This window comes from Klebsiella sp. ME-303 (genome assembly GCF_007910085.1).
GTDB lineage: Bacteria > Pseudomonadota > Gammaproteobacteria > Enterobacterales > Enterobacteriaceae > Klebsiella > Klebsiella michiganensis.
On record NZ_VOJB01000079.1, the window covers coordinates 1 to 93,075 of the forward strand.

A 93,075-nucleotide genomic window follows, 5' to 3' on the forward strand; every position below is an offset into this window, starting at 1 on the left:
ATTGACCACCAAACGTATGCGATGTCAAGAAATAACTTGAGTGATTAATGAACAGAAATGACTTGTAACTGTTTGATTTTATTGAACTTAAAGGAGTGGTGCAATGTCATGAAGAGATGAAATGGTGCCGATAATAGGAGTCGAACCTACGACCTTCGCATTACGAATGCGCTGCTCTACCAACTGAGCTATATCGGCCCTGCAAGATGTGCTGACGAGCGTAAGCACGGGATAGAAGGTTAAAACTAAGTGGGTGATGCGTCAATGCCCTTGCGAATCAAACGGCTACTTTTGCATCACCCAATTAGCATTAAGCACGAATGGTATCGTCGCCGAAACCAATCCACTTATAGGTCGTCAGGGCTTCCAGGCCCATCGGGCCGCGCGCGTGCAGCTTCTGGGTGCTGACCGCCACTTCCGCACCGAGGCCAAACTGGCCGCCGTCGGTAAAGCGGGTAGAGGCGTTGACGTACACCGCCGAGGAATCCACCTCGTTGATAAAGCGGTTCGCGTTGCCCAGGGTGCGCGTCAGGATGGCGTCAGAATGCTGGGTGCCGTGCTCGCGAATATGCGCTACCGCTTCATCCTGATCGGCCACCACCTTCACGTTCAGATCCAGCGACAGATACTCATTGTCATACTGCTCCGCTTTCACCGGCTCTACGCTGGCCGGGCCGTTTTGCAGCGCGGGCAGGGAGGCCGCATCGGCGTGCAGGCTGACGCCGCTTTCCGCCATCTGCTTGCTCAGCGCGGGCAGGAAGCGTTCGGCGATATCCTGATGCACCAGCAGCGTTTCGACCGAGTTACAGGCGCTCGGGCGCTGCACTTTGGCGTTAACGATAACCTTCAGCGCTTCGGCAACGTCGGCGGAGTGGTCGATATAAATATGGCAGACGCCGATACCGCCGGTGATCACCGGGATCGTCGACTGCTCGCGGCACAGCTTATGCAAACCTGCGCCGCCGCGCGGGATCAGCATATCGATATACTTATCCATCTTCAGCATCTCGCCGACCAGCGCGCGATCCGGGCTCTCAATCGCCTGCACGGTGGCCGCCGGTAAGCCGCACTCCTGCAGCGCCTGCTGAATCACTTTCACCGTGGCGGCGTTGGTGCGCCAGGTCTCTTTACCGCCGCGCAGAATCGCCGCGTTGCCGGTTTTCAGGCACAAAGAGGCGACATCGACGGTCACGTTCGGACGGGCTTCATAAATTACGCCCACCACGCCCAGCGGCACGCGGCGACGCTCAATGCGCAGGCCGCTGTCCAGCAGGCCGCCGTCGATTACCTGACCGACCGGGTCCGCCAGGCTGCAGACCTGACGAACATCGTTAGCAATTCCGCTCAGGCGCGCCGGGTTGAGCGCCAGGCGGTCAAGCAGCGCCTCGCTCAAACCGTTGGCGCGCGCTTCCGCCAGATCCTCAGCGTTAGCCCGCAGGATCGCGTCGGTCTGTGCTTCAAGATAGTCGGCAATCTTTTCCAGCACCCGGTTCTTTTCGCGGCTGGAAAGCTGCGCGAGTTTGTACGAGGCCGCTTTGGCAGCAATGCCCATTTGTTCCAGCATTTTCAGCTCCTTAACGGATAATCATGTCGTCACGGTGGACGGCGACCGGGCCGTATTCATAGCCCAGAATGGCATCGATCTGCTGCGAGTGCTGCCCGGCGATGCGGCGCAGCGCATCGCTGTTATAGCGGCTGACGCCGTGGGCAATATCGCGGCCTTCAAGGCTGCGAATGCGGATCACTTCACCGCGCGAGAAGTTGCCGGTGATGGTTTTAATCCCTTTCGGCAGCAGGGAGCTGCCGCGTTCGAGAATTGCCTGGGTCGCGCCGGCGTCCACGGTAATTTCGCCCGCCGGCGGCGCGCCGAAAATCCAGCGCTTACGGTTTTCCAGCGGCGATTCCTGGGCGTGGAAGCGGGTCCCGACGGAGATGCCCTCCATCACGTCGCCAATCACCCCCGGACGGCTACCGGCGGCGATGATGGTATCAATGCCCGCGCGGCAGGCGACGTCGGCGGCCTGCAGCTTGGTGCCCATACCGCCGGTACCTAAACCGGACACGCTATCGCCCGCGACGGCGCGCAGAGCGTCATCGATGCCGTAAACGTCTTTAATCAGCTCGGCCTGCGGGTTGTTGCGCGGGTCGGCGGTGAACAGGCCCTGCTGATCGGTCAGCAGCAGCAGTTTATCGGCGCCGGCGAGGATTGCCGCCAGCGCCGAAAGATTATCGTTATCGCCGACTTTAATTTCAGCGGTCGCCACGGCGTCATTTTCATTAATGACCGGCACGATATTGTTATCCAGCAGCGCGCGCAGGGTATCGCGGGCGTTGAGAAAACGCTCGCGGTCTTCCATATCGGCGCGGGTCAGCAGCATCTGGCCGACGTGAATACCATAAATAGAAAACAGCTGTTCCCACAGCTGGATAAGACGGCTCTGGCCGACCGCCGCCAGCAGCTGTTTCGACGCAATGGTCGCGGGCAGTTCCGGGTAGCCGAGGTGCTCACGTCCGGCGGCGATCGCCCCGGAGGTGACTATCACAATTCGATGACCCATCGCGTGCAGCTGCGCGCACTGGCGCACTAATTCAACGATATGGGCGCGGTTCAGGCGGCGGGATCCGCCCGTTAAAACACTGGTGCCCAGTTTTACCACCAGCGTCTGGCTATCACTCATGATTCTCTGCCGTTCAAAAAGGAGTTTCGATATCGAGTTGATGTTGTAACAGGAGTCAGCCCGCTTGCCAACACCTGGCGTGGTGGACGAACCACTTCATTGCGCGGATCGGGCATTCTGGCGGGGAAGTGTGACACATTCATGACGGAAATAATTTAATACCCTTTTTTAGAAAAAGTTCCATATTGTCATAAATTTTTAATATTAGAGCGTTAAAAAACCTGCAGTTTTTGACGGGGCTTCCGCCCGGAATTGATTAGCGCGTATAAATAAATCACCAGGACTGAATAATGAAAAAGAGCTCACTGGCATTAATGATGATGGGTCTTATTGCTTCTTCGGCTACGCAGGCGGCAGAAGTTTATAATAAAAACGGCAATAAACTGGACGTCTACGGCAAAGTCAAAGCGATGCACTATATGAGCGACTATGACAGCAAAGATGGCGACCAGACCTACGTTCGTTTCGGCATCAAAGGCGAAACGCAGATTAACGACGATCTGACCGGCTACGGCCGCTGGGAATCGGAGTTCTCCGGCAACAAAACTGAAAGCGACTCTTCGCAGAAAACGCGTCTGGCGTTCGCCGGCGTGAAAGTCAAAAACTACGGTTCATTTGACTATGGTCGTAACCTCGGCGCGCTGTACGACGTTGAAGCCTGGACCGATATGTTCCCGGAATTCGGCGGCGACTCTTCCGCGCAGACCGATAACTTTATGACCAAACGCGCCAGCGGCCTGGCAACCTACCGCAATACCGACTTCTTCGGCGTGGTGGATGGCCTGGACCTGACCCTGCAATATCAGGGTAAAAACGAAGGCCGTGAAGCCAAGAAACAGAACGGCGACGGCTTCGGTACCGCCTTAAGCTACGACTTCGGCGGCAGCGACTTCGCCGTCAGCGCGGCCTACACCAGCTCCGATCGCACGAACGATCAGAACCTGCTGGCCCGCGGCACGGGTAAAAAAGCGGAAGCCTGGGCGACCGGCCTGAAATATGACGCCAACAATATCTACCTGGCGACCATGTACTCCGAAACCCGCAAAATGACGCCAATCAGCGGCGGTTTTGCCAATAAAGCGCAGAACTTTGAAGCCGTGGCGCAGTACCAGTTCGATTTCGGCCTGCGTCCGTCCCTGGGCTACGTGCTGTCAAAAGGCAAGGATATTGAGGGAGTGGGGAGCGAAGACCTGGTCAACTACATTGACGTTGGCGTGACCTATTACTTCAACAAAAACATGAACGCCTTTGTGGATTACAAAATCAACCAGCTGAAGAGCGATAATAAGCTCGGGATCAACGATGACGATATCGTCGCTGTCGGTATGACCTACCAGTTCTAAGCCGTCGCCGGTAAAAAACAATAAAGCCGCCGTGGTGACAGGGCGGCTTTATTCTTGCTGATTAACGGTTTTTCGCCAGATGCAGATTATCGTTATTCATCGTGATCTGCGCGTTATATTCCTTCGGCAGGCGGCGCGCCTGATAAAATACCGATTGCCAGTACGGATTATCCAGCGAAGAGCGCATCACGCCCTGGCTGGTGGAGGCATGGAGGAAATTACGGTCGGTATCATAGAAGCCGACGTGCATGCCGCCTTTAATACGGAAGAAAACCAAATCTCCCGGCCGCAGCTGCCGCGGGCTCACGCGTTCTCCCATATGCAGCAGTTCGCGGGTGGTGATGCGCTCCATCGGCAGGTTGAAGCGATCTTTGAGCGTACGCCAGACAAACCCGGAGCAGTCGACCCCGCTTTGCTCCGTCCCGCCCCACTCGTAGGGCGTTCCCTCCCAGGTATGCATCTGATCGTGCAGCGCGGCGATCACCGGGATCAGATCGTCAGAACCTCCGTCGATGGTCGCGTGGCTACTCTGGGCGGCGGTTTTATGCGGTTTCGATGAGGATGAACATCCTGCCAAAAGCAAAAAAGGAACAAATAATAGCGCGTGAGAGAGTCTGGGCTTCATATCATTGTTTTTCGTCACTGAAAACGGGCCGTGATATTTTATAGCCGATTCGCTACGGCCTCAGAATGACCAAAAGCAAAATTTACGAAACCTTACGTAAATAATATAGGTCGGATACGCGGTGAACATCGGCGGTCTTTATTTTCGCCGGGAGCGCCTCATTTTCCATTAATAAATTTTTTCTCCGCGAAACAATATTTCACAAATATCCATATGTCGCGCGTCTGTTCCGCTTCAGCGCAAGGTGAAAGATCCTCATCATCCCGCCATTGCGCCGCCAGGCTGCCCTCCAGTACTTTTGTAGACTAAAAGAGAGAGTGGGGCGGGCTAATGCATCTGGATTTTCGCCAACTGCGCAACTTTGTCGCGTTAGTTGAATACGGCAGTTTTAATCGCGCGGCGGAGGCGGTGTGCCTGTCGCAGTCGGCGTTCAGCCGCAGCATTCAGGCGCTGGAGCAGAGCGTCGGCCATCCGTTATTCGATCGCCAGAGCAAGCTACCGACGCTCACCCTGCACGGGCAAAAGCTGCTGCCCTACGCCCGCCGCTTTCAGGAGCTGAACGTGGAGCTCAGCAGCCAGCTGCGCGAAGCGGACGATGCGCAAAACGGCGAGGTCGCTTTTGGCTGCGGGCCGGCCCCTGCCGCAAGGCTGATTCCGGCCGCCGTCGGCGAGTTTCATCGCCTTTTGCCGCAGGCGAGGGTGCGCTTTCAGATTGATAACTGGCTGGCGCTGCATCAGGCGCTGACCTCTCAGCTCTACCCTTTTGTGGTTGCCGACAGCTGGCAGGCCGAGCTCGACCCGCAGCTGCGCGTGCAGCCGCTCAGCCCGCAGCGCTGCTTTTTCGTCTGCCATGCCGATCATCCGCTGGCCAAACAGGGGCCGGTCTCTATCCAGGCGATGCTGCGCTACCCCTTTGCCGCCCCCTATCTGCCGCCGGGCGTGCGCAAGGTGCTGGCGACCCTCAGCCAGCAGCAGGACTTTACCCCGGCGATTCAGTGCGATCATATCTACGCGCTGCTTGCCACCCTCGCGCAGACCAGCGCAATTAGCTTTGCCAGCGAGGACGGCTTCGCGCTATGTCAGCACAGCCATCGGCTGGTTAAGCTGGAGCTCAGCGATCTGCCTGAGGAGTGGCGGCTGATGCAGACCCGGTTTGCCATTATCTCTCCGGTTCACGCGGCCCAGCCGCCGCTGGTGGAGAAGCTGATTGAGATTATCCTTCATACCGATCGTCAGCATCAGCTTCAGCTGCTGGCGCAGGAGGAGAGGGGTTAACCGGCGTTTTTCGCCTGGCCTTTGGCATCGTACTGCGGCCAGCGGTTTTCCAGTCCCTGGGCTTTCAGCGCCTGCTCGACAAACTGGCCGTCTACCCACTGGCTGACGTCAAAAGCGCTGCGGATTAGCCGCCCGGATTTAGCCTGTTCGACGCTATTGCTAAAGCTGTCGGTCAGGAACGGATCGATACGCGGCGAGGTGGTAAAGTTCAGATCCTGCGGCTGCAGCTCTTCGAGAAACAGCGCCTGCGGGATCTGGCTCTGCTGCGCCATCTCGGCGGACCAGGCGTCGCGATTGGCCGGGTCACTGATTTCAGCGGCGTTCTTCACCAACACGTTAACGATCTGCTGGGTCGCCTGCGGCCAGGCGTCTATAAACGTCTGCGTGCCGAGGAACCCGGCCTGAGTGGTGTTCTGGCGGCCGGAGTCACCGCTTTTGACGACCACATCAATCTTATCGCCGCGTAGCGCCAGCAGCGAAACGCCGCCCCACACCGCATCGACGCGACCGGCCGCCAGCGCCGCTTTGCCGGCGTTCCAGTCAAGGTTGATCGTCTGCAGGCTGCGCTCGTTGAGGCCGACGGTTTGCAGCGCCCGGTCAAAGGCCAGCTGGTCCGCCGTGCCGCGATAAACCGCCACCCGTTTGCCTTTCAGATCGGCGAGGGTTTTAATCCCGGAAGCTTTGGTCACCGCGAGGTAAGATTCCGAACCCCGGCTGCCCAGCAGCAGGCGCGTCGGCAGCCCGTTGGCCCTACCGATAATCGCCGCCAGATCGCCGAGGTAGACAAAATCCAGCTGGCGGTTGGCTAATGCTTCATTTACCGCCGGACCGGCGCCTTTGAAAAACTGCCACTGCACTTCCACGCCCTGCGGCTTAAACACCTCTTCCAGCTGATGGCGGATAAACGCCATGCCGACCGGCCCCTCAATAAAGGGTTTACTGCCCGCGCTCTGGTCCGGCACGCCGATGCGGATAGTGCGTAGCGTTTCGGCCTGGACGCTGGACGCCAGGCTGATGACCGCGACCAGCGCCAGCAAGGTGCGGTTGAATATTGCTTTCATCATAACGTGTTGCTCCCTTGAGTTTTTTCTCACCCTAAAGAGCCAACGGGCTGCGTGTTAAATGCTTTTATTCGCCAAGCTTGGGTGAAAAAAAGCTAAATCAAACGCCGCGCGCCCGGCAGGCTGAAATGCATTCGATGCATCGGGATTATTCGCCTTACGCAATGGCGGCGAAGGAGAAGTCACGTTTTGATAGCGGCATAACTTGCCGAAAAGTGGGCCGATATGTCGCAGATGATCTTAAGAACCGATGCCCCAGGCAGGCCGGGCTTCAGGCTTAACGGCTGGCCGTGGCTGCTGCCTGCGTTACTGCTGCTGCTGTGGTACATCGCCGCCCGCGAACGATGGATGCCGGAGCAAATTTTGCCCGCGCCGTCGGTGGTTGCCGATACCGCGCTATCGCTGCTGAGCGGGGATCTGCTGGCGCAATGGGGATTCAGCCTTCAGCATCTGGCGCTTGGCCTGCTGCTGGGCGCTATCGCTGGTACGCTGCTCGGCGCGCTGTTCGGCCTGGTGCCGGCCGCCGCGCAGCGGGTGGAACCGCTATTCTACGCGCTGGCGCAAATCCCGACGCTCGGCTGGATCCCGCTGTTTATGGTGCTGTTCGGGATTGATAACGGCCTCAAGCTGGCGGTTATCATCAAAACCACCGTAGTGCCGATGACCATTAACACGCAGCAGGCGGTGGCCGGCGTGCCGCAGGCCCTGAGCGAAGCCGCAAAGGTGATGAACTTTTCCCGCTGGCAGCGGCTGCGCTGGCTGGTGATCCCCGCAAGCCTGCCGGGCTGGTTTACCGGCCTGCGTCTGGCGCTATCGCAGGCCTGGGTGTCGCTTATCGTCGTCGAACTGCTGGCCTCTTCAGAAGGCATTGGCTACCTGATGGTCTGGGGTCGCCAGCTGTTTCAGCTGGATATCGTCTTCGTCACCATTGCGGTCGTGGGGCTGAGCGGCATGCTGATGGAGTGGGCGGCGAACCGCGCCTGTACCCGTCTGGTGTTCTGGCCGCAGCCTGCCGCCGGACGCCTGGCGTGGAAACCGCAGGCCAGCTGGCGGGCGCTGCAGCTGCCGCTGGTCCTGCTGGCGCTGTGGCAGCTGGCAAGCTCGTGGGGCTGGATCGATGGCGCGCTGTTCTCTTCGCCGCTGGCGGTGGCGACGCGTTTTATTCAGGGCGCCCTGAGCGGGGAGCTGACCGCGGCGATGCTGGCAAGCCTCGGGCGAGCCTTTGTCGGCGGCGCGCTGGGGATTGCGGGGGGCCTGCTCTGCGGACTGCTGCTGGCGCTGCGCCCGCGCGCCGGGCAAATCTTCACGCCCACGCTCAACGTGCTGCGCCATATCGCCCTGTTTGCCTGGCTGCCGCTGCTGACCGCATGGGTGGGCAACGATAACGGCGGCAAAATCGTTTTTATCGCGCTGGCGTCGTTCTTTCCGATGTTCTTCAGCACCCTGCAGGCCGTGCTTCAGCGTAACCCGCAGCTCGACGAAGTCGCCAGGGTACTGCGCCTGGGCGAGTTAGCGCGCCTGCGCAGGGTTATTCTTCCCGGCGCGGCGCCGGGGATCTTCGCCGGTCTGCGGCTGGCGCTGATTTACGCCTGGCTTGGCAATATCGGCGCGGAATATTTCATGTCCTCCGGCGTCGGCATCGGCAGCCTGATGATCAATGCCCAGCAGCTGCTGGATATGCCCACCATTCTCTGCGGCATGGTGCTGGTCGGTATCACCGGCGCGGCGCTGGATAAAGCCGGACGTTTACTGGAAATGCGCGCCACCCGCTGGCGTCAACAGGAGCAGCTATGACCTCTTCTTCAACCCTGGTCTCTTTTCGCCACGTGCGTAAATCCTGGCAACAGGTGACGGCGCTACAGAATTTCAGCCTGGATATCGCCGCCGGTGAACTGGTGGCGCTGGTGGGCAGCAGCGGCTGCGGTAAATCGACGCTGCTGCGGATGCTGGTAGGCCTTGAATCAGCGACCCAGGGCGATATTTGCATTAACGGCGAGCCGGTCACCGGCGTGGGCAAAGAGCGCGGCATTGTGTTTCAGGAGCCGCGCCTGTTTCCCTGGCTTAACGTGCTCGACAACGTGATGCTCGGCCTGGCGGATGAAAAGCTCAGCCGGGCGGCGAAGCGCCAGCGGGCGCTGGAAATGCTGGAGCGCGTGCAGCTCAGCGAATTCGTCAACGCGCTGCCCGCGCAGCTCTCCGGCGGCATGGCCCAGCGGGTGGCCATTGCCCGCGGCCTGGTGGCCCGTCCGCAGATCCTGATGCTCGACGAGCCTTTCGGCGCGCTGGATGCCCTGACGCGCCACACCCTGCAGCAGGAACTTTTACAGATCCACCAGCGCGCGGGAACCACCACGCTGCTGGTGACGCACGATGTGGAAGAAGCCGTCGCCCTGGCCGATCGCGTCGTCGTGCTTTCGCCGCGTCCGGGGCGGATACGGGAAGTGGTAAACCTGGCGCTGCCCCATCCGCGCCAGCGCGATGATGCCGCGTTTACCGCCGCCTGCCGCCAGATTCGCAACCTGATTACTTCTGCCTGATTCTATTATTTAAGGAGCAACATATGGGACATCCTTCCGTCTACCCGACCGGCGCCACCCTCTACGATCCGCAGCGCGCCTGGAGCGGCTATACCCTTTTCCAGGCCACCGAACACGGCGCGGTGCTGGTGGACATGAACGGCCGCGTGGTGCGCGAATGGCCTGAACTGCACGGGTTTCCCAATAAAATCCTGCCCGGCGGCGCAATCCTTGGCCACAGCGGCGAGCGCGACCCGCGCTACGGCATGCAGGATATGCTCGATCTGATCCAGGTGGACTGGGAAGGCAACGTCACCTGGAAATTCGACCGCTACGAGCAGGTGAGCGATCCCGGCAACGCCACGCGCTGGATGGCGCGCGCGCATCATGACTATCAGCGGGCGGGCAACCCGGTGGGCTATTACGCGCCGGGGCTGGAGCCGCAGGTGGATGGCGGCAATACCCTGATCCTCGCCCACACCAATCTGGTGAATGAAGCGATCTCCGACAAGCTGCTGCTGGACGACACCATTATCGAAGTCGACTGGCAGGGTAACGTGGTGTGGGAGTGGCGCTGCAGCGACCATTTTCACGAGCTGGGCTTCGACGATGCGGCGCGCACCGCGCTCTACAACAACCCGAATATGCGCGCCAGCGGCGGCGGAATGGGCGACTGGATGCATATCAACTCGATGTCGGCGCTGGGGCCGAATAAGTGGTACGACGCCGGCGATACGCGTTTTCATCCCGACAACATTATCTGGGACGCCCGCGAATCCAACATTATTGCCATTATCGACAAACAGAGCGGCAAGATCGTCTGGCAGCTGGGCCCGGACTACAGCAAACCGGAGCTGAAGCACATCGGCTGGATCATCGGCCAGCACCATGCGCATATGATCCCGCAGGGGCTGCCGGGCGCGGGTAATATCCTGATTTTCGATAACGGCGGCTGGGCCGGATACGGCGCGCCGAATCCGGCGTCGGCGGACGGGGTGAAAAACGCCTGGCGCGATTATTCACGGATCCTGGAGATCAACCCGCTGACCCTCGATATCGAATGGCGCTACTCGCCCTATGAAGCGGATCTGCCGCAGCCAACCGATTCGTACCGCTTTTACAGCCCCTACATCAGCAATATGCAGCGCCTGGAAAACGGCAATACCCTGATTAACGAAGGATCGAACGGGCGCATTTTCGAAGTGACCCGCGACCACGAGATCGTCTGGGAGTATATTTCGCCGTTCTGGGGCAAGACCCTGAACAACAATATGGTCTATCGCGCCTACCGCATTCCCTACGGCTGGATCCCGCAGCTGGCGCAGCCGCAGGAGACGCCGATTGCGGCGGTCGATGTACGAACCCTGCGCCAGCCCGGCGCGGCGGCGGCCGGTCCGGCGCAGAGCGTGGTGCGGGTGGCGGGCGTACAGCCGTACAGTAAAAGCGCCGATGCGCTGTGCGTGGCAACCGATAACGATACCCTGCGCCGCAGTCCGAAGCTGTTCCGCGTCGCGGAAAGCGCGTTCACGCCGATAAGCGCGGCGAGCGAGCTGGAGAGCGAACGGCCGGTTCTGCTGTTCGTCGGCGCGGAACGCTGCGTGCACTGCCGCAAGCTCTGGCAGCTGCTGGCGCATGAAAAGCTCAGCCCGCGGCTTGCTCAGCTGGATACGCGCTATCTGGATGCCGACCGGCATCAGGATCTGGCGAGCGACCTCGGCGTGCGCGGCCTGCCGACGCTGCTGCTGATTAAACCGGGGCAGCCAGCATCGCGCGCACCTGCGCAGCTCTTGGTGGACACGCTGCTCGACTGGCTGCATCGCGCAGCCGGGTAATCCGCGACTACGGCGGGCTGGCGCGTGCCGGTTCGCCGTTTATCTGGCGGATAAACGCCATCGGCGAATAGCCCATCGCTTTGCGGAACATCGCGGTAAAGGCGGCCGGATACTCATAGCCCAGACTGAGCGCGACTTCGGTAACCGAACGCCCCTCGCGCAGCGCCGTCATGGCGTACATCAGGCATGCCTGCTGGCGCCAGTCGCAAAACGCCATCCCGGTCTCCCGGCGAAACAGACGATTAAACGTGCGTACGCTTTTACTCAGTTTTTGCGCCCACTGCTGCGGCGTACTGCGGATGCTCGGCTGGCGCTGAAAATCGCCGCATAGCGCCGCGAGGTGGCTGTTCTGCGGAAGCGGCGTAAACATCGGCAGCGGCGCGGCGGCGCGCAGTTCATGGAGCAGCAGCGCAATCAGGACGGCATCGCGCCCGCTCTCGTCGTACAGCAGCGGTAGCTGACAGGCGGCCAGCAGCAGCTGATGGGTCAGCGGAGAAACCTGTAAGACTTCGCAGCGTTCGCTTTCCCGCGGGGCGTCCCGCGCGTCAATATACAGGCTGTGGGTGCTGACGCCGGGCATCCAGACGCGATGCGGTTTCGTCGCCGGGATCCAGACCCCGCTGAACGGCGGCACCAGCCACTGGCCGTCGTCCGTTTCGACCTTCATTAATCCGTGCATGGCGTACAGAAACTGCGCCCGGCGGTGGCTATGTCGCTCCAGAAGCGTGTTGGGCGGATAGTCGCTGCCCAGCGCCAGCACCCGGCGAGGAAGATGGTCGACGTCATTAATCGCAACGTTGCGCATGAAGATAGCCCTGGCTGAAATTCGTAATAGATTGGCTTTAAAGCGTAAGCCGGCCACGGTGTTATTCTATATCGTTACCTCCTTTTGTGGAGGAGTGCGAATGAGCGACTGGCTTTTTCTGTGCGGCATACTTTCCGGCGTGACCACCTGGCTCTTTGGCTTCGGCGGCGGTTTCGTCACCGTCCCGCTGCTCTATTTCCTGGTGACCGGCGCGTGGGGCGCGCAAAGCGTCGTCGGGCAACAGGCGATGCACATCGCCGTCGCCACCTCGGCGCTGGTCATGCTTTGCTCCGCGCTGCTGGCGAGCTGGCGACACGCGCGTACCGGTACCCTCCTCTGGCGCCGCTTATGGGCCATGCTCACCGGCATTGCCGTTGGCGGAACGGCGGGCGCGCTGCTGGCGCTTGAGACGAGCGGGGCGTGGATCCGCTGGCTGTTCGTTATCTATCTGCTGGCAACCGTTGCCGATTGCTACCTTCGCGCCGGATTTATGACCCCGCCATCCCACCGGGTGATACCGACGGTGCCCCATGAGCTAACGGTAGGGGGGATCATTGGCCTGATCGCCTCTTTTCTCGGCGTGGGTGGAAGCGTGATGACCGTCCCTCTGATGCGCCGTCGCGGCGTGCTGATGGCTGAAGCTGCAGGGATGGCCAACGTATTGACGTTGCCGCTGGCGGCAACGGCGACGCTAACCTGGCTGTTGATGGCCTGGCTGTCGCCGGTGGCGTTACCGAATGGGTTTGTCGGCAATATCTGGCTGTCGGCGGCGGCGCAGCTGGTGGCGGGAAGCTGGCTGGGGTTAAAAATCGCCTCCCGCTGGCTGGCGCGTTTACCGGACCGCTGGCATGTGCGAATTTATCCGCTATTGCTGATTGCCGTACTGCTGGTGATGAGCGTGTGGGGATAATGAGGGACGCGGCGCTGCGCATCCATCCGAGCGTTTTGCCCGGGTCATTCTGCTGTCATTTTTCTTGCGCATGCTCTCGCGAGACGCCGTGGCCGATAAAGGAAAATAAACGATGGGTAAAACGCTGACCATTTTCGATCTGGATAATACGTTAATTAAGGGCGACAGCAGTACGCTGTGGAGCCGCTTTATGGTGCGCGAAGGCTGGGTAAACGATCCCGATTACCTGGCGCGGGAAGCGATGCTGATGGACGACTATGACCGCGGCGAAATGAATATCGCCGATTATGTGGCTCTGATTCAGGCGCCGCTGATTGGCGTCGCAAAGCGGGACGTGGACGCGCTGCTGGCGCGCTGCGTGCGCGATGAAATTATGCCGCGCGTGTATCCCCAGGCGTGGGATCTGATTCGGACTTTACAGGCTAAAGGCGAGCAGATGCTGGTGATCTCGGCCTCGGTCAGCCTGCTGGTGCAGGCGGTGGCGGCGCAGCTGGGTATCGAACAGGCGCTGGGGATTGACGTTGAGATGGCCGACGGCGGCTATAGCGGCGTGATTGCCGGTACGCCGAGCTATCAGCAGGGGAAGGTGGTGCGCCTGGCGCAGTGGCAACAGGCGCATCCTGAATACTCGGGGGAGGTGACCTTCTACACCGACTCGATCAACGACCTGCCGCTGTGCCTGCATGCCGATCGCGTACGGCTGGTCAATCCGTGCCCGCAGCTGGCGGCGGCGAACGCGCAGCACCAGTGGCCGGTGCTGGCGTGGCGGCTGTGATTTTTCCCCCGGGTCGCGGCGTAAACGCCTTACCCGGGCTACTTTTTCGTGCCGTTTGGGTAGCCCGGACAGGTGCGCAGCACCGCCTCCGGGAAAAAACTAATCAGCTTTAAACAGCGGCACCACGCTGCCGCCGATATAGCGGCGGCGCAGCCAGGCGGACAGCGTATCCATCGCCATCACCACCGCCACCAGCAGCAGGGTAATAAACATCACTACGTCCCAGTTCCACAGACGCATATTTTCCGCATAAATCAGGCCAATGCCTCCCGCGCCGACAAAGCCGAGCACCGCGGCGGAACGGGTATTCGATTCAATCTGATACAGGCTCAGCGCCAGGAACGTCGGGAAAGACTGGGTAAAAATGCTGAAACGGTGCTTCTGCAAACCGTTCGCCCCCACCGCCGTCAGGCCGCGTCCCGGCGAGCGGTCAACCGCCTCGTGTCCCTCTGCGTACAGTCGGCCCAGCAGCCCGGTATCCTGCATAATTATCGCCAGCACCCCGGCCAGCGGCCCGAGCCCCACGGCGCGGACAAAAATCAGCCCCCAGATAGCCATATCGATACCGCGCAGCACGTCGAACAACCGGCGCATCAGCAGGGCGATCGTTCCCGGAATCACGCCGCGCATAATATTCCGCGCCGCCAGAAACGAGAGCAGCAGGGCGATGACCGTCGCGGTAAGCGTCCCGGCGAAAACAATCGCCAGGGTAATGGCGATTTGCGTGAAGTAATAGCGAAACGGCCAGTTGAAAAAGTCGTGCCAGACGAACATCCGTAGCAGATAGCGGCTGATTTGCTGCAGCCCCGTGGCGAGCTGCTCGCCGCTGATGCCGAACTGCATAAAGAACCAGACATAGTAGAGGGCGCTGGCCAGCGTCAGCAGGCCGACGTAGCGCAGATAGCGCCCCTGGGCCTGGTATAAATGCCGATGCTGGCGACGGCTGGCGGCGATATCCGGTTGATTTTGCCACTGACTCATTTTTTCCCCTCCAGAACCCACTGCCGCAGGCGGCCGGATAGCATATCCAGCAGCGATACCACGATAATAATCAACAGCAGCGTGATGCTGACCTGATCGTACCGGTCCAGTTTGATATTGGTCATCAGCTCCTGGCCGATGCCGCCCGCGCCCACCAGCCCGAGGATCGTTGAGGAGCGGAAGTTAATTTCGAGGCGCATAAAGCCGTAGGAGAGAAAGATGGGTTTCACCTGCGGCCACAGGGCAAAGCGGATACGCTGCAGATGCGACGCGCCGCAGGCGGCCAGGCCGCGTACCGGTTTATCCTGGGCGCTCTCTACCGCTTCATAGTACAGCTTGGTCAGGCTACCGATGGTGTGGAGCATTAATGCCAGAAAGCCGGGGATCGCCCCGATACCAAAAGCCATCACGAAGATCACCGCCCACGCCAGCTCCGGCATGGTGCGCAGAAAAGCCACCAGCACGCGGACGGCAAAACGCAGTGGGGCAGGGGACCAGGCGTTGTTGGCCGCAACGAACGCCAGCAGGGTGGCAATCGCCACCGCCACCAGCGTGGACGCCAGCGCCAGCTGCAGCGTTTCCCAGATAAGCGGCAGCTGAATGGGCAGACGATAGCCCCAGTAAGCCAGAGAGCCTTTAGTGTGCGAATCGGCAAACAGGTCGGCGACGTGCAGCGTCGGCAGCGTCTCAAACATGTAATCGAGAAAATTGGGCAGCGAGTACCAGATAGTAAAGAGATTAAACTCGGCCATACTGCCGGCGGCAAAATAGAGCGCCAGCAGCAGCAGGGACCAGCTAAAGGTGTCGCGCTTTTGCCGCGAGCGGACCTGCTGGTAATAGCGTTCGAATTCGGTATGGGTATTATTCATGCGTCGCTGTGTCTTCAACGAGTCGCCGCCGCCCGCGAGACTGGCCGGGCGACGGCGTCAGGGCGGGATTAACGCGCGGTAACCAGTTCGCGTTTCATATCAATGATCTGCTGGAAATCGGCTACGCTGCCCGGGCCGATATGCTGCGTGCCGCCCATCGCTTTGATAAAGCAGGCGTGATCGTCGGTATCCAGCTTTTTAATCGCGGTGACGACTTTAGCCTTAAAGTCGGCAGGCAGGGAATTGCTGACCAGGATTGGGCCGTTCGGGATCAGCGGCGATTGCCAAATAATGCGGATTTGCTTCATCAAATCCGGGTGATCCATGCGAATCAGTCGGTTGAAGGCGCCGACGCTGTAGCCGCTATTATAATCACCCACCATCGAGGTCCAGGTCACCGCGCCGGCAAACTGACCGTTCAGCACGCCCAGAATATCCTGCTCGTGGCCGCCGGAGAAGGTCACGCTGGAGAAGAAGTTATTATATTTATTATCCGAGGTGCCGCCGAACTGCTGTTTAAAGGCGTGGTTGGGAATTAAAAAGCCGGAAGTGGAGTCCGGATCGGCGAAGCCAAACGCTTTGCCTTTCAGATCTTCTAACTTTTTATACGGACTGTCGGCTTTGACAATCACCACCGAGTGATAGCCGCGGGACTGATCTTTATCATCTACGGCAATCCCGACAATATCGACGGCTTTAGGGTTGTTAATATAAACGGAAGCGTATGATGACGGCGACATACTTAAGACCACGTCAACTTTTCCGCCCAGCAATCCCTGAATCACGCCGGAATAGTCGGAAGAGTTACGTAATTTTGTATCGACCTTCAGCTCCTTATCAAGGAACTGTTTAACGCACTGGTTATCACCAATTTGTTGGGTTGCGTTCTGACCGCCAAGGATGCCCAGATTTAATTCCTTCGGCTGTTCAGCAGCGCTTGCCTGCCACGCCATCATAATGCCTGCAACCGCTGCGGATAAACGAACTGCGCCAGTGATGTACTTTTTCATTATTTTGCCCGTGTGAGTGAAATTTAATGCAATTGGCTAATTTCATCGCCGTACAGCCGATGCAGAATATCCTGATTCAGCTGCGTGGGATGATCGTCAAAAATAATCTTGCCCTTGGCTACGCCGATGACCCGCGTGCAATATTCACGCACCAGCTCCACCGAATGCAGGTTTACCATCACGCTGATACCCTGTTCGCTAATTTCGCGCAGGACATTCATAATCCGCTGCGTATTTTTCGGGTCGAGGGAAGCGACCGGTTCATCGGCCAGCAAAATACCCGGGTTTTGCATCAGCGCCCGGCAAATCGCCACGCGCTGCATCTGGCCGCCGGAGAGGTTTTCCGCCCGCTGTAGCGCATGCGGCAGCATATTCATCCATTCCAGCAGGGAGATGGCGCGGGCGCGGTCCGCGTCGGGGAAAACTTTGAATAATGATTTCAGGGTGGAGGTCTGGCTCAGGCGACCCAGCAGCACGTTGGTCAAAACGTCGAGACGCGGGACCAGGCAGAAATCCTGAAAGATCATGCCGCACTGGCTGCGCCAGGCGTTTAGCGCGCGGCCCGACAGCTTTGATACGTCCTGCGGCGTACCCACTTCCGGATAGCTGAGGATCTCGCCGCCGCTGGCGCTGTGGGTACCGTTCAGTACGTGCAGAAGCGTTGACTTTCCGGCGCCGGAGCGGCCAATGACGCCAACCAGCTCGCCCGCATGAAGATCGAAACTGATGCCGTCCAGTACGGTTTGCTGCGCGCTGTAGGATTTGCTCAGGTTGCGTACGCTCAGGACCTTACGCTGCCGGTCGATAAAGGGCGGCGTAAACGGTTGATAATCGGTTTCTGCCACCGCAGCCAGGGAACTGTTCATAAATGCGTCCAGGTTCGTCAGTAAACTGGGCACTATTAATGGTGTTTTATATGACTGCCGGATGACAGTAAGGCGAACAAATAGTGAACGGATGCGAAAGCTGGCCTATTTGTTGGAAAAAAAATTCATCATGGATCACACTTTTGCATTAGCAATCGGGCATCTGAGAATACTCTGCCTACCTTTAATACGCGATAGCGCATGAGATTAATAATGATACGTATTTCATCTGATAAAGATGACGCGTTTTATGCGACATTAGCCGGGTAATGCTATCGCCGCGGGTACAACGGGACGACTCTGGACGTTCGTGCAATTCTTATATCTGAGTCGGTTTAACCGAGTAGATAATCTTCAGGTACTGGATTACGATTCGCGGCGGAAAATTTTTAGTCGGCGACTATCCCTTTTGTGCGGCGTGTAATTCCATTATTTACGCTAATTAATGAAATTAACCACTGATTTTGTGTTGTTTATTGGTTTTATATTCTTATTTTTTGAATTTGTTCGGTTTTTTCGCTTTTTTAAATAAAAGTGCGATTAAGAATAGTCTTAACAACTAATGGCTAAGATCCTGGAACATATAATATTCACTTAAGAATCTACGCATATCCCACCAATAACCGTATGAAAACCAATGGTTTTTGTGTTTAACTCAATATCCTTATTTTTATTCTTCTGACTTAAATTGACCTGGTCGGTAATTAGCCCTTTGCGCACTTATTGACACACATGGAGAAAAATCCTAAATTTGGTAACACAAGAAACAAGCAAGTCATTTAGTGCTCTTTATCTCTAGCAATACTATTTTGAATTTTGATTGAATATATTAAAGAGGGAATTTGCTGACTTAGACTTTGCAGGCCTGGGCTATCAGCAGTGTTGCGATACGTTCAAGATTTCCAGGACTATGGGGTTTAACTTTATATGGATTATAAATATTCTTTGGACCAGTGCATCTGGCCAGCGCATGACAGCTATTTTTTAAAAGGACTCGCTGAGCTAATTATTGATATTGATGACCTGATTTACCTGTCGCTTGAAAAGGTACGCCGGGAGTTTGTATTTATTAATCTTAGCGCCAGTTCGCTGAACTATTTTATCCGCCGCGATAGCGAGTGGCTGGCTGAAATGAAAGGCAAGCAAATTGTATTAATTGCCGCGAGGCGCTCGGAAGCGCTGGCCAACTACTGGTATTACAATGGTGCTATTCGTGGCGTGGTCTATGTGGACTTAGCCAAGGATATTCGTCAGGAGCTGGCATACGTTATCAACGGCCGTTTTCTACGTAAAGATATAAAGAAAGACAAAATTACCAACAGGGAAATGCAAATAATTCGGATGACGGCACAGGGAATGCACCCGAAATCTATTGCCAAGATTGAAAATTGTAGTGTGAAAACGGTTTATACCCATCGACGAAATGCCGAGGCCAAACTGTATTCAAAGATATATAAGTTAGCGCTGTAATTAGTAATAAACGTTGTTTTTAAAATTGTGCACCGGGTCGTAACACCCAAAATAATTTGCGTCGCAGATAATAATGATGCGGCCTGAACTATGGCGGGAATGCACACAGACGTGGGACATCAGGTCCCTTAATAAACTCAGGATGAAAAAGCTATGAAAAAAAAGGTTCTTGCAATTGCTCTGGTAACCGCGTTTGCCGGTATGGGTGTCGCTCAGGCAGCTGACGTTACTGCTCAGGCAGTCGCTACCTGGTCCGCAACCGCCAAAAAAGACACTACCAGCAAGCTGGTGGTGACTCCGCTGGGCAGCCTGGCTTTCCAGTATGCCGAAGGGATTAAAGGCTTTAACTCACAGAAAGGCCTGTTTGATGTGGCTATCGAAGGCGATGCCACCGCGACCGCATTCAAACTGACCTCTCGTCTGATCACCAACACCCTGACTCAGCTGGATACCTCTGGTTCCACCCTGAGCGTGGGCGTTGACTACAACGGCGCTGCGGTCGAAAAAACGGCTGACACCACCATGATCGACACCGCGGCGGGCATCCTGGGCGGCAACCTCAGCGCGCTGTCTAACGGCTATAACGTCGCCGGTCGCACCACCGCTCAGGACGGCTTCACGTTCTCCATCATCAGCGGCACCACCGATGGCACCACTGCCGTTACTGACTACAGCGCTCTGCCGGAAGGTATCTGGAGCGGCGACGTCAGCGTACAGTTCGACGCGACCTGGACCAGCTGATCCTCTCGTAGCACCAGGCAGGGGGGCTCCCCCTGCCTTATTTCACGGATTGAATTCATATGAAAAAACACATTCTGGCCATCGGCCTGTTGCTCAGCACAATGACGCCAGCCCTGGCGCTGGATGTGGGCGATATCTCTTCATTTATGAACAGCGGCAGCAGCACGCTGAGCAAAGAGATCAAGAACACGACCGACAGCGGTCGCTTAATTAACATCCATATGGAACGCCTCTCTTCGCCGCTGGACGGTGGCAAGGTGATCCCGATGGATAAGCAGGACGAGATTTTACTGACCCCCGCCAGTCTGCTGCTGCCCGCGAAGGCCAGCGACGTGATCCGCTTTTTCTACAAAGGCCCGGCGGACGATAAAGAACGCTATTACCGCATTGTCTGGTTCGATCAGGCGCTCAGCGATGCCCAGCGCAATGGCTCGACCCGCAGCGCGGTAGCGACGGCCTCGGCGCGGATCGGCACCATCCTGGTGGTCGCGCCAAGAAAAGCCAATTTCCGCTATCAGTACGCCAACGGCACGCTGGTCAATACCGGTAACGCGACGTTGCGCATTCTTGCCTACGGCCCGTGTCTGAAGCCGGCTGACGGTAAAGAGTGCAAGGAAAATTATTTCCTGATGCCGGGAAAAGAACGGCGCTTCACGCGCGTGAATGTGGCGGATAAAAAAGGACGGGTCGCGCTCTGGCAGGGCGAGCAGTTTGTTCCCGTGAAATAGACATTTCTTCTGACGGATCAACATTATGGCTCTACCAGGGAACGCTCCAGGATTAAAAACACTCCTTGCCTCCGGCATGGTCATTTTGCTGGTTCCGTTTAGCGTCACTGCCGCCACCGACAAAGTACAGCAAATCGGCGGCGTGATTATCCCTCAGGCCTTCAGCCAGGCGCTGCAGGACGGAATGAGCATCCCACTGTTTATTCATCTTGAAGGCAGCACCGGTACCCAGGACGATCAGCGGATCGGCAATGCCTTTATCTGGCTGGATAATGGCGTTCTGCGCGTTCGGCAAATTCAGCTGGAAGAAAACGATAATAACGCCACCGTCAGCGAGCAGACCCGCAAACAGCTGACCGCGCTGGCCAATGAAGCTTTCAGCAAAGATCTTAACATTAGCCTGACGGATGACGCCCGGCTACAGCTCAGCCTGCGCCAGCTGCTCCTGCAGCTGGTGGTAAAAAAAGAGGCGCTGGGTACGGTGCTGCGCTCGCGCAGCGAAGATATCGGTCAGTCCAGCGTCAACACCCTTAGCAGCACCCTGAACTATAACCTCGGGGTCTATAACAACCAGATGCGCAACGGCGGCAATAACACCTCCAGCTATCTGTCGCTGAACAACGTCACCGCGCTGCGCGAGCACCACGTGGTGCTGGACGGCTCGCTTTACGGTATTGGCTCCGGCAATCAGGACAGCGACGTCTATAAAGCGATGTATGAACGCGACTTTGCCGGTCACCGCTTTGCGGGCGGGATGCTGGATACCTGGAATTTACAGTCCCTTGGCCCGATGACCGCCGTTTCGGCAGGGAAGATCTACGGCGCTTCCTGGGGCAACCAGGCCAGTTCGACGGTGTTCGATAACACCCAGTCGGCCACCCCGGTGGTCGCCTTTTTACCCGCCGCCGGGGAAGTCCATCTGACCCGCGACGGACGCCTGATGAGCGTGCAGAACTTTGCCATGGGTAACCATGAAGTCGACACCCGCGGCCTGCCGTACGGGATTTATGATGTCGATGTTGAAGTGATTGTGAACGGCCGGGTGGTCAGCAAACGCACCCAGCGGGTCAATAAATTGTTCAGCCGCGGACGCGGCGCCGGCGCGCCGCTGGCCTGGCAATTCTGGGGCGGCAGCTTCCATATGGATCGCTGGTCCGAAAGCGGTAAAAAAACGCTTCCGGCAAAAGATAGCTGGCTGGCGGGGGCCTCGGCCTCCGGGTCGTTCAGTACCTTAAGCTGGGCGGCCACCGGCTACGGCTATGATAACAACGCCGTCGCCGAGACGCGCCTGACCCTGCCGATCACCGAGTCCATTAACGTGAACCTGCAGAATATGCTGGCCAGCGACAGCTCCTGGAGCAGCATCGGCAGCATCAGCGCCACTCTGCCCGGCGGCTTTAGTTCGGTGTGGGTCAACCAGGAAAAAACGCAGATTGGCGACCGGATACGGCGCAGTAATGCCGACAACCGGGCCATCGGCGGCACGCTGAACCTCAATTCACTCTGGTCAAAGCTGGGTACCTTCAGCGTCAGCTATAACGACGACCGCCGCTATAACAGCCATTACTACACGGCGGATTACTACCAGACGCTTTACACCGGCTCATGGGGATCGCTGGGCCTGCGCGCGGGCGTACAGCGCTTTAATAACGGCGACAGCAGCGCCAGCACCGGGAAATATATTGCGCTCGATTTCTCGCTGCCGCTCGGCAACTGGTTCAGCGCCGGGATGACGCACCAGAACGGTTACACCATGGCCAACCTGTCGGCGCGTAAACAGTTTGATGAAGGCAGTATTCGCACCATCGGCGCGAACGTTTCGCGCGCCATTTCCGGCGATACCGGCGATGACAAAACCCTCAGCGGCGGCGCGTATGCTCAGTTTGATACCCGCTACTCCACCGGTACGCTGAATGTGAACAGCGGCGTTGATGGCTATGTGAACACCAACCTGACCGCCAACGGCAGCGTGGGCTGGCAGGGGAAAAATATCGCCGCCAGCGGCCGCACCGACGGCAACGCCGGGGTGATTTTCAAAACCGGCCTTGAGGATGACGGCAAGCTCAGCGCCAAGGTTAACGGCCGCATTGTGCAGCTCTCCGGCAACCGTAATTACCTGCCGCTGTCGCCGTACAGCCGTTATGAAGTGGAGCTGCAGAACAGTAAAAACTCGCTCGATAGCTACGATATCGTGACCGGGCGTAAGAGCCAGTTGACCCTTTATCCGGGCAACGTGGCGGTGATTGAGCCGGAAGTGAAGCAGATGGTGACGGTCTCCGGGCGTATCCGCGCGGAAGACGGCACGCTGCTGGCTAACGCGCGGATTAATAACCATATCGGTCGTACCCGCACCGATGAGAACGGTGAGTTTGTGATGGACGTGGATAAAAAATATCCCACCATCGATTTCAGTTACGGTAAAAACCAGAGCTGCGAAGTGGCGCTGGAGCTGAGCCAGGCGCGCGGCGCGGTGTGGGTGGGCGATGTGGTCTGTAGCGGCCTCTCCACTTATGCCCGCACGCAGCAGACAGGAGAAGGTAATGAAAGCTAAATGGCTGGCATGTTTAGTGATGTTCACGGCGGCGCTGTGCGTGACGCGGGTCAACGCCGCGGTCACCAAAACCACCTGGCCGGATGCGGCGGCCATGCAGTTTGTTTTCGTGGAAAACAACTCGGACGATAACTTCTTTGTTACCCCGGGCGGCGCGCTGGACCCGCGAATGACCGGGGCTAACCGCTGGACCGGGCTGAAATATAACGGCTCGGGCACCATTTATCAGCAGAGCCTGGGCTATATCGACAATGGCTATAACACCGGCCTGATTGCCAACTGGAAGTTTGATATGTGGCTGGATAACTCCCCCACATCTCATCCGTTACAGGGGCTGCGCTGTATCAACTGGTATGCGGGTTGCGACATGGCCACCAGCCTGATTCTGCCGCAAACCAGCGATGCCAGCGGTTTCTACGGCGCGACGGTGACCTCCGGCGGACAAAAGTGGATGCACGGCATGATGTCCGACGCTTTCTACCAGTATCTGCAGCAGATGTCGGTGGGCAGCAGTTTCTCGATGACCATCAACTCCTGTCAGACTTCGGTGAACTATGACGCAACCAGCGGCGCGCGCTGTAAAGATCAGGCTTCAGGAAGCTGGTACGTGCGTAAAGTCACCCATACTAAAGCGGCAAACCTGAAGCTGATTAACACCCATGCGCTGGCGGAAGTCTTTATCAACAGCGACGGGGTCCCGACGCTGGGCGAGGGGAACGCCGACTGCCGCACCCAGACTATCGGCTCCCGTTCCGGTCTGAGCTGCAAAATGGTGAACTACAATTTGCAGCACAATGGCCTGAGTAATACCTCAATTCATATTTTTCCGGCAATCAGCAACTCGGCGCTGGCTTCCGCGGTCGGAAGTTATGATATGCAGTTCAGCCTGGATGGGAATTCATGGAAGCCGGTGAGCGGCATCTCCCAGTACTATACGTTTAATGAGATGAAATCATCTGACTCGGTTTACGTATTTTTCTCGAGCAACTTTTTTAAGCAGATGGTCACGCTGGGCATCAGCGACGTGAACACCAAAGACCTGTTTAATTTCCGTTTCTATAACACCACCTCGCCGGAGTCAGGCTGGTACGAGTTTTCGACCTCCAACACCCTGATTATTAAACCGCGCGACTTCAGCATCAGCATTATTTCCGATGAGTACATTTCGGCGCCGACGCGCGAAGGCTACGTGGGCAGCGGCGAGCCGTCGCTGGACTTTGGCTATATTGTCACCACCAGCGGCAAAACCGCCGCCGATGAAGTGCTCATTAAAGTGACCGGGCCAACGCAGGCGATCGGCGGACGTTCATACTGTATTTTTAGTTCACCAGACGGCACGTCGAGAGTACCGTTCCCGGCGACGCTGGCGTTTACGACGCAGACCGGGACCATCAAAACCTACGATGCCGGATGCGATGATACCTGGCGCGATATGACCGACGCCCTGTGGTTAACCACGCCGTGGACGGATATCTCCGGCGAGGTCGGTCAGATGGACAAAACGACGGTAACGTTTTCCATTCCGATGGATAACCCGATATCGCTGCGCACGGTGGAAGATAACGGCTGGTTTGGTGAAGTGAGTGCTTCAGGAGAAATTCATGTTCAGGCGACGTGGCGTAACATTAACTAATTTGCTGCGGATGCTTATCTGCCTGCTGTCGCTAGGATTGGCGACCGCGGCGCAGGCCATCTCGGTGGGTAATTTAACTTTCTCGCTGGCGGCGGAAGATAACTTCGCGTCTAAACGGGTGATTAATAACAATAAAAGCGCCCGGTTGTATCGGGTTTCTATTGTCGCTATCGACCGCCCCGGCGGCAAAGAGGTGCGTTCTCGCCCGGCGGACGGCGAGCTGCTGTTTGCCCCGCGTCAGCTTACCCTGCAGGCGGGGGAGAGCGAGTATTTTAAGTTTTACTACCACGGCCCGAAAGATGACCGTGAGCGCTATTACCGGGTCTCCTTTCGTGAAATACCCACCCGCAATTACGTGATGCGCAATAAAAGCGGTACCGAGGTGAGTATGGATCCGGTGGTGGTGATGGACACGATTCTGGTTGTGCGCCCGCGCGAGGTACGGTTCAAGTGGGCCTACGATCGGGCGGCGGGCACCGTCAGCAATACCGGGAATACCTGGTTTAAGCTGCTGATCAAGCCCGGGTGCGATACGACGGAAGAGGAAGGGGATGCATGGTATTTACGGCCCGGGGACGTTGTTCGCCAGGCCTCGCTGCGCCAACCGGGGAACCACTACATCATCTATAACGATAAATTTATAAAAATGACCAAAGACTGCCCGGTGAACTAACCGGGCAGCTTTTTTCGCGCTTCGTCGCTAAACCGTACGCCCGGCATAGCGGCGGTTCGCCAGCAGGCTCAGGCCGCAGCACAGCAGATAATAAACCGCGCCGGTAAAGACAAATATCGCCAGCGGGTAAATTTGCACCCGGTTATTGACCTGCCCGGCGACGGTGGTCAGTTCCGGCACGTTGACGATAAACGCCAGCGACGTGTCTTTGAGCAGCCCGATAAATATCCCTACCAGCGAGGGCTGAACGTTGCGCAGAGCCTGCGGCAGCAGAATAAGGCGCAGCGTCTGTCCGGGGGCAAAACCCTGGATCAGCGCCGCTTCGTACTGCCCGCGGGGCAGCGATTGCAGGCCCGCCAGCACCGAGTGCATCACCGACGCGGCGGTAAACCACGCCAGCGCCACCGTGACGGTGACCGCGCCCGGCAGGTCGCTGCCGGTGAGCATGGGGAGCAGATACCACAGCCAGAAAATGACGAAGATCAGCGGGATGCCGCGAATAATCTCCGCCCACAGGAAGAGCAGCCGCCGCACGATCCCGTCGTAGCGCCAGGCGATGGCCGCCAGCAGCACGCCCCCCGGCAGCGCCAGCGCGGCGGCACCGATAGCCATCAGCAGCGTCAGCACCACGCCGCCGGGAATACCGTCCGCCAGCCGTCCCCACAGCAGATAATCGAGGTTATCAACGATAACCGCCAGGTTAGCGTTCATAGCCGGCTCTCCTTTGCTGATCTCTTCCCGGACCGAGACGCGTCAGCGCCACGCCCATGAGCACCCCAAGCGCCAGATACAGCGCGGTGCCGACGGCAAACGCCTCCAGCGCATGCGCGTTGTAGCTCTCGATTTGCCGCACCTGATAGGTCAGTTCGGCGAAGCCGATACCGCTCGCCAGCGAGGAGAGCTTCATCAGGTTCAGATACTGGCCGATAATCGGCTGCCAGGCGTTAGCCAGCCCCTGCGGCAGCAGAATGTGGCGCAGCTCCTGCCACGGCGTAAACCCCTGCGACAGCGCCGCTTCCCGCTGGCCGTGGCTAACGGCGCGCAGCCCGGAGGCGATCTCTTCGATCAGAAACGCCGAAGTAAAGACCCCGAGTCCCCACATTGAGCAGAGAAACTCCGGCGTCAGCCACCAGACGTTGCCCGGCAGAATCGACCAGCTGTGGTCGTCGTTGATAAAATCTCGCGCTCCCAGCGGCAGCAGATTCCAGGCGGCAAAATACCAGAACAGCAGCTGGACCAGCAGCGGCGTATTGCGGAACAGTGAAACCCAGGCCGCCACCAGCCAGCGGCCGGGCCTGCCGCCCCCGAGACGCAGCGCCAGCAGCAGGACGGCCAGCACGGTCGCCAGAATCATCCCCGCGACGCTGACCCAGACGGTGGTGAGAAAACCGGAGATGATCCACTGCAGCGGCTGCCCGCTCAGCACGCCATGCCAGTCGAGATGTGGGATCACGCCTCACTCTCCTGGTGCAGCGGATCGAGCACCTTCTGCAGGAAACGGCGGGTGCGGGCGTGCTGCGGCCGGGCGAAAAACTCGGCCGGCGGCGCGACTTCGAGAATATCGCCGCCGTCGATAAACACCACCCGATCGGCAATCTCGCGGGCGAACTGCATCTCGTGGGTCACCACCACCATGGTGATCCCGCTGTGGGCGAGGGTTTTCATGACCTGCAGCACTTCGCCGATCATCTCCGGGTCCAGCGCCGACGTGGGTTCATCGAACAGAATGATCTGCGGCGAGGAGGCGAGGGCGCGGGCGATCGCCACCCGCTGCTGCTGACCGCCCGAGAGCTGGGCAGGCATCTGCCGGGCTTTATCCGCCAGGCCAACCTGGCTGAGCAGCGCCAGCGAGCGCTCGCGGGCGGCGCTTTTGCTCCAGCCGTGAACGCGTTCCAGCGCGAGGGTAATATTCTCCTGCGCCGTCAGGTGGGCGTAGAGATTAAACTGCTGAAAAACGAAGCCGACCCGGCTGCGCAGCTGGCGCAGGGCGCTGCCGGTAAGCTGGCGCGTCGGTTTGCCGTCGATCAGAATCTCGCCGCCGCTAAGGGATTCCAGCTGATTGATCAGGCGGATCAGGGTTGATTTGCCCGATCCCGAAGGGCCGAGGATCGCCACTACTTCGCCGGGTTCAACCTGTAAATTTACGCCGTTCAGCACCCGATGGTCGCCGTAGCTTTTGGCGACATCGCGAAACTCAATGCTGGCGCGCTGCAGATGCGAAAAATCCGCGGACGATGCCGCGGAGCGTGAAAATAGAGCCGATAACATCATCTTTCTCTGCTTATTTCGCTTCGATAGTAAAGGCGCGCGGCTGCGGGGTTTTGGTGCTCGGGCCAAACCAGACGTCGTAAATTTTGGCCGCTTCACCGGTTTTTTCCAGCTTGACCAGCTCGTCATTGACCGCTTTCAGCAGGGCCGGTTCGCCTTTCTTCACGCCGACGCCAATCTCTTCTTTGCTCAGCAGGTCGGGGATGATTTTGAAGTTTGCCTTGTCCGGCGCTTCCGCCAGCAGTCCGGCGAGGATGGTGCTGTCCTGAGTGATGGCCTGCACGTTGCCGTTGCGCAGGGCGGTCAGCGCCAGCGGAATATCGTCATAAGAGAGCACGCGCGACTGCGGGAAACGCTGATGCAGCGCCTGTTCGCCGGTGGTGCCTTTTACCGCGCCGATGCGCGCTTTGCTGTAATCATCGAGCTTATCCGGCGATTTTGCCGGGACGAGGAACTGCTGGCCGGTCACGAAGTAAGGCGTTGAGAAATCAATCACCTGGGCGCGTTCCGGGGTGATGGTGATATCGGCGACGATCAGGTCGGCCTTACCGGATTGCAGCAGCGGAATGCGGTTGGCCGGGTTGGTGGCGACCAGCTCCAGCTTGACGCCGAGCGACTTTGCCAGCGCTTCGGCGAAGTCCACGTCGTAGCCGACGATTTTATGCGTTTTCGGGTCTACCGAGCCGAACGGCGGGTTGGCGTCGAAGGTGGCGACTTTGACCACGCCGGCGGCTTTGATATCGGCTAGTTGATCGGCCTGAGCCTGCGCGGCGAGCACCAGCATGCCCAGCGCCAGCGCGATTTTTGTTTTTGCAATGCGCATTGTTATTCCCCTGAATCCCTGTTTTGTTTTGTGTTTATCACGCTCCCACAAATCGCCCGTCGGCGGCAAAGAAGAAAAAGTTCTTATCTATAACGAAAAAGAACTTAACAAAGTTGTGGATATTGTTTAACCGGCACTGTGCTACCAAACTGGGGAGACATTCCGTCAGCTATTGGTATCTTTCTGAAATCACAAGACTCGCAGCGATGCCCTGGTGCCCGCTGAAATCGGCGAACCGGAGGTCGGAAGACAAGGGCTGGCCGCCAGGGATGGCGGCCAGAGGCGAATCGAGACAGCGATGTCGAGTTGAGCCGACCGCAGGCTGAGGACCGGGAGGTGAGCGCAGTGCGCAGCACCGATTTCTTTGCGGGACCGCGGGGATTGTAAAGGGGGAGACGGTTTTCTCCCCCTTTACCCGTTCACGGGTAGCGGTGAGGCATTTTCTGCAGATTGCGAGTAAACGGAACCCTTACGCATAGAATTACAAATCAGGCTTCGGCAAACGCTGCGGGTCCTTCCCAGCCTGCGCTGCGCTTGGCTGGGCTACGGGGCCTCAGTCGTCTGGGGTCGTGTAGCCCGGATAAGACGTTTACGTCGCAATCCGGGAAAGGCCCCTAATATGCGCCCGACAGAATTACAAATCCGGAATTGATATTTCCCGCCCGCCGTCAACTGTGGTTGAAATAGACACAGGCAAAAATGCTTCCCGACGGAGGAGAAAAATGAAAGTGGCGCTGTGGCAACGCATAACGGGCTGGCTGGCTTCTTTATCTGGATCCGGCGGTGAAGCCGGTCAGCAGGATACCCAACGCATCATGGAGGCAATATTACCGGTCGCCAGTCTCTACGGAATTGAGCTCGGCAACGTTGAAACAAGGTGGTTTCGCCATGATAAAACATACTGAGCGGCGCAGGACGCGTGAAGCCTACTGGAACGAGGTGTGCTTTGTGTAGCGCGAGGCTGTTTGCGGTTGCGGCGACGCAGGAAGCGAAGCCGCAGCCCTGAACAGCTTTATCCCCCCAGATACATCCGTTTGATTTCCGGATTCGCCAGCACCTCCGGCGCCGGACCAGAGAGCATAATCTTCCCATTCTCCAGCACATAGGCGCGATCGGCGATGGTCAACGCCGCCGTGGCGTTCTGCTCTACCAGCAGCACGGTAATATTCTCTTCCCGCAGCTGCTTAATCGTCGCAAACAGCTCCCCGACAATTTTCGGCGCCAGGCCGAGGCTTGGCTCATCGAGCATCAGCAGTACCGGCTCGCTCATCAACGCTCTGGCGATCGCCAGCATCTGCTGCTCGCCGCCGCTCATGGTTCCCGCCATCTGGCTGTGCCGCTCTTTCAGCCGGGGAAACAGGCTGTACATGCGATCGCGCAGGCGGGTAAAGCCGGCGAGATTGTTGTAGGCCCCCATGCGCAGATTTTCTTCGATGGTCAGGTTGGTAAAGATGCGCCGTCCTTCTGGCACCAGCGCCAGCCCCTTACGCACAATCTGATGCGTCTGGCTGCGGGAAATATCCTCGTTGAGAAAATTGACCCGCCCCGTGGAACGCACCAGATTGACGATCCCGTTGAGGGTGGAGGTTTTCCCCGCACCGTTGCTGCCGATAAGGGTCACAATCTCCCGGTCGTGAATATCAATATCCACCCCTTTCAGCCCCTGAATCACGCCGTAAAACACTTTTAACTCGCGCGCGCTAAGCATAACGAACGTCCCCCAGGTAGGCGGAAATCACGTCCGGATCCTGTATGGCTTCGGACATCAGGCCGCTAAACAGCGGTTTGCCGTACTCCAGCACCATCACCCGCTCGCACAGCTTGTTGACGAACGGCATATCGTGCTCGATCAGCAGTACGCTGAGCTGATAGTCGTTACGCATGCGGAAGATCAGATCCGCCAGATCCTCCGTCTCTTTCGGGTTCATCCCGGCGGCGGGCTCGTCGAGCAGCAGTAATTTTGGCGACGTCGCCAGCGCGCGGGCGATCTCCACCTTGCGCTGGTTGCCGTAGCTGAGGTTGGTGGCCTGCACGTCGGCGAAATGGGCGATACCGATATCGTCCAGAATCGCCATCGCTTTGGCCTTTGCCGCCCGCTCGGCGGGGAAGTAGCGGCCAATATGCAGCGCCGCTTCCAGCAGCGAATAGCGGCTGGCGCTGTCGAGGCCGACCATCACGTTTTCTAATACCGTCATCGAGTTGAACAGGCGGATATTCTGAAAGGTGCGGGCAATCCCGGCGTTGACCACCCGGTTCGGCTTCAGCCCCTTCAGCGACTTTCCCGCCAGGGTCACGCTGCCGCTGGTCGGCTTATAGTTGGCGGTGATGACGTTGAACATCGTGGTTTTGCCCGCGCCGTTGGGGCCAATCAGGCCAAAAATTTCCGCTTCGTCGACGTGGAAACTGACGCTGTCGATGGCCCGCAGGCCGCCGAACTGCATGGTCACGTCCTGCACCTGTAAAATGACCTTATTTTGCGCCATAGCCGCGGCCCCTTTTGCCCACTTGCCAAATCTCTTTTTTGCCCAGCAGACCTTCGCGGGCGAACAGCATGATGATCAGCAGCAGCAGCGAGAACACCACCATCCGCAGGCCCGGATACGCGCCGAGATCGTGACCGAAGAACTGGAGCGGCTGGTCGAGAAAGCGCAGCCACTCGCCGCTGCCGACCACCAGTACGGTGCCGAGCAGCGCGCCGGTGGTGCTGCCCAGGCCGCCGAGCACGATAATAATCAGCAGCTGGAAGGTGAGCATAAAGTCGAACAGGCCCGGCGAGATGGTGGTCAGCAGCGAGGCCAGCAGTCCGCCGCCGATCCCTTCAAAGAAGGCGCTGGTGGCGAAGGCGCAGGTTTTAATGCGAAACGTGTTCACGCCCATGGCGATAGCGGCGTCTTCGTCGTCGCGCACCGCTTTCATCATTCGCCCGTACTTCGACCACACCAGCTGCAAAATCATCCCGGTCGCCAGCAGGGCGAACAGCCCGCACCAGAACAGGAGATGCGGCTGCTGCGGAATATCGTTGAGGCCAATCGCGCCGTTGGTGATCTGCGGATTGTTGATAGCGAGGATTTTAATGATAAAGCCGAAGCCGAGGGTCACAATCGCCAGGTAGTCGCCGCGCACGCGGAAGACCGGCAGGGCAAGGCAAACCGCCAGCGCCGCCGCGCACAGGCCGCTAATGAGCAGCGCGGGCAGGAACCCGGCGTGCAGCACGAGGATCCACGGGCTGGGGGCGGCCATCTCAAACATATCCAGCTTGCTGTCACTGGGGAGGATCAGCAGGGCGGTGACGTAAGCGCCGACCGCCACAAAGCCGTTGGGCTCCAGCGACAGCTGGCCGGTCACGCCGTTGATCAGGTTGTAGCTGACCGCGAGGATCATAAAGACGAAAATGGTGCTGATGACGCGAGTAATGTAGTCGTTGAAGACGACGTTGATCCCGGCCAGCAGCGCGACGCAGAGAGCAATAATGACCAGGTTGCGCAGCTGCGCCCCGGCGGTAGTCGTAGCGTTGAGCATCAGAAACGGCTCCTTTCCAGACGTTCATCGCCCATAATGCCAACCGGGCGGAACAAGAGGACCAGAATCAAGAACATAAAGGCAAAGGCGTCTTTGTAACCGCCCAGTTCGGGAAACAGAGCGACCGCCACCACCTCGGTAAAGCCGAGAATAAAGCCGCCGAGCACCGCGCCGGTGACGCTGCCGATTCCGCCGAGCACCGCGGCGGCGAAGGCCTTCAGGCCGATCAGCACGCCCATCAGCGGGTCGATGGTCGGGTAGCTGATGGAGTAGAACACCCCGCCCAGCGCCGCGAGGCTGCTGCCGAGGGCGAACACCAGCGAGATAATGCGGTTGGCGTCGATGCCCATCAGGCGCACGGTATTAACGTCGAAGGCCACCGCGCGGATCGCCATCCCGTAGCGGGTGCGGTACAGCAGCCAGAGGATCGCCAGCAGCAGCAGGACGGTGATCAGCGGCACGATCCACGCCACGTTGGTGATAATCACGTCACCAAAGGCGCGGGTGTTGTTGAAAAATTCCGGTGCGGAAAAGAAGCGCGAGCTGCCGCCAAACAGCACGTTGAACAGGTTTTCGAGGAAGAAGCTGACGCCGATGGCGGTGATCAGCATGGAGATTTTTGATGCCTGACGCAGCGGGCGATAGGCCACCCGGTCGATCAGCATACCGAACAGGCCGCACAGCGCGAGGGTCAGGAAAACGGCTACCCCGAAGGGTAGCCCAATGGAAGAAAACAAAAACAGGGTGGTAAACGCCCCGACCATCATTACGTCCGCATGGGCGAAGTTGATCAGGCGCAGCACCCCATAAACCATCGTATAACCGATGGCAATCAGGGCGTACATGCCCCCAAGGCTCATTCCATTGACCACTTGCTGGAGAAAAATGGCACCATCCATCTGATATCCCTTATAAAACCTTAAGGATTAACCACGGTACGAAACGCCAGCTTGCCATCCTTCACTTCGTTGATGACCGCGCTGCGGATAGCGTCGCCGTTTTGTAACGTCAGCGTGCCGGTTACGCCCTGGAAGTCCTTAGTGGCGCGAATTTTTTCGTTAACGCAAACCCGGTCGTGCGGGTCGCTGCACTGGTTCATGGCGTTGATAATGACGTTATAGGCGTCCGCCGCCATCGCGCCCCAGGTGTGGGTCGGCTGCTGGTATTTGGCTTCCCAGGCTTTGATAAACACCTCGCCCGCCGGCGTTTGCTCTTTGGCGTTCGGCGAGTAGTAGTCGGTGGTCATATAGCCGTTGACCGCGTCTTTGCCGACGTCAAAAAAGACCTGATCCGCCGCCAGCCCGTCGCCGCCGACCACCGGCTTGCTCAGCCCCAGCTGCTTCGCCTGTACGGCGATCAGCGCCCCTTCGGTGTAGTAGATCGGCATATAGATCATGTCGACGTTCTTCGCCTTCACGCTGGCCAGCTGGGCCTTAAAGTCTTTGCTGCCGCCGGGAGCCTGAACTTCGATAGGAATGGCGCCGCCGTTTTTCAGGAACTGCGTGCGAAAGGCCTTCGCCAGGCCGACGGAGTAGTCGTTGCTGCTGTCGAAGACGATGGCGGCGGTTTTGGCTTTCAGATCGCGCGAGGCGAGGTTAGCGCCGACCACGCCCTGGAAGCTGTCGGAGAAGCAGACCCGGCTGACGTAAGGGTGGTTGCGGGTAACGCGGTCGTTGGTCGCGGTTGAGGAGACCAGCGGCGTTTTGCTGTCGTCGGCGATTTTGGTCATCGCCAGGGTATTGGAGGAGGTGACTTCGCCGATCACCGCATCGACTTTATCGCTGGAAACCAGGCGCTGCATGGCGTTAGCGGCTTCGACCTTATCGCTCTTATCGTCGATCACGATAAGCTTCACGGTGTCGCCGTTTTTTAACGTCGGCGTAATGCTCTGGATAATATCCAGCCCTTTTTGCGAAGGCTGACCGTAGCCGCTCAGCGCGCCGCTCAGCGGCAAGACCACGCCGATTTTAATTTCAGCCGCCTGCGCGCTGCTGGCACCGACCCACGCGGCAACCAGCGTGGCCATTAAAGACGCTTTCCCGGAAAACTTGTTCATTGTTACCTCACCGTCGGTGGATTATTTATACCCTTCATACTTCAAGTTGCTTGTGCGTTGGCTTTCCTCGCTCACCCCAGTCACTTACTTCAGTAAGCTCCTGGGGATTCACTGCGTCGCCGCGTGATTCGCCCCTACGGGACTCACCCTTTCAGGGCCAGCGCAAGCGCTGTTCAAAACGGTTAACCGTTTTGTCCCGCAACTCGAATTATTTTGGGTATATCTTTAACTATCAATGACTGCATAACATTGAGACATAATTCGCCAGCGTATCCGGCGAATTATTGGCTGTTATGTTGAATAGATAACGAGATATATTTGGTATGCAGATTTACCTTACAACGTCCGTTTCGTTTTTACTCATGCAATATTCTTATTACCTCCAGAAGAGGGCATAAGGCTGGTGAAAATACTGTTATTGGTACGGTAAACGCATTTTGCCAGGTGGCGTCTGACACCTTACCCGGCCTGGAAAGCCCGCAATTTCAGCGCGCACCCGAATATAATATTCAGGTGCGCTCGATAATATTAAAAATCTATTCTGCTGCCCGCGTGACTTATTATTTTAACTGGCTCAACGGTTTTATTTTTCCATGCAGCGCCGGATTATCGCTTTCGTCTTTCAGGCGCACTCCGGTAAGCCGCCGCAAAAAGGCCTGCTCCAGTAGCCAGGCCAGCTTAAAAGCGGCGGCATCAAAGCTCAGTCCTTCCGGACGGATATTAGAAATACAGTTGCGCTCCGACTCCAGCCGCTGACGATGCGGCTGCCAGGTTAAATACACCCCGAGGCTATCCGGCGAGGAGAGCCCGGGCCTTTCGCCAATCAATATCGCCACCGCTCTGGCCTTCAGCGTTTCGCCTATATCATCGCCCAGCGCGACCCGCGACTGGTGCGCCAGCACCACCGGGGCCAGGCTCAGGCCGAGGGTTTTCAGATAGGGCAGCAGGGCGCGAATCAGCGGCACCGCCTGGCGCTGCACGGCGTACGACGACAGCCCGTCGCCAATCACCAGCAGCAGGTCGGCGGGGCGCGCGCCGCTGGCGGCGAGGTCGGCGCGGCTCTCTTCGTTCAGCTGTCGCCCCAGATCCGGGCGATTCAGATAGACATGGCGATCGCTGGCGGCGCTGCGGACGGTCAGCGTCGACAGCCCCAGCTCCGCCAGCGGCTGGACTAACTGGTCGCTGGCGAAAGGCTGGTGAATGGCATCGCGCGCCCGGGCGTGGGCGAGGCCGAAATTCAGCACTTCGCGGGTCGGCAGGCTGGCGCCGCTGCGCCCCAGCGCAATCCGCGCATCGGTAAATTCACGCAGCGGGTTCCAGGCGTCGGGAGGATTCATACCGGTTCTCCTTGCGGCAGGACGGAAAGCAGCGGATGGCGGGCATCGGTCAGACGCAGCGCGCCGTGGCGGTCAATAATTTGCATCTTCGTCAGCCAGTCGGCGAACTCAGGCGCATGCTGTAAACCCAGCAGTCGGCGGGCGTAAAGGGCATCGTGGAACGAGGTGCTTTGGTAGTTGAGCATAATATCGTCAGCCCCCGGAACGCCGATCAAAAAGGTCAGCCCGGCCGCGCAGAGCAGCGTCAGCAGGGTATCCATATCGTCCTGATCCGCTTCGGCGTGATTGGTGTAGCAAACGTCGCAGCCGATGGGCAGCCCCATCAGCTTGCCGCAGAAGTGATCTTCCAGCCCGGCGCGGATAATCTGCTTACCATCGTACAGATACTCCGGGCCAATAAAGCCCACCACCGTATTGACCAGCAGCGGTTCAAAATGGCGGGCGACGGCATAGGCCCGGGCTTCGCAGGTCTGCTGATCAACGCCGTGGTGGGCGTTGGCGGAAAGACAGCTGCCCTGGCCGGTTTCAAAATACATCACGTTGTTGCCCAGCGTGCCGCGGTTCAGGCTAAGCGCCGCTTCCCGCGCTTCCTGCAGCAGCGCCAGATTAATGCCGAAACCGCTGTTGGCGGCTTCGGTACCGGCCACCGACTGGAACACCAGATCCACCGGTGCGCCGCGCTCAATCAGCTGCAGGGTGTTGGTGACGTGGGTCAAAATGCACGACTGGGTGGGGATGGCGAAGCGCTGAATAATATCGTCAAGCATATGGTTCAGCTGCGCCAGCACCGGCAGGCTGTCGCTGGCCGGATTGATGCCGATCACCGCGTCCCCGGCGCCGTACAGCAGGCCGTCGAGCATGCTGGCGGCGATGCCTTTCATATCATCGGTCGGGTGATTGGGCTGCAGGCGCACGCTCAGGCGCCCCGGCAGGCCGATGGTATTGCGAAAACGGGTGACGACCCGGCATTTGCTGGCGGCGAGGATCAGATCCTGATTGCGCATCAGCTTGCTGACCGCGGCGGCCATCTCCGGGGTTATCGCGCGGGCGACCTGGCGCAGCGCCGCTTCATCGGTGGCGTCGTCGAGCAGCCAGTCGCGAAAATCGCCGACCGTAAGGTGGCGAATCGCCGCGAAGCCCCGGGCGTCGTGGGTATCGAGGATCAGCCGGGTCACCTCATCCTGCTCGTAGGGAATCAGCGGATTATCGAGAATCTCCGTGAGCGGAACCTCCGCCAGCGCCATTTTTGCCGCCATCCGCTCTTCGGCGGAGCCGGCGATAACGCCCGCCAGCGCGTCGCCGGAACGCGCAGGGGAGGCCTTCGCCATCAAGGTTTTCAGACTATCAAAGCGCCATACCTGGCCCGATAGCGTGGTTTTATACATGTGTCGCCTCCTCAGGAGACCGTACGCAGCTGCGGATCCACCGCCGCGCGCTGGCGGGCCGCTGCGGTCTTGCGAAACCACAGGTAGCTGCCGAGCATCATGGCGGCGAAAATCAGCGCCAGCAGGGTGTTGTACCAGACCATCGCCACCAGGCAGAGTACCGCCATGGCCAGCGCGAAGGCCGGCGCCCACGGATAGAGCGGCGCGCGGAACGGTCGAATCAGCTTCGGCTCGCTGCGGCGCAGTTTAAACAGCGCCGCCATCGAGGTGATATACATAACAATAGCGCCAAATACCGACATCGTGACGATACAGGCGGTCAGCGGCATCCCGCTAATGGTGATCAGCGAATCGGAGAAAATGGCGGCGATGCCCACCACGCCACCGGCGAGGATCGCCAGATGCGGCGTGCGGGTGCGGCGGTTCAGCGTCGCCAGGCTGGCGGGGAGATAGCCCGCGCGCGCCAGCGAGTAAATCTGCCGCGAGTAGCCCATGATAATCCCGTGGAACGAGGCCACCAGGCCGAAGAGTCCCAGCCACACCAGCATATGCAGCCAGCCGCTGCTGTTGCCGACCACCATTTTCATCGCCTGCGGCAGCGGGTCGTTAATATTGGCCAGGGTTCGCCAGTCGCCCACGCCGCCGGCAAAAATCATCACGCCAATCGCCAGCACGGTCAGGGTCAGGATGCCGCCGCCCAGCGCCCGGGGAATGGTGCGCTGCGGATCCTTCGCCTCTTCGGCGGCCATCGATGCGCCTTCAATCGCCAGAAAGAACCAGATAGCGAACGGGATGGCGGCAAACATCCCCGGCAGCGCCAGGCCGCTGAAGCTCTCCGCGCCCGCCCAGCCGTTAGCGGTAAAGTGGCTCCAGGAGAAGCCCGGCGCGACAACGCCCATAAACACCAGCAGTTCGAAAATCGCTAATAACGTCACCACCAGCTCAAAGGTCGCGGCGATACCCACGCCGAGAATATTCAGCGTCATAAAGATGATGTAGGCGCCGCAGGCCACCCATTTGGGGTCGAGCGCCGGAAACTGCACGTTAAGATAGGCGCCGATGGCCATGGCGATGGCGGGCGGGGCGAAGACGAATTCAATCAGGGTCGCGAAGCCGGCGATAAACCCGCCGGTCGGGCCAAAGGCGCGGTAGGCGTAGGCAAAAGGCCCGCCCGCATGCGGAATGGCGGTGGTCAGCTCGGTAAAGCTAAAAATAAAGGCGCAGTACATCGCGGCGATGGCCAGCGCGACGATCATAAAGCCCAGCGTCCCGGCCTGGGACCAGCCGTAGCTCCAGCCAAAATACTCTCCGGAAATAACCAGCCCAACGGCGATCCCCCATAAGCGGAAACTGCCGAGCGTTCTTTTTAGCGTTGTGGTTTGCTCTGTCATGTTCGTTGCCTCGCCAGATAAAGATATCGGGAGGGTTGCAAAGAGAATGCCAGGGCAGCCCGCAGGGGGAGCGTAGCGAATCATCCTCGCGTACTCCGTGTACGCTCCGGTTCTTTCGCGCTGTCCGTGTCCAAACTGTCTGCAACGATTACGCCTGTTGGGATAAGCTCTAAGCCAACGAGGATCAAAAAAGGGGCAGACTGCGCCCGGCGAGAGAGTCGCCGTGGTGCAGCTGCCCGCAAATGTGGCGTTACTGGTGCACGATGGCGCCAGCGTCTTTTTGAATTACCGGACCTGCTTTCACCTGCAGGTTAAGTCCTTTACTCTCCAGCTCGGCGTTGCGAATGCGCAGACCGCGGTCGGCTTCAATATTGACGTTGCTAAAATGGAAACCGCTGAGCGGCGCTTCCGGGGTACCGATAATATAGGCCGCCGCTTTGCTGTCGCCTGTGGAGGTTAAATTTTCAACGGTGATATTACTGAAGTGCGGAGTCTTGTATTTATCGAACGGCTGTTTCGGGTCGCTGTCCGGCGGATAGATCTGTTCGCCGAGGGTAAAGCCGCCTGCCTGCAACAGCTTATCGACCTCGGCCTGCACAATCGGCGCGGCTTTGTAATAGGCGGAGAACACCAGCGGCACCTCAACGTTATGCATTCTGGTATTGCGGTAGACGATATTTTTTACCTCACCGCCTTTGCCGCGCGGGCTTTTAATCCGAATACCGTACATCGAACCTTCGAAGGTATTGTTTTCCACCAGCACGTTATTCACGCCGCCTGCGCTCTCGCTGCCGATGGAGATCCCGCGCCCCTGCTTCAGGGTGTTGTTGGCGATATAGATGTTATCCACCACGCCCTCCGGGAAGCGCGGGTCGGCTTTTTCCGCCTTGATGGCAATATGGTCGTCGTTACAGTCGATATAGTTGTTGGTAATACGGATATTCTGGCTATCGATAGGATCGATGGCGTCGGTATTCGGCGCATGCCACGGCGAAAGAATACGCGTGCCGTTGATATCGACATCGTGCGCGTAGCGGGTGACCACGTGGAAGCTGGGTGAATGGGTGAGGGTCACGCCGTAGATAAGCACGTTGCTGGCGCGGGTGATATAAATCAGCCGCGGTCGGTCGGTACCGCCTTTCTTGCCGGTGGCGCGGATATTTTCCCGCCAGCGCTCCCACCACACCGCGCCCTGGCCGTCGATAGTGCCTTCACCGACGATGGCCACGTTTTGCGCGTCGGCGATGCTGATAAACGGCAGCCAGCCGTTTTCAGCTTCGGCGTATCGCGTTTTATCATCGCCGCGATAGGCAGCCACTTCGGTTGAGGCCACCAGGGTGGCGTCTTTCTCCAGCTTAAGCTGAATATTATTCTTCAGAAACAGCGGGTTGGTCAGGAAATTACCTTTTGGCACCAGCACCGTTCCCCCTCCGGCGGCGGCGCAGTCATCAATCGCTTTTTGAATGGCATCGGTGTTGAGCGCGATTTGCAGCCGATGGCCTTCTGCGCCGTAGTGGGTGATATCACAGATTTTATCGGGAAACTTCACGGAACTCGCGGCCTGAGCGGCGTACAGCGGTAGAAGACCGACGGCGGCAGCGGCGGCCCACAGAGGTAAAGCGCGGGGTATCATGACATTATCCTTTTTTGGTTTATTGTTTTGTAAAACTAGCACCAATGTTTTGATTTTATGAGTGTGGCGATCACGGTTTGTCCTTTGTCGTTATTCTGCCCATAACTGGCGCTGATGATTTGGGCGAATGCATAGATGACAGGCCCGGCCGCTTTGCAATTTGGCGACAGGCGGGGTATAAGGAATCTCTTATCTGGATGTTTAGATGTCTATACGCCCATGAGGTCAAATGCAAACAACACAACAACAAGGTGGGCAGCTTAAGCGCACCATGAAGACCCGCCACCTGATTATGCTGTCGCTGGGTGGCGTTATTGGCACAGGGCTATTTTTTAATACCGGCTATATCATCTCCACCACCGGAGCGGCGGGTACGCTGCTGGCCTATCTGATTGGCGCGCTGGTGGTCTGGCTGGTGATGCAGTGTCTGGGCGAACTCTCGGTGGCGATGCCGGAAACCGGGGCGTTCCACGTCTACGCCGCGCGCTATCTCGGCCCGGCGACCGGGTACACCGTCGCCTGGCTCTACTGGCTAACCTGGACCGTCGCGCTTGGCTCAAGCTTCACCGCCGCCGGATTCTGCATGCAGTACTGGTTCCCGCAGGTGCCGGTATGGGTCTGGTGCGTGGTGTTCTGCGCGGTGATTTTCGCGCTCAACGTTATCTCCACCCGCTTCTTTGCCGAAGGTGAATTCTGGTTCTCGCTGGTGAAGGTGGTCACCATTATCGCCTTTATTATTCTCGGCGGGGCGGCGATCTTCGGCATCATTCCGATGCAGGATGGCTCCCCGGCGCCGGGGCTGCGCAATATCACCGCCGAAGGCTGGTTCCCGCACGGCGGTCTGCCGATCCTGATGACCATGGTGGCGGTTAACTTCGCTTTCTCCGGCACCGAGCTTATCGGCATCGCGGCGGGGGAAACGGAGAATCCGCATAAAGTCATTCCGGTGGCCATTCGTACCACCATCGCCCGGCTGATTATCTTTTTTATCGGCACCGTCTTCGTGCTGGCGGCGCTGATTCCGATGCAGCAGGCGGGAGTCGAAAAAAGCCCGTTTGTGCTGGTGTTCGAAAAGGTGGGGATCCCCTACGCGGCGGATATCTTTAACTTTGTGATCCTGACGGCGATTCTGTCGGCGGCCAACTCTGGCCTCTACGCCTCCGGGCGGATGCTGTGGTCGCTCTCCAATGAAAAAACGCTGCCGGCCTGTTTTACTAAATTAACCAAAAACGGCGTGCCGCTGACGGCGATTTCAGTCAGCATGCTCGGCGGCGTGCTGGCGCTCTTCTCCAGCGTCGTGGCCCCGGATACGGTGTTTGTCGCGCTGTCGGCGATTTCCGGCTTCGCGGTGGTGGCGGTATGGCTGAGCATCTGCGCCTCGCACTTTATGTTCCGCCGCCGCCATCTGCAGCAGGGGAAGGCGCTAAGCGAACTGCACTACCGCGCGCCGTGGTATCCGCTGGTGCCGGCGCTGGGATTTGTGCTTTGCCTGGTGGCCTGCGTGGGTCTGGCGTTTGACCCGAGTCAGAGGATTGCGCTGTGGTGCGGGATCCCGTTCGTGGCACTGTGTTATGGTGCGTATTATCTGACTCGTTCACGGAAACTCACCCAGGAGCCTCAACATGTCGCAGAATAATCCGTTAACCGCCCTCCTTGACGCAAAGCCCTTTATCCTGCTGGACGGCGCGATGGCGACGGAGCTGGAAGCGCGCGGCTGCAATCTTGCCGACAGCCTGTGGTCGGCGAAAGTGCTGGTCGACAACCCGGAGCTTATCCGCGAAGTTCACCTCGACTATTTCCGCGCCGGCGCGCAGGTGGCGATCACCGCCAGCTATCAGGCGACGCCGGCGGGCTTTGCCGCCCGCGGCCTCGATGAAGCGCAGTCGAAAGCGCTGATCGGCAAAAGCGTTGAGCTGGCCCGCAAGGCGCGGGAGGCGTATCTGGCGGAAAACCCGCAGGCGGGCGCGCTGCTGGTTGCCGGTTCGGTCGGGCCGTACGGCGCCTTCCTGGCGGACGGTTCGGAGTATCGCGGCGATTATGTCCGCAGCCGTGAGGAATTTCAGGCGTTTCATCGTCCGCGCGTGGAAGCGCTGCTCGACGCCGGGGCCGATCTGCTGGCCTGCGAAACGATGCCGAATTTCGCCGAGATGAAGGCGCTGGCGGAGCTGCTGACCGCCTATCCGCGCGCGCGGGCGTGGTTCTCGTTTACCCTGCGCGATGCGCAGCATCTCAGCGACGGCACGCCGCTGCGGGAAGTGATTGGTGTGCTGGCAAACTATCCGCAGGTGGTGGCGCTGGGCATTAACTGTATCGCGCTGGAGAACACCACCGCCGCGCTGGCGCATCTGCATAGCCTGACGGCTCTGCCGCTGGTGGTTTATCCTAACTCCGGGGAGCACTATGACCCGGTATCCAAGACCTGGCATCACCACGGCGAAGCCTGTGCAACGCTGGCGGGATATTTACCCCAGTGGCTGGCGGCGGGGGCGAAGCTGATTGGCGGCTGCTGCCGCACGACGCCGAAGGATATTGCCGAACTGAACGCGCGGCGTTGAGTTTGCGCCGGGTGGCGGCTGATGCCTTACCCGGCCGACAACGTGCACGAATCGTAGGCCGGGTAAGCGTAAGCGCTACCCGGCATCAATCACCCGGCATCCGCTAACACAAACATCCCGTACGGGTGGATTTCGAGATAGTAATGCTCGCCGACGTCCGGCTGCAGCCGCGTCGCGTTCACCTGCAGCAAAATTTCCTGCCCGTGCCACTCTACCGTCACCTCGTACTGCGGTCCCATATAGGCCACGTGACGGATCGTGCAGCGCTGGCTCTCCTCGCCGCGATCGCTCAGGGTGATCGCCTCCGGGCGGACGCCGACGCTGCCCTCGCCGTGGGCGGCAAAATGCGGCGGCCTCGGCAGCCGATAGCCATAAATATCGACGAAACCCTCGCTGAAGGCGGCCGGGAACAGGTTGGCATCGCCCATAAAGCTTGCCATAAAGCGCGACGCAGGCTGGCGGTAAAGATCCTGCGGCGAGCCGATCTGCATGATATGCCCCTTATTCATCACCAGCACGGTATCGGAAACCGCAAAGGCTTCACTCTGATCGTGGGTCACGTACAGCGAGGTGATATCAAACTGCTTTTGCAGTTCGCGGATCTTATCGCGCATGCTGCGCCGCAGGTTGGCGTCGAGGTTACTTAAGGGCTCATCAAACAGCAGCACCTTTGGCTTGAGGATCAGGGCGCGCGCCAGCGCCACGCGCTGCTGCTGGCCGCCGGAGATCTGATCGACATAGCGGTCTTCGAAGCCTTCCAGATCCACCATCGCCAGCGCCTCCTTCACCCGCGCTTTCACATCGCCGCGCGACGCGCCGAGCATCTTCAGACCGTAGCCGACGTTGTCCCCCAGCGACATATGCGGAAACAGGGCGTAAGACTGAAACACCATACAGATGTCGCGCTGCTGAATGGATCGATGGGTCACGTCTTCGCCATCGATGAAAATCTGCCCTTCGCTCGGTTTTTCCAGCCCGGCGACCAGGCGCAGGATGGTGGTCTTACCGCAGCCGGAAGGGCCGAGCAGGGTCACCATTTGCCCCTGCGGGATGGTGAGATTGATATTGTCGATAACCGTGTTGCTGCCGAATCGCTTGGTGACGTTGCGCAGTTCAACAAAATTTTTCTGACTCATAGTGCGCTCCATTACGCCTGGTTTTTGGCTTTTGACCGGGAGATACGCGCTTCCCCGATCAGCCAGTCAAAGATAAAAATAATCGCCAGCATCACTACGATCAGAATCGATCCGTAGGCGATCGCCACGCCGTATTCGCCGTCTTCCACCCGGTTGAGGATATAGGCGGTAGCGACGCGGGTGTCCGGCGTCACGAGGAACACAATGGCGCTGACGGTGGTAATGGAGCGCACAAAGCTGTAGATCAGCGCCGAGAGGATCGCCGGGCGCAGCAGCGGCAGCAGGATATGCGTAATGGTGCGCAGGGAACCCGCGCGCAGGCTGAGCGACGCTTCGTCCAGCGATTTGTCGATCTGGCCTAAACCGGCAATGCCCGCCCGGATGCCCACCGGCACGTTACGCATCACCATCGAGATAATCACAATCGCTGCCGTTCCGGTGAGGTACACCGGCGCGCTGTTAAAGGCGAGAATATAGGAGACGCCCGCCACGGTGCCCGGCACCGCGAAGCACAGCATGGTGGTGAACTCGATGGTCTTTTTGCCTTTAAACTGCTGACGCACCACGATCCAGGCGATCAGCAGGCCGAAGGCGGCGGTGATCGGCGCGGCGATCCCGGCGTAGAGCAGGGTATCGAGCAGCGAAGGCCAGGCACCGTCGCTCATCCCCTGGCCGAACAGCTTGATAAAGTTATCCAGCGTCAGGGTGTAGTCCACGCCCCAGTTAACGGTAAAGCTGCCGTAGAAAATGCTGCCGTAGAGCAGGGCGTTGAAGGCGATCCACACCGCCAGAATGGCGATCACGCTCCACACCAGGGTCACCGGCAGCGGCTGCACGTCGCCGCGATAGGACTTACCGGAAACCGTGACGTACGAGCGCTTGCCGATCCACATATACTGAATGCAGAACACCAGCAGCGAGAACAGCAGCAGGAACGCGCCCAGGGTACTGGCGGCCTGATAATCGAGCTGCGAACCGGTGATATAGAAGTAGATTTGCGTCGCCAGCACGTCGAAGTTGCCGCCGAGCACCAGCGGGTTGCTGAAGTCGGCCAGCGACTGGACGATGACAATTAAAAACGCGTTCGCCAGCGCAGGTTTCAGCAGCGGGACGAAGACGCCGTTAAAGGTCTGCCAGCGGCTGGCGCGCAGGGTGTACGACGCCTCCTCCAGCGACGGATGAATGGTTTTAATCGCGCCGTCGAGGATCATAAACGCCATCGGAGTGAACGCCAGCACCTGCGCCAGCCAGATGCCGGTAAACCCGTACAGCCAGTTGGTGTTGGTTAAGCCGAACCAGTCGACCATCAGCTCGGTGACGTAGCCGGAACGGCCCATCATCAGGGTGACGCCGAGGCCGACGACAAACGGCGGGGTGACGATCGGCAGAATCGAGAAAATGCGGCCAATAATCGCGCTGCGCTTGGCGATGCGGGTGGTGTAAATCGCCAGCACCAGGCCAAAGAAGGTGCAGCCGATGCCTACCGCAATCGACAGGGCGATGGAGTTGAGGATCACCTGGACGATATGCGCCTGCGACAGCACGGCCATAAACGCCAGCGGGGCAAACTCGCCGGCGTCGTTGGTGAACATCGGGATGAAAATGGCGATGCTCGGCCAGACGATAAAGACGCCGATTAACGCCACGATGGTGACCAGCGAACCAATCACAAAGCGGTCGCCGCCCAGCCATTCCAGGCGGGTGAGCGCCAGGGTCATGATGGCGCCCAGCGCGACAAACAGCACGAGGGTGGCGTAGCCTAACCCGCGGCCTTCCACGGTGGCGCTGACGACGATAAACGCCATACAGAGGAGCGCCCAGCCGGCGTCGAGGTAGTGGCGGCTGCGCTGCTCCCGGCTGGCTTCCTGCCATGGACGAATCAGCAGCAGGCTCGGCAGGAGATACCACAGCCAGCTGATATTGAACTGTGACCAGCCGTAGGCCGCGAGAATTTCATCTTGCGTGGACTCCAGCAGACCGTAATCCAGGCTCCAGCTCGGCAGCAGGGCGAACGCCAGCCAGCCGAATAAAACCCAAAGGAATATCGCATCCCGCTTTTTCACGGGATGGAGTGCAAGTGTGTGTGACATAAGTTTTCCGGTGTCGTAGGCCGGGTAGGGCGTGGATGCCGCCACCCGGCAAATGAACGCAGTGCGGGCTTATTTACCCATCTTCACTTCGCTAACCCATTTATTGATGAGCGCTTTACGCACGTCCGTTGAGCCGTATTTATCCATGTCGTAGTTGATAAGCTTCAGGTCGTCGAGCTTCAGCGAGTTCGGCGAAGTTTCGGCGGTAGTGTTGGTCAGGATCTGATAAGACTTGCCTTTCTTCCACGCCAGCTCCTGGGCCTCTTTCGACAGCACCCAGTCGACAAACAGTTTGGCGTTGTCGAGGTTGCGCGCGCCCTTCAGGATACTGACGCCGCCAATTTCGTAGCCGGTGCCTTCGCACGGCGAGATCAGCTCCAGCGGCGCGCCCTGTTCTTTTTCCAGCGAATAGTCGTGCAGGAAGCCGATGCCGATGGCCGTTTCACCGCGGGCGGCGTTGCGCGCCGGGGCGATACCGGACTTAGTGTACTGGGAGACGTTAGCGTTGAGCTGTTTAAGATAATCGAAAGCCTGATCGTCTCCCCACAGCTGGGCGAAGGTCGCCAGCGCGGTGTAGGCGGTGCCGGAGCTCTGCGGGTCGGCAATCTGGATTTCGCCTTTGTATTCCGGTTTGGTCAGATCCTTCCAGCATTTTGGCACCGGCAGGTTTTTCTCTTTCAGGCGCTGGGTGTTCACGCCGAAGCCGAGAATGCCGACGTACACCGCCGAGGAGTAGTTGCCTTTCAGCTTCGCCGGATCGCGGAACTGCTCCATCACCTGCGTAAGATTCGGCGATTTATAGGGCTGCAGCAGGCCCATTTCGCCGGCCTGGGACTGCGGGTCGAGGGTGCCGCCGTACCAGACATCCGCCTGCGGGTTTTTCTTCTCGGCATCGACCTTCGCCAGCGTGCTGCCGGAGCCGTTGCGAATAAACGAGGTTTTTACGTCATATTTTTCGCCGAAGGCTTTAGTTTCCGCCTCACACATTTCGTTGGTGGCGCTGCAATAGACCACCAGACGACCTTTGGCGTGCGCCGCGCCGCTTAACGTCGCCAGCGCAATGCCGGAAGCAATCAGGGTAGTGACCAGCGTTTTTTTCATTATTTTATCCTTTGAGCAGCAGAGGTAGTAATGCTCGCCATCAGCAGCGGCATCAGCAATAAACCCATCAGAACTGCGGCGACCGAGAGTAAACTGAACATCCCCGACCAGCCGTAGCGTTCAATGACCAGCGACAGAGGCCAGCCCGCCAGCGCTGCCCCCAGATAGGCGAACAGGCCGAGAAATCCGCTGATGGAACCGGCCGCCGCTTTGTGTCCGCACTCCACCGCCGCGAGGCCAATCAGCATTTGCGGGCCAAAAACGAAGAAGCCCACCGTAAAGAAACAAACCGCCAGCAGCGCGTAGTGGTGTACCGGCGCCAGCCAGAGCGCGGCGACGGAGACCATCAGCCCCAGCGTGAACAGTAAAATCATCGGCGCCCGCTGGCCGCTGAACAGCAGATCCGAGCCCCATCCGGCGAACAGCGCGCCGAGCAGGCCGCCCGCTTCAAACAGCATCACCGTGGCGTTGGCGCTGAGCAGATTGACGCCGTGGCTCTCCGTCAGCCAGATGTTGCCCCAGTCGTTGAGCGCGATGCGGATCAGGTAGACCAGCACATAAGAGACGCCCAGCAGCCAGATCATCGGGTTCTTCAGCATCGTGGTACGCAGCATCTGCCACAGCCCCATCGGCGGGCTTTGCCGCTCCTGGCGCAGCTCCAGCGGGTCGTTACGCCAGGCGCCCACCGACGGCAATCCCTCTTCGCGGGGCGTTCCTTTCAGGTGCAGCGTTAACCAGATGCCTGATGCCATGCTGATCATCCCCGGCGCCAGCATCGCCGCCTGCCAGCCCCACCAGTGGGCGGCAAAGGCGCTAATCAGCGGGATAATCGCCCCGCCGATGTTGATCGACATATTCCAGCAGCCCCACCAGAAGCCGCGTTCGTTGCGCGAGTACCAGTGGGTTAGCAGGCGGGCGCAGGGAGGCCAGCCCCAGCCCTGAAAAAATCCGTTCAGCGTCCAGACCGCCAGCAGCAGCGTCAGCGACTCGCCGAAGGCGAACACCACGTTCAGCAGACCGGTGGCGAACAGGCCCGCGCCCATAAACCAGCGCTGCCCGTGGCTGTCGTGCCACAGCCCGGCGGTAAACTTCGACAGGCCGTAGGTCAGGTAAAATAGCGACCCCAGCAGGCCAATATCGCCTTTATCCAGGCCCAGATCCGTTTGCAGCGCTGGCAGAACGTAGTTGACGCTTTTGCGCGTCAGGTAAAACGCCGCATACCCGATGACCATGTACATCAGCAGCTGCGGACGCAGCGTCCTGTAACGTTGATTAATGTCGGTTGCTGAGCGCATAGCCGTCTCCGTTTTGCTGACTATATGAAAGTGAAATCGAAAGGGGATGAGAGAAAGTCCGGAGTGACTAAGACTTTTTCCTGGTTAGCTGGCTGTTTGTTGCAAATTTGTGGGCAAGTTAACAATTACGCGTGTGCCGCGCTGCGACTCCAGAGTCAGCTCTCCGCCCAGGGCGCTGACCCGCTCACGCATGCCCTGAATGCCGAAGCCGGCCATTTTGTCGGGGCTGATGCCGATACCGTTGTCCTTCACCTCCAGGCGCAGCAGCGTCCCCTGCTGATACAGGGCAATGGCAACCTCGCTGGCGTCGGCGTGTTTACAGACGTTGTTAAGCAGCTCCTGCAGCAGCCGATAGAGGGTAAAACGTACCGTTTCGCTCTCCGGCGTGGCGGTGAGCCGGTAGTCAAAGCGGCAGCGGATACCGCGCTCGGCAAAGGCAAACTCATTGAGCAAATGGTGCAGCGCCTCTTTAAACGACAGCTCATCGAGGGCCGGCGGGCGTAGCTGGCGCAGCAGCTGGCGGGTGGAGTGGTGAATACGCCGGGCGAGATCGTTAATCTGGCTGGCGGCGGCCTGGGTTTGCGCCGGATCGCGCGCCCGCTTCACCAGCTGCGACTGGATCTGAATGGCGGTAATATTCTGGCCGATTTCGTCGTGCAGCTCGCGCGCCAGGCTTTTGCGCGTATCCTCTTCGGTATGGATCAGCTTTTCGGCCAGCGCCCGCCGGGCCGCCAGCTCCGCCTCCAGCCGCTGGCGGTAGTGGTGCAGGTTTTGCGCCAGGTGCTGCTGGCGGCTGATGGCAATGCCCAGCCCGATGCCGAGCAGCGCCTGGGTCGCCAGAAAAATCTCCAGCTCCACCAGATTGCTGAATCCAACGCCAACCTGGCGGGCGATGGTGATCATCATGCTGCCCAGCAGGCCGGAAAGGACGCCGCCCTGCCAGCCGAACTTCCACGCCATCACCACGTTGGGCAGAAACACCACAATTAACAGCAGGCGCTCGATTTCCGGCGACAGTACCATCTGGGTGCCGATGCCGATGATAAAGAACAGGCTGCACCAGATGATCAGCGAGGTGCGCAGCGGTGGATTATTGGTATCCAGCCCCAGCAGATGGTAGCGGTGCTGCTGGCGCAGGAATTCAAAAATCAGATAGACAAACGGCGTCAGCAGCACCCCGCCGGTAAACGAGGCCAGGCCGAGCATCATCGCCGGGCTTTTCACAAACGGCGAGAGCAGCGCGGTGTTGAGCAGCGCGCTGGCGGTGACCGTAGCCAGCAGCAGCGTCAGCCGCTGCCAGTAAAGGGGAAAGCGGTGCCAGAACTGTTGGGCGATGCCGGCGGGAAGCAGGCCGATCAACGGCGCGGCCAGCAGAATATAGCCGTTCAGCAGCTGTTCGCCGTGCAGCCAGAGCAGCATCAGCACCGGAGGCAGCACCAGCGCGGGCCAGTAGCGGCGCGAAAGCAGGATCAGCAGCGCCAGATAGACGCCGTGCGGCAGGAACAGCGCCGCCTGCTGGCCGTTATGGGTCAGGTAAAACCCGAGCGTCCACAGCATCAGCCAGCCGCTTCCCCAGGCCAGCACGATGAACAGCGAGATGACGCTGTGGCGAAGGCTGCGCGACATTAATGACCCGCCAGCAGCTGGTGGTCGAGGGCGAAATGGACCAGATCAATGGTGCTGTGACACTGTAGTTTGCCCAGCACGTTGGCGCGATGGACGTGAACCGTTTTGTGGCTGAGTTCGAGCTTAAAGGCGATCTCCTTGACGCTGTCGCCTTTAACCAGCAAATCAAAGACTTCGCGTTCACGCGGGGTGAGCACTTCCAGCACCTGCGCCGGTTGTTCTCCGCCGCGCAGCGCCCGCAGCGCATCGGCGCACAGGTAGTGTCCGCCCATACCGACGGAACGCACCGCCTGGACCAACTCTTCCGGGCCGCAGCGTTTGGTCAGATAGCCGCTGGCGCCGGCATCAAGCGCGCTCTGCACGAAGGTGGGGGTGTCGTAAATACTGAGAATAATGGCGCGGAACTGCGGCTTTTGCGCGCGCAGGCGCTTTAGCAGGCTCAGGCCGTTCTCATCCGGCATGGCGATATCCATGACCGCCACGTCGACGTCGTCGCGCAGCAGCGCCGGCCAGGCTTCCGCCGCGCGGCTGAACTGGCCAACCACCTCGAGATCTTCTTCGAGGCTGAGTAACTGCGCAAAGCCTGAACGCACCACCACATGGTCATCGACCAGCACCACTCGAATCATGTTTCTTCTCTCTCAGCGCATCATGGTTCTATGATGCCTGCCGCCGCTGCGCTGGCAATCAATCAGGCGCAGTTATGCAACGAATGTAACAAAATCGCAATACACTTCATCCTTCAAGCTGCCTCTTTGTTGGCTTCGTTTGCCCGCCCCGGTCACTGACTTATGTCAGCTCCCGGGGACGAACAACCTTGCCGCCTCGATGCAGCATGAATGATTTTGTGTATAAGCATTGCCGCTTTTTTTCTAAAAACGCTTTGTTCTTAGCAAGATGTTTTAATTCCTTTATCAAATTCAGGCGCAACGAAATACTGCCCCCATAACAAGACAGGGGAGCAGACAACATGGTTTTTTCATCGGGTATCACACTCATTGCCGCGCTGGCGCTGGCGGCGTTCCAGGCCCAGGCGGTCAACGTTACCGTGGCGTATCAGACCTCCGCCGAGCCGGCGAAAGTCGCCCAGGCGGACAACACCTTCGCCAAAGCGAGCGGGGCGACCGTCGACTGGCGCAAGTTTGACAGCGGCGCGAGCATCGTGCGGGCGCTGGCTTCCGGCGACGTGCAGATCGGCAACCTCGGCTCCAGCCCGCTGGCGGTCGCCGCCACCCAGCAGGTGCCGATTGAAGTCTTTCTGCTGGCCTCAAAGCTCGGTAACTCCGAAGCGCTGGTAGTGAAGAAGAGCATCACCAAACCGCAGGACCTGATCGGCAAACGCATCGCCGTGCCATTTATCTCCACCACCCACTACAGCCTGCTGTCGGCGCTGAAGCACTGGGGGATTAAACCGGGGCAGGTGCAGATCCTCAACCTGCAGCCGCCGGCGATTATTGCCGCCTGGCAGCGTGGCGACATTGACGGCGCCTACGTCTGGGCGCCGGCGGTTAACGCGCTGGAAAAAGACGGCACGGTTCTCACCGACTCGTCGCAGGTGGGCGAGTGGGGCGCGCCGACGCTGGACGTGTGGGTGGTACGCAAAGACTTTGCCGAAAAGCATCCTGACATCGTCAAAGCCTTCGCCAAAAGCGCCATTGACGCGCAGCAGCCCTATATCGCCAACCCGGATGAGTGGCTGAAGCAGCCGGAGAACATCAGCAAGCTGGCGCGCTTAAGCGGCGTACCGGAAGCCGACGTCCCGGGGCTGGTGAAAGGCAATACCTACCTGACCGCCGCCCAGCAGGCGCAGGAGCTGAACGGGCCGGTGAATAAAGCCATCATCGACACCGCTAAATTCCTTAAAGAGCAGGGCAAAGTGCCCGCCGCCGGTAGCGACTACAGCCAGTACGTCACCGACCGTTTTGTGAAGTAAAGGAGGTCATGATGCTGCAAATCTCGCATCTTTCCGCCGATTACGGCGGTAAACCGGCGCTGGCGGATATCAACCTGACGCTGGACAGCGGCGAACTGCTGGTGGTCCTGGGGCCCTCCGGCTGCGGTAAAACCACGCTGCTGAACCTGATTGCCGGATTCGTGCCTTATCAGCACGGCAGCATCACCCTTGAAGGCCAGCGGGTTGAAGGGCCGGGCGCCGATCGCGGCGTGGTGTTTCAGCACGAAGGGCTGCTGCCGTGGCGCAACGTGCAGGATAACGTCGCGCTCGGGCTGCAGCTGGCCGGGGTCGACAAAACGCAGCGCCGGGCAACCGCCGCGCAGATGCTAAAAAAAGTGGGCCTCGAAGGGGCGGAAAAGCGCTTTATCTGGCAGCTCTCCGGCGGCCAGCGTCAGCGGGTAGGCATTGCCCGCGCGCTGGCGGCCAACCCGCAGCTGCTGCTGCTTGATGAACCGTTTGGCGCGCTGGATGCCTTTACCCGCGAGCAGATGCAAACCCTGTTGCTCAGCCTGTGGCACGAGACCGGTAAGAAGGTGCTGCTGATTACCCACGATATCGAAGAGGCGGTGTTTATGGCCACCGAACTGGTACTACTCTCGCCGGGGCCGGGCCGCGTGCTCGAACGGCTGCCGCTCGATTTTGGCCGCCGCTTCGTCGCCGGTGAATCCTGCCGCAGCATTAAATCGGACCCGCGGTTTATCGAACAGCGCGAATACGTCCTCAGCCGGGTATTTGAACAACGGGAGGCTTTCTCATGAGCGTGGTCATCAATGACAAACCGCGTCAGCGGGGGCTGAAGTGGCGCTGGCCGCTCTCGCGTCAGCTCAGCCTGAGCGTGGCGACCCTGGCGGTACTGCTGGCTATCTGGTGGGCCGTTGCCGCCCTGCAGCTGATTAGTCCGCTGTTTCTGCCGCCGCCGGGACAGGTATTGCAGAAACTTATCGCTATTGCCGGTCCGCAGGGTTTTATGGACGCCACCCTCTGGCAGCACCTGGCGGCGAGCCTGACGCGTATCGTTATCGCGCTGCTGGCGGCGGTACTGCTCGGCGTGCCGGTGGGGATCGCCATGGGGCTGAGCCCCACGGTACGCGGGATCCTCGACCCGCTGATCGAGCTTTATCGCCCGGTGCCCCCGCTGGCCTATTTACCGCTGATGGTGATCTGGTTCGGCATCGGCGAGACCTCGAAGATCCTGCTGATCTACCTGGCGATATTCGCACCGGTGGCGATGTCGGCGCTGGCGGGGGTTAAGAGCGCCCAGCAGGTGCGCATTCGCGCCGCGCAATCTTTAGGGGCCAGCCGGGCGCAGGTGCTGTGGCTGGTGATCCTGCCCGGCGCGCTGCCGGAGATCCTCACCGGCCTGCGCATTGGGCTCGGCGTGGGCTGGTCGACGCTGGTGGCCGCGGAGCTGATTGCCGCCACCCGCGGGTTAGGTTTTATGGTGCAGTCCGCCGGTGAGTTCCTCGCCACCGACGTGGTGCTGGCCGGGATCGCGGTGATTGCCATCATCGCCTTTTTACTGGAACTGGGGCTGCGCGCGCTGCAGCGTCGCCTGACGCCCTGGCATGGAGAAGTACAATGAGCGAACGTTTAAGCATTACCCCGCTGGGGCCGTATATTGGCGCGCAGGTATCCGGGGTCGACATCACCCGCCCGCTGAGCGACAACCAGTTTGAGCAGCTGTATCACGCGGTGCTGCGTCACCAGGTGGTGTTCCTGCGCGAGCAAAACATCACTCCCGAGCAGCAGCGGGATCTCGCCCTGCGCTTTGGCGACCTGCATGTTCATCCGGTCTATCCGCACGCGCCCGGCGTGGATGAGATTATCGTGCTCGATACCCACGACGATAACCCGCCGGATAACGACAACTGGCACACCGATGTCACCTTTATAGAGACGCCGCCCGCCGGGGCGATCCTCGCGGCAAAAGAGCTGCCGTCAACCGGCGGCGACACCCTGTGGACCAGCGGCATTGCGGCCTATGAGGCGCTCTCCGCGCCTTTGCGCCAGCTGTTAAGCGGCCTGCGCGCGGAGCATGATTTTCGCAAATCGTTTCAGGAGTACAAATACCGCAAAAGCGAAGAGGAGCATCAGCGCTGGCTGGAGGCGGTCGCGAAAAATCCGCCGCTGCTGCATCCGGTGGTGCGCACCCATCCGGTGACCGGGAAGCAGGCGCTGTTTGTCAATGAGGGCTTTACCACCCGCATCGTTGACGTCACGGAGAAAGAGAGCGAGGCGCTGCTCGGCTTCCTGTTTGCTCACGTTACTAAACCGGACTTCCAGGTGCGCTGGCGCTGGCAGCCGAACGACGTGGCCATTTGGGATAACCGCGTCACCCAGCACTACGCCAACGCCGATTACCTGCCGCAGCGGCGCATTATGCACCGGGCGACGATTCTCGGGGATAAACCCTATTATCGGGCGGGGTAATGCTTGTAGCCCGGCCGCGCGCCGTGGAGAACATCGGGAAGCGGTATTGCACGCTGCTTCCCGGAGGCGGCGCTTAACGCGCCTTGTACGGGCTACCGGTCCGCAGAAAGCGGTAAACCCGTAGCCCGGCTAAGGCGCAATGCGCCGCAAGCCGGGAAAAGGCTTTTATGCCGATTTTTGCGCGTCCAGATGTACCCCAATATAGCGCTGATAGCGGTTCGCCTTCAGGTAGGTCAAGTCCACCAGCACCAGACCATCCACGCAGTTGTTGAAATCCGGGTCGCTGCCGAAATCGATAAACTGCACGCCGCCCGGCTCGCAAACTTCCGAGTACTGCTTATACAGCGGCGGGATCGCGCAGCCGAGGTTGCCGAGCAGGGACTTCAGCCGCGCCAGATCGTCGTTGTAATCTTCTCCGCCAAACTGCGCCAGCACATCGGGCAGCGAGGCCGGATAAGGGCGGCGCGACTCCGCCAGCGGATGCGTCGCCGGGAACCACAGTCGATAGAACGCGACCAGCAGATCGCGCGCCGACGGCGGCAGCCCGCCGGAAATCGACACCGGGCCGAACAGATAGCGATAGTGCGGATAGCGCGCCAGATACGCGCCGATGCCGGACCACAGGTAGTCCAGTCCGCGGCGGCCCCAGTAGCGCGGCTGGATAAAGCTGCGCCCCAGCTCAATTCCGTGCTGCAGAATATCGTCCATGCGCGCGTCGTAATGGAACAGGCTGTAGCTGTAGACGCCGTTCAGGCCGCGCTTTTCCAGCTGCATCGCGGTCGGCATAAAGCGGTAAGCGCCGACGATTTCCAGGTCTTCTTCATCCCACAGAATCAGATGCAGATAGTCGTCGTCGTAACCGTCAACGTCGCGACGTTTGCCGCTGCCTTCGCCCACCGCGCGGAAGGCGATTTCCCGCAGGCGGCCCAGTTCGCGCAGCACCGGCGCATCTTCCTGGCCGCGGCGCTGCCAGAGATAAATCACTTTGCCATCCGCCGTGCGCCCCAGCGTTTCCGCCCGGCCCAGTTCGCGCTTGAGCAGGGCGCGGTCTTCGGGTCGGGCGATAGCGCTTTCGCTTTTAAATACGCCGGGCTGCCCTTTTGCCAGCAGCTCCAGGTGGCGATAGCAGCGTTCGGTCAGCTCGCGAACAGAGCGCTGAGGATCGAACCAGCTTGACCAGGCAATCTGTTGGCCGAAATTAACCGGCAGGCTGCCGTTGCGGCGGCGAAACATTTGCTGCATCAGCAGCAGCAGCGGCAGGCTATCGGAAATCAGCGTGCTGGCGTAAAACAGCGCGCTGTTGCGCGCGCGGATCCACGCCGGCAGCAGCGGGGCGCGGTATTTCGCCGCCAGCTTAATAAATCCGGAGTGCCATTTTTTATCGCGAATACCGCGCCGGGTGAGGCGTGAAACTTCACCCGCCGGGAAGAAAATCAGCACGCCGCCGTTTTGCAGCTGCTGGTCCATCTGCTGCAGCGCCGCTTTGGCGGTTCGGCCGTTGATATTATCGACCGGAATAAACAGCGAGCTCAGCGGTTCAAGGTGGGTCAGCATGCGGTTGGTGACCACTTTGACGTCGCGGCGCACGCGGGACACCGCGTAGAGCAGGGCCAGGCCGTCAAGCGTACCGGTGGGGTGGTTGGCGATAATGACCAGCGGGCCATGTTCGGGGATTTGTTCGAGATCGTGCGCCGGGATAGCGCAGCGGATATTAAGATGTTCGAGCACCTGTTCGACCGTATCCAGTCCTTTCAGGTGATGATGACGCGCGGCAAACTGCTGAAACTCTTCCTCATGCAGGAGCTTTTTCAGCACCTTTTTCTGCCAGAGCGCTGGCTTTGCCTGAGGCCACAGGTCATCGATGACATTGTCGAGACTAAACATAGCGGCACCTCCTCCGTCCTGCCCAGACAGTAGAAGGCGCAGATGTCGCTCAGATTACAGTTGAGTGAAGATTTGGGATATTTCCCCGGGTTGCGGCTGGCGCCTTACCCGGGCTACCGGAGCAGATCGTAGCCCCGGTAAGCGTAGCGCGACCGGGGGTTTACTGGCGTTCGCCGCACAAAAAATCGTGAATTTCGCCACCCCAATTATCGGGATATAACCCGCGCCGTACATCCCGGTGAAAGGCTGAAAAAGGCCAATCACAAACCTGTCGTACCCAACCGTGTTTTACAGGATTAATGTAGGTGTAATCGATATGCCGGCGGTAGTCATCTTCATCGCGGATTACATGTTCCCAGAAACGCGGTTGCCAGACATTTTCTTGTTTTAATGCTTTGCTAAAGCAACCTTTTATGTCCCGCCATCTGGCGGAGAAATCGCTATCGTCTCCGGGTAATGTCCAGATGCAATGAAGATGTTCAGGAAGGATAACCCATGCATCAATGTAAAAGGGTTTTCGCCGTTTGATGGTGAGGATGGCGTGACGTAAAGTACCGATGTGCTCGGTCAGAAGTCTGCTTTTTCGGTTTCGCAAATTAACTGTAAAAAACCAGGTTCCACCCTTCAGGTAATAACGACGGTAGGCCCACCATGCAGCGCTCCTTTGCAAAAGATAGTGTCTTAAGCGGCAGGGTAGAGTCGGGGTAACAGTCTGGCAAGAATCCAAAGATAATGGTGGAAAGAGTCTCGCAACTTTTTGCAGCAGAGGAATTCCCCGGGTTGCGGCTGATGCCTTACCCGGGCTACCGGAGCAGGTTTGTAGCCCCGGTAAGCGTAGCGCGACCGGGGAACGGTAATAGCCGAATTAACGCAGGATTTTCTTTTCGGCGAGATCGAGGGCGAAGTAGCTGAAGATCAGATCCGCGCCGGCGCGCTTGATTGCGCCGAGGCTTTCCAGCACCACTTTCTCTTCATCGATAGCGCCGGCCTGGGCGGCGAACTTAATCATCGCGTATTCACCGCTCACCTGGTACGCGCCGAGCGGCAGGTTGGTGCGCTCGCGCAGATCGCGCAGGATATCGAGATAGGGACCGGCCGGTTTGACCATCAGGCAGTCGGCGCCCTGGGCTTCGTCCAGCAGCGATTCGCGAATCGCTTCGCGGCGGTTCATCGGGCTCATCTGATAGGTTTTACGATCGCCTTTCAGCGCGGTACCCGCGGCTTCGCGGAACGGACCATAGAACGATGAAGCGAACTTGGTGGAGTAGGACATAATCGCCGTATCGGTAAATCCGGCGGCGTCCAGCGCCTGGCGAATGGCCTGCACCTGGCCGTCCATCGCGGCGGACGGGGCGATAAAATCCGCGCCTGCGGCAGCGGCGACCACCGCCTGCTTACCGAGGTTGCTAAGGGTTAAATCGTTATCGACACCGTGGTCGCACAGCACGCCGCAGTGGCCGTGGGAGGTGTATTCGCAGAAACAGGTGTCGGACATTACGATCATCTCCGGCACCGCCTCTTTACAGATGCGGGACATGCGCGCTACCAGGCCGTTTTCGTTCCAGGTATCGCTGCCAACGGCATCGGTATGATGGGAAATGCCGAAGGTCATCACCGAACGGATACCGGCGTTGGCAATGCGCTCGATTTCGCGCGCCAGGTGTCTTTCCGGAATACGCATCACGCCGGGCATCGCTTCGATGGCTTTGTAATCGTCGATTTCTTCTTCAACAAAGATCGGCAACACCAGGTCGTTCAAACTCAGTGTTGTCTCTTCAAACATGGCACGTAGCGAAGCGGACTTGCGCAGTCGGCGCGGGCGAGTGATTAAATCTGTCATGGTTTGCCTGATTTTGTGAAATGAAAAAAGCGAGTTTACCTCAATTGGCGGCGGGATGTTTCGCCAAAACGATCCTTATCTATCGTCGGCAAAACATCCCAACAGGTTACTGGCTGGCGGTCTCAATCCCGGGGCGGTCGCCGCTTAATTCGCTGACCAGCTCGTTGACGCCATCGCTCATGTTGTTGAAACGCGTCAATGAAGAGCGGGTGACCACCACAAAGGCGCCGACGTTAGCCTGCGGGTTCATCGCCATGTAGGTGATAAAACCGCCGCCGCCGCCGGTCTTCTGAATAATGCCCGGCTGGCCGTTTTTCGGCTTCATGTAGACCCAGCCGAGACCCAGCGCATCGGCTTTGCCCGGCACGTCCATCCCGATCACCCTCGTCAGCTGGCTGCGTTGATAAATGAGCGTCTGCATCCGGTCCGCCTGCTGCCCGCGGGTGAAGAAATCGGAAGAGAGGAACTGCTGCATCCAGCGCATCATATCGCCAGGCGTGGAGTAAACGCCGCCGCTGCCGATGGCCGCCAGCGTATTGTTGCACGGGCTGGCCCCTTTCTCCGGGATCATCAGGCGCCGGCACTGATCGGGCGAAGGCGTAAAGGTGGTGTCTTTCATCCCCAGCGGACGGGTAATCTGCTCTTCAAACAGCTGCGGCCAGGGCTTGCCCGCGGCGGTAGAGAGCGCATCGGCCAGTAAATCGAACGCCAGATTGGAATAGGAGGCCTGCGAACCCGGAGCGGCTTTTAACGTTGCCGTGGAGAGCCAGTTCCAGCGCTGCTGGCGCGTCGGCCAGACGAACACCGGACGATGCGCCGCGCCGCCGGGCTGCTCGCGCGGCAGGGCGCTGGTATGGGTCGCCAGATTCACCAGCGTAATGGGCGCTCCCTGATATGTCGGCACGCGCGCGCCCGGCGGGGCGTATTTGCTCAGCGGATCGTTGAGCTTCACCACGCCCTGGTCGAGAAGTTTGACCAGCATTTCGCTGGTCATCAGCTTGCTCAGGGAGGCGATGCGAATCACCGAATCGAGCTGCGGGTGCTCATTATTGCCCGGGCGCGTCTCGCCGAAGCTGCGGAATACGCGCTGGTTACCATCGATAACCACCAGCGCCATGCCGATCGCGCCGCTGCCGTAGTAGATATGGTTAGCGTAACGGTCGACAACATCCGCAGCGAATTCCGGGTCGACGCTCGGCTGCGCGGCCTGGGCCGATGTCAACGACGCCGCGCACAGCGCAGCAAAAATGAGCAGACTACGTTTCAACGGGGGCATCCATCATGGTGAAGAAAAATATAGAGCGTATTTATACTACGAAGCGCCGCCGAGCAAAGCGCTAATAACGCCATTCTGTGCGGAAAAACGTAACCTGGCGTAAAAAATCCTTTTTTTGCTTTCGGATAGCGGCTTTCGCCTGCGGGCGCGTATGATATTCGTTTTGGCTAAACATGGGTGGCAAGAGACGATGGCGGCGAAACGGGTAGTGATGGTAGTGGATATGCAAAACGGCGTTTTCGCGACGCCGCGTATTGAGCGCGAGCGCTGCGCGGCGCAAATTAACCGCCTGATAAACGTCGCGGATACCGTTATCTTCATTCAGCACTGCGAAGAGGGCGGTCTGGAAGAGGGGAGCGAAGGTTTTGCTTTGCTGCCTGAACTGCACCAGCCGGCAGGCGCGTTGTTCGTCACCAAGACCGCCTGCGACGCCTTTTACCGCACCCGCCTGGAAGAGGTGCTGCGCGAACATCACATCACGCAGTTTGTGATTTGCGGCTGCGCCACCGACTACTGCGTAGATACCACCATCAAAAACGGCGCCAGCCGGGGCTATGCGATTACCGTCGCTGAAGATGCCCATACCACAGCCAACCGCCCGGCGGCGCAGGCCGTCACGCTGATCGCCCACTACAACGAGGTGTGGCGTACGCTGACCGTTCCGGGCAATCCTTTACAGGTGACATCGACAGAAACAATTCTGAACGGATGGTCGGCGAACTAAGCTGCTGATATCCGGTCTCATCATCCGCCCACTTTGCTTCGCTGCGACGGCTTTGCGGCGGGCGTCTTTGTGGTACACAGCACAGCAAAACGAAAAAGAAGTTAGCAGGAGAGCATGATGTTTAAATCCTTTTTCCCCAAACCGGGGCCGTTTTTTATTTCTGCCTTTATGTGGTCGCTGCTGGCGGTGATCTTTTGGCAGGCGGGCGGCGGCGACTGGCTGCTGCGGGTCACCGGCGCATCTCAGGATGTGGCGATTAGCGCGGCGCGCTTTTGGTCGCTCAATTACCTGGTGTTCTACGCGTTCTACGTATTCTGCGTGGGCGTTTTCGCCCTCTTTTGGTTTATTTACAGCCCCCACCGCTGGCAGTACTGGTCGATCCTCGGCACCTCGCTGATTATTTTCGTCACCTGGTTTCTGGTCGAGGTCGGGGTGGCGATCAACGCTTGGTACGCCCCGTTCTACGATCTTATTCAGGCCGCGCTGGCGACGCCGCATAAGGTCAGCATTAACCAGTTTTATCAGGAGATTGGCATCTTTCTCGGCATCGCGCTTATCGCGGTGGTCATCGGGGTGATGAACAACTTCTTCGTCAGCCACTACGTTTTCCGCTGGCGTACCGCCATGAACGAACACTATATGGCGCACTGGCAGCATCTGCGCCATATCGAAGGCGCGGCGCAGCGTGTGCAGGAAGATACCATGCGCTTTGCTTCCACCCTGGAGAGCATGGGCGTCAGCTTCCTTAACGCGGTGATGACCCTTATCGCCTTCCTGCCGGTGCTGGTGACGCTCTCCGCGCACGTCCCGGATTTACCGATTGTCGGCCACCTGCCCTACGGCCTGGTGATTGCCGCCATTGTCTGGTCGTTAATGGGTACCGGCCTGCTGGCGGTGGTGGGGATCAAGCTGCCCGGCCTGGAGTTCAAAAACCAGCGCGTTGAGGCAGCCTATCGTAAAGAGCTGGTGTACGGCGAAGATGACGCCAACCGCGCGACGCCGCCGACGGTGCGTGAGCTGTTTGGCGCCGTGCGCCGCAACTATTTCCGCCTCTATTTCCACTACATGTATTTCAATATCGCCCGTATTCTGTATCTGCAGGTGGATAACGTTTTCGGTTTGTTCCTGCTGTTTCCGTCGATTGTTGCCGGTACGATTACGCTGGGCCTGATGACCCAGATCACCAACGTCTTTGGCCAGGTCCGCGGTTCGTTCCAGTATCTGATTAGCTCATGGACTACACTGGTTGAGCTGATGTCTATCTACAAACGTCTGCGCAGCTTCGAGCGCGAGCTGGATGGCAAAGAGCTGCAGACCGTGACGCAAACATTAAGTTGATCAACGCAAGGATGAACCATGCCGGGAGCGCAATCCAGAATCACTTCTCTCACCCTGACGCTACTGGCAGGGATTGTCCTCACCGCCTGCTCCAGCAAGCCGGAGCCGGAGCTGAAAAAGGGCGAAAAGGCGATTGATGTTGCCGCGGTGGTGCGGCAGAAAATGCCCGCCAGCGTGAAAGATCGCGAGGCCTGGGCGCAGGCCATCGCCAAAACCTTTGCCAGCCAGAAGCTGGCGCCGACGGAAGAGAACGTCTGTTCGGTGCTGGCGGTGGCGCAGCAGGAGTCCAACTATCAGGCCGACCCGGCGGTGCCGGGGCTGAATAAAATCGCCTGGCAGGAGATTGACCGCCGGGCGGAGAAAATGCATATCCCGGTTTTTCTGGTGCATACCGCGCTGAAAATCAAATCGCCCAACGGCAAAAGCTATAGCGAACGCCTCGATAGCGTGAAAACCGAAAAGCAGCTGAGCGCGATTTTCGATGATTTTATCGGCATGGTGCCGATGGGGCAGAAGCTGTTCGGCTCGCTGAACCCGGTGCATACCGGCGGCCCGATGCAGGTCAGCATCGCCTTCGCCGAGCAGCATACCGACGGCTACCCGTGGAAAATCGACGGTACCGTACGCCAGGAGGTGTTCAGCCTGCGCGGCGGTCTGTGGTTCGGCACCTATCATCTGTTGAACTATCCGGCGAACTACAGCGTACCGCTGTACCGTTTTGCCGATTTCAACGCCGGATGGTACGCCAGCCGCAACGCCGCCTTCCAGAACGCCGTCGCAAAAGCGACGGGCGTGAAGCTGGCGCTGGATGGCGATTTGATTCGTTACGATAGCGACGAGGCCGGAACCACCGAACTGGCGGTGCGCCGGTTATCCTCACAGCTGGCAATGAGCGATGATGATATCCATCGTCAGTTAAAGAAGGGCGATACCCTGGCGTTTGAAGAGAGCGATCTCTATAAGCAGGTGTTTCGCATTGCCGATAAGAAAGCCGGCAAAACGCTCCCGCGGGAGGTGCTGCCGGGCATTCAGCTTGAGAGCCCGAAAATCACCCGTAACCTGACGACCGCCTGGTTTGCCAAACGCGTTGACGACCGGCGGGCCAGCTGTATGGCGCGCCGTTAGCGGCGGCTGCGCCAGCGGAATATCAGCCCAGGAATACCAATGAGCACGCAGCCCGCCAGGAAGGGAATCAGGCCGAACAGGGTACCGACCACCAGGCTAATCTCGACCCGCGGGCGGCTGCTGTCCTGCATTTGAATCAGATGCTCAAAAACGCCGGGCGCGTGGATCAGCATACTCAGCATTTGCGCACCGGCCCAGAAGCAAAACAGCACAAACAGAGCGTAAGCGATGTTGCTGCCGGTGAGAGAGCCCCTCTTTTTGCCGCCGTTGACGGTCTTTGCAAAGGTGAACTCTGCCATCTTGACCTCCGTACTTCACTTTCTTGCCGTTTTTTCCACGGCGACGTAGAGGGTAATTCTGGCAACGAAGGGGGGATTTCAGTATCAGATTGCTGGTAATTTCCGCCCAGGAATATTCCTGATTTCATCGGGTTGTGAGTTTGCTACAAATTTGTGAAATTTAGACCGATATCGCAATGTGCGACAATTCTCAACGCCGCTACAGACCCGCGGTGGCGGCTATGCGAAGATGCTTTTTTTGTTGTCGGAGTGGTTATGAAACTCACGGAAAAAATCCGCCGCGATTGGCACTACTACGCGGTAGCGCTGGGGTTAATTTTTATTATGAATGGCGTGGTCGGGCTGCTCGGGTATGAAACCGAAGGCTGGCGTTCTTACGCGGTTGGGCTGGTGACGTGGGTCATTAGCTTCTGGATTGCCGGGTTTATTATTCGCCGCCGCCCGGCAGAGGAAGCGTGAACCGGAGGTGGTGAACCCGTAGCCCGGCTAAGCGCAGCGCGAGCCGGGAAGATGCCGGGCTGATACATCAACCCCGGCGCACTCCCCGGGTCGCGGCGTAAACGCTTACTCGGGCTACCGCCGGCAGACGGCGGTGAACCCGTTACCGGGCTTAATTCATCGATGTTTTCAGCGCCCGATCGGCGGCGTGACGCTCAAGCGCCAGCTCAATCAGGCGGCTAATCAGGCTGGTATAGTCCAGACCGCTGGCCTGCCATAGCTTCGGATACATGCTGATGTTGGTGAAGCCCGGCAGCGTATTGATTTCGTTAATCACCACGTCGTTATCGGCGGTCAGGAACACATCGACCCGCGCCATCCCGCTGCAGCCGAGGGTCTGATAGGCGCGAACGGCGATATCGCGAATTTTATCGTTTACATCGCTGTCGATGGCCGCCGGAACCACCACCTTCGCGCCCTGATCGTCAATGTACTTGGTGTCATAGGCGTAGAATTCGCTGTTGAGGACGATTTCACCGCAGGTGCTGGCCTGAGGATTATCGTTGCCCAATACCGCGCACTCGATCTCACGCCCTTTAATCCCCTGTTCAACCACCACTTTATGGTCAAATTCGAAGGCCAGGGCCACGGCCTGCTGATACTGCTCTTCGCTGTTGACCTTGCTGACGCCCACCGAGGAGCCCTGGTTCGCCGGTTTGACGAACAGCGGCAGGCCCAGCTTCGCCTGCACCTCGGCAAAGCTCACCTGATGACGGTTGGCGCGGGTCAGGGTAATAAAAGGCGCAATCGACAGCCCGGCATCGCGCAGCAGACGCTTGGTCACGTCTTTGTCCATGCAGGCGGCGGAGCCGAGGACGTCGGAGCCGACGAAGGGCAGGTTAGCCATCCGCAGCATACCCTGCAGAGAACCATCTTCCCCAAGGGTGCCGTGAACAATCGGGAAAATGACGTCGATGGCCGCCAGCGGCTGGCCGCTATCAGCGTTAATCAGCTGCTGCGCTTCGCGTCCGGGAATTTGCGCCAGGGTAATATCGGATGGGCGCAGGGCAATATGGGCGGGGTCCTGCGGATTGAGCAGATAGTTGCTGGCGTCGTTGATATGCCACTGCCCCTGCTTATCAATCCCCAGCAAAACGACGTCGAAGCGCGTTTTGTCGATGGCTTCCACGATATTTTTCGCTGACTGTAGCGATACTTCATGTTCTGCCGACTTACCGCCGAAAACGATCCCAACCCTCATCTTAGCCATTTCAACTTCCATCATGATTACATCAAAGGGCATAACATAGCATGTGAAACGGCCGCCTGGCTGCCATAATATTCACCGGGTAAAGCATTGGGAGGCAGCGCGTGAAAGGAAAAGGGCTTATCGTTCTGTTGGCGCTGCTGGCGGCCGGATATTACGGCTATCGTTATCTTCCCGCGCACTATAACCCGCTGGCGCCGCTGCGTCTGGAGGATCCGCCGGGGTTCATCACCCACTATAAGCTGCGGCGATTGACGCCCGGACAGTGCGCCAACCTGCTGAAGGAAGCGAATCAGCGAAATCTCATCACCAGCCGGGCGGTGGCCGATAGCGGGGGAGAGTGCCCCCTGCAAAACGTGGTTCGGGTACGCGATTTTGGCGCGGTAAAGCTCAGCAGCAGCTTCCTCGCCAGCTGCCCGCTGGCGTTAAGCAGCGCGCTGTATCTGCAACAGCAGGCGAAACCGCTGACTCGGCGGATGCTGGGGCAAGAGCTCCGCCAGGTCGACCATTTTGGCAGCTATGCCTGCCGTAATATTTACCATCGTCAGAACGCGCGGCGCAGCGAGCACGCTACCGCGGAGGCGCTGGATATCAGCGGCTTTCGTTTGGCCGATGGCCGACGCATCAGCGTGCTGAAAGGGTGGCCCGATGCGCAGTATCACCCCTGGCTGCAGGCGTTACTGGCCGGCGGTTGCAGCTATTACGGCAACGCTTTAGGGCCGGACTATAACGCGGCCCATGCGAACCATTTTCACCTCGGTATGCGCGGCCAGGGGTTCTGTTTCTGAGCATAACTCGCTGTATACCACGCTTTTCACCACGAAATTATTCGCAACAGGGCAATCTGGTGTCATAAAACACTAAACTCGCCGTCAGCGCATCTCTGGTAGTACGTCGGACAGGGGAAATTGCTAAGCTAGTTAATAATTGCCAAAAAATTAATGAATACGCGTAGTTATGGAATCCTGGAAGGTTAATCTTATCTCCGTCTGGTTTGGCTGTTTTTTTACCGGCCTGGCCATCAGCCAAATTCTTCCCTTTTTGCCGCTGTACGTTTCCCAACTGGGCGTGACCTCGCATGAAGCGTTATCCATGTGGTCGGGCCTGACGTTTAGCGTCACTTTTCTGGTGTCGGCGATTGTCTCGCCGATGTGGGGGAGCCTCGCCGACCGCAAAGGGCGCAAGCTGATGCTGCTGCGCGCCTCGCTGGGGATGGCCATCGCCATTTTACTTCAGGCGTTCGCCACCAACGTCTGGCAGCTGTTTATCCTGCGCGCGGTGATGGGACTGACTTCCGGCTATATTCCCAACGCCATGGCGCTGGTGGCGTCTCAGGTTCCGCGCGAGCGTAGCGGCTGGGCGCTGAGCACGCTGTCGACGGCGCAGATCAGCGGCGTGATTGGCGGGCCGCTGCTCGGCGGTTTCCTGGCCGACCACGTCGGTTTGCGCGCCGTATTTATCATCACCGCGATTTTGCTGACCGTAAGCTTCCTGGTGACGCTGTTTCTGATTAAAGAGGGCGCCCGACCGCAGGTCACGAGGGCGGAGCGGCTGAGCGGCAAGGCGGTATTTGCCTCGCTGCCCTATCCGGGACTGGTGATCAGCCTGTTTTTCACCACTCTGGTGATCCAACTTTGCAACGGCTCAATCGGCCCGATTCTGGCGCTGTTTATCAAGTCGATGGCGCCGGATAGCAATAACATCGCCTTTCTCGCCGGCATGATCGCCGCCGTGCCGGGCGTGTCGGCGCTGATTTCGGCTCCCCGTCTGGGGAAATTGGGCGACAGGATCGGCACCTCGCGGATCCTGCTGGCGACGCTGTGCTGCGCGGTGGTGATGTTCTTTGCCATGTCGTTCGTTACGACCCCATTCCAGCTTGGTGTGCTGCGTTTCCTGCTCGGTTTTGCCGATGGGGCGATGCTGCCGGCGGTGCAAACCCTTCTGCTCAAATACTGCAGCGACAGCGTCACCGGGCGTATTTTCGGCTATAACCAGTCGTTTATGTATCTTGGCAACGTGGCCGGGCCGTTGATCGGCGCGTCGGTCTCGGCCATGGCCGGCTTCCGCTGGGTGTTTATCGCCACGGCGGTTATTGTCCTGATCAATATCTGGCAGCTGGCCATCATGCTGCGCCGCAGCCGCCGTCCTGCGGCTTAATTCCGCTCTTTCTCCTCGGCCGCGATGGATGCGACAGCGTCAGTAGCGGCCTCGGTGTTCCTTAAGCTTTAAATGTATCACCGATCACAAAACGATTATTTTCCCCTCTCATCCTCTTCTATTCCTGACTGTTACGCGTATACAGTTACGCGTAACAGTTATTGAAAAAGAGGTTTTATGCGAAATTTATTTGATTTGTCAGGGAAGCGCGCGCTGATCACCGGCTCCGCTCAGGGGATTGGCCATCTGCTGGCCGGCGGCCTGGCGGAGTACGGCGCGGAGATCATCATCAACGACCGCACCCAGGCGCGCGCGGACCAGGCGGCGCAGGCGCTGGTGGCGCAGGGCTTTCATGCGGTAGGGGTCGCCTTTGATGTCACCCGGGCGGCGCAGGTCGAGCAGGCGATAGCCCGCATCGAAGAGGAGATCGGCGCCATTGATATTTTAATTAATAACGCCGGGATCCAGCGGCGTTTCCCTTTTACCGAATTTCCGGAGGAGGAGTGGGATAACGTTATTGAGGTCAATCAGAAGGGCGTTTTCCTGGTTTCTCAGCAGGTGGCGAAATATATGATGGGCCGCCGCGCGGGGAAAATAATTAATATTTGCTCAATGCAGAGCGAGCTGGGGCGTAAAACCATTACGCCTTACGCGGCCTCGAAAGGGGCGGTTAAAATGCTGACCCGCGGCATGTGCGTTGAGCTGGCCGAATATAATATTCAGGTTAACGGTATCGCGCCGGGATATTTTGCCACCGACATGACGGCCGCCCTGGTCAACGATGAGGCGTTTTCCGCCTGGCTGTACCAGCGTACCCCGGCGGCGCGCTGGGGAAAACCGGAAGAACTGATTGGTGCCGCGGTATATCTGGCCTCGTCGGCGGCAAACTTTGTTAACGGTCATTTGCTGTTTGTGGACGGCGGAATGCTTGCCGCTGTCTGAATCACTTCGCGTCCTTCGGGCAGCAGCGTGCCCGCACTACCTGAAGGACAGAGTATTAAACCCGTGTGATGATATTGATATCTGAGGAGTGCTTATGCACATGCTCGCGAAATTACCCGCGCGTCGCTGGTGGTATTTAATGCCGATTATATTTATTACCTATAGTCTGGCCTACCTTGACCGTGCGAATTATGGTTTTGCCGCTGCTGCGGGAATTGAAAGCGATTTGGGTATTACCAAAGGAACGGCATCGCTTATTGGCGCGCTATTTTTTCTCGGCTATTTCTTTTTCCAGGTACCCGGCGCGATATATGCGGTAAAACGCAGCGTGCGAAAAATGATTTTCTTTAGCCTGATTTTATGGGGATTCTGCGCGGCGGCGACCGGGTTCGTCAGCAATATTCCGATGCTGATGGCGATTCGCTTTACCCTTGGCGTGGTTGAGGCGGCGGTGATGCCGGCGATGCTGATTTATATCAGCAACTGGTTTACGAAAACCGAGCGTTCGCGCGCCAACACGTTCCTGATCCTCGGAAACCCGGTGACGGTGCTGTGGATGTCCATCGTTTCCGGCTACCTGATTCAGGCGTGGGGCTGGCGCGAAATGTTTATCATCGAAGGCATTCCGGCGGTACTGTGGGCGGTATGCTGGTGGATACTGGTGCGCGATAAACCGTCCGAGGTTTCCTGGCTGAACGAGCAGGAAAAAGAGACCCTGCAGAAGGTGATGGACAGCGAGCAGAGTCATATCAAGCCGGTGCGCAACTACGGTGAAGCGCTGCGCTCGCGCAATGTGATCATGCTCTGCGCCGTGCACGCGCTGTGGAGCATCGGCGTGTACGGCTTCATGATGTGGATGCCGTCGATTCTGAAAAATGCCGCGCAGATGGATATCGTGGCGGTGGGCTGGCTGGCGGCGGTGCCGTACCTGGCGGCAATTATCCTGATGCTGACGGTCTCCTGGCTGTCGGATAAGTTCCAGAATCGTAAACTGTTTATTTGGCCGTTATTGCTGATTGCCGCTATCGCTTTCTTTGGCTCCTGGCTGGTGGGCAACCAGGCGTTCTGGCTCTCCTATGCGCTACTGGTCATTGCCGCGGCCTGCATGTATGCGCCGTATGGGCCGTTCTTCGCGCTTATTCCTGAACTGCTGCCGCGCAACGTTTCCGGCGTATCGATGGGCTTAATCAACAGCTTTGGCGCGCTCGGCGCTTTCCTTGGTGCGTGGCTGGTGGGGTACCTCAACGGGATTACCGGCGGGCCGGGAGTTTCCTATACCTTTATGGCTGTCGCGCTGCTGTCCTCCGTCGTGCTGATGTACAACGTGCGCGCTAACCCGCAACCCGTTTCCCCGGTGACGGCAAAAAAGGTTGCCGGCTAACATAAACCGCCGCTGCTGTGGTAAGGTTCTCTGTGAGCATAAAAGTCGCTTGTCGTAGAGAACCTGATGAAAAACAACCGGATGACATTGCAGGATATCGCCAACCTGGCGGGGCTGAATAAAATGACGGTCAGCCGTTATTTACGTGACCCCGGCCAGGTTTCTGAGCGCAGCCGTGAGCTGATCTCAAAGGTCATGGAAGAGAACAACTATATCCCTAACCGCGCCCCGGAAATCCTGCTTAACGCCCGGAGTAAAACGATTGGCGTGCTTATTCCCTCCTTCCGCAACCAGATTTTTGCCGATGTGCTGGCCGGCATTGAGTCGGTGACCTCCGCGCACCAGTATCAGACCCTGATTGCCAACTACGAATATGACCCGCAGCGCGAAGAGCGCGAAGTGCTCAATCTGCTCTCTTATAATATCGATGGGCTGATTTTGACCGGGAAGCAGCACAGCGATCGCATGGTGCAGTACGTGCGCGCCAGCGGTATCCCCGTCGCTGAACTGATGGACTACGGCGGCCAGCAGCTGGATATCCAGGTGGGGTTCGATAACGAAAAGGCGGCGTGGGATATGACTCATGCTTTTCTTGAGAGCGGCAAACGGGCGATCGCCTTTTTTGGTTCAATGGACGATCCCCGCGATTTAAGCCGCTTCCGCGGCACCGAGCTGGCGCTGGCGGAGCACGGCCTGAAGGCGTATCACATGGCGCCGCGGACCATCTCCTCGGTTGCGCTTGGCCGGCAGATGTTCCTGCAGATGCAGAAGACGCGCCCGGATATTGACGCCATTTTTTGTACCAACGACGATCTGGCGGTGGGGGTGCTGCTCGAGTGCCAGGCGCAGGGGAAAGCCGTTCCGCAGGAGATCGCCATCGCCGGTTTTCACGGGCTGGAAATTGGCCGTGCGCGGCTGCAAAAAATAGCCAGCGTCATTACCCCACGTTATGAAATCGGTAAAACGGCGAGCGAAATACTTATTGCGCGCCTGACCGGTAAAGACGCGCCGGACAGCGTGAATCTGGCCTACCAGATATATTATGGCGATACGTTATAGTTATCGATAGAATAGCGATATTCCATTTTATTCTTATTTGTTAAAGTTGGTTATGATGCTTATTAATCCGCATTGAGTAAATTCCTGGCGGGTGGCATGCAAAGAGCAAAACGTTTCGCTTGTTATTCACCGGCGTGGCGAACTTTTTTAAAAAATAATAGTGGCAACCGACGGCTAATGTATGACATAAATAGCAGACTACGGACCTCGCATAAGGATAAAGTGCTGTGAAGAATCTCATTGCTGAGCTACTGGTAAAACTCGCCCAAAAGGAAGAAGAATCGAAGGAGCTGACGGCCCAGGTTGAGGCGCTGGAAGTGGTGGTGACCGCTCTGCTACGTCATATGGAGCAGGACGCCCAGCAGGCGCTCATCATCGATATTGAGCAGGCCATCGATGAGGCCAGCCCCGGCCCGCTGGTGGATGACCGCGATACCCAGCTACTGCAGCAATATATAAAGAAGCTGTTACGGCATCCTCGTAGCTAGTTTTGTGACAGGGTATGGATGCTGTCATTTTACTGTCACATCGCTTTTATACAGTCTCCCTCGTTTTGTTTTTTAAAGTATTTTTTACACGGAGACGATAAAAGTGAAATTAAGCGCCCTGTTTATTGCCCTGCTGCCTCTGCTGGGCTCCCCGATTATTCACGCAGAAACAACAACCGCACCGGTTCTGGAAAATCGTGCCGCGCAGGGCGATATCACCACGCCGGGCGGCGCGCGTCGTTTAAGCGGTGACCAGACCGAGGCGCTGCGCGCTTCGTTAATCAATAAACCGGCTAAAAATATTATTTTGCTGATTGGCGACGGAATGGGCGATTCTGAAATCACCGCCGCGCGAAATTATGCAGAAGGGGCGGGCGGCTTCTTTAAAGGCATTGACGCGCTGCCGCTGACCGGCCAGTACACCCATTATTCTCTGGATAAGAAAACCGGCAAGCCGGATTATGTCACCGACTCCGCCGCTTCCGCAACGGCCTGGACCACCGGCGTGAAAAGCTATAACGGCGCGCTGGGCGTGGATATCCATGAAAAAGATCATCAGACCATCCTTGAGCTGGCGAAAGCGGCGGGCTTAGCTACCGGTAACGTCTCCACGGCGGAACTGCAGGACGCCACTCCCGCTGCGCTGGTGGCGCATGTGACGTCGCGTAAATGCTACGGCCCGAGCGTGACCAGCGAAAAATGCGCCAGCAACGCGCTGGAAAAGGGCGGTAAAGGTTCGATTACCGAACAGCTGCTGAACGCCCGTCCCGACGTAACACTGGGCGGCGGTGCGAAAACCTTCGCGGAAAGCGCGACGGCCGGTGAATGGCAGGGCAAAACGCTGCACGATCAGGCGGTAGCCCGCGGCTACCAGATCGTCACCGACGCCAGCTCGCTGGCCGCCATTAGCCAGGCCAATCAGGACAAACCGCTGCTCGGTCTCTTCGCGGAAGGCAATATGCCGGTGCGTTGGGAAGGCCCAAAGGCGTCTTATCACGGCAATATCGATAAGGCGGCGGTGACCTGTACGCCGAACCCGAAACGCGATGCATCGGTGCCGACGCTGGCGCAGATGACCGAAAAAGCCATCGATCTGCTGAGCAGCAATGAGAAGGGGTTCTTCCTGCAGGTGGAAGGCGCTTCTATCGATAAACAGGATCACGCGGCGAATCCGTGCGGTCAGATTGGCGAGACCGTCGATCTGGACGAAGCGGTACAGAAGGCGCTGGAATTTGCCAAAAAAGAGGGCAATACCCTGGTTATCGTCACCGCCGACCACGCTCACGCCAGCCAGATTATCCCGGCAGATACCAAAGCGCCGGGCCTGACGCAGGCGCTGAACACCAAAGATGGTTCGGTGATGGTGATGAGCTACGGCAACTCTGAAGAAGAGTCGATGGAACATACCGGCACCCAGCTGCGTATTGCCGCCTACGGCCCGCACGCGGCCAACGTGGTGGGTTTAACCGACCAGACGGACCTGTTCTACACCATGAAAGCCGCACTTAATCTGAAATAACCGGGCGCCGGTGATGAATTTTCGTTACCGGCTGGTTTTTTCTCCATCAGCGACCAGACTTACAGAGATCCACTCATAGAGGATGGTGCGATGAAAATAACATTACTTGTGACCTTACTTTTTGGCCTGGTATTTATGACAGCGGTGAGTGCCGCGGAAAAAGAGTTGACCCCTCAGCAGCAAAAGATGAGCGTCTGCAATAAAGAAGCGTCATCGAAGTCGCTGAAAGGGGATGAGCGTAAAACGTTTATGAGTAGCTGCCTGAAGAAAGATGGCGCCGCGCAGGACGGTAAGGGGCTAACGCCTCAGCAGCAGAAAATGCGCGAGTGTAACGCTCAGGCGACCCAGCAGTCCCTGAAAGGGGACGATCGCAGCAAATTTATGAGCGCCTGCCTGAAAAAACAGGTGTAAGAAATGGGCGGGTGAGGGAAACCTCACCCGCTATTCGCTATTGCAATCAGGAACGGCTCAGCTTCTCTGATTTCTCCATGCATTTCACCATCGCTTCGATGACGGCGGAACGGAAGCCTTTCTCTTCCAGCACGCGCACGGCTTCGATGGTGGTGCCGCCGGGCGAACACACCATATCCTTCAGCGTCCCCGGATGCTCGCCGCTTTCGAGTACCATTTTGGCCGAGCCCATCACCGCCTGCGCCGCGAATTTATAAGCCTGCGCGCGGGGCATTCCGCCAAGCACAGCGGCGTCGGCCATCGCTTCGATAAACATAAAGACGTAAGCCGGCGCGGAGCCGCTGACGCCGACCACCGGATGAATCATCGGCTCAGCAATGATTTCCGCCTGACCAAAGCAGCGGAATATGGTCAGGATCTCCGCGGTTTCTTCGGCGCTGACCAGCGCATTCGGCGTGACCGACGTCATCCCCGCGTTGACCAGCGAAGGCGTGTTGGGCATCGCGCGGACTATTTTGCGGTCATGGCCTAAGGCGCGCGCCAGCTGGTCGAGCGTCACGCCCGCGGCGATAGAAACCACCAGAGAGTCTTTATTCAGGCTGGAGGCGACGTCGCTGAGCACTTTTACCATCACGCCCGGCTTTACGGCGCCAAAAACGATATCCGCCACCTGAGCCACTTCCTGCGCGCTTTGCGCCGCATTAATGCCGTATTGGTCGTGCAGGGCCGCCACTTTATCCGGCGACGGGGTATAGACCCAGATTTGACCCGGCTGCACCTGCCCGCTGGCGATCAGGCCGCCCAGGATGGCCTTGCCCATGTTGCCGCAGCCGATAAAGCCGATTTTCTTCTCCATCACCAATCCCCTTTGTTTGTTTTATCGTTAGCGATATAGCTTAACATCTTGTTGCTTTCGCGGAAGGCAAAAGCAGGCGACAATACGGCATCTCTTTTTCATCGACAGGAGCCGCAATGGCTATTTGGGTTGATGCGGACGCGTGTCCGAACGTCATTAAAGATATTTTGTTCCGCGCCGCCGAGCGCGCGCAAATCTCGCTGACGCTGGTTGCTAACCAGCCTCTGCGCGTCCCGCCGTCGCGCTTTATCCGCACGCTGCGCGTGGCGCAGGGGTTTGACGTGGCGGATAACGAAATCGTACGTTTATGCGAGCCGGGAGATCTGGTGATTACCGCCGATATCCCGCTGGCGGCGGAAGTGCTGGAGAAAGGCGGGGCGGCGCTGAATCCACGCGGTGAACGCTACAGCGAGGCGACCATTCGCGAACGCCTGACGATGCGCGACTTTATGGAAACGATGCGGGCCAGCGGCGTGCAGACCGGCGGCCCGGATAGCTTATCCCAGCGCGATCGGCAGCAGTTTGCCGCCGCGCTGGAGAAATGGCTGTTAGACGTTAAGCGCCAGCAGGGTTAAACCCAGCTGTCGTCGTCGCTGCCGAAATCATCATTGCCGAAACCGGCGTCAAAGTCGGCGTCATAATCGTTGTTGTCGGCGAGGAACTGCCCGTCATCCTGGCGGAAGGTATCGTCAGCGACGCTATTGTCCTGCGCCTGGCTGAGATCCGGCTGCGGTTTCTCTTCGATGATATTGACGATCTCTTGCGGATGCGAGCCGCTAAACATATTGGTCAACATGTTTCCCAGCACCACGCCGCCCGCGACGCCTGCCGCCGTTTGCAGCGCGCCGGCCATAAAACCGCCGCCGCTGCGCGACGCCTGAGGGGCGTAGTTCTGCTGCTGCGCCTGCGGAGCATACTGAGGCTGGGCGCCGGCCTGCGGTCGGCCATACTGCTCGGCGCCAGGAATCGGGTCGGAACCGCGCGACTGACCGCCGCCAAACAGGCCTGAGAGAAACCCGCCGCTGCTCGGCTTCGCGGCCTGAAGCTGGGTCACCTGGCTCTCCAGCGCCTGAATGCGGTCGTTGAGCTGTTTGATCGCCGCTTCCTGAATCAGAATCGTTTGCGCCATATAGTAAGGGGCGAACGGCTGCTCTTTAATGTGCCCGGCAATCCGCTCCTCAGCGCTGGCATCCCGTGATGCGCTGTGGCTCTCGGCCTCTTTTAATCGGGAAAACAGTCCATCGATAAGGCGTTGCTCTTCAGATTGCATACTACATACCTCTGTCATACTGATTGATTAGCTTCAGATTCGCTCCGAAGCACGCATCTTGTAAATATGCGGCAGCGTAAAGCTGTGCAGAAATGTGTTACTGTTTACGCCAGACTGCGAACAAAAAATAACTTCTGTACAAAAGTAAAGCTGGCATAACACCAAATGCAATGATAAGTTTACATTAAATGTCCTTTCTAATACTAAGGTGAAAGGGTTTGCAGATGGTGTGTAACGTTTATTTTACGATTTGCGTCGGGTAAGTTTGCGGTACCATTGTTTCTCTTTTCGCTTTCATTTATCCGCAAAATGCGGAACCAAGGGGTCTTCGGTAATGACACAGCTAATATTTCTTGTCGGGCCTCGCGGCTGCGGTAAAACGACCATCGGACACGCGCTGGCGAAAGCTCGCAGCTTTAAGTTCGCCGACACGGACCATGAGCTGCAGGAGCATGAGCAGCGCACGGTAGCGGCTATCGTCCAGCAGGAAGGCTGGGAACGCTTTCGTGCGCTGGAAACGCAGGCTTTAGAACGCGTCGCTCAACCCGCGACGATCATCGCCACCGGCGGCGGCATTATCCTCAGCGAATACAACCGACAGTTTATGCGGGAAAATGGCATCGTTATCTATCTCGAGGCCTCGGTTTCCGCGCTGATTGACCGCCTTGAAGCCTATCCGAAGGCGGAACAGCGCCCGACGCTGACCGGAAAGCCCATCCGCGATGAAGTGGGTGAGGTGCTGGCGCAGAGGGAAGCGCTGTATCGCGCGGCCGCGCATCATATTATTAATGCGACCGCCACGCCGGATGAGGTCGTGGAACAGATTATGACCACCGTCTGCGGCGAGACCTATACCAGTTAAGACTTTGCCTGGGGTAAACGGATCGGCAGCGCCTATACTTTAAAGCTCTTAAGGTAAAAAAAGGAAACGCTATGCCGACCAGACCTCCATATCCAAGGGAAGCGCGTGTTGTCGCCGTTGAAAAGGGCCCGCAGGGCCAGACGGTCACCTGGTATGAACTGCGCGCCGATCACCCGACGCCAAACTCACTCATCAGCGAACATCCTACAGAACAGGAAGCGCTGGACGCCAAACGGCGTTACGAAGATCCTGATAAGTCTTAATTCCTCTTAAATGTCCGGGATTCGTTCTGAAAAGATCGCTACCGGACATGTATCACATTTTTAATCTATTAACGGTACTAATGATTACCTAAGGTACGGATTTTCAGGAGCGTTTTTGACGCTTCTGGAATCTTTACATTCCATATCAGCCGTAACCTGCTACGCTTCTCGACGGTTGCTTTGGGTCACCAGGGGGCAGAAGTTGTAAATAAAAGCCTGTTTTGAAACAGCGGTTGTGAAAAGGTAAACGATATGAGTAGTGCATCGATGGCAATCTTGACCATTGGGGTCGTACCCGTGGCGGAGATGCTGCCGCTTTTAACTGAACATATCAGGGAAGACGAGATCGCCCACATTAGCCTGCTCGGCAAAATGACGCGCGAAGACGTTATGCGGGACTACAGCATAGAGCCCGGCGATGAGATGCTATTGACCTTGCTTAACGATAATCAAATTGCGCAGGTCTCACGGCAGAAGGTTGAGCGTGATTTACGTAGCGTCATTGCGATGCTCGATAAACAAAATTACGACCTTATTTTACTCATGAGCACTCATCCCTTTAGCGGATTTACGGCGAATAATGCGATCCTGCTTGAGCCGCAAAGAATTATTCCGCCGCTGGTCGCGTCGATTGTCGACGGCCATCAGGTGGGGGTGATTGTTCCGGTTGAAGAGATTTTGCCGCTGCAGCGGAATAAATGGCAGGTATTAGAAAATACTCCGTTTTACGCCATTTCCAATCCGGTGAGCGGCGGTAAAGAGGAGTTAATCGCCGCGGGCAGGGAGTTGATTGAACAGGGCGCAGACGTATTAATGCTGGATTGCCTTTGCTACCACCAGCAGCATCGCGACATATTACAAAAGGCGCTGGATATTCCGGTTCTGTTGTCAAATGTGCTGGTTTCACGGCTGGCGGCAGAACTATTAGTTTAACCTGATATAACGCGTTAATTTTACGTGACAGGGGCAAGGAGCGCCCCCTATATTGTGCCTTCAACACAAGATCATAAGGGCGAGTTTATGCTTCAAAGCAATGAATACTTTGACGGAAAAGTAAAATCTATCGGCTTCACCAGCAGCAGCACCGGTCGTGCGAGCGTGGGCGTGATGGCGGAAGGGGAATATACCTTTGGTACCGCGCAGCCGGAAGAGATGACCGTAGTCAGCGGCGCGCTGAACGTACTTCTGCCGGGAGAAACCGAGTGGAAAGTCTATGCCGCCGGGGAAGTATTCAACGTTCCGGGGAATAGCGAGTTTAATCTGCAGGTGGCTGAGCCGACCTCTTATCTGTGCCGCTACCTGTAATGTTCGTTTCCTTCCTGCGCTGGCAGGAAGGAATTCACGAGATTAGCGCTGCGCTTCGCCGCCTAGCCCTTCCACCAGATTCTGAATCAGCGCGGCCAGCTCGCCGGTCATCAGAATAAAGTCCGCGTCAAAACGCTGAGCGAAATCTTCCCGATCGATATCTTCATTCTGATCGCGCAGTTCGTCGCAGAACTTCAGGCGTTTAATCGAACCATCATCGCACATTAAGAACTGAATGCGCTGCTGCCAGTCGAGCGCCAGCTTGGTGACGACCTTACCGGCTTCAATGTGCACGGCGATCTCGTCGCTCACCAGATCCTGTTTTTTCGCGCGGATCACGCCGCCGTCTTCCAGCATCGCTTTCAGCTCGGCTTCATCCAGCAGCTGGAAGCCCTGAGCCACGGTACCGGAACGCACCCACTCGGTCAGCGTCAGTTCGATCGGGGTTTCCAGCGCCAGCGGAACAACCGGCAGCGAGCCCAGAGTTTTACGCAGCAGCGCCAGCGTATCTTCCGCTTTTTTGGCGCTGGCGCAGTCCACCATGATCAACCCGTTGACGGTATCGATCCACATCATGGTCTGGCTGAAGCGGCTGAAGGCGCGCGGCAGCAGGGAATGCAGCACTTCATCCTTCAGAGAATCTTTTTCGGTTTTTTTCAGCTTACGGCCCTGCTCGGCTTCCAGCTTGAAGATCTTTGCTTCCAGCGCCTGTTTGATCACCGGAGACGGCAGGATCTTCTCTTCTTTACGCGCGCAGATAACGATCTGGCCATTTGCCGTATGCGTCAGCGCATCGCTGTGCGATCCCATCGGCGGTACCCAACCGGTTTTGGCCATATCCTGGCTGCCGCAAGGAGTAAAGGTCAGCTCGGCCAGCTGTTTTTCCATCTCCTCGGCGCGCAGGGAAATGTCGCGGCTGAGACGATAAACCATTAAATTTTTGAACCACAGCATGATAATTTCCACGGCTTAGTCGTTAAATCCAGCGGGCATGATAGCGAATTGTCGCTATGCTTGCATTGTTAATCGGGAGAGGAATTCACAGTGCGCATTGGCATTGATTTAGGCGGAACCAAAACGGAAGTCATCGCGCTGAGCGACCAGGGAGCGCAGCTATTTCGTCATCGCCTGCCTACGCCAGGGGGCGATTATCGCCAGACAATAGAGACGATAGCCTCGCTGGTCGAGATGGCCGAGCAGGCTACCGGGCAGAGCGGCACGGTCGGCATCGGCATCCCCGGGTCGATTTCGCCCTATACCGGCGTGGTCAAAAACGCTAACTCAACCTGGCTCAACGGTCAGCCGTTTGATAAAGACCTTAGCCAGCGTCTGCAACGGGAAGTGCGTCTGGCCAACGATGCCAACTGCCTCGCGGTGTCGGAAGCGGTAGACGGCGCGGCGGCCGGGGCGCAAACGGTATTTGCGGTGATTATCGGCACCGGCTGCGGTTCAGGCGTGGCGCTTAACGGACGCGCCCATATTGGCGGCAACGGTACGGCGGGCGAGTGGGGGCACAACCCGCTGCCGTGGATGGATGAAGATGAACTTCGCTATCGCGCTGAAGTACCGTGCTACTGCGGCAAGCAGGGCTGTATTGAAACCTTTATCTCCGGTACCGGCTTTGCGACCGATTACCGGCGGTTAAGCGGTCATTCGCTAAAAGGCAGCGAGATTATGCAGCGCGTGGGCGAGCGGGATCCGGTGGCGGAGCTGGCGCTGAGCCGCTATGAGATGCGGCTGGCGAAGTCGTTGGCTCACGTGGTTAACATCCTCGATCCGGACGTTATTGTGCTTGGCGGCGGAATGAGCAACGTTGACCGTCTCTACCAGACGGTGCCGAATCTGCTAAAACCATGGGTATTCGGCGGTGAATGCGAGACGCCGATTCGCCGGGCGGCGCACGGGGACTCCAGCGGCGTGCGCGGCGCGGCCTGGCTGTGGCCGCTGTAATCATCAATCCGCTGCGCGGCCTGAACGGCGCAGCGGATACCCCGCGGATTACCGGTCCGGGATCTCCTCCAGGCTGTAGTAAATCGACAGCCCCCTTTTTTTACCTTCCTCAATATCCAGGTCCGCTCCGCGGGATTCACCCGGCATGCGCAATATAGCGTCGCAGCGGCTAATGACACGGTGAGCGACCGGGTAGAGATATTCTTCGCTAATCGCATCGCCAATTTCCGTTGAACCCGCAGCTTTGGCGATGGGCAGAGCCAGCCATTCGCCGACCACGGGGATATGGCCTTTCTGGTAAACGCGTAGCGCAACCTGGGCCATATTGTTCAGGTTAGCGTCGATAAGTTCCGCGCGATTGTGGGTGCCGCTGCGTACCGGGCCGGCAATCAAAATAAGTAAGCTTTTCATGGTTAAGACCTTCTTAATGGGCCAGAGGGGATGGGACGATGCTGCCGGAGGCTGCAGCACGCCCTCAGAAAAAGTTATCAATGCACGGTTTTGCACGAATCGATGTGGTTAAAATAATAATCACGATTTTTATGCATTATTTCGCCTGCTTATCATCGTTAAAGCAATGAAATTAAACTTATCATGCAAATTCGTGCAATATCAAGATTTATCGTGAATTCTGAGCCCGGGCAACGGCGCGACCTCTCCCGTGGGGGAGAGGCTTGAAGACAGGTGCGGAGGGGGAAATTTATTCGACGGCGAAAGCTTTATCGAGACGGCTATAGCCCAGCCCGTTGATTTTTTTAACTTTAATTTGCACAGGAATGCGCTCTTTCATCGCCTCAACGTGGCTGATGACGCCGATAATCTTGCCGCTGGCGTTGAGCGCGTCCAGCGCATCCAGCGCGGTATCCAGGGTTTCGCTGTCCAGAGTGCCGAAGCCCTCATCGAGAAACAGCGAGTCTATCCGCGTTTTATGGCTCACCAGATCGGAGAGCGCCAGCGCCAGCGCGAGGCTCACGAGGAAGCTCTCGCCGCCGGACAGCGTCCGGGTGTCGCGCACCGCGTCCGCCTGCCAGGTATCGACCACTTCCAGCTCCAGGGCGTCGCTGGCTTTGCGTTGCAGCAGATAGCGGCCGTGCAGGCGGTTGAGCTGATGGTTGGCCAGCCACACCAGGTTATCCAGCGTCAGTCCTTGCGCAAACTTACGGAATTTATCGCCCTCTCTGGAGCCGATAAGCGCGTTCAGCCATCCCCAGTCTTCCACTTCCTGCGCAGCGCGTTCCATCTGCTGGCGTAACGACTGCTGACGCTGCTGGTTTTCTGCATTCTGCTTCAGCTGCTGGCGAATCTCTCCCTGACGGGCGCTGTTTTCCCGCAGCAGCGTCGTCAGCTGCTGAAGCTGTTCCTGTACCCGCTCAAGAGGCTGGCTGATATCCGTTTCCGCCGGAGGCTGCTGGCGGTGGCTATCCAGCGCCTCGCGGGCCCGCATCGCCAGCGCCTGATTCTGCTGTAGCGTAGTTTCCAGCGTCTGCTTCAGGCGTTCAAGGCGCCGGCGCGTCTCCTCATCGAGCAGCGCGGCGAGAAACGCCTGCTGGTCAGCGAACGGGCTGGCGGCCAGCGCCGCGCTGAACTGCGCTTCGCTCTCTTTCAACTGAGCCTGCTGCCGGCTCTCCTGCTGCCCCAGGGTTTGCCACTGGCTCTGAAGCGCGAGGCAGTCGTCGTGCACCTGGCGCCAGCCGTCCAGCGGCGCGGGTTCCGCCGCTAAGTCCGTTTCCGGCAAGGACTCCAGCAGCGGGGTCAGCTGCTGAAGCTGTTCCTGCAGGGCGATCAGTTCGTTCTGTTTGGTCTGCCAGCCGCGGGTCTCGTCTTCCCGCTGCGCCAGCCAGCCTGCGGCCTGCTCTGCTGCCGGTAAACTCAGCGCAAATGCGGCCAGTTCAGCCGCCAGCGCGGCGCTGCGCTGCGCTTGTTCCTGCTGGAGCTGCTGGAGCTGCTGCTGGCACTCCTGCTGCTGGGCCTGCCAGGCCAGACGCTGCTGATGCTGATACAGCCGCTGTTCATGCTCCTGCTGCGCGTTTAGCCAGCCGGGAATGTCATCCTTTGGCGTCAGGTCGATATTTAATCCGGCGATCGTCGCCTGCCAGCGTGAGGTAAGCGCTTGCTCCTGCTGCAGAAGCGATGCTTTCTCGGTGGCCTCTTTTTGCTGCTGCTTAAGCAGGGCGTCCAGCTCGCCGCGCACCAGGGCGCCGGCCTCCGCCAGCTGTTTGACTTCGCGCTCAAGCGCATCGCGCCGCGCCTGATTTACGCCGGGAACCAGCGCCTGATACTCGGCGACGGCCGGATGCTGCGCGGAACCGCAGAGCGGACAGGGGGAACCGGGCTGCAGGCGGGCTCGCTCGGCCTCCAGGCCGGCAATGCGCGCTTCCATTTCGCACAGGGCTTTGACATCGCTAAACTGCTGATTCTTCTCTTTATAGGCCTGACGGCGCTGGGCCAGGGTGGTTTCCAGCCGCTCCTGCTCCTGCTTACTGGCCTGCCCGGCGGCATGAAGCTGGGATAAACGCTGGCTCAGCGGCTGCAGCTGGCCATGCAGGGCCGCGAGCTGCTGGCGCAGAGCGCGCGCCGCGGCGTGCTGCGCGAGGCCGGCGCTGACCTGCTCAGCATCCAGCGCCAGCCCGTCGGGCGGCAGTTCGCCCAGCCGGCGGCTGGTTTCCGCCAGACGCTGCTGCAGAGCGGCTTGCTGCTGCGTATCGCGGGCCTGCTGCTGGAAAGCGGCCCGCCAGCCCGCCAGCGCATTGCCCCATCGCTGGTAGCGGTCGTGCTCTTTTAGCCATGCGGCGAGCGTTTGCTGGTGGTTCTGCAGGCGTTCAGATTGCTGCCGGGCGGCGAGGCGAATCCCCGCCCGCAGCCGCAGTCGTTCATGTAAGCGAGTATTTACTTCTTCTCTCAGATTGTGGGTTTGCGCCAGCGCGGCGATTTGCTCCTGTTGACGCGTCCACTGCGGGCGTAGCTGCTCCGCGGGCTGGGCATTCAGCAATACGGTAAGCTGCGGTTGCGCCTGCTCCAGCGCAGCCTGCGCTTCGCGTAGCGCGGTTTGAGCCTGCCGATCTTCTGCCGTCAGCTCTGCGCCGCGTACCAGCCACTGACGGGCATTTTGCAGGCGGGTTTGTTCGCTAACCTGCTGTTTTTCTTCATCAGTAAGCGCTTGCAAACTTTGTTGGAGCGCCTGCTGCTGTTCGTCGCTCAGCAGCAGCACGCCGGAGGCCTGGGCCTGAATTTTCTCCAGCTCGACGCGGGCCTGCTTATGCTTTTCAAAGACCTGTGCCGAAATCTGGCCGTAAATCTCGGTGCCGGTCAGCTCCTCCAGCAGCTCGGCGCGCTCTTTCGGTTTCGCGTTCAGGAAGGCGGCGAACTGCCCCTGCGACAGCAGCATCGAGCGGGTGAAGCGGCCATAGTCCAGGCCGGTGAGCGAGGCGGTCAGTTCCAGCTTATCTTTGACCTTATCGGCGAGGATCTTGCCGTCCTCGCAGCGCGCCAGCTCGACGCGCGGAACCTGCAGGTTGCCGTCCGGCTGGTTTCGCGCCCGGTTCTGGCTCCAGAAGGCGCGGTAGGCGATGCCTTTTACCTCAAACTCCACTTCCGCCAGGCATTCGGCAGTGTCGCGGGTCATCAGATCGTTCTGCGATTGCGACACGCTGCTCAGGCGCGGGGTTTCGTGATACAGCGCCAGACAGATAGCATCCAGCAGGGTGGTTTTTCCGGCGCCGGTTGGCCCGGTAATCGCGAACAGTCCGTTGCTGGCGAAGGGCTCAGCGGTGAAATCAATTTTCCATTCGCCTTTGAGTGAATTGAGGTTTTTCAGGCGTAAGCTGAGTATTTTCACAGGCGATCCTCACCGTTCAGGCTATGCAGCGTTTCATTAAAGAGCTGTTCCAGGCGCTGCTGCTGCGTCGCTTCCAGCGTTTCCAGCGCCAGACGGCGGGCGAAGACGTCCTCCACCTGCAGTTCGCTGAGGGTCTCGCGCTGAGCGCCGGCCAGAATGCGATCGCGCTGGGCGCGGCTGCGGCGCACCAGCAGCACTTCTACCGGCAGCGTTTCGGTCTGCGCCTGGATTTTACGTTGGATATCATGCATATATTCGTCGCTGGTGACTTCGATATCCAGCCACGCTGAGGGCTGCTGGTCGTTATTCTGCCATTGGTTTAGCTGTGCGCTAATGCTGGCGAAATCGCCCTTCAGGACCGCCAGCGGCTGGGTGACGGGGACGATAAGCGGCGTGACGTCCGTCAGGCAGCCGTTAGCGAAAGTGACCAGATTGACGCTCTTATTTTTCCCGGTTTCGTCAAAGCTCAGCGGGATGGGCGAACCGCTGTAGCGGATATGTTCGCAGCCGCCGACCACCTGCGCCCGGTGAATGTGGCCGAGCGCGATATAGTCGGCGGGCGGAAAACGGCTCGCCGGGAAGGCGTCCAGCGTACCGATATAGATTTCGCGAACCGCGTCGCTTTTGCTGGCGCCGACGGTGGTTAAATGGCCGCTGGCGATAATCGGCAGCGCCCGGTCGCCGCGCAGTTCGCAGGCCAGCTGGTACTGCTGCTGGTAGTAATCGCTGATGGCGCTGAGCAGCAGCTGCTGCTTTTCGCCGCCAGAGTGCCCGGCCTGGCTGGTCACCAGCTCACGCGGGCGCAGGAACGGTACCGGACAAAAAATTGCCCCCGGCGTACCGTCGCGCAGCGGCAGGATAAAAGGGGCGTGGCCGGCATTGGCCACCACCGTCGTATTCAGGAAGGCGAGAATGTCTCGCGACTCGTTGAGGGTGGCGACCGAATCGTGGTTTCCCGCCAGCACCACCAGCCGGCAGCGGGTCTGCTGCAGCTGAACGACAAAGCGGTTATACAGCTCGCGCGCGTAGCTCGGCGGTGAGCCGGTATCAAAAATATCGCCCGCAACAATAATGGCATCGACATCATGTTCCTGCGCGCTGGCCAGCAGCCAGTCGAGAAACGCCTGATGTTCGGCGGCGCGACTTTTGCTGTAAAAATTTTGTCCAAGGTGCCAGTCAGAGGTGTGAAGGATGCGCATAGTTGTTCCATAGCGAAAAAGCGTAAGCGGCATTATATACCCGTCATCCTTCAAGTTGCTTATGCGTTGGCTACGTCCAGCCACCTGGTTACCTGTGCTTGTGGGGAGTGAAACCTGAATTATTGAGGGGATAACGCTGCTTTTGGGTGAGTTAAGTCCGTGTCACAATTCGAAATCCGCGTTCATCTGGCGGTCATTTTTTTCATAAATCTGTCATAAATCTGACGCATAATGGCCGCGCACTTCTATACTGATGGCTAAAAAATACAGGGTAAATAATGGCGAGAAGAATTCTGGTCGTTGAAGATGAAGCTCCAATCCGCGAAATGGTTTGCTTTGTTCTGGAGCAAAACGGCTTTCAGCCCGTCGAGGCGGAAGATTTTGACAGCGCGGTCAATCAGCTCAATGAACCCTGGCCTGATTTGATCCTCCTTGACTGGATGCTGCCGGGCGGGTCGGGTCTGCAGTTTATTAAACAGCTCAAGCGTGAAGCGATGACCCGTGATATTCCGGTGGTGATGCTGACCGCCCGCGGCGAAGAGGAAGATCGCGTCCGCGGCCTGGAGACCGGCGCCGATGACTACATCACTAAGCCGTTTTCCCCGAAAGAGCTGGTGGCGCGAATTAAAGCCGTGATGCGGCGCATTTCGCCGATGGCGGTGGAGGAGGTGATTGAAATGCAGGGGCTGAGCCTCGACCCCTCTTCGCATCGCGTCATGACCGGCGAAAATCCGCTGGATATGGGGCCTACGGAGTTTAAATTACTCCACTTCTTCATGACGCACCCGGAGCGAGTCTATAGCCGCGAACAGCTGCTGAATCACGTCTGGGGAACCAACGTTTATGTCGAAGACAGAACGGTAGACGTGCATATTCGCCGTCTGCGCAAAGCGCTGGAACATAGCGGCCATGACCGGATGGTACAAACGGTTCGCGGTACGGGATATCGTTTCTCCGCCCGTTTCTGAATGCTGACAGGAGTGTGAACCGTGCTGGAACGGCTGTCATGGAAAAGGCTGGCGCTTGAGCTTTTCTTGTGTTGTATCCCGGCCCTGATCCTCGGGGCGTTTTTAGGTTATCTGCCGTGGTTTTTATTGGCGGCAGTGACCGGTCTTCTTGTCTGGCATTTCTGGAATCTGATGCGCCTGTCGTGGTGGCTGTGGGTTGATCGCAGCATGACGCCGCCGCCGGGCAGCGGCAGCTGGGAGCCGCTGCTTTACGGACTGCACCAGATGCAGATGCGTAATAAAAAGCGCCGCCGTGAGCTGGGAAGCCTGATTAAGCGCTTTCGCAGCGGGGCGGAGTCTCTGCCGGATGCGGTGGTGCTGACCACCGAAGAAGGGGTGATGTTCTGGTGCAACGGTCTGGCCCAGCAGATCCTGAATCTGCGCTGGCCTGACGATAACGGGCAGAACATCCTTAACCTCTTGCGCTACCCTGAATTTGCCAATTATCTGAAATACCGTGATTTTTCCAAACCGCTCAATCTGGTGCTGAATAACGGCCGTCATCTGGAAATTCGCGTGATGCCCTATAGCGATAAACAGCTGCTGATGGTGGCGCGCGATGTCACGCAGATGCACCAGCTGGAAGGGGCGCGGCGAAACTTTTTCGCCAACGTCAGCCACGAACTGCGCACGCCGTTGACGGTGCTGCAGGGGTATCTGGAGATGATGCAGGAGCAGGTGCTGGAAGGGGGAACGCGCGAAAAAGCGTTGCACACCATGCGTGAACAAACCCAGCGCATGGAAGGCCTGGTTAAGCAACTGCTGACGCTGTCGCGAATCGAAGCCGCGCCGGTACTGGCGATGAACGATAAAATCGATGTGCCGATGATGCTGCGGGTGGTCGAGCGCGAGGCGCAAACGCTAAGCCAGCAGAGGCAGGTGCTGCATTTTTCGGTCGATGAATCGCTGAAAGTACTGGGTAATGAAGAACAGCTGCGCAGCGCCATTTCCAACCTGGTCTATAACGCGGTCAACCATACGCCGCCGGGCACGGACATTACCGTAAGCTGGCAGCGCGCGCCGCACGGAGCGTTGTTCAGCGTCGAAGATAACGGGCCGGGCATCGCGCCGGAACATATTCCGCGTCTGACCGAGCGTTTCTACCGGGTGGATAAAGCGCGTTCAAGGCAGACCGGCGGCAGCGGTCTGGGGCTGGCGATCGTCAAACACGCCGTCAGCCATCACGATAGCCGCCTCGAAATTGAGAGTACGCTGGGGAAAGGCACCCGCTTTAGCTTCCTGTTGCCGGAACGTTTAATTGCCAAAAATTGAGCCCGAGCGGCCGGGTGTCAGAATAACTTGCCAATGACCAGCTTCGGTTGGTCATTTTCCTTTGCAGCGCAATCACAGCTGCGTAATTAACGAACGCTCGCTGCTTTTTTGTTCGCATGATAAGCCAGATGTTTTCTATCCATCAGGTAAATAATTCTACGCATCAAAATAGAGTTAGCATAATCATCTGCTTTTGCGATCCCTCCTTGCTTTAAAACGTTATAAGCGTTTAAATTGCCCCCCTACGGTCGCAGACAGACTGTTTTTGCGTGGTAATTCAAAAAACAATTCTTTTCCACGCCGCTTTGGGAGCATATCCCGCTGAGTTTACTGACAATGGCCGCTGTATCATCCCCAGGGGAAAGGCGCGGTATTTATCCGTTTTTACAACACCACATCCACAGGCTGTAATGAATTTATGACCCATCAGTTAAAATCTCGCGACATCATAGCGTTGGGCTTTATGACCTTCGCGCTGTTTGTCGGCGCAGGCAATATTATCTTCCCCCCAATGGTTGGCTTACAGGCCGGCGAACACGTCTGGAGCGCGGCCATTGGCTTTCTGATTACCGCCGTGGGTCTGCCGGTGCTAACGGTCGTGGCGCTGGCAAAAGTCGGCGGCGGCGTAGAGAGCCTGAGCACGCCGATTGGTAAAGTCGCCGGTATCCTGCTGGCGGTCGTCTGCTACCTGGCCGTAGGGCCGCTGTTCGCGACCCCGCGTACCGCGACCGTCTCTTTTGAGGTGGGGATTGCCCCGCTGACCGGCGACGGCCCGCTGCCGCTGCTGATTTACAGCGTTATCTATTTTGCGCTGGTGATCCTCGTTTCGCTCTACCCGGGCAAGCTGCTGGACACCGTGGGGAATTTCCTCGCGCCGCTGAAAATTATCGCCCTGATTATTCTCGCCGTGGCGGCAATCGTCTGGCCTGCCGGTCCCCTGAGCCACGCGATGGAAGCCTACCGTACCGCGCCGTTCTCTAACGGCTTCGTCAACGGCTATCTGACCATGGACACCCTCGGGGCAATGGTCTTTGGTATCGTGATTGTCAACGCCGCGCGTTCTCGCGGGGTGAGCGAAGCCCGCCTGTTGACCCGCTACACCGTCTGGGCTGGCCTGATGGCCGGCGTGGGCCTGACGCTGCTGTACCTGGCGCTGTTCCGTTTAGGTTCCGATAGCGGCACGCTGGTGGAGCAGTCCGCTAACGGCGCGGCGATTCTGCATGCTTACGTCCAGCACACCTTCGGCGGCGCGGGAAGCTTCCTGCTGGCGGCGCTGATCTTTATCGCCTGTCTGGTGACGGCGGTGGGCCTGACCTGCGCCTGCGCGGAGTTCTTTGCCCAGTACCTGCCGTTCTCCTACCGTACGCTGGTGTTTATCCTCGGCCTGTTTTCGATGGCGGTCTCCAACCTCGGCCTGAGCCACCTGATTCAGATTTCGATTCCGGTGCTGACGGCTATCTATCCGCCGTGTATCGCACTGGTTGTATTAAGCTTTACCCGCGGTTGGTGGCATAATTCGTCCCGCGTAATCGCCCCGGCAATGTTTATCAGCCTGATGTTTGGTATCATTGACGGCATTAAAGCGTCGGCGTTTGCAGAGATGATGCCGTCCTGGACCGCGCGTCTGCCGCTGGCGGAGCAGGGCCTGGCCTGGCTGATGCCAACCGCCGTTATGGTGGTGCTGGCGGTTATCTGGGATCGCGCAGCGGGACGTCAGGTGACATCCAGCGCGCACTAACCGACGCTTTACACAGGTGTTTAACCACGGGACTTCAGGTCCCGTGGTTTTTTGTTTTTTTGGTCACCCTCCTTTGTTCTTTGCCCCCGCGAAGGCCAGAGGAGAAAAACGGCATGGAACACGATGGAAAGTAGTAACAAGCTTAAGCGCGGGCTAAGTACCCGGCATATTCGCTTTATGGCGCTGGGGTCGGCAATCGGTACCGGCCTTTTCTATGGTTCGGCTGACGCGATTAAAATGGCGGGTCCGAGCGTTCTGTTGGCTTATATTATCGGCGGCGCCGCGGCCTACATTATCATGCGCGCGCTGGGCGAGATGTCGGTGCATAACCCGGCCGCCAGTTCATTCTCGCGCTACGCGCAGGATTATCTTGGCCCGCTGGCGGGCTATATCACCGGCTGGACCTACTGTTTCGAAATTCTGATTGTCGCCATCGCCGACGTCACGGCCTTCGGTATCTATATGGGCGTCTGGTTCCCGGCGGTACCGCACTGGATCTGGGTACTCAGCGTGGTGCTGATTATCTGCGCCGTCAACCTGATGAGCGTGAAGGTCTTCGGCGAGCTGGAGTTCTGGTTCTCCTTCTTCAAAGTCGCCACGATTATCATCATGATCCTCGCCGGTTTCGGCATCATTATCTGGGGTATTGGCAACGGCGGGCAGCCGACGGGTATCCACAACCTCTGGAGCAACGGCGGCTTCTTCAGCAACGGTTGGCTGGGGATGGTGATGTCGCTGCAGATGGTAATGTTCGCCTACGGCGGGATCGAAATCATCGGTATCACCGCCGGCGAAGCGAAAGATCCGGAGAAATCCATTCCGCGCGCCATTAACTCGGTGCCGATGCGTATCCTGGTGTTTTACGTCGGGACGCTGTTTGTGATTATGTCTATCTATCCGTGGAACCAGGTGGGGACCAACGGCAGCCCGTTCGTACTGACCTTCCAGCATCTCGGCATCACTTTTGCCGCCAGCATCCTGAACTTTGTGGTGCTGACCGCTTCGCTGTCGGCGATTAACTCCGACGTCTTTGGCGTGGGGCGTATGCTGCACGGCATGGCGGAACAGGGCAGCGCGCCGAAGATGTTCGCGAAAACCTCCCGTCGCGGGGTGCCGTGGGTGACGGTGACGGTGATGACGATTGCCCTGCTGTTCGCGGTCTATCTTAACTACATTATGCCGGAGAACGTCTTCCTGGTGATCGCCTCGCTGGCGACCTTCGCCACCGTCTGGGTGTGGATTATGATCCTGCTGTCGCAGATCGCCTTCCGTCGCCGCCTGCCGCCGGAAGAGGCGAAGGCGCTGAAGTTCAGGGTGCCTGGCGGGGTCGCGACCACGGTGATTGGCCTGCTGTTCCTGGTCTTTATTATCGGTCTGATCGGCTACCATCCTGATACCCGCATCTCGCTGTACGTTGGCTTTGCGTGGATTCTCCTGCTGCTGATTGGCTGGCAGTTTAAAACCCGCCGCGAGCGAAAACTGGCGAAAGCCTAGTCATTTTCGTTCTCTTCTTGCCGGATACGCACGGGCTATCCGGCAAGCTATCCCTCCACCCCCGCCATCCTCCCCCAATAATTCTGCCGATGATGAGTCATACGCCAGTACGCTGTGGCAAGGTGTGCCCATTCTGCAAAGAGAGGAATAATGATGTTGAAGGCATGGCACCTCCCGGTTGCTCCGTTTATTAAGGAACAGCAGGAACGACTGATTATTACGCTATGGTTAAGCGGCGACGATCTGCCGCCGCGGGTCACGCTGCGCGCGGAAGAGGATAACGAAGAGCTGTCGCTGCCGATGCACCGCCTGCGGCAGGAGCCGCATCCGGGCGTGGTGGCGTGGCGCGGGGAAATCAGCCTCGTTAACGGGCAGCCGCGTCGGCGTTACAGCTTCAAGCTGCTGTGGGCCGACCGCCAGCTGTGGTTCACGCCGCAGGGGTTCAACCGCTTTCCGCCGGCCAGGCTGGAGCAGTTTGCGGTCGATCTGCCGGACAGCGGACCGCAGTGGGTAGCCGATCAGGTATTTTATCAAATCTTCCCTGACCGTTTTGCCCGCAGCGAGTCTCGCGAAGCGGGACAGGATGCGATTTATTACCATCACGCCGCCGGTCACGACATCGTACGCAAAGCGTGGGATGAACCGCTAACCGCCGAGGCGGGCGGCTCCACCTTTTACGGCGGCGATCTCGATGGTATCAGCGAGCGGCTGCCGTACCTGAAGCAGCTTGGCGTAACGGCGCTGTACCTGAACCCGGTATTTGTCGCCCCCAGCGTGCATAAATATGATACCGAGGATTATCGTCGCGTTGATCCGCAGTTTGGCGGCGATGCGGCGCTGCTGCGCCTGCGCCACCATACGCAAAAAGAGGGAATGCGTCTGATCCTCGATGGCGTGTTCAACCATAGCGGCGATTCGCATGCCTGGTTCGACCGCCACCAGCGCGGTAGCGGCGGCGCCTGCCATAACGCCGATTCGCCGTGGCGCGACTGGTATAATTTTTCCCCCGAGGGCGTTGCCCACGACTGGCTGGGATACGCCAGCTTGCCTAAGCTGGACTACCGGTCGTCGACGCTGATCGATGAAATCTATGGCGGGGAAGATAGTATCGTGCGCCACTGGCTGAAAGCGCCATGGAGCATGGACGGCTGGCGCCTGGACGTGGTGCATATGCTGGGCGAAGAGGGCGGGGCGCGCAATAACCTGCGCCATATCGCCGGCATTACCCAGGCGGCGAAGCTGGAGCGGCCGGACGCTTTCGTGTTCGGTGAGCATTTCGGCGACGCGCGCCAGTGGCTACAGGCCGACGTTGAAGACTCGGCGATGAACTACCGCGGCTTTACCTTTCCGCTGTGGGGCTTTCTCGCGAACACCGATATCTCCTACGATCCGCAGAAAATCGATGCGCAGACCTGTATGGCGTGGATGGATAACTATCGCGCCGGACTGTCGCACCAGCAGCAGCTGCGGATGTTTAACCAGCTCGATAGCCACGATACCGCGCGCTTTAAGTCTCTGCTCGGCAAAGATGTTGCCCGCCTGCCGCTGGCGGTGGTGTGGCTATTTAGCTGGCCGGGCGTGCCGTGCATTTACTACGGCGATGAAGTGGGCGTGGACGGCAATAACGATCCGTTCTGCCGTAAGCCGTTCCCGTGGGATCCGGCTTTGCAGGATGGCGCTCTGCTCGAACTGTACAAGCGGATGAGCAAGCTGCGTAAGGCCAATCAGGCGCTGCGCTACGGCGGCTGTCAGGTGATTTATGCCGAAGATAACGTGGTGGTGTTCGTGCGCGTCTATAAGCAGCAGCGCGTGCTGGTGGCGATCAACCGCGGCGAAGCCTGCGAGGTGGTGGTGGAGGATTCGCCGCTGCTCGACGTCAACGGCTGGCAGCTGAAAGAGGGCGCCGGGGCGCTACACGACGGCGTGCTGACGCTACCGGCGATCTCCGCCAGCGTCTGGTTTAGCCGCTAGTCGTAAAGCTGGCTCAGGCTTTCACTTTGCAAAATGGCCTCGCGCCACCAGCGCTGGGCCAGCCCGTCGTTGCCGCTGCGCCAGGCCATATAGGTGATATCTTTCTCGCGGCAGGAGATGACGGCCTTTTCGACCAGCTCGCCTTTTTCCAGCCACGGCCGGGCAATGTGGCGCGGTAAAAAGCCGCAGCCCAGCCCGGCGCGCAAGAGTTCGACTTTACTGGCGAAATCATCGACGCGGATTTGCGGCTGCTCGTCGAGCAGGTTGCTGTTGAGCGGATGGCAGTAGCGGGCGCTGTCGCTGATGACCACCGCGCGATGCAGGCTGAGCTGCTTGTTGGTCAGCGGTTGGGTTGTTTCCGCCAGCGGATGCCCCGGCGCGATGACGAAAATATTGTCCATGGCGCCGAGCATTTTCCACGACCATTCGGCGGAGGTCGGCGGTTCATTGATCGCCCCGAGAATAATATCCGCGCCGTTGTGGGTGAGCTCTTCCCACGAGCCCGCAAGGGTATGGTGGGTAAAGTTAAGGCGGGTTTGCGGATGCTGGGCGTAGAACGCGTCGATCAGCGGCAGCAGCGCGCTAAACGGGAAAGAGTCATCCAGGGCGATTGCCAGATCCCGTTCCCAACCGGCGCTGAGCTGCACCGCCTGCTTTTCCAGATCTTTGGCGGCATTCAGCAGCAATCGGCCTTTCTCCAGCATCATTCTGCCCGTATCGGTAAATTTCGCCCGGTGCCCGGAGCGATCCAACAGAGTGATATTCAGATCGTTTTCCAGCTTTTGAATCATGTAGCTCAGCGCGGCAGGGGTTTTAAATAGCGATTCTGCGGCGGTGGCAAAAGAGCCATGTTTGTCCAGCGCGTCGAGAATCAACAGGACATCAAGGTTCAGGCGCATGCGTCAGCTTCCGGTAAAAAAGAGTGCCTCCGTTTTACCGGAGCGCCCTGTTCAATTCCAGTGAATAATTTAGAACGGTTAACCGTAAAAATTTGAAAAACATAATTTCGCCCATTTTGTAATGGTTAATCGAATAGCCATCACTTTTCGCTTTGGAAATAAATCAGAAAAAAATCTTTAATAACTCGTTAGAAATTACTGACTATACTCACCATGCTTTATCAGTCAGGATCCAGACAGCACAACGGAAACGGTAGTATCTTTTTAACTCATTGATTAACAGGATATGTTATGTCTATTCGTGAACTGATCGATCCCTCAAACTCAGCGCTTATTTTTATTGACCACCAGCCGCAAATGTCTTTTGGCGTAGCCAATATTGACCGTCAGACCCTGAAAAATAATACGGTGGCCTTAGCCAAAGCGGGCAAAATTTTTAATGTTCCGGTGATTTATACCTCAGTAGAAACCAAAAGCTTCAGCGGCTATATCTGGCCGGAACTGCTGGCCGTACATCCTGATGTGAAACCTATTGAACGTACCTCAATGAATTCCTGGGAAGACGCGGCTTTTGTTGAAGCGGTAAAGGCGACCGGACGCAAGAAACTGATTATTTCCGCACTGTGGACGGAAGTCTGCCTGACTTTCCCGGCGCTGATGGCGCTGGATGCGGGCTATGAAGTTTACGTGGTGACCGATACCTCTGGCGGCACCTCGGTTGATGCCCACGAACGCTCCATTGACCGTATGGTGCAGGCCGGCGCGGTGCCGGTAACCTGGCAGCAGGTGCTGCTGGAGTACCAGCGCGACTGGTCGCGTAAAGAGACGTATGACGCGGTGATGGACCTGGTGCGCGAGCACAGCGGCGCCTACGGGATGGGCGTGGATTACGCTTATACCATGGTGCACGGCGCCCCAGAGCGTAAAGCTTAAATACACTTCATCCTTCAAGCTGCCTCTTTGTTGGCTTCGTTTGTCCGCCCCGGTCACTGACTCATGTCAGCTCCCGGGGACGAACAACCTTGCCGCCTCGACGCAGCATGAATGATTTTGTGTATTGGCCTC

85 protein-coding genes, 1 tRNA gene and 1 pseudogene are annotated in these 93,075 nt (G+C 58.4%); 45 read left to right on the forward strand and 42 right to left on the reverse strand.

Annotated features, from left to right (window positions below; translation table 11 throughout):
* Positions 1-122 precede the first annotated feature (122 nt).
* The 3 genes from FQK12_RS15135 to proB form a co-directional block, all read right to left on the reverse strand.
* Positions 123-198 (reverse strand) — tRNA-Thr (locus tag FQK12_RS15135).
* 112 nt (positions 199-310) lie between these two features.
* On the reverse strand, positions 311-1,564 hold the full coding sequence (gene proA, locus FQK12_RS15140; RefSeq protein ID WP_014228088.1) for a glutamate-5-semialdehyde dehydrogenase: 1,254 nt from the start codon (positions 1,562-1,564) through the stop codon (positions 311-313).
* A gap of 10 nt (positions 1,565-1,574) precedes the next feature.
* A complete protein-coding gene (proB, locus tag FQK12_RS15145) occupies positions 1,575-2,678 on the reverse strand; it encodes a glutamate 5-kinase (RefSeq protein ID WP_004848066.1) in 1,104 nt (367 codons plus the stop codon).
* 290 nt (positions 2,679-2,968) lie between these two features.
* Here proB and phoE point away from each other — a divergent pair, with 290 nt between their 5' ends.
* A complete protein-coding gene (phoE, locus tag FQK12_RS15150) occupies positions 2,969-4,021 on the forward strand; it encodes a phosphoporin PhoE (RefSeq protein WP_004129421.1) in 1,053 nt (350 codons plus the stop codon).
* Between the two features lie 61 nt (positions 4,022-4,082).
* Here the strand turns inward: phoE and FQK12_RS15155 are convergent, their stop codons facing one another.
* Positions 4,083-4,646, reverse strand: a complete 564-nt coding sequence (locus tag FQK12_RS15155; RefSeq protein WP_025107227.1) for a C40 family peptidase — start codon at positions 4,644-4,646, stop codon at positions 4,083-4,085.
* Positions 4,647-4,976: 330 nt separating this feature from the next.
* On the opposite strand from FQK12_RS15155, the gene FQK12_RS15160 reads away from it, so the two are divergent.
* The gene (locus FQK12_RS15160) at positions 4,977-5,921 is read left to right on the forward strand and encodes a LysR family transcriptional regulator (protein WP_014228090.1); all 945 of its coding nucleotides are present in this window, start codon (positions 4,977-4,979) and stop codon (positions 5,919-5,921) included.
* Here the strand turns inward: FQK12_RS15160 and FQK12_RS15165 are convergent.
* Positions 5,918-6,985 carry an ABC transporter substrate-binding protein gene (locus FQK12_RS15165; RefSeq protein WP_014228091.1) on the reverse strand — a complete coding sequence of 356 codons (1,068 nt, stop codon included), beginning with the start codon at positions 6,983-6,985 and terminating at the stop codon, positions 5,918-5,920. The two genes, FQK12_RS15160 and FQK12_RS15165, sit on opposite strands and share 4 nt — an antisense overlap.
* A gap of 222 nt (positions 6,986-7,207) precedes the next feature.
* Between FQK12_RS15165 and FQK12_RS15170 the strand changes: the two genes are divergently transcribed.
* Genes FQK12_RS15170 through FQK12_RS15180 form a run of 3 tightly spaced genes read left to right on the forward strand, consistent with a single transcriptional unit; the run spans position 7,208 to position 11,330 of the window.
* Entirely contained in the window at positions 7,208-8,776 is a 1,569-nt protein-coding gene (locus FQK12_RS15170) for an ABC transporter permease (RefSeq protein WP_014228092.1), read from the forward strand.
* Positions 8,773-9,519 (forward strand): ABC transporter ATP-binding protein, encoded by a 747-nt coding sequence (locus FQK12_RS15175; RefSeq protein ID WP_014228093.1) that lies wholly within the window; start codon positions 8,773-8,775, stop codon positions 9,517-9,519. The genes FQK12_RS15170 and FQK12_RS15175 overlap by 4 nt, the downstream gene beginning before the upstream one ends.
* A gap of 23 nt (positions 9,520-9,542) precedes the next feature.
* Positions 9,543-11,330, forward strand: coding sequence for an aryl-sulfate sulfotransferase (locus FQK12_RS15180; RefSeq protein WP_014228094.1), 1,788 nt, complete (start codon positions 9,543-9,545; stop codon positions 11,328-11,330).
* Positions 11,331-11,337: 7 nt separating this feature from the next.
* Here the strand turns inward: FQK12_RS15180 and FQK12_RS15185 are convergent, their stop codons facing one another.
* A complete protein-coding gene (locus tag FQK12_RS15185) occupies positions 11,338-12,135 on the reverse strand; it encodes an AraC family transcriptional regulator (protein ID WP_014228095.1) in 798 nt (265 codons plus the stop codon).
* Positions 12,136-12,235: 100 nt separating this feature from the next.
* Between FQK12_RS15185 and FQK12_RS15190 the strand changes: the two genes are divergently transcribed.
* Together FQK12_RS15190 and FQK12_RS15195 are read left to right on the forward strand one after the other, a co-directional pair.
* The gene (locus tag FQK12_RS15190; RefSeq protein ID WP_014228096.1) at positions 12,236-13,045 is read left to right on the forward strand and encodes a sulfite exporter TauE/SafE family protein; all 810 of its coding nucleotides are present in this window, start codon (positions 12,236-12,238) and stop codon (positions 13,043-13,045) included.
* A 112-nt stretch (positions 13,046-13,157) separates the two neighbouring features.
* The gene (locus FQK12_RS15195; RefSeq protein ID WP_014228097.1) at positions 13,158-13,820 is read left to right on the forward strand and encodes an HAD family hydrolase; all 663 of its coding nucleotides are present in this window, start codon (positions 13,158-13,160) and stop codon (positions 13,818-13,820) included.
* Positions 13,821-13,919: 99 nt separating this feature from the next.
* Here the strand turns inward: FQK12_RS15195 and phnE (FQK12_RS15200) are convergent, their stop codons facing one another.
* The 4 genes from phnE (FQK12_RS15200) to phnC all read right to left on the reverse strand — a co-directional run bounded on the left by phnE (FQK12_RS15200) (position 13,920) and on the right by phnC (position 17,546).
* Positions 13,920-14,801: a phosphonate ABC transporter, permease protein PhnE gene (gene phnE, locus FQK12_RS15200; protein ID WP_014228098.1), complete on the reverse strand. Its 882-nt coding sequence runs from the start codon at positions 14,799-14,801 to the stop codon at positions 13,920-13,922.
* The gene (gene phnE, locus FQK12_RS15205; RefSeq protein WP_014228099.1) at positions 14,798-15,670 is read right to left on the reverse strand and encodes a phosphonate ABC transporter, permease protein PhnE; all 873 of its coding nucleotides are present in this window, start codon (positions 15,668-15,670) and stop codon (positions 14,798-14,800) included. Before phnE (FQK12_RS15205) ends, phnE (FQK12_RS15200) begins: the two co-directional genes overlap by 4 nt.
* Before the next feature lie 68 nt (positions 15,671-15,738).
* Positions 15,739-16,680, reverse strand: coding sequence for a phosphonate ABC transporter substrate-binding protein (gene phnD / locus FQK12_RS15210; RefSeq protein WP_009654530.1), 942 nt, complete (start codon positions 16,678-16,680; stop codon positions 15,739-15,741).
* Between the two features lie 23 nt (positions 16,681-16,703).
* Complete coding sequence (gene phnC / locus FQK12_RS15215; RefSeq protein ID WP_014228100.1) at positions 16,704-17,546, reverse strand: phosphonate ABC transporter ATP-binding protein; 843 nt, start codon at positions 17,544-17,546, stop codon at positions 16,704-16,706.
* A gap of 927 nt (positions 17,547-18,473) precedes the next feature.
* Between phnC and FQK12_RS15220 the strand changes: the two genes are divergently transcribed.
* The 6 genes from FQK12_RS15220 (at position 18,474) to FQK12_RS15245 (ending at position 25,342) form a co-directional block, all read left to right on the forward strand.
* Complete coding sequence (locus tag FQK12_RS15220) at positions 18,474-19,016, forward strand: helix-turn-helix transcriptional regulator (RefSeq protein WP_014228101.1); 543 nt, start codon at positions 18,474-18,476, stop codon at positions 19,014-19,016.
* A gap of 153 nt (positions 19,017-19,169) precedes the next feature.
* Positions 19,170-19,757, forward strand: a complete 588-nt coding sequence (locus FQK12_RS15225) for a common pilus major fimbrillin subunit EcpA (protein WP_014228102.1) — start codon at positions 19,170-19,172, stop codon at positions 19,755-19,757.
* 59 nt (positions 19,758-19,816) lie between these two features.
* Positions 19,817-20,485: a hypothetical protein gene (locus FQK12_RS15230; RefSeq protein WP_014228103.1), complete on the forward strand. Its 669-nt coding sequence runs from the start codon at positions 19,817-19,819 to the stop codon at positions 20,483-20,485.
* A gap of 25 nt (positions 20,486-20,510) precedes the next feature.
* A complete protein-coding gene (locus FQK12_RS15235; protein WP_014228104.1) occupies positions 20,511-23,036 on the forward strand; it encodes a fimbrial biogenesis outer membrane usher protein in 2,526 nt (841 codons plus the stop codon).
* 19 nt (positions 23,037-23,055) lie between these two features.
* Positions 23,056-24,669 carry a hypothetical protein gene (locus FQK12_RS15240; RefSeq protein ID WP_223226756.1) on the forward strand — a complete coding sequence of 538 codons (1,614 nt, stop codon included), beginning with the start codon at positions 23,056-23,058 and terminating at the stop codon, positions 24,667-24,669.
* Positions 24,638-25,342, forward strand: a complete 705-nt coding sequence (locus FQK12_RS15245; protein WP_032693221.1) for a molecular chaperone — start codon at positions 24,638-24,640, stop codon at positions 25,340-25,342. The genes FQK12_RS15240 and FQK12_RS15245 overlap by 32 nt, the downstream gene beginning before the upstream one ends.
* A 27-nt stretch (positions 25,343-25,369) precedes the next feature.
* On the opposite strand, the gene FQK12_RS15250 is transcribed toward FQK12_RS15245, so the two are convergent.
* The 4 genes from FQK12_RS15250 to FQK12_RS15265 are packed head-to-tail and all read right to left on the reverse strand — an operon-like array spanning position 25,370 to position 28,433.
* The gene (locus tag FQK12_RS15250) at positions 25,370-26,053 is read right to left on the reverse strand and encodes an amino acid ABC transporter permease (protein ID WP_014228107.1); all 684 of its coding nucleotides are present in this window, start codon (positions 26,051-26,053) and stop codon (positions 25,370-25,372) included.
* Positions 26,043-26,795, reverse strand: coding sequence for an amino acid ABC transporter permease (locus tag FQK12_RS15255; RefSeq protein WP_014228108.1), 753 nt, complete (start codon positions 26,793-26,795; stop codon positions 26,043-26,045). Before FQK12_RS15255 ends, FQK12_RS15250 begins: the two co-directional genes overlap by 11 nt.
* Positions 26,792-27,610, reverse strand: a complete 819-nt coding sequence (locus FQK12_RS15260) for an amino acid ABC transporter ATP-binding protein (RefSeq protein WP_014837542.1) — start codon at positions 27,608-27,610, stop codon at positions 26,792-26,794. Before FQK12_RS15260 ends, FQK12_RS15255 begins: the two co-directional genes overlap by 4 nt.
* A gap of 13 nt (positions 27,611-27,623) precedes the next feature.
* Positions 27,624-28,433: an ABC transporter substrate-binding protein gene (locus FQK12_RS15265; RefSeq protein WP_014228110.1), complete on the reverse strand. Its 810-nt coding sequence runs from the start codon at positions 28,431-28,433 to the stop codon at positions 27,624-27,626.
* Positions 28,434-29,155: 722 nt separating this feature from the next.
* On the opposite strand from FQK12_RS15265, the gene FQK12_RS15270 reads away from it, so the two are divergent.
* Entirely contained in the window at positions 29,156-29,338 is a 183-nt protein-coding gene (locus FQK12_RS15270) for a hypothetical protein (protein WP_004129481.1), read from the forward strand.
* A 107-nt stretch (positions 29,339-29,445) separates the two neighbouring features.
* On the opposite strand, the gene FQK12_RS15275 is transcribed toward FQK12_RS15270, so the two are convergent.
* The 5 genes from FQK12_RS15275 to FQK12_RS15295 are packed head-to-tail and all read right to left on the reverse strand — an operon-like array spanning position 29,446 to position 33,978.
* Entirely contained in the window at positions 29,446-30,141 is a 696-nt protein-coding gene (locus FQK12_RS15275; protein ID WP_014228112.1) for an ABC transporter ATP-binding protein, read from the reverse strand.
* Positions 30,134-30,916, reverse strand: coding sequence for an ABC transporter ATP-binding protein (locus tag FQK12_RS15280; RefSeq protein WP_014228113.1), 783 nt, complete (start codon positions 30,914-30,916; stop codon positions 30,134-30,136). Before FQK12_RS15280 ends, FQK12_RS15275 begins: the two co-directional genes overlap by 8 nt.
* Positions 30,903-31,952 (reverse strand): branched-chain amino acid ABC transporter permease, encoded by a 1,050-nt coding sequence (locus FQK12_RS15285; RefSeq protein WP_014228114.1) that lies wholly within the window; start codon positions 31,950-31,952, stop codon positions 30,903-30,905. Before FQK12_RS15285 ends, FQK12_RS15280 begins: the two co-directional genes overlap by 14 nt.
* Positions 31,952-32,851 (reverse strand): branched-chain amino acid ABC transporter permease, encoded by a 900-nt coding sequence (locus FQK12_RS15290; RefSeq protein ID WP_004099333.1) that lies wholly within the window; start codon positions 32,849-32,851, stop codon positions 31,952-31,954. Before FQK12_RS15290 ends, FQK12_RS15285 begins: the two co-directional genes overlap by 1 nt.
* Positions 32,852-32,871: 20 nt before the next feature.
* Positions 32,872-33,978, reverse strand: coding sequence for an ABC transporter substrate-binding protein (locus FQK12_RS15295; protein ID WP_014837543.1), 1,107 nt, complete (start codon positions 33,976-33,978; stop codon positions 32,872-32,874).
* A 249-nt stretch (positions 33,979-34,227) separates the two neighbouring features.
* Between FQK12_RS15295 and FQK12_RS27695 the strand changes: the two are divergent.
* Positions 34,228-34,308 (forward strand): annotated as a pseudogene (locus FQK12_RS27695) (hypothetical protein); the annotation flags it as partial.
* A gap of 260 nt (positions 34,309-34,568) precedes the next feature.
* On the opposite strand, the gene eutC reads toward FQK12_RS27695, so the two are convergent.
* From eutC to FQK12_RS15320, 4 genes are all read right to left on the reverse strand, one after another.
* Positions 34,569-35,345 (reverse strand): ethanolamine ammonia-lyase subunit EutC, encoded by a 777-nt coding sequence (eutC, locus tag FQK12_RS15305; protein ID WP_004099335.1) that lies wholly within the window; start codon positions 35,343-35,345, stop codon positions 34,569-34,571.
* On the reverse strand, positions 35,342-36,730 hold the full coding sequence (locus tag FQK12_RS15310; RefSeq protein ID WP_004133738.1) for an ethanolamine ammonia-lyase subunit EutB: 1,389 nt from the start codon (positions 36,728-36,730) through the stop codon (positions 35,342-35,344). Before FQK12_RS15310 ends, eutC begins: the two co-directional genes overlap by 4 nt.
* 11 nt (positions 36,731-36,741) lie before the next feature.
* On the reverse strand, positions 36,742-38,121 hold the full coding sequence (gene eat, locus FQK12_RS15315; protein WP_014228116.1) for an ethanolamine permease: 1,380 nt from the start codon (positions 38,119-38,121) through the stop codon (positions 36,742-36,744).
* Between the two features lie 250 nt (positions 38,122-38,371).
* A complete protein-coding gene (locus tag FQK12_RS15320; protein ID WP_014228117.1) occupies positions 38,372-39,754 on the reverse strand; it encodes a glycoside hydrolase family 28 protein in 1,383 nt (460 codons plus the stop codon).
* Positions 39,755-39,983: 229 nt separating this feature from the next.
* On the opposite strand from FQK12_RS15320, the gene mmuP reads away from it, so the two are divergent.
* Both mmuP and mmuM read left to right on the forward strand, forming a co-directional pair.
* Positions 39,984-41,390, forward strand: coding sequence for an S-methylmethionine permease (gene mmuP, locus FQK12_RS15325; protein ID WP_032748168.1), 1,407 nt, complete (start codon positions 39,984-39,986; stop codon positions 41,388-41,390).
* A complete protein-coding gene (gene mmuM, locus FQK12_RS15330; RefSeq protein WP_014228119.1) occupies positions 41,377-42,309 on the forward strand; it encodes a homocysteine S-methyltransferase in 933 nt (310 codons plus the stop codon). Before mmuP ends, mmuM begins: the two co-directional genes overlap by 14 nt.
* An 89-nt stretch (positions 42,310-42,398) precedes the next feature.
* Here the strand turns inward: mmuM and fbpC are convergent, their stop codons facing one another.
* From fbpC to FQK12_RS15360, 6 genes are all read right to left on the reverse strand, one after another.
* The gene (gene fbpC, locus FQK12_RS15335) at positions 42,399-43,445 is read right to left on the reverse strand and encodes a ferric ABC transporter ATP-binding protein (RefSeq protein ID WP_014228120.1); all 1,047 of its coding nucleotides are present in this window, start codon (positions 43,443-43,445) and stop codon (positions 42,399-42,401) included.
* 11 nt (positions 43,446-43,456) lie between these two features.
* The gene (locus tag FQK12_RS15340; protein WP_014228121.1) at positions 43,457-45,535 is read right to left on the reverse strand and encodes an ABC transporter permease; all 2,079 of its coding nucleotides are present in this window, start codon (positions 45,533-45,535) and stop codon (positions 43,457-43,459) included.
* A gap of 69 nt (positions 45,536-45,604) precedes the next feature.
* Entirely contained in the window at positions 45,605-46,636 is a 1,032-nt protein-coding gene (locus FQK12_RS15345) for an ABC transporter substrate-binding protein (RefSeq protein WP_004133724.1), read from the reverse strand.
* Positions 46,636-47,955 (reverse strand): MFS transporter family glucose-6-phosphate receptor UhpC, encoded by a 1,320-nt coding sequence (gene uhpC / locus FQK12_RS15350; protein WP_223852531.1) that lies wholly within the window; start codon positions 47,953-47,955, stop codon positions 46,636-46,638. The genes FQK12_RS15345 and uhpC overlap by 1 nt, the downstream gene beginning before the upstream one ends.
* Positions 47,956-48,015: 60 nt before the next feature.
* A complete protein-coding gene (locus FQK12_RS15355) occupies positions 48,016-49,557 on the reverse strand; it encodes an MASE1 domain-containing protein (RefSeq protein WP_014228123.1) in 1,542 nt (513 codons plus the stop codon).
* Entirely contained in the window at positions 49,557-50,186 is a 630-nt protein-coding gene (locus FQK12_RS15360; RefSeq protein ID WP_014228124.1) for a response regulator transcription factor, read from the reverse strand. Before FQK12_RS15360 ends, FQK12_RS15355 begins: the two co-directional genes overlap by 1 nt.
* A gap of 341 nt (positions 50,187-50,527) precedes the next feature.
* Between FQK12_RS15360 and tauA the strand changes: the two genes are divergently transcribed.
* Genes tauA through tauD form a run of 4 tightly spaced genes read left to right on the forward strand, consistent with a single transcriptional unit; the run spans position 50,528 to position 53,941 of the window.
* A complete protein-coding gene (tauA, locus tag FQK12_RS15365; protein WP_014228125.1) occupies positions 50,528-51,490 on the forward strand; it encodes a taurine ABC transporter substrate-binding protein in 963 nt (320 codons plus the stop codon).
* A gap of 11 nt (positions 51,491-51,501) precedes the next feature.
* Complete coding sequence (gene tauB, locus FQK12_RS15370) at positions 51,502-52,269, forward strand: taurine ABC transporter ATP-binding subunit (RefSeq protein WP_004848135.1); 768 nt, start codon at positions 51,502-51,504, stop codon at positions 52,267-52,269.
* A complete protein-coding gene (tauC, locus tag FQK12_RS15375) occupies positions 52,266-53,093 on the forward strand; it encodes a taurine ABC transporter permease TauC (RefSeq protein ID WP_004848136.1) in 828 nt (275 codons plus the stop codon). Before tauB ends, tauC begins: the two co-directional genes overlap by 4 nt.
* Complete coding sequence (gene tauD / locus FQK12_RS15380; RefSeq protein ID WP_014228126.1) at positions 53,090-53,941, forward strand: taurine dioxygenase; 852 nt, start codon at positions 53,090-53,092, stop codon at positions 53,939-53,941. The genes tauC and tauD overlap by 4 nt, the downstream gene beginning before the upstream one ends.
* A gap of 165 nt (positions 53,942-54,106) precedes the next feature.
* On the opposite strand, the gene FQK12_RS15385 is transcribed toward tauD, so the two are convergent.
* The 4 genes from FQK12_RS15385 to ampH all read right to left on the reverse strand — a co-directional run bounded on the left by FQK12_RS15385 (position 54,107) and on the right by ampH (position 58,932).
* Positions 54,107-55,825 (reverse strand): lysophospholipid acyltransferase family protein, encoded by a 1,719-nt coding sequence (locus FQK12_RS15385; RefSeq protein WP_014228127.1) that lies wholly within the window; start codon positions 55,823-55,825, stop codon positions 54,107-54,109.
* A 160-nt stretch (positions 55,826-55,985) separates the two neighbouring features.
* Positions 55,986-56,495, reverse strand: coding sequence for an REP-associated tyrosine transposase (locus FQK12_RS15390; RefSeq protein WP_014228128.1), 510 nt, complete (start codon positions 56,493-56,495; stop codon positions 55,986-55,988).
* 195 nt (positions 56,496-56,690) lie between these two features.
* Positions 56,691-57,665 carry a porphobilinogen synthase gene (hemB, locus tag FQK12_RS15395; RefSeq protein WP_014228129.1) on the reverse strand — a complete coding sequence of 325 codons (975 nt, stop codon included), beginning with the start codon at positions 57,663-57,665 and terminating at the stop codon, positions 56,691-56,693.
* A gap of 106 nt (positions 57,666-57,771) precedes the next feature.
* Positions 57,772-58,932: a D-alanyl-D-alanine-carboxypeptidase/endopeptidase AmpH gene (gene ampH / locus FQK12_RS15400; protein ID WP_014228130.1), complete on the reverse strand. Its 1,161-nt coding sequence runs from the start codon at positions 58,930-58,932 to the stop codon at positions 57,772-57,774.
* 220 nt (positions 58,933-59,152) lie between these two features.
* On the opposite strand from ampH, the gene FQK12_RS15405 reads away from it, so the two are divergent.
* The 3 genes from FQK12_RS15405 to FQK12_RS15415 all read left to right on the forward strand — a co-directional run bounded on the left by FQK12_RS15405 (position 59,153) and on the right by FQK12_RS15415 (position 62,128).
* A complete protein-coding gene (locus tag FQK12_RS15405; RefSeq protein ID WP_162097188.1) occupies positions 59,153-59,665 on the forward strand; it encodes a cysteine hydrolase family protein in 513 nt (170 codons plus the stop codon).
* A 117-nt stretch (positions 59,666-59,782) separates the two neighbouring features.
* Positions 59,783-61,003 carry a peptide antibiotic transporter SbmA gene (gene sbmA, locus FQK12_RS15410; protein WP_014228132.1) on the forward strand — a complete coding sequence of 407 codons (1,221 nt, stop codon included), beginning with the start codon at positions 59,783-59,785 and terminating at the stop codon, positions 61,001-61,003.
* 18 nt (positions 61,004-61,021) lie between these two features.
* Positions 61,022-62,128 (forward strand): DUF1615 domain-containing protein, encoded by a 1,107-nt coding sequence (locus FQK12_RS15415; RefSeq protein ID WP_014228133.1) that lies wholly within the window; start codon positions 61,022-61,024, stop codon positions 62,126-62,128.
* On the opposite strand, the gene FQK12_RS15420 is transcribed toward FQK12_RS15415, so the two are convergent.
* Positions 62,125-62,427 (reverse strand): DUF2755 family protein, encoded by a 303-nt coding sequence (locus tag FQK12_RS15420; protein ID WP_009653569.1) that lies wholly within the window; start codon positions 62,425-62,427, stop codon positions 62,125-62,127. The genes FQK12_RS15415 and FQK12_RS15420 overlap by 4 nt on opposite strands.
* A gap of 255 nt (positions 62,428-62,682) precedes the next feature.
* Between FQK12_RS15420 and FQK12_RS15425 the strand changes: the two genes are divergently transcribed.
* Positions 62,683-62,886, forward strand: a complete 204-nt coding sequence (locus tag FQK12_RS15425) for a DUF2754 family protein (protein ID WP_004132489.1) — start codon at positions 62,683-62,685, stop codon at positions 62,884-62,886.
* Positions 62,887-63,037: 151 nt separating this feature from the next.
* Here FQK12_RS15425 and ddlA read toward each other — a convergent pair whose 3' ends face one another.
* Complete coding sequence (gene ddlA, locus FQK12_RS15430) at positions 63,038-64,135, reverse strand: D-alanine--D-alanine ligase (protein ID WP_014228134.1); 1,098 nt, start codon at positions 64,133-64,135, stop codon at positions 63,038-63,040.
* Between the two features lie 101 nt (positions 64,136-64,236).
* On the opposite strand from ddlA, the gene FQK12_RS15435 reads away from it, so the two are divergent.
* The 8 genes from FQK12_RS15435 (at position 64,237) to psiF (ending at position 72,089) form a co-directional block, all read left to right on the forward strand.
* Positions 64,237-64,920: an extensin family protein gene (locus FQK12_RS15435; protein ID WP_014228135.1), complete on the forward strand. Its 684-nt coding sequence runs from the start codon at positions 64,237-64,239 to the stop codon at positions 64,918-64,920.
* Positions 64,921-65,089: 169 nt separating this feature from the next.
* Positions 65,090-66,289: a multidrug efflux MFS transporter gene (locus tag FQK12_RS15440; protein WP_014228136.1), complete on the forward strand. Its 1,200-nt coding sequence runs from the start codon at positions 65,090-65,092 to the stop codon at positions 66,287-66,289.
* A 177-nt stretch (positions 66,290-66,466) separates the two neighbouring features.
* The gene (idnO, locus tag FQK12_RS15445; protein ID WP_014228137.1) at positions 66,467-67,231 is read left to right on the forward strand and encodes a gluconate 5-dehydrogenase; all 765 of its coding nucleotides are present in this window, start codon (positions 66,467-66,469) and stop codon (positions 67,229-67,231) included.
* A gap of 94 nt (positions 67,232-67,325) precedes the next feature.
* Positions 67,326-68,612 carry an MFS transporter gene (locus FQK12_RS15450; RefSeq protein WP_004848153.1) on the forward strand — a complete coding sequence of 429 codons (1,287 nt, stop codon included), beginning with the start codon at positions 67,326-67,328 and terminating at the stop codon, positions 68,610-68,612.
* 66 nt (positions 68,613-68,678) lie between these two features.
* The gene (locus tag FQK12_RS15455; RefSeq protein ID WP_014228139.1) at positions 68,679-69,671 is read left to right on the forward strand and encodes a substrate-binding domain-containing protein; all 993 of its coding nucleotides are present in this window, start codon (positions 68,679-68,681) and stop codon (positions 69,669-69,671) included.
* Positions 69,672-69,898: 227 nt separating this feature from the next.
* Positions 69,899-70,159, forward strand: a complete 261-nt coding sequence (iraP, locus tag FQK12_RS15460; protein WP_014228140.1) for an anti-adapter protein IraP — start codon at positions 69,899-69,901, stop codon at positions 70,157-70,159.
* Between the two features lie 79 nt (positions 70,160-70,238).
* A complete protein-coding gene (phoA, locus tag FQK12_RS15465) occupies positions 70,239-71,678 on the forward strand; it encodes an alkaline phosphatase (RefSeq protein WP_369816084.1) in 1,440 nt (479 codons plus the stop codon).
* Between the two features lie 90 nt (positions 71,679-71,768).
* Positions 71,769-72,089: a phosphate starvation-inducible protein PsiF gene (gene psiF, locus FQK12_RS15470; RefSeq protein WP_004132478.1), complete on the forward strand. Its 321-nt coding sequence runs from the start codon at positions 71,769-71,771 to the stop codon at positions 72,087-72,089.
* 46 nt (positions 72,090-72,135) lie between these two features.
* Here psiF and proC read toward each other — a convergent pair whose 3' ends face one another.
* Positions 72,136-72,945, reverse strand: coding sequence for a pyrroline-5-carboxylate reductase (gene proC, locus FQK12_RS15475; protein ID WP_004848157.1), 810 nt, complete (start codon positions 72,943-72,945; stop codon positions 72,136-72,138).
* Positions 72,946-73,061: 116 nt separating this feature from the next.
* On the opposite strand from proC, the gene FQK12_RS15480 reads away from it, so the two are divergent.
* Positions 73,062-73,520 (forward strand): YaiI/YqxD family protein, encoded by a 459-nt coding sequence (locus FQK12_RS15480; protein WP_009653579.1) that lies wholly within the window; start codon positions 73,062-73,064, stop codon positions 73,518-73,520.
* Here FQK12_RS15480 and FQK12_RS15485 read toward each other — a convergent pair.
* Complete coding sequence (locus FQK12_RS15485; RefSeq protein WP_014228142.1) at positions 73,517-74,215, reverse strand: DUF2076 domain-containing protein; 699 nt, start codon at positions 74,213-74,215, stop codon at positions 73,517-73,519. The genes FQK12_RS15480 and FQK12_RS15485 overlap by 4 nt on opposite strands.
* Positions 74,216-74,549: 334 nt before the next feature.
* On the opposite strand from FQK12_RS15485, the gene aroL reads away from it, so the two are divergent.
* The 4 genes from aroL to ppnP all read left to right on the forward strand — a co-directional run bounded on the left by aroL (position 74,550) and on the right by ppnP (position 76,645).
* Complete coding sequence (aroL, locus tag FQK12_RS15490) at positions 74,550-75,077, forward strand: shikimate kinase AroL (protein WP_004848163.1); 528 nt, start codon at positions 74,550-74,552, stop codon at positions 75,075-75,077.
* Positions 75,078-75,148: 71 nt separating this feature from the next.
* Positions 75,149-75,340: a YaiA family protein gene (locus tag FQK12_RS15495; RefSeq protein WP_004129622.1), complete on the forward strand. Its 192-nt coding sequence runs from the start codon at positions 75,149-75,151 to the stop codon at positions 75,338-75,340.
* A 252-nt stretch (positions 75,341-75,592) separates the two neighbouring features.
* Positions 75,593-76,273 (forward strand): AroM family protein, encoded by a 681-nt coding sequence (locus FQK12_RS15500; protein ID WP_165795123.1) that lies wholly within the window; start codon positions 75,593-75,595, stop codon positions 76,271-76,273.
* Between the two features lie 87 nt (positions 76,274-76,360).
* A complete protein-coding gene (gene ppnP, locus FQK12_RS15505) occupies positions 76,361-76,645 on the forward strand; it encodes a pyrimidine/purine nucleoside phosphorylase (RefSeq protein WP_004099395.1) in 285 nt (94 codons plus the stop codon).
* A 42-nt stretch (positions 76,646-76,687) separates the two neighbouring features.
* Here the strand turns inward: ppnP and rdgC are convergent, their stop codons facing one another.
* Complete coding sequence (gene rdgC / locus FQK12_RS15510) at positions 76,688-77,599, reverse strand: recombination-associated protein RdgC (RefSeq protein WP_004099396.1); 912 nt, start codon at positions 77,597-77,599, stop codon at positions 76,688-76,690.
* 90 nt (positions 77,600-77,689) lie between these two features.
* Here rdgC and mak point away from each other — a divergent pair, with 90 nt between their 5' ends.
* A complete protein-coding gene (gene mak / locus FQK12_RS15515; protein ID WP_014228144.1) occupies positions 77,690-78,595 on the forward strand; it encodes a fructokinase in 906 nt (301 codons plus the stop codon).
* 48 nt (positions 78,596-78,643) lie between these two features.
* Here mak and FQK12_RS15520 read toward each other — a convergent pair whose 3' ends face one another.
* From FQK12_RS15520 to sbcD, 3 genes are all read right to left on the reverse strand, one after another.
* Positions 78,644-79,006: an NUDIX hydrolase gene (locus FQK12_RS15520; protein ID WP_014228145.1), complete on the reverse strand. Its 363-nt coding sequence runs from the start codon at positions 79,004-79,006 to the stop codon at positions 78,644-78,646.
* A 289-nt stretch (positions 79,007-79,295) separates the two neighbouring features.
* Complete coding sequence (gene sbcC, locus FQK12_RS15525) at positions 79,296-82,430, reverse strand: exonuclease subunit SbcC (RefSeq protein WP_014228146.1); 3,135 nt, start codon at positions 82,428-82,430, stop codon at positions 79,296-79,298.
* Positions 82,427-83,629, reverse strand: coding sequence for an exonuclease subunit SbcD (sbcD, locus tag FQK12_RS15530; RefSeq protein WP_014228147.1), 1,203 nt, complete (start codon positions 83,627-83,629; stop codon positions 82,427-82,429). Before sbcD ends, sbcC begins: the two co-directional genes overlap by 4 nt.
* Positions 83,630-83,907: 278 nt before the next feature.
* Between sbcD and phoB the strand changes: the two genes are divergently transcribed.
* The 5 genes from phoB (at position 83,908) to malZ (ending at position 91,111) form a co-directional block, all read left to right on the forward strand.
* Positions 83,908-84,597 (forward strand): phosphate response regulator transcription factor PhoB, encoded by a 690-nt coding sequence (gene phoB / locus FQK12_RS15535; RefSeq protein WP_004099401.1) that lies wholly within the window; start codon positions 83,908-83,910, stop codon positions 84,595-84,597.
* Between the two features lie 21 nt (positions 84,598-84,618).
* Positions 84,619-85,908 carry a phosphate regulon sensor histidine kinase PhoR gene (phoR, locus tag FQK12_RS15540; protein ID WP_004848171.1) on the forward strand — a complete coding sequence of 430 codons (1,290 nt, stop codon included), beginning with the start codon at positions 84,619-84,621 and terminating at the stop codon, positions 85,906-85,908.
* 418 nt (positions 85,909-86,326) lie between these two features.
* Positions 86,327-87,646: a branched-chain amino acid transporter carrier protein BrnQ gene (brnQ, locus tag FQK12_RS15545; protein ID WP_014228148.1), complete on the forward strand. Its 1,320-nt coding sequence runs from the start codon at positions 86,327-86,329 to the stop codon at positions 87,644-87,646.
* Positions 87,647-87,769: 123 nt separating this feature from the next.
* Positions 87,770-89,140: a proline-specific permease ProY gene (gene proY / locus FQK12_RS15550; protein WP_014228149.1), complete on the forward strand. Its 1,371-nt coding sequence runs from the start codon at positions 87,770-87,772 to the stop codon at positions 89,138-89,140.
* Between the two features lie 153 nt (positions 89,141-89,293).
* Positions 89,294-91,111 carry a maltodextrin glucosidase gene (gene malZ / locus FQK12_RS15555; protein ID WP_025107190.1) on the forward strand — a complete coding sequence of 606 codons (1,818 nt, stop codon included), beginning with the start codon at positions 89,294-89,296 and terminating at the stop codon, positions 91,109-91,111.
* Here the strand turns inward: malZ and FQK12_RS15560 are convergent.
* The gene (locus tag FQK12_RS15560) at positions 91,108-92,010 is read right to left on the reverse strand and encodes a LysR family transcriptional regulator (protein WP_014228151.1); all 903 of its coding nucleotides are present in this window, start codon (positions 92,008-92,010) and stop codon (positions 91,108-91,110) included. The two genes, malZ and FQK12_RS15560, sit on opposite strands and share 4 nt — an antisense overlap.
* A 291-nt stretch (positions 92,011-92,301) precedes the next feature.
* Here FQK12_RS15560 and FQK12_RS15565 point away from each other — a divergent pair, with 291 nt between their 5' ends.
* A complete protein-coding gene (locus FQK12_RS15565) occupies positions 92,302-92,943 on the forward strand; it encodes a hydrolase (protein ID WP_004848179.1) in 642 nt (213 codons plus the stop codon).
* Positions 92,944-93,075 lie beyond the last annotated feature (132 nt).

Bases quoted from the DNA above. Each gene is read 5' to 3' on its own strand.
- FQK12_RS15245 (WP_032693221.1), top strand. From the start codon at position 24,638: ATGTTCAGGCGACGTGGCGTAACATTAACTAATTTGCTGCGGATGCTT.
- mmuP (WP_032748168.1), top strand. From the start codon at position 39,984: ATGCAAACAACACAACAACAAGGTGGGCAGCTTAAGCGCACCATGAAG.
- tauB (WP_004848135.1), top strand. From the start codon at position 51,502: ATGCTGCAAATCTCGCATCTTTCCGCCGATTACGGCGGTAAACCGGCG.
- mmuM (WP_014228119.1), top strand. From the start codon at position 41,377: ATGTCGCAGAATAATCCGTTAACCGCCCTCCTTGACGCAAAGCCCTTT.
- FQK12_RS15170 (WP_014228092.1), top strand. From the start codon at position 7,208: ATGTCGCAGATGATCTTAAGAACCGATGCCCCAGGCAGGCCGGGCTTC.
- aroL (WP_004848163.1), top strand. From the start codon at position 74,550: ATGACACAGCTAATATTTCTTGTCGGGCCTCGCGGCTGCGGTAAAACG.
- FQK12_RS15250 (WP_014228107.1), bottom strand. From the start codon at position 26,053: ATGAACGCTAACCTGGCGGTTATCGTTGATAACCTCGATTATCTGCTG.
- FQK12_RS15405 (WP_162097188.1), top strand. From the start codon at position 59,153: ATGGTAGTGGATATGCAAAACGGCGTTTTCGCGACGCCGCGTATTGAG.
- hemB (WP_014228129.1), bottom strand. From the start codon at position 57,665: ATGACAGATTTAATCACTCGCCCGCGCCGACTGCGCAAGTCCGCTTCG.
- tauC (WP_004848136.1), top strand. From the start codon at position 52,266: ATGAGCGTGGTCATCAATGACAAACCGCGTCAGCGGGGGCTGAAGTGG.
- FQK12_RS15230 (WP_014228103.1), top strand. From the start codon at position 19,817: ATGAAAAAACACATTCTGGCCATCGGCCTGTTGCTCAGCACAATGACG.
- FQK12_RS15440 (WP_014228136.1), top strand. From the start codon at position 65,090: ATGGAATCCTGGAAGGTTAATCTTATCTCCGTCTGGTTTGGCTGTTTT.
- FQK12_RS15360 (WP_014228124.1), bottom strand. From the start codon at position 50,186: ATGATTCGAGTGGTGCTGGTCGATGACCATGTGGTGGTGCGTTCAGGC.
- FQK12_RS15320 (WP_014228117.1), bottom strand. From the start codon at position 39,754: ATGATACCCCGCGCTTTACCTCTGTGGGCCGCCGCTGCCGCCGTCGGT.
- FQK12_RS15280 (WP_014228113.1), bottom strand. From the start codon at position 30,916: ATGGCGCAAAATAAGGTCATTTTACAGGTGCAGGACGTGACCATGCAG.
- malZ (WP_025107190.1), top strand. From the start codon at position 89,294: ATGTTGAAGGCATGGCACCTCCCGGTTGCTCCGTTTATTAAGGAACAG.
- FQK12_RS15310 (WP_004133738.1), bottom strand. From the start codon at position 36,730: ATGTATAAAACCACGCTATCGGGCCAGGTATGGCGCTTTGATAGTCTG.
- FQK12_RS15265 (WP_014228110.1), bottom strand. From the start codon at position 28,433: ATGCGCATTGCAAAAACAAAAATCGCGCTGGCGCTGGGCATGCTGGTG.
- FQK12_RS15420 (WP_009653569.1), bottom strand. From the start codon at position 62,427: ATGGCAGAGTTCACCTTTGCAAAGACCGTCAACGGCGGCAAAAAGAGG.
- phnE (WP_014228099.1), bottom strand. From the start codon at position 15,670: ATGAATAATACCCATACCGAATTCGAACGCTATTACCAGCAGGTCCGC.
- FQK12_RS15520 (WP_014228145.1), bottom strand. From the start codon at position 79,006: ATGAAAAGCTTACTTATTTTGATTGCCGGCCCGGTACGCAGCGGCACC.
- phoB (WP_004099401.1), top strand. From the start codon at position 83,908: ATGGCGAGAAGAATTCTGGTCGTTGAAGATGAAGCTCCAATCCGCGAA.
- FQK12_RS15275 (WP_014228112.1), bottom strand. From the start codon at position 30,141: ATGCTTAGCGCGCGCGAGTTAAAAGTGTTTTACGGCGTGATTCAGGGG.
- FQK12_RS15340 (WP_014228121.1), bottom strand. From the start codon at position 45,535: ATGTCACACACACTTGCACTCCATCCCGTGAAAAAGCGGGATGCGATA.
- ppnP (WP_004099395.1), top strand. From the start codon at position 76,361: ATGCTTCAAAGCAATGAATACTTTGACGGAAAAGTAAAATCTATCGGC.
- sbmA (WP_014228132.1), top strand. From the start codon at position 59,783: ATGTTTAAATCCTTTTTCCCCAAACCGGGGCCGTTTTTTATTTCTGCC.
- FQK12_RS15565 (WP_004848179.1), top strand. From the start codon at position 92,302: ATGTCTATTCGTGAACTGATCGATCCCTCAAACTCAGCGCTTATTTTT.
- FQK12_RS15560 (WP_014228151.1), bottom strand. From the start codon at position 92,010: ATGCGCCTGAACCTTGATGTCCTGTTGATTCTCGACGCGCTGGACAAA.
- FQK12_RS15155 (WP_025107227.1), bottom strand. From the start codon at position 4,646: ATGAAGCCCAGACTCTCTCACGCGCTATTATTTGTTCCTTTTTTGCTT.
- FQK12_RS15195 (WP_014228097.1), top strand. From the start codon at position 13,158: ATGGGTAAAACGCTGACCATTTTCGATCTGGATAATACGTTAATTAAG.
- rdgC (WP_004099396.1), bottom strand. From the start codon at position 77,599: ATGCTGTGGTTCAAAAATTTAATGGTTTATCGTCTCAGCCGCGACATT.
- eutC (WP_004099335.1), bottom strand. From the start codon at position 35,345: ATGAATCCTCCCGACGCCTGGAACCCGCTGCGTGAATTTACCGATGCG.
- FQK12_RS15295 (WP_014837543.1), bottom strand. From the start codon at position 33,978: ATGGCCACGCTGGTTGCCGCGTGGGTCGGTGCCAGCAGCGCGCAGGCG.
- FQK12_RS15290 (WP_004099333.1), bottom strand. From the start codon at position 32,851: ATGGATGGTGCCATTTTTCTCCAGCAAGTGGTCAATGGAATGAGCCTT.
- FQK12_RS15270 (WP_004129481.1), top strand. From the start codon at position 29,156: ATGAAAGTGGCGCTGTGGCAACGCATAACGGGCTGGCTGGCTTCTTTA.
- FQK12_RS15220 (WP_014228101.1), top strand. From the start codon at position 18,474: ATGGATTATAAATATTCTTTGGACCAGTGCATCTGGCCAGCGCATGAC.
- FQK12_RS15190 (WP_014228096.1), top strand. From the start codon at position 12,236: ATGAGCGACTGGCTTTTTCTGTGCGGCATACTTTCCGGCGTGACCACC.
- FQK12_RS15240 (WP_223226756.1), top strand. From the start codon at position 23,056: ATGTTCACGGCGGCGCTGTGCGTGACGCGGGTCAACGCCGCGGTCACC.
- tauD (WP_014228126.1), top strand. From the start codon at position 53,090: ATGAGCGAACGTTTAAGCATTACCCCGCTGGGGCCGTATATTGGCGCG.
- FQK12_RS15355 (WP_014228123.1), bottom strand. From the start codon at position 49,557: ATGTCGCGCAGCCTTCGCCACAGCGTCATCTCGCTGTTCATCGTGCTG.
- proA (WP_014228088.1), bottom strand. From the start codon at position 1,564: ATGCTGGAACAAATGGGCATTGCTGCCAAAGCGGCCTCGTACAAACTC.
- FQK12_RS15425 (WP_004132489.1), top strand. From the start codon at position 62,683: ATGAAACTCACGGAAAAAATCCGCCGCGATTGGCACTACTACGCGGTA.
- FQK12_RS15160 (WP_014228090.1), top strand. From the start codon at position 4,977: ATGCATCTGGATTTTCGCCAACTGCGCAACTTTGTCGCGTTAGTTGAA.
- FQK12_RS15500 (WP_165795123.1), top strand. From the start codon at position 75,593: ATGAGTAGTGCATCGATGGCAATCTTGACCATTGGGGTCGTACCCGTG.
- FQK12_RS15385 (WP_014228127.1), bottom strand. From the start codon at position 55,825: ATGTTTAGTCTCGACAATGTCATCGATGACCTGTGGCCTCAGGCAAAG.
- idnO (WP_014228137.1), top strand. From the start codon at position 66,467: ATGCGAAATTTATTTGATTTGTCAGGGAAGCGCGCGCTGATCACCGGC.
- FQK12_RS15485 (WP_014228142.1), bottom strand. From the start codon at position 74,215: ATGCAATCTGAAGAGCAACGCCTTATCGATGGACTGTTTTCCCGATTA.
- FQK12_RS15450 (WP_004848153.1), top strand. From the start codon at position 67,326: ATGCACATGCTCGCGAAATTACCCGCGCGTCGCTGGTGGTATTTAATG.
- fbpC (WP_014228120.1), bottom strand. From the start codon at position 43,445: ATGAGTCAGAAAAATTTTGTTGAACTGCGCAACGTCACCAAGCGATTC.
- eat (WP_014228116.1), bottom strand. From the start codon at position 38,121: ATGACAGAGCAAACCACAACGCTAAAAAGAACGCTCGGCAGTTTCCGC.
- proY (WP_014228149.1), top strand. From the start codon at position 87,770: ATGGAAAGTAGTAACAAGCTTAAGCGCGGGCTAAGTACCCGGCATATT.
- phnE (WP_014228098.1), bottom strand. From the start codon at position 14,801: ATGAGTCAGTGGCAAAATCAACCGGATATCGCCGCCAGCCGTCGCCAG.
- psiF (WP_004132478.1), top strand. From the start codon at position 71,769: ATGAAAATAACATTACTTGTGACCTTACTTTTTGGCCTGGTATTTATG.
- FQK12_RS15455 (WP_014228139.1), top strand. From the start codon at position 68,679: ATGAAAAACAACCGGATGACATTGCAGGATATCGCCAACCTGGCGGGG.
- FQK12_RS15495 (WP_004129622.1), top strand. From the start codon at position 75,149: ATGCCGACCAGACCTCCATATCCAAGGGAAGCGCGTGTTGTCGCCGTT.
- FQK12_RS15415 (WP_014228133.1), top strand. From the start codon at position 61,022: ATGCCGGGAGCGCAATCCAGAATCACTTCTCTCACCCTGACGCTACTG.
- ddlA (WP_014228134.1), bottom strand. From the start codon at position 64,135: ATGGCTAAGATGAGGGTTGGGATCGTTTTCGGCGGTAAGTCGGCAGAA.
- FQK12_RS15285 (WP_014228114.1), bottom strand. From the start codon at position 31,952: ATGCTCAACGCTACGACTACCGCCGGGGCGCAGCTGCGCAACCTGGTC.
- FQK12_RS15175 (WP_014228093.1), top strand. From the start codon at position 8,773: ATGACCTCTTCTTCAACCCTGGTCTCTTTTCGCCACGTGCGTAAATCC.
- phoE (WP_004129421.1), top strand. From the start codon at position 2,969: ATGAAAAAGAGCTCACTGGCATTAATGATGATGGGTCTTATTGCTTCT.
- FQK12_RS15260 (WP_014837542.1), bottom strand. From the start codon at position 27,610: ATGTTATCGGCTCTATTTTCACGCTCCGCGGCATCGTCCGCGGATTTT.
- FQK12_RS15480 (WP_009653579.1), top strand. From the start codon at position 73,062: ATGGCTATTTGGGTTGATGCGGACGCGTGTCCGAACGTCATTAAAGAT.
- phnC (WP_014228100.1), bottom strand. From the start codon at position 17,546: ATGAACAGTTCCCTGGCTGCGGTGGCAGAAACCGATTATCAACCGTTT.
- tauA (WP_014228125.1), top strand. From the start codon at position 50,528: ATGGTTTTTTCATCGGGTATCACACTCATTGCCGCGCTGGCGCTGGCG.
- FQK12_RS15345 (WP_004133724.1), bottom strand. From the start codon at position 46,636: ATGAAAAAAACGCTGGTCACTACCCTGATTGCTTCCGGCATTGCGCTG.
- phnD (WP_009654530.1), bottom strand. From the start codon at position 16,680: ATGAAAAAGTACATCACTGGCGCAGTTCGTTTATCCGCAGCGGTTGCA.
- FQK12_RS15185 (WP_014228095.1), bottom strand. From the start codon at position 12,135: ATGCGCAACGTTGCGATTAATGACGTCGACCATCTTCCTCGCCGGGTG.
- FQK12_RS15165 (WP_014228091.1), bottom strand. From the start codon at position 6,985: ATGATGAAAGCAATATTCAACCGCACCTTGCTGGCGCTGGTCGCGGTC.
- proB (WP_004848066.1), bottom strand. From the start codon at position 2,678: ATGAGTGATAGCCAGACGCTGGTGGTAAAACTGGGCACCAGTGTTTTA.
- sbcD (WP_014228147.1), bottom strand. From the start codon at position 83,629: ATGCGCATCCTTCACACCTCTGACTGGCACCTTGGACAAAATTTTTAC.
- FQK12_RS15235 (WP_014228104.1), top strand. From the start codon at position 20,511: ATGGCTCTACCAGGGAACGCTCCAGGATTAAAAACACTCCTTGCCTCC.
- FQK12_RS15180 (WP_014228094.1), top strand. From the start codon at position 9,543: ATGGGACATCCTTCCGTCTACCCGACCGGCGCCACCCTCTACGATCCG.
- FQK12_RS15225 (WP_014228102.1), top strand. From the start codon at position 19,170: ATGAAAAAAAAGGTTCTTGCAATTGCTCTGGTAACCGCGTTTGCCGGT.
- brnQ (WP_014228148.1), top strand. From the start codon at position 86,327: ATGACCCATCAGTTAAAATCTCGCGACATCATAGCGTTGGGCTTTATG.
- proC (WP_004848157.1), bottom strand. From the start codon at position 72,945: ATGGAGAAGAAAATCGGCTTTATCGGCTGCGGCAACATGGGCAAGGCC.